General features: G+C 70.6%; 102 protein-coding genes, 2 pseudogenes and 2 riboswitches (2 of these 106 cut by a window edge). Of the genes and pseudogenes, 43 read left to right on the top strand and 61 right to left on the bottom strand.

Going from position 1 to position 112,973, the window contains the following annotated elements; genetic code table 11:
• Positions 1-1,336, top strand: partial view of a D-glycero-beta-D-manno-heptose 1-phosphate adenylyltransferase gene (rfaE2, locus tag WBK31_RS37675; RefSeq protein WP_406673943.1) — the 3' portion only. Its footprint begins 89 nt before the window's first position; the window shows 1,336 of its 1,425 coding nt (coding positions 90-1,425); its start codon lies beyond the left edge, outside the window; the stop codon is at positions 1,334-1,336.
• A 6-nt stretch (positions 1,337-1,342) separates the two neighbouring features.
• Here rfaE2 and WBK31_RS37670 read toward each other — a convergent pair whose 3' ends face one another.
• Positions 1,343-2,188, bottom strand: coding sequence for an alpha/beta hydrolase (locus WBK31_RS37670; RefSeq protein WP_364063786.1), 846 nt, complete (start codon positions 2,186-2,188; stop codon positions 1,343-1,345).
• A 53-nt stretch (positions 2,189-2,241) separates the two neighbouring features.
• A complete protein-coding gene (locus WBK31_RS37665; protein WP_364063788.1) occupies positions 2,242-3,756 on the bottom strand; it encodes an IucA/IucC family C-terminal-domain containing protein in 1,515 nt (504 codons plus the stop codon).
• 392 nt (positions 3,757-4,148) lie between these two features.
• Here WBK31_RS37665 and WBK31_RS37660 point away from each other — a divergent pair, with 392 nt between their 5' ends.
• The 3 genes from WBK31_RS37660 (at position 4,149) to WBK31_RS37650 (ending at position 7,968) form a co-directional block, all read left to right on the top strand.
• Complete coding sequence (locus WBK31_RS37660) at positions 4,149-5,795, top strand: IucA/IucC family C-terminal-domain containing protein (RefSeq protein WP_406675561.1); 1,647 nt, start codon at positions 4,149-4,151, stop codon at positions 5,793-5,795.
• 84 nt (positions 5,796-5,879) lie between these two features.
• Positions 5,880-6,347: an STAS domain-containing protein gene (locus WBK31_RS37655; protein ID WP_406673942.1), complete on the top strand. Its 468-nt coding sequence runs from the start codon at positions 5,880-5,882 to the stop codon at positions 6,345-6,347.
• Between the two features lie 214 nt (positions 6,348-6,561).
• Positions 6,562-7,968, top strand: a complete 1,407-nt coding sequence (locus WBK31_RS37650) for an NAD(P)/FAD-dependent oxidoreductase (RefSeq protein WP_364063797.1) — start codon at positions 6,562-6,564, stop codon at positions 7,966-7,968.
• Between the two features lie 4 nt (positions 7,969-7,972).
• Here WBK31_RS37650 and WBK31_RS37645 read toward each other — a convergent pair whose 3' ends face one another.
• The 3 genes from WBK31_RS37645 to WBK31_RS37635 form a co-directional block, all read right to left on the bottom strand.
• Positions 7,973-8,470 (bottom strand): STAS domain-containing protein, encoded by a 498-nt coding sequence (locus WBK31_RS37645; RefSeq protein ID WP_364063800.1) that lies wholly within the window; start codon positions 8,468-8,470, stop codon positions 7,973-7,975.
• A gap of 150 nt (positions 8,471-8,620) precedes the next feature.
• Positions 8,621-9,622 carry a hypothetical protein gene (locus tag WBK31_RS37640; RefSeq protein ID WP_378785695.1) on the bottom strand — a complete coding sequence of 334 codons (1,002 nt, stop codon included), beginning with the start codon at positions 9,620-9,622 and terminating at the stop codon, positions 8,621-8,623.
• Positions 9,619-10,812 carry a hypothetical protein gene (locus WBK31_RS37635; RefSeq protein WP_406673941.1) on the bottom strand — a complete coding sequence of 398 codons (1,194 nt, stop codon included), beginning with the start codon at positions 10,810-10,812 and terminating at the stop codon, positions 9,619-9,621. The genes WBK31_RS37640 and WBK31_RS37635 overlap by 4 nt, the downstream gene beginning before the upstream one ends.
• Before the next feature lie 303 nt (positions 10,813-11,115).
• Here WBK31_RS37635 and WBK31_RS37630 point away from each other — a divergent pair, with 303 nt between their 5' ends.
• The 3 genes from WBK31_RS37630 to WBK31_RS37620 all read left to right on the top strand — a co-directional run bounded on the left by WBK31_RS37630 (position 11,116) and on the right by WBK31_RS37620 (position 15,722).
• A complete protein-coding gene (locus WBK31_RS37630; protein WP_364063809.1) occupies positions 11,116-13,266 on the top strand; it encodes a transglycosylase domain-containing protein in 2,151 nt (716 codons plus the stop codon).
• Between the two features lie 232 nt (positions 13,267-13,498).
• Positions 13,499-14,470: a LacI family DNA-binding transcriptional regulator gene (locus WBK31_RS37625; RefSeq protein WP_364063812.1), complete on the top strand. Its 972-nt coding sequence runs from the start codon at positions 13,499-13,501 to the stop codon at positions 14,468-14,470.
• Complete coding sequence (locus tag WBK31_RS37620; RefSeq protein WP_378785698.1) at positions 14,457-15,722, top strand: serine/threonine-protein kinase; 1,266 nt, start codon at positions 14,457-14,459, stop codon at positions 15,720-15,722. The genes WBK31_RS37625 and WBK31_RS37620 overlap by 14 nt, the downstream gene beginning before the upstream one ends.
• Before the next feature lie 136 nt (positions 15,723-15,858).
• On the opposite strand, the gene WBK31_RS37615 is transcribed toward WBK31_RS37620, so the two are convergent.
• The gene (locus WBK31_RS37615) at positions 15,859-16,950 is read right to left on the bottom strand and encodes a GH12 family glycosyl hydrolase domain-containing protein (protein WP_406673940.1); all 1,092 of its coding nucleotides are present in this window, start codon (positions 16,948-16,950) and stop codon (positions 15,859-15,861) included.
• A 263-nt stretch (positions 16,951-17,213) separates the two neighbouring features.
• Between WBK31_RS37615 and WBK31_RS37610 the strand changes: the two genes are divergently transcribed.
• Together WBK31_RS37610 and WBK31_RS37605 are read left to right on the top strand one after the other, a co-directional pair.
• Positions 17,214-18,281, top strand: a complete 1,068-nt coding sequence (locus WBK31_RS37610) for a lytic polysaccharide monooxygenase (RefSeq protein ID WP_364063821.1) — start codon at positions 17,214-17,216, stop codon at positions 18,279-18,281.
• On the top strand, positions 18,278-18,802 hold the full coding sequence (locus tag WBK31_RS37605) for a hypothetical protein (protein ID WP_364063824.1): 525 nt from the start codon (positions 18,278-18,280) through the stop codon (positions 18,800-18,802). Before WBK31_RS37610 ends, WBK31_RS37605 begins: the two co-directional genes overlap by 4 nt.
• 415 nt (positions 18,803-19,217) lie before the next feature.
• Here WBK31_RS37605 and WBK31_RS37600 read toward each other — a convergent pair whose 3' ends face one another.
• Both WBK31_RS37600 and WBK31_RS37595 read right to left on the bottom strand, forming a co-directional pair.
• Entirely contained in the window at positions 19,218-22,007 is a 2,790-nt protein-coding gene (locus tag WBK31_RS37600) for a glycoside hydrolase family 9 protein (protein ID WP_406675560.1), read from the bottom strand.
• Between the two features lie 11 nt (positions 22,008-22,018).
• Entirely contained in the window at positions 22,019-24,880 is a 2,862-nt protein-coding gene (locus tag WBK31_RS37595; protein WP_406673939.1) for a glycoside hydrolase family 48 protein, read from the bottom strand.
• A 389-nt stretch (positions 24,881-25,269) separates the two neighbouring features.
• On the opposite strand from WBK31_RS37595, the gene WBK31_RS37590 reads away from it, so the two are divergent.
• Complete coding sequence (locus tag WBK31_RS37590) at positions 25,270-27,585, top strand: glycoside hydrolase family 6 protein (protein ID WP_406673938.1); 2,316 nt, start codon at positions 25,270-25,272, stop codon at positions 27,583-27,585.
• Between the two features lie 417 nt (positions 27,586-28,002).
• On the opposite strand, the gene WBK31_RS37585 is transcribed toward WBK31_RS37590, so the two are convergent.
• The 5 genes from WBK31_RS37585 to WBK31_RS37565 form a co-directional block, all read right to left on the bottom strand.
• Complete coding sequence (locus WBK31_RS37585; RefSeq protein ID WP_364063833.1) at positions 28,003-28,404, bottom strand: DUF1992 domain-containing protein; 402 nt, start codon at positions 28,402-28,404, stop codon at positions 28,003-28,005.
• 13 nt (positions 28,405-28,417) lie between these two features.
• On the bottom strand, positions 28,418-29,317 hold the full coding sequence (gene folP, locus WBK31_RS37580) for a dihydropteroate synthase (RefSeq protein WP_378785703.1): 900 nt from the start codon (positions 29,315-29,317) through the stop codon (positions 28,418-28,420).
• 74 nt (positions 29,318-29,391) lie between these two features.
• Complete coding sequence (locus WBK31_RS37575) at positions 29,392-29,859, bottom strand: ATP-binding protein (protein WP_406673937.1); 468 nt, start codon at positions 29,857-29,859, stop codon at positions 29,392-29,394.
• A 102-nt stretch (positions 29,860-29,961) separates the two neighbouring features.
• Positions 29,962-31,011, bottom strand: a complete 1,050-nt coding sequence (locus WBK31_RS37570) for an NAD-dependent epimerase/dehydratase family protein (protein WP_364063840.1) — start codon at positions 31,009-31,011, stop codon at positions 29,962-29,964.
• Positions 31,012-31,052: 41 nt separating this feature from the next.
• Positions 31,053-32,234 (bottom strand): zinc-dependent alcohol dehydrogenase, encoded by a 1,182-nt coding sequence (locus WBK31_RS37565; protein ID WP_378785706.1) that lies wholly within the window; start codon positions 32,232-32,234, stop codon positions 31,053-31,055.
• Between the two features lie 96 nt (positions 32,235-32,330).
• Here WBK31_RS37565 and WBK31_RS37560 point away from each other — a divergent pair, with 96 nt between their 5' ends.
• The gene (locus tag WBK31_RS37560) at positions 32,331-32,663 is read left to right on the top strand and encodes a hypothetical protein (RefSeq protein ID WP_364063846.1); all 333 of its coding nucleotides are present in this window, start codon (positions 32,331-32,333) and stop codon (positions 32,661-32,663) included.
• A gap of 45 nt (positions 32,664-32,708) precedes the next feature.
• On the opposite strand, the gene WBK31_RS37555 is transcribed toward WBK31_RS37560, so the two are convergent.
• Positions 32,709-34,460: a 1-deoxy-D-xylulose-5-phosphate synthase gene (locus WBK31_RS37555; RefSeq protein ID WP_364063849.1), complete on the bottom strand. Its 1,752-nt coding sequence runs from the start codon at positions 34,458-34,460 to the stop codon at positions 32,709-32,711.
• Positions 34,461-34,554: 94 nt separating this feature from the next.
• Between WBK31_RS37555 and WBK31_RS37550 the strand changes: the two genes are divergently transcribed.
• The 5 genes and pseudogenes from WBK31_RS37550 (at position 34,555) to WBK31_RS37530 (ending at position 40,319) form a co-directional block, all read left to right on the top strand.
• Complete coding sequence (locus tag WBK31_RS37550) at positions 34,555-35,631, top strand: polyprenyl synthetase family protein (protein WP_364063851.1); 1,077 nt, start codon at positions 34,555-34,557, stop codon at positions 35,629-35,631.
• A 21-nt stretch (positions 35,632-35,652) separates the two neighbouring features.
• The gene (locus tag WBK31_RS37545; protein ID WP_364064744.1) at positions 35,653-36,585 is read left to right on the top strand and encodes a 4-hydroxy-3-methylbut-2-enyl diphosphate reductase; all 933 of its coding nucleotides are present in this window, start codon (positions 35,653-35,655) and stop codon (positions 36,583-36,585) included.
• Between the two features lie 27 nt (positions 36,586-36,612).
• Positions 36,613-38,043, top strand: coding sequence for a family 2B encapsulin nanocompartment shell protein (locus WBK31_RS37540; RefSeq protein ID WP_406673936.1), 1,431 nt, complete (start codon positions 36,613-36,615; stop codon positions 38,041-38,043).
• Positions 38,044-38,125: 82 nt separating this feature from the next.
• Positions 38,126-38,689 (top strand): annotated as a pseudogene (gene cyc2 / locus WBK31_RS37535) (germacradienol/geosmin synthase Cyc2); the annotation flags it as partial.
• A gap of 82 nt (positions 38,690-38,771) precedes the next feature.
• Complete coding sequence (locus WBK31_RS37530) at positions 38,772-40,319, top strand: hypothetical protein (protein ID WP_406673935.1); 1,548 nt, start codon at positions 38,772-38,774, stop codon at positions 40,317-40,319.
• 4 nt (positions 40,320-40,323) lie between these two features.
• Here WBK31_RS37530 and WBK31_RS37525 read toward each other — a convergent pair whose 3' ends face one another.
• Entirely contained in the window at positions 40,324-40,689 is a 366-nt protein-coding gene (locus WBK31_RS37525) for an STAS domain-containing protein (protein WP_364063858.1), read from the bottom strand.
• Between the two features lie 626 nt (positions 40,690-41,315).
• On the opposite strand from WBK31_RS37525, the gene WBK31_RS37520 reads away from it, so the two are divergent.
• A complete protein-coding gene (locus tag WBK31_RS37520) occupies positions 41,316-41,795 on the top strand; it encodes a C40 family peptidase (protein WP_364063861.1) in 480 nt (159 codons plus the stop codon).
• Positions 41,796-42,205: 410 nt separating this feature from the next.
• On the opposite strand, the gene WBK31_RS37515 is transcribed toward WBK31_RS37520, so the two are convergent.
• The 3 genes from WBK31_RS37515 to WBK31_RS37505 form a co-directional block, all read right to left on the bottom strand.
• Positions 42,206-42,508, bottom strand: a complete 303-nt coding sequence (locus WBK31_RS37515; protein ID WP_364063864.1) for a hypothetical protein — start codon at positions 42,506-42,508, stop codon at positions 42,206-42,208.
• 439 nt (positions 42,509-42,947) lie between these two features.
• On the bottom strand, positions 42,948-43,250 hold the full coding sequence (locus WBK31_RS37510; protein WP_364063866.1) for a hypothetical protein: 303 nt from the start codon (positions 43,248-43,250) through the stop codon (positions 42,948-42,950).
• Positions 43,251-43,558: 308 nt separating this feature from the next.
• Positions 43,559-43,861, bottom strand: coding sequence for a hypothetical protein (locus tag WBK31_RS37505; protein WP_364063869.1), 303 nt, complete (start codon positions 43,859-43,861; stop codon positions 43,559-43,561).
• Positions 43,862-44,308: 447 nt separating this feature from the next.
• Between WBK31_RS37505 and mads6 the strand changes: the two genes are divergently transcribed.
• On the top strand, positions 44,309-45,670 hold the full coding sequence (gene mads6, locus WBK31_RS37500) for a methylation-associated defense system protein kinase MAD6 (RefSeq protein ID WP_364063871.1): 1,362 nt from the start codon (positions 44,309-44,311) through the stop codon (positions 45,668-45,670).
• A gap of 61 nt (positions 45,671-45,731) precedes the next feature.
• Here the strand turns inward: mads6 and WBK31_RS37495 are convergent, their stop codons facing one another.
• Positions 45,732-48,392 (bottom strand): BTAD domain-containing putative transcriptional regulator, encoded by a 2,661-nt coding sequence (locus WBK31_RS37495; protein WP_406673934.1) that lies wholly within the window; start codon positions 48,390-48,392, stop codon positions 45,732-45,734.
• A 112-nt stretch (positions 48,393-48,504) separates the two neighbouring features.
• Here WBK31_RS37495 and WBK31_RS37490 point away from each other — a divergent pair, with 112 nt between their 5' ends.
• A complete protein-coding gene (locus WBK31_RS37490; protein WP_364063876.1) occupies positions 48,505-49,419 on the top strand; it encodes a M23 family metallopeptidase in 915 nt (304 codons plus the stop codon).
• Between the two features lie 52 nt (positions 49,420-49,471).
• On the opposite strand, the gene WBK31_RS37485 is transcribed toward WBK31_RS37490, so the two are convergent.
• Positions 49,472-50,275 (bottom strand): FKBP-type peptidyl-prolyl cis-trans isomerase, encoded by an 804-nt coding sequence (locus tag WBK31_RS37485; RefSeq protein WP_378785716.1) that lies wholly within the window; start codon positions 50,273-50,275, stop codon positions 49,472-49,474.
• A 109-nt stretch (positions 50,276-50,384) separates the two neighbouring features.
• Between WBK31_RS37485 and WBK31_RS37480 the strand changes: the two genes are divergently transcribed.
• Both WBK31_RS37480 and WBK31_RS37475 read left to right on the top strand, forming a co-directional pair.
• A complete protein-coding gene (locus WBK31_RS37480) occupies positions 50,385-51,428 on the top strand; it encodes a DUF2293 domain-containing protein (protein WP_406673933.1) in 1,044 nt (347 codons plus the stop codon).
• A gap of 8 nt (positions 51,429-51,436) precedes the next feature.
• A complete protein-coding gene (locus tag WBK31_RS37475; RefSeq protein ID WP_364063882.1) occupies positions 51,437-51,808 on the top strand; it encodes an MmcQ/YjbR family DNA-binding protein in 372 nt (123 codons plus the stop codon).
• Between the two features lie 106 nt (positions 51,809-51,914).
• On the opposite strand, the gene kynU is transcribed toward WBK31_RS37475, so the two are convergent.
• From kynU to WBK31_RS37450, 5 genes are read right to left on the bottom strand one after another with little or no spacing between them, the layout of a single operon-like run.
• Positions 51,915-53,108 carry a kynureninase gene (gene kynU / locus WBK31_RS37470; RefSeq protein ID WP_364063885.1) on the bottom strand — a complete coding sequence of 398 codons (1,194 nt, stop codon included), beginning with the start codon at positions 53,106-53,108 and terminating at the stop codon, positions 51,915-51,917.
• Between the two features lie 15 nt (positions 53,109-53,123).
• Positions 53,124-54,293 (bottom strand): ABC transporter substrate-binding protein, encoded by a 1,170-nt coding sequence (locus WBK31_RS37465; protein WP_364063887.1) that lies wholly within the window; start codon positions 54,291-54,293, stop codon positions 53,124-53,126.
• A 13-nt stretch (positions 54,294-54,306) separates the two neighbouring features.
• Entirely contained in the window at positions 54,307-54,450 is a 144-nt protein-coding gene (locus tag WBK31_RS37460) for a hypothetical protein (RefSeq protein WP_364063890.1), read from the bottom strand.
• Positions 54,447-55,244 carry a fumarylacetoacetate hydrolase family protein gene (locus WBK31_RS37455; protein WP_364063893.1) on the bottom strand — a complete coding sequence of 266 codons (798 nt, stop codon included), beginning with the start codon at positions 55,242-55,244 and terminating at the stop codon, positions 54,447-54,449. The genes WBK31_RS37460 and WBK31_RS37455 overlap by 4 nt, the downstream gene beginning before the upstream one ends.
• The gene (locus WBK31_RS37450; RefSeq protein WP_364063895.1) at positions 55,237-56,649 is read right to left on the bottom strand and encodes an aldehyde dehydrogenase family protein; all 1,413 of its coding nucleotides are present in this window, start codon (positions 56,647-56,649) and stop codon (positions 55,237-55,239) included. The genes WBK31_RS37455 and WBK31_RS37450 overlap by 8 nt, the downstream gene beginning before the upstream one ends.
• A 228-nt stretch (positions 56,650-56,877) precedes the next feature.
• On the opposite strand from WBK31_RS37450, the gene WBK31_RS37445 reads away from it, so the two are divergent.
• From WBK31_RS37445 to WBK31_RS37430, 4 genes are all read left to right on the top strand, one after another.
• Positions 56,878-57,582, top strand: coding sequence for a dienelactone hydrolase family protein (locus WBK31_RS37445; protein WP_378785720.1), 705 nt, complete (start codon positions 56,878-56,880; stop codon positions 57,580-57,582).
• Between the two features lie 152 nt (positions 57,583-57,734).
• Entirely contained in the window at positions 57,735-58,277 is a 543-nt protein-coding gene (locus tag WBK31_RS37440) for a VanZ family protein (protein WP_364063900.1), read from the top strand.
• 152 nt (positions 58,278-58,429) lie between these two features.
• The gene (locus tag WBK31_RS37435; RefSeq protein ID WP_364063903.1) at positions 58,430-59,182 is read left to right on the top strand and encodes a GntR family transcriptional regulator; all 753 of its coding nucleotides are present in this window, start codon (positions 58,430-58,432) and stop codon (positions 59,180-59,182) included.
• Positions 59,183-59,304: 122 nt separating this feature from the next.
• Positions 59,305-59,541, top strand: coding sequence for a hypothetical protein (locus WBK31_RS37430; RefSeq protein ID WP_364063906.1), 237 nt, complete (start codon positions 59,305-59,307; stop codon positions 59,539-59,541).
• Between the two features lie 156 nt (positions 59,542-59,697).
• On the opposite strand, the gene WBK31_RS37425 is transcribed toward WBK31_RS37430, so the two are convergent.
• The gene (locus WBK31_RS37425) at positions 59,698-60,729 is read right to left on the bottom strand and encodes a hypothetical protein (RefSeq protein WP_406673932.1); all 1,032 of its coding nucleotides are present in this window, start codon (positions 60,727-60,729) and stop codon (positions 59,698-59,700) included.
• Positions 60,730-60,876: 147 nt separating this feature from the next.
• On the opposite strand from WBK31_RS37425, the gene WBK31_RS37420 reads away from it, so the two are divergent.
• Entirely contained in the window at positions 60,877-61,398 is a 522-nt protein-coding gene (locus WBK31_RS37420) for a gamma carbonic anhydrase family protein (protein WP_378785722.1), read from the top strand.
• Here WBK31_RS37420 and WBK31_RS37415 read toward each other — a convergent pair.
• A complete protein-coding gene (locus WBK31_RS37415; protein WP_364063915.1) occupies positions 61,370-62,272 on the bottom strand; it encodes a hypothetical protein in 903 nt (300 codons plus the stop codon). The two genes, WBK31_RS37420 and WBK31_RS37415, sit on opposite strands and share 29 nt — an antisense overlap.
• A 53-nt stretch (positions 62,273-62,325) precedes the next feature.
• Here WBK31_RS37415 and WBK31_RS37410 point away from each other — a divergent pair, with 53 nt between their 5' ends.
• Positions 62,326-63,654 carry a hypothetical protein gene (locus WBK31_RS37410; protein ID WP_364063918.1) on the top strand — a complete coding sequence of 443 codons (1,329 nt, stop codon included), beginning with the start codon at positions 62,326-62,328 and terminating at the stop codon, positions 63,652-63,654.
• Between the two features lie 736 nt (positions 63,655-64,390).
• Here the strand turns inward: WBK31_RS37410 and WBK31_RS37405 are convergent.
• From WBK31_RS37405 to WBK31_RS37375, 7 genes are all read right to left on the bottom strand, one after another.
• On the bottom strand, positions 64,391-64,672 hold the full coding sequence (locus tag WBK31_RS37405; RefSeq protein WP_049560737.1) for a metal-sensitive transcriptional regulator: 282 nt from the start codon (positions 64,670-64,672) through the stop codon (positions 64,391-64,393).
• A 38-nt stretch (positions 64,673-64,710) separates the two neighbouring features.
• Positions 64,711-65,775: a glycosyltransferase gene (locus WBK31_RS37400; RefSeq protein ID WP_406673931.1), complete on the bottom strand. Its 1,065-nt coding sequence runs from the start codon at positions 65,773-65,775 to the stop codon at positions 64,711-64,713.
• Positions 65,772-66,575, bottom strand: a complete 804-nt coding sequence (locus tag WBK31_RS37395; RefSeq protein ID WP_406673930.1) for a hypothetical protein — start codon at positions 66,573-66,575, stop codon at positions 65,772-65,774. Before WBK31_RS37395 ends, WBK31_RS37400 begins: the two co-directional genes overlap by 4 nt.
• Before the next feature lie 147 nt (positions 66,576-66,722).
• Positions 66,723-68,828, bottom strand: coding sequence for a (Fe-S)-binding protein (locus tag WBK31_RS37390; RefSeq protein ID WP_364063928.1), 2,106 nt, complete (start codon positions 68,826-68,828; stop codon positions 66,723-66,725).
• Between the two features lie 135 nt (positions 68,829-68,963).
• Positions 68,964-69,548, bottom strand: a complete 585-nt coding sequence (locus WBK31_RS37385; RefSeq protein WP_364063931.1) for a TetR family transcriptional regulator — start codon at positions 69,546-69,548, stop codon at positions 68,964-68,966.
• 100 nt (positions 69,549-69,648) lie between these two features.
• The gene (locus WBK31_RS37380) at positions 69,649-70,527 is read right to left on the bottom strand and encodes a class I SAM-dependent methyltransferase (RefSeq protein WP_364063934.1); all 879 of its coding nucleotides are present in this window, start codon (positions 70,525-70,527) and stop codon (positions 69,649-69,651) included.
• Positions 70,524-71,333, bottom strand: coding sequence for a sugar phosphate isomerase/epimerase (locus WBK31_RS37375; RefSeq protein WP_364063937.1), 810 nt, complete (start codon positions 71,331-71,333; stop codon positions 70,524-70,526). Before WBK31_RS37375 ends, WBK31_RS37380 begins: the two co-directional genes overlap by 4 nt.
• Positions 71,334-71,472: 139 nt before the next feature.
• Here WBK31_RS37375 and WBK31_RS37370 point away from each other — a divergent pair, with 139 nt between their 5' ends.
• The 6 genes from WBK31_RS37370 to WBK31_RS37345 all read left to right on the top strand — a co-directional run bounded on the left by WBK31_RS37370 (position 71,473) and on the right by WBK31_RS37345 (position 76,716).
• Positions 71,473-72,171: a class I SAM-dependent methyltransferase gene (locus WBK31_RS37370; protein WP_406673929.1), complete on the top strand. Its 699-nt coding sequence runs from the start codon at positions 71,473-71,475 to the stop codon at positions 72,169-72,171.
• A gap of 42 nt (positions 72,172-72,213) precedes the next feature.
• Complete coding sequence (locus WBK31_RS37365; protein ID WP_364063943.1) at positions 72,214-72,582, top strand: MerR family transcriptional regulator; 369 nt, start codon at positions 72,214-72,216, stop codon at positions 72,580-72,582.
• A 2-nt stretch (positions 72,583-72,584) separates the two neighbouring features.
• Complete coding sequence (gene trxA, locus WBK31_RS37360; protein ID WP_364063945.1) at positions 72,585-72,890, top strand: thioredoxin; 306 nt, start codon at positions 72,585-72,587, stop codon at positions 72,888-72,890.
• 156 nt (positions 72,891-73,046) lie between these two features.
• Entirely contained in the window at positions 73,047-74,453 is a 1,407-nt protein-coding gene (gene radA / locus WBK31_RS37355; protein ID WP_364063947.1) for a DNA repair protein RadA, read from the top strand.
• Positions 74,454-74,493: 40 nt separating this feature from the next.
• Complete coding sequence (disA, locus tag WBK31_RS37350) at positions 74,494-75,570, top strand: DNA integrity scanning diadenylate cyclase DisA (RefSeq protein ID WP_406673928.1); 1,077 nt, start codon at positions 74,494-74,496, stop codon at positions 75,568-75,570.
• A gap of 585 nt (positions 75,571-76,155) precedes the next feature.
• Positions 76,156-76,716 carry a dihydrofolate reductase family protein gene (locus WBK31_RS37345; protein WP_378785727.1) on the top strand — a complete coding sequence of 187 codons (561 nt, stop codon included), beginning with the start codon at positions 76,156-76,158 and terminating at the stop codon, positions 76,714-76,716.
• Positions 76,717-76,734: 18 nt separating this feature from the next.
• On the opposite strand, the gene WBK31_RS37340 is transcribed toward WBK31_RS37345, so the two are convergent.
• A complete protein-coding gene (locus WBK31_RS37340) occupies positions 76,735-77,418 on the bottom strand; it encodes a hypothetical protein (RefSeq protein ID WP_364063956.1) in 684 nt (227 codons plus the stop codon).
• Positions 77,419-77,613: 195 nt separating this feature from the next.
• Between WBK31_RS37340 and WBK31_RS37335 the strand changes: the two are divergent.
• Positions 77,614-78,368: pseudogene (locus WBK31_RS37335) on the top strand (A/G-specific adenine glycosylase).
• A 334-nt stretch (positions 78,369-78,702) separates the two neighbouring features.
• Here WBK31_RS37335 and WBK31_RS37330 read toward each other — a convergent pair.
• A complete protein-coding gene (locus WBK31_RS37330; protein WP_364063960.1) occupies positions 78,703-79,032 on the bottom strand; it encodes a cupin domain-containing protein in 330 nt (109 codons plus the stop codon).
• A gap of 36 nt (positions 79,033-79,068) precedes the next feature.
• On the opposite strand from WBK31_RS37330, the gene WBK31_RS37325 reads away from it, so the two are divergent.
• Complete coding sequence (locus WBK31_RS37325) at positions 79,069-79,338, top strand: hypothetical protein (RefSeq protein ID WP_364063963.1); 270 nt, start codon at positions 79,069-79,071, stop codon at positions 79,336-79,338.
• Between the two features lie 68 nt (positions 79,339-79,406).
• Here WBK31_RS37325 and WBK31_RS37320 read toward each other — a convergent pair whose 3' ends face one another.
• Complete coding sequence (locus WBK31_RS37320; protein WP_364063966.1) at positions 79,407-80,345, bottom strand: TIM barrel protein; 939 nt, start codon at positions 80,343-80,345, stop codon at positions 79,407-79,409.
• Between the two features lie 627 nt (positions 80,346-80,972).
• Here WBK31_RS37320 and WBK31_RS37315 point away from each other — a divergent pair.
• Entirely contained in the window at positions 80,973-82,463 is a 1,491-nt protein-coding gene (locus tag WBK31_RS37315) for a hypothetical protein (RefSeq protein ID WP_364063969.1), read from the top strand.
• Positions 82,464-82,875: 412 nt separating this feature from the next.
• On the opposite strand, the gene WBK31_RS37310 is transcribed toward WBK31_RS37315, so the two are convergent.
• The 6 genes from WBK31_RS37310 to WBK31_RS37285 form a co-directional block, all read right to left on the bottom strand.
• A complete protein-coding gene (locus WBK31_RS37310) occupies positions 82,876-85,377 on the bottom strand; it encodes an ATP-dependent Clp protease ATP-binding subunit (protein WP_364063972.1) in 2,502 nt (833 codons plus the stop codon).
• 1,155 nt (positions 85,378-86,532) lie between these two features.
• On the bottom strand, positions 86,533-86,865 hold the full coding sequence (locus tag WBK31_RS37305) for an Lsr2 family protein (protein ID WP_364063975.1): 333 nt from the start codon (positions 86,863-86,865) through the stop codon (positions 86,533-86,535).
• Between the two features lie 512 nt (positions 86,866-87,377).
• Complete coding sequence (locus WBK31_RS37300; RefSeq protein WP_378785729.1) at positions 87,378-87,515, bottom strand: hypothetical protein; 138 nt, start codon at positions 87,513-87,515, stop codon at positions 87,378-87,380.
• Positions 87,516-87,550: 35 nt separating this feature from the next.
• A complete protein-coding gene (locus tag WBK31_RS37295; RefSeq protein WP_406673927.1) occupies positions 87,551-87,862 on the bottom strand; it encodes an RDD family protein in 312 nt (103 codons plus the stop codon).
• Positions 87,863-87,985: 123 nt separating this feature from the next.
• On the bottom strand, positions 87,986-89,380 hold the full coding sequence (locus WBK31_RS37290; protein ID WP_364063979.1) for an RDD family protein: 1,395 nt from the start codon (positions 89,378-89,380) through the stop codon (positions 87,986-87,988).
• An 85-nt stretch (positions 89,381-89,465) separates the two neighbouring features.
• A complete protein-coding gene (locus WBK31_RS37285; protein ID WP_364063981.1) occupies positions 89,466-90,035 on the bottom strand; it encodes an amino-acid N-acetyltransferase in 570 nt (189 codons plus the stop codon).
• 277 nt (positions 90,036-90,312) lie between these two features.
• Positions 90,313-90,460: riboswitch (cyclic di-AMP (ydaO/yuaA leader) on the top strand.
• 122 nt (positions 90,461-90,582) lie between these two features.
• Here WBK31_RS37285 and WBK31_RS37280 point away from each other — a divergent pair.
• Complete coding sequence (locus WBK31_RS37280) at positions 90,583-91,512, top strand: C40 family peptidase (RefSeq protein WP_406673926.1); 930 nt, start codon at positions 90,583-90,585, stop codon at positions 91,510-91,512.
• A gap of 57 nt (positions 91,513-91,569) precedes the next feature.
• Here the strand turns inward: WBK31_RS37280 and WBK31_RS37275 are convergent, their stop codons facing one another.
• From WBK31_RS37275 to lysX, 3 genes are all read right to left on the bottom strand, one after another.
• Entirely contained in the window at positions 91,570-91,782 is a 213-nt protein-coding gene (locus WBK31_RS37275) for a LuxR C-terminal-related transcriptional regulator (RefSeq protein WP_364063986.1), read from the bottom strand.
• Positions 91,783-92,202: 420 nt separating this feature from the next.
• Positions 92,203-92,415, bottom strand: coding sequence for a hypothetical protein (locus WBK31_RS37270; RefSeq protein ID WP_406673925.1), 213 nt, complete (start codon positions 92,413-92,415; stop codon positions 92,203-92,205).
• A 391-nt stretch (positions 92,416-92,806) separates the two neighbouring features.
• A complete protein-coding gene (gene lysX / locus WBK31_RS37265; protein WP_364063992.1) occupies positions 92,807-94,288 on the bottom strand; it encodes a bifunctional lysylphosphatidylglycerol synthetase/lysine--tRNA ligase LysX in 1,482 nt (493 codons plus the stop codon).
• 176 nt (positions 94,289-94,464) lie between these two features.
• On the opposite strand from lysX, the gene WBK31_RS37260 reads away from it, so the two are divergent.
• Positions 94,465-94,938 carry a hypothetical protein gene (locus WBK31_RS37260; protein ID WP_364063994.1) on the top strand — a complete coding sequence of 158 codons (474 nt, stop codon included), beginning with the start codon at positions 94,465-94,467 and terminating at the stop codon, positions 94,936-94,938.
• Positions 94,939-95,002: 64 nt separating this feature from the next.
• Here the strand turns inward: WBK31_RS37260 and WBK31_RS37255 are convergent, their stop codons facing one another.
• The 5 genes from WBK31_RS37255 to WBK31_RS37235 form a co-directional block, all read right to left on the bottom strand.
• Positions 95,003-95,785 carry a type III pantothenate kinase gene (locus WBK31_RS37255; RefSeq protein ID WP_364063997.1) on the bottom strand — a complete coding sequence of 261 codons (783 nt, stop codon included), beginning with the start codon at positions 95,783-95,785 and terminating at the stop codon, positions 95,003-95,005.
• Between the two features lie 3 nt (positions 95,786-95,788).
• A complete protein-coding gene (locus tag WBK31_RS37250) occupies positions 95,789-98,314 on the bottom strand; it encodes an L-aspartate oxidase (RefSeq protein WP_406673924.1) in 2,526 nt (841 codons plus the stop codon).
• Between the two features lie 284 nt (positions 98,315-98,598).
• Complete coding sequence (panC, locus tag WBK31_RS37245) at positions 98,599-99,450, bottom strand: pantoate--beta-alanine ligase (protein ID WP_364064001.1); 852 nt, start codon at positions 99,448-99,450, stop codon at positions 98,599-98,601.
• Between the two features lie 22 nt (positions 99,451-99,472).
• Positions 99,473-100,363 (bottom strand): DUF2520 domain-containing protein, encoded by an 891-nt coding sequence (locus WBK31_RS37240; protein ID WP_364064004.1) that lies wholly within the window; start codon positions 100,361-100,363, stop codon positions 99,473-99,475.
• Between the two features lie 314 nt (positions 100,364-100,677).
• Positions 100,678-100,905 carry a chaplin family protein gene (locus WBK31_RS37235; RefSeq protein WP_364064006.1) on the bottom strand — a complete coding sequence of 76 codons (228 nt, stop codon included), beginning with the start codon at positions 100,903-100,905 and terminating at the stop codon, positions 100,678-100,680.
• A gap of 187 nt (positions 100,906-101,092) precedes the next feature.
• Here WBK31_RS37235 and WBK31_RS37230 point away from each other — a divergent pair, with 187 nt between their 5' ends.
• Positions 101,093-102,055 (top strand): SAM-dependent methyltransferase, encoded by a 963-nt coding sequence (locus tag WBK31_RS37230; protein ID WP_364064009.1) that lies wholly within the window; start codon positions 101,093-101,095, stop codon positions 102,053-102,055.
• A gap of 312 nt (positions 102,056-102,367) precedes the next feature.
• Here WBK31_RS37230 and WBK31_RS37225 read toward each other — a convergent pair whose 3' ends face one another.
• A complete protein-coding gene (locus tag WBK31_RS37225; RefSeq protein ID WP_378785736.1) occupies positions 102,368-103,564 on the bottom strand; it encodes a cytochrome P450 in 1,197 nt (398 codons plus the stop codon).
• Positions 103,564-104,310, bottom strand: a complete 747-nt coding sequence (locus WBK31_RS37220) for a TerC family protein (RefSeq protein ID WP_406673923.1) — start codon at positions 104,308-104,310, stop codon at positions 103,564-103,566. The genes WBK31_RS37225 and WBK31_RS37220 overlap by 1 nt, the downstream gene beginning before the upstream one ends.
• 112 nt (positions 104,311-104,422) lie before the next feature.
• Positions 104,423-104,538: riboswitch (SAM riboswitch) on the top strand.
• Between the two features lie 45 nt (positions 104,539-104,583).
• Between WBK31_RS37220 and WBK31_RS37215 the strand changes: the two genes are divergently transcribed.
• Positions 104,584-105,879: an aminotransferase class V-fold PLP-dependent enzyme gene (locus WBK31_RS37215; protein ID WP_378785737.1), complete on the top strand. Its 1,296-nt coding sequence runs from the start codon at positions 104,584-104,586 to the stop codon at positions 105,877-105,879.
• Positions 105,880-106,083: 204 nt separating this feature from the next.
• Here WBK31_RS37215 and WBK31_RS37210 read toward each other — a convergent pair whose 3' ends face one another.
• Positions 106,084-106,764 carry a DoxX family protein gene (locus WBK31_RS37210; RefSeq protein WP_364064017.1) on the bottom strand — a complete coding sequence of 227 codons (681 nt, stop codon included), beginning with the start codon at positions 106,762-106,764 and terminating at the stop codon, positions 106,084-106,086.
• A 120-nt stretch (positions 106,765-106,884) separates the two neighbouring features.
• Between WBK31_RS37210 and WBK31_RS37205 the strand changes: the two genes are divergently transcribed.
• The 3 genes from WBK31_RS37205 to WBK31_RS37195 are packed head-to-tail and all read left to right on the top strand — an operon-like array spanning position 106,885 to position 109,346.
• Positions 106,885-108,030 carry an NADH-quinone oxidoreductase subunit D gene (locus tag WBK31_RS37205; protein ID WP_364064020.1) on the top strand — a complete coding sequence of 382 codons (1,146 nt, stop codon included), beginning with the start codon at positions 106,885-106,887 and terminating at the stop codon, positions 108,028-108,030.
• A 10-nt stretch (positions 108,031-108,040) separates the two neighbouring features.
• Positions 108,041-109,168, top strand: a complete 1,128-nt coding sequence (locus WBK31_RS37200; RefSeq protein ID WP_406673922.1) for an acyltransferase — start codon at positions 108,041-108,043, stop codon at positions 109,166-109,168.
• Positions 109,161-109,346 (top strand): hypothetical protein, encoded by a 186-nt coding sequence (locus tag WBK31_RS37195; RefSeq protein ID WP_364064025.1) that lies wholly within the window; start codon positions 109,161-109,163, stop codon positions 109,344-109,346. The genes WBK31_RS37200 and WBK31_RS37195 overlap by 8 nt, the downstream gene beginning before the upstream one ends.
• On the opposite strand, the gene WBK31_RS37190 is transcribed toward WBK31_RS37195, so the two are convergent.
• From WBK31_RS37190 to ftsH, 7 genes are all read right to left on the bottom strand, one after another.
• Positions 109,343-109,768 (bottom strand): DUF3180 domain-containing protein, encoded by a 426-nt coding sequence (locus WBK31_RS37190; RefSeq protein WP_406673921.1) that lies wholly within the window; start codon positions 109,766-109,768, stop codon positions 109,343-109,345. The two genes, WBK31_RS37195 and WBK31_RS37190, sit on opposite strands and share 4 nt — an antisense overlap.
• A gap of 32 nt (positions 109,769-109,800) precedes the next feature.
• The gene (gene folK, locus WBK31_RS37185) at positions 109,801-110,304 is read right to left on the bottom strand and encodes a 2-amino-4-hydroxy-6-hydroxymethyldihydropteridine diphosphokinase (RefSeq protein WP_364064031.1); all 504 of its coding nucleotides are present in this window, start codon (positions 110,302-110,304) and stop codon (positions 109,801-109,803) included.
• Entirely contained in the window at positions 110,301-110,666 is a 366-nt protein-coding gene (folB, locus tag WBK31_RS37180; RefSeq protein ID WP_364064034.1) for a dihydroneopterin aldolase, read from the bottom strand. Before folB ends, folK begins: the two co-directional genes overlap by 4 nt.
• The gene (locus WBK31_RS37175) at positions 110,656-111,105 is read right to left on the bottom strand and encodes a nuclear transport factor 2 family protein (protein WP_364064036.1); all 450 of its coding nucleotides are present in this window, start codon (positions 111,103-111,105) and stop codon (positions 110,656-110,658) included. The genes folB and WBK31_RS37175 overlap by 11 nt, the downstream gene beginning before the upstream one ends.
• On the bottom strand, positions 111,102-111,908 hold the full coding sequence (gene folP / locus WBK31_RS37170) for a dihydropteroate synthase (RefSeq protein WP_378790154.1): 807 nt from the start codon (positions 111,906-111,908) through the stop codon (positions 111,102-111,104). Before folP (WBK31_RS37170) ends, WBK31_RS37175 begins: the two co-directional genes overlap by 4 nt.
• Before the next feature lie 120 nt (positions 111,909-112,028).
• Positions 112,029-112,607 (bottom strand): GTP cyclohydrolase I FolE, encoded by a 579-nt coding sequence (folE, locus tag WBK31_RS37165; protein ID WP_364064041.1) that lies wholly within the window; start codon positions 112,605-112,607, stop codon positions 112,029-112,031.
• Positions 112,604-112,973: the 3' end of an ATP-dependent zinc metalloprotease FtsH gene (gene ftsH, locus WBK31_RS37160; protein WP_364064043.1), read on the bottom strand. It continues 1,631 nt past the right edge of the window; 370 of the gene's 2,001 nt are visible here — the last part of the coding sequence; the start codon falls outside the window, past its right edge; its stop codon occupies positions 112,604-112,606. Before ftsH ends, folE begins: the two co-directional genes overlap by 4 nt.

Genomic DNA, 112,973 nt, shown 5'->3' with positions numbered 1-112,973 from the left:
GGAAGCGCCAGTGCCCGTCATGAGCCTGGAATCCACCGAGGACGCCCCCGGTGGTGCCGCCAACACCGCCGCCAACCTCGTCGCGCTCGGGGCCGGTGTGCGGCTCGTCGGCGTCGTGGGCGACGACGAGTGCGGCGCGAAGCTCGTCGAGGCGCTGCGCCTGCACGGCGTCGGCGTGGACCTGGTGACCGTGCCCGGCCGGCGGACCGCGCACAAGCGGCGGCTGATCACCAGTGGCCAGCTCACCGCGCGCTACGACGAGGAGGACCACGCCGAGCTGCCCGAGTCGGCCGAGCGCGAGCTGCTGCGCCGGCTCGGCGACGTACTGCCGGCCGCCGACGTGGTCGTGGCCTGCGACTACGGGGGCGGCGTCTGCACCCCCGCCGTCCGCAAGGCCCTGGCGGGGCTGCCGCTGCTCATCGTGGACGCGCACGCGGTGGCCCGGTGGCGGGAGTGCGGCCCGTACGCGGTGCTGCCGAACTTCGCCGAGGTCGTCCGGCTGCTCGACGACGAGGACGAGACCGGCGACCGGCCCGCGTACCTGATGGCCAGATCGCAGCAGCTCCTTGAGCTGACCGGCGCACGCATGGTCGTCACCACCCTGGACGGCGAGGGCACGCTGCTGCACCGGGCCGGGCGGCCGCCGTACCGGACCTACGCCCAGCCCGCGCCGCAGCACATGGCGACGGGCGCGGGCGACACGTTCACGGCGGCGTTCGCGCTCTGGCTGGCCGGCGGCGCGCCGCCCGAAGAGGCCGCGCGGGCCGGGCAGGCGGCGGCCGGGGTCGTCGTACGCCGCCAGGGCACCGCCGTCTGCACCCGGTACGAGCTGCTGCGCGCGCTGCGCCGCCAGGAGGGCCAGGAGGGCAGCGTGCAGCCCGCCGAGCGGCTGGCCGAGCTGCTGGACGAGCACCGGCGCAGGGGCGAGCGGGTGGTGTTCACCAACGGCTGCTTCGACGTGCTGCACCGGGGGCACGTGTCGTATCTGGAGCAGGCGAGCCGGCTCGGCGACGTGCTGGTGGTGGCGGTGAACAGCGACGCCGGCGTGGCCAGGCTCAAGGGTCCGGGACGGCCGGTCAACCCGTGCGAGGACCGCATGTCGGTGCTGGCCGCGCTCACGTTCGTGGACTACGTGACCGAGTTCGACGAGGACACCCCGGAGCGGCTGCTGCGGATGATCCGTCCCGAGCTGTACGTGAAGGGCGGCGACTACACCGCCGAGATGCTGCCGGAGGCGCCGCTCGTGCGGGCGCTGGGCGGCGAGGTGCGGGTGCTCGGCTACCTGCCCGACCACTCCACGACCGCCATCATCGGCCGCATGCGCCTGCTGCCTTGAGCGTCGTCAGACCGCGAGCACCTTGGACAGCCAGGGGCGCAGGACCGGGAGCACGGCGGCGGGCTGCATCGCGGTCATGTGATCGTGCCCGTCGAGCACCTCGACGTCCCAGCCCCGCTCGGCCAGCTCGGCGCGGTGCCGGACCAGCGGGCCGCCGATGTCCACGGTCACGCCGCCCCACTTCTGGTCGTACCGGATCTGGTCGGCCGAGCCCGCGAAGCACAGGCGCGGGCACGTGAGCCGGACCTTCGTGTCGTCGAAGTCCCGCAGGTTCTCGTAGAGGGTGACGAACTGCCGGGCCTGCTCCTCGTTCGGCAGCCCGGCGGCCGAGGACCAGGGGTCGTCGTCCTGCTCGGTCTCGGCGGCGGGCTCGGGGGCGGGCTCGGGGGCGGTGGCCAGCTCGTACGTCGCCGTCGTGACCTTGAGCATCTCCGCATACGGCCCCGCGTACGGCGGGAACCCGCCCATGGCCAGCGCGGAGATCCGGTCGGTGCGCACGGCGAGCTGGAGCCCGCTGAGCGCCAGCCACGAGTACCCGTAGTACGCGAACCGCTCGGCCCCCGCCGCGTCGGCCACGGCCAGGAAGTCGCGGGCGATGTTGTCGGGGGTGAGGGTGTCCGGCTTGGGGTGCTCCATCACGTGGCCCTGGTAGTCGAAGGCCACCACCTGGAAGGTGTCGGCGAGGCCGTCGATGAGGTTGCGCCCGAGTGCCGGGTCGTTGCCCCATGTGCGCATCTCCTCTGCCTGCTCGCCCTCCACAGGGTGTGGATCGACGGGCAGCAGCACGGCCGGTCCCGATCCGCGCACCTCCACCTCGATCGTCCTGCCGTCGTGCAGCGTCGCCCTGGACATGGCACCCCTCCGCTAACTCGTTACGCCGTAAAGGATTGTGTGGCGACGATAGCTTATGGCGTAAAGAGTCGCAAAGGATTGGGGACGTTCACCCAGCGCATGGCCGCGCCGTCGTCGTCCAGCCAGCGCAGCAGCAGGTTGGCCTTGGCCGGCACGTACGCGGCGGCGAGCAGCTCGCGCAGCTCCTGCGGATCGCCGTAGTCCTTGGCCGCCGCCGCGAACACCGCCCTGGCCCGCGACCACAGCTCCGCCCGCACCCCCGGATGCCGGTCGGCCAGCGCACCCGCGATCTCGCACAGGTTGTTGGTCACCAGGCAGTAGACCAGCCGCTCCCACGCCCGCCGCTCGCCCAGCAGCGGGCCTCCGCCGCCTGCGTGCCGGTCGGCGACCAGCTTGACGCCCTCGTAGTCGCGGAACAGCGCCTGCCCGGGCAGCCCGGCCGCGTCCACCGCGACCAGCACGTTCTGCAGGTGGCATTCGAGCACCACCCCGTGCCGCAGGTACGCGTGCAGCACCGGCGGCACCACGTGCTCCAGGTAGCGCTGCCACCACAGCAGCGCCCCGTCGGCGTCCAGGCCGTCCAGCGGGCTGCCGGGAAAGCCCTCCGCGATCCCGGCCGCCAGCAGCGCCGTCAGCCCCGGGCGTACGTGCTCGCGCAGCCCGTCGCGGACGATCACCGCCAGCGCCTCGCCGCCGTCTCCGCCCAGCTCCACGCTGCGGTAGCCGCGGTCGCGCAGCAGCGACGGCCTGGGCAGGTGGGCGGGCATGTCGTCGAAGGCCGCCTCAAGCAGGGCCGCGACCACCGGGAGGTGACGCAGGTCGTGCAGCCACAGGCGGCGTACGTCGTTCGTGATCCGCACGTCCAGGCTGAACTTGCAGAACAGGTCCGCCTCCGGCAGGTAGACGGTGCGGATCGAGGCCGTGGCCACCGCCCGCCGGATGGTACGGCCCAGCTCGGGCAGCTCCGGCAGGCCGCCGAGCAGCTCCACCTGCCAGGGATGCGCGGGCAGCGGCACCAGACCGGCCTCCCGTGTCCCGCCGAGCCGGTCGAACGCGCTCGTGTCCCCCACCTCGATCAGCTCGCTCTCGGGGACGCCCAGCAGTGTCAGCGGGAAGCTCGCCCGCGCCTCCGGCGAGTACGGCAGCCACGCCTGCGCCCCTCCGCCGCCCCTCGCCTTGGGTGCCGGGTGGTAGGGGTGGCCCGCCATCAGGGCCTGCTCGGAGCGCAGGTACAGGTCGGCGGGCGGCGTCGTGTCACTCCTGGCGGCGAGCAGCGCGGCGGTGACGTCGCGGCTGTGCAGGATCTCGGCGGGCAGCACGTCGTTGACCGCCCCGGTGCTCGCCCGCAGCTCGCCGGCGGCCACCTCGACCAGCTCGGCCAGCCCGAGCGCCCGCCACCCGCCGGCGTCACGCAGCATCGGCGCGCTCGGCCGCCGCCCGCCCTCGACCCGCAGCACGCGCCCGGTGGCCGGCAACCGGTACGCCCCCGCTCCGGCGGGCTCGGCCACCTCCCGGATGAGGCAACGCAGCAACGCCGTGATCGCCATCGCCTCGGCCTCGTCACCCACCCGCTCCAGCGCCCCTGTCGGCTCACCCGGCGCCTTGGCAGGCCCAACCGGCGGTCTGGGAGGCCCGGTCAGCGGTGTGGGAGGTCCGGTCGGCGACGCGGCCCGCCCCTCCTGCGGCCCGGCAGGCCCAACCGGCCGTCCGGCAAGCGCGTCCGGCGACCCTGCGGGCTCAGTCGCGCGTCCGGCGGGCTCGGGTCGCGGTTCGGTGGGGTCGTCCCGTGTGCGCACGGGGGCATCGCCCGGGCCCGCGAGGTCATGTGGCGGGTCGGCGGATAGGGACGGATCGTCGGTAGTCGCCATGGCGACCGTACTCCTACCCTTTTGTCCCCGTTGGTGCCCACGGGGTAGCCGACGGGTTGGAGACGGGGAAGGCGGAGATCATGGGGGCCGTGATGAGGCCGGTGGAAGCGGAGTTCGCCGAGGAGCTGGCCCGCGTACGGCCTAAGCTGTCCGGCCGCTACACCGCCGCACTGCCCGGCGCGCGGGCCGCCGTCATGGGACGGCTGTGGCGGGGACTGCTGTACGAGCCGCTGCCGGGCCTGTCGGCGGCCGGGCCCGGGTGCGTGGTGCTCACCGACGGACGCAAGCTCACCGGGCCCGAGCGGCGGCCGTACGACGTGCGCGACGAGCCCGTACTGCACCTCGACGGACACCCGCACACCCACCCGGCCGCGCTGCTCGACGCGCTCGCCCTACCCGGCACCGCCGCCCTGATCGCAGATCTGGACAACAGCGTCGCCTCGCTCGCGCTCTCCAGAGCCGGAGCCCCGGCCCGGCCCGCCGCGACGCCCGAGGAGCACGAGCAGGCCGTGATCGACGGCCATCCCTACCATCCGGGCTGCCGCAACCGCCCCGGCGTGTCGGTGGCCGAGCAGCTCGCGTACATGCCCGAGCACCGCCCCATCGTCCGCCTCGACCTGCTGGCGGTGCCCGCCCGCGACTGCCTCGTCACCGGTCCGTGGCCGGACTCCCTCAGGGACGGCGACCGGCTGCTGCTGCCCGTGCATCCGTGGCAGAGCGCGCATGTCCTCGCCGGGCTGGGGCTGCGGCCGCACGCGACCGGGGTGATCCCCGCGCGCCCGCTCATGGCCGTACGCACGCTCGCCCCGCTCGACGGCGGGCCGCATCTCAAGACGGCCTTCTCCACCCGCATGACCTCGGACGTCAGGGACATCTCCCCCGGCTCCGTACGCGACTGCGTGCCCCTGTCCGGCCTGCTCACCACGGTGGCCGCGCGCTGCGGCGGCGGGCTGCGCATCGCCCGCTACCTGGCGGGCGCGGCCGGTCCGATCGACGGACGGCCGAGCGCCGATGTGTCGATCATGCTCCGCGATCCCACGCCCGAGCCCGAACCCGGGACCGGCCCAGGCACCGTCCTCCCGCTCGCCGCCCTCGCCCTCGCCGTCCGCCCGCTCGCCGCCCGGCCCCTCGCCGCCCGGCCCCTCACCGCCCCCGAGGGACCCGCATCGCCCGGCCACGAGTTCCCCGGCCCCGCCGCGCCCGCGCTCTGCGCCGTCGCGCGGGAGCCGGTGGCGTGGCTGACCGCGTTCGCACGACTGGCCTGGGAGTCGGCCCTGGGCATGCTGGCCTGCGGGATCGCCATGGAGGCGCACGGCCAGAACCTGCTGGTGGCGCTGGACGGCGGCGGCAGGCCGTACCGGCTGATCTACCGCGATCTCGCCGACGTCAGGATCAGCCCCGCGAGGCTCGCCCGCCACGGCGTCGAGACCCCGCCGGTGAGCGCGCGGCTGCTCAGCGACGACCCGGCCGTCCTGCACGCGAAGCTGTTCGGCTCGCTGATCGGCACCACGTTCGGCAGCCTGATCTCCGCCTTCGGGCAGGGCGACAGGGCCGCAGAGGCGAAGCTGTGGCAGGTCGTGGCCACGGCCGCCCGTGACGCGGCCGGGTCGCTGCCGGCCGCCGACCGCGCCGCGCTGTTCGGTGAACGGCTCCCGGCCAAGGCCCACCTGCTGGCCCGCATGGAGGGCGCGGGCGACCGCTGGACCACGCTGCCGAACCCGCTCATCGGAACTCTTTGACGCGAAGTGCCTATCGCCGTGCCCGCCGGGGAAGGAAGATGGGCACCGGCTCACGCGCCCCATGTTCTGAGAGGGGGGCTCGCGATGATGCAACTGTCCGTCCGGCTCGTTCCCATCGATCACACGACCCTGGTGATCACCCTGACCGGCGAGCTGGACCGTACCACCCGGCCCGTGCTGGCCTCGTTTCTCGACCCCGTGCCCAAATCGCCGCTCACGCACGTGCTGGTCGCGGCGGGCGACCTGTGGTTCTGCGATCTCAGCGGCATCGAACGGCTCGCGCTCACCCACCGCGCGCTGCGGGCCAAGGGCGGGCACCTGGCCGTCGCCGGGGCCCGCCCGCCGCTGCGCCGCCTCATCGCGCTGATGGGCGAGCAGGCGGACGCGGCGATCCCGGTGTTCGCCACCATGGCGGAGGCCCTCGCGGCGGCCGGCGTGGCCGCGTACCGCCCGGCAGGCCCCGCCCGCCGCCATCTCCCCCGCCTCCGCACCGTGCAGCCGGCTCCCGCCGCCCCCGCTGAACACCGTCCCAAGCGCCCCGGCCCTCGCTGACCGCCGCACACCCCTAAAGCCCCCGCCGACCACCGTCCCAAGCGCCCCGGCCCTCGCTGACCGCCGCGCGCACCTCACAAGCCCCCGCCGACCACCGCAAACGCCTCGCCACCCCACCCCCGCCGAGCCTCGTACCGTGGACCGGTCGCTGCGTCCGGCGGCGGGGCGTGAAAGCATCGGCTAAAAGACCGGGCGAGTGCTTGGGGAGGCAGCGGTGGCGGACGAGTTCGATGTGATCGTGATCGGCGCCGGGCCCGCAGGAGAGAACGTGGTGGACCGCGCCGTGCGCGGCGGGCTGACCGCCGCCATCGTCGAGGAGCGCCTGGCCGGCGGCGAGTGCTCCTACTGGGCGTGTGTCCCCAGTAAGACGCTGCTGCGGCCGGTCGATCTCGCGGCGGATGTGGCCAGGGTGCCGGGGATGACGCTGGGCGAGATCGACGTGCGGAAGGTGCTGGCCAGGCGGGACGAGGCGGTGTCCGGCTACGACGACGGCGGGCAGGTGCGCTGGATCGAGAGCGTTCCTGCCGAGTTCGTACGGGGCCGCGGCAGGCTCGACGGCCCCAAGCGGGTGCGGGTCACCACGGAGGACGGCGACGAGCGCGTGCTGACCGCCCGCCAGGCCGTCGTGCTCGCCACCGGCAGCACCGCCGCCGTGCCGCCCGTGCCGGGCCTGGCCGAGGCGAAGCCGTGGACGAGCCACGAGGTGACGGCGGCATCCTCGATCCCGGAGCGGCTGGTGGTGCTGGGCGGCGGCGTGGTCGCCTGCGAGATGGCGCAGGCCATGCACGGGCTGGGCGCCCGCCAGACGACGATCGTGGTACGCGGGGACCGCCTGCTCGGCCGCATGGAGCCGTTCGCCGGCGAGCTGGTCGCGCAGTCGTTCGCGGAGTCCGGCATCGACGTGCGCTTCAACACGAGCATGGAACGCGTCGAGCGGCCGGAGCCCGGCGGCAAGGTCACCGTGCACCTGAGCGACGGCCCGCCGATCGAGGCCGACGAGCTGCTGGTCGCCACGGGCCGCAACGTCGCCACCCGCGGGCTCGGCCTCGACACGGTCGGCCTGCCGGACGACGCCCCCGTCGAGGTGGACGACAGCATGCGGGCCACCGGCGTGCCCGAGGGCTGGCTGTACGCCGTGGGTGACGTCAACGGCCGGGCGCTGCTCACGCACATGGGCAAGTACCAGGCGCGGATCTGCGGCGACGTGATCGCCGCCAGGGCGCGCGGCGACGAGCTGCCCGCGATGCGCGACCTGGCCTACGGCTACGGCTCGCCCCAGGTCGTCTTCACCGACCCGCAGGTCTGCGCGGTGGGCCGCACGGAGGAGCAGGCCCGCGCCGACGGCTTCCGGGTGCGGGCGGTCGAGTACGACATGGGCGCGGTCACCGGGGCGTACCTGCTGGGCGACGGCTACCGCGGCAAGGCCAAGGCCGTGGTGGACGAGGACAGGAAGGTGCTGCTCGGCGTCACGTTCGCGGGTCCCGGCGCGGCTGAGCTGCTGCACGCGGCCACGATCGCGGTGACGGCCGAGGTGCCGCTCGACCGGCTCTGGCACGCGGTGCCGTCGTTCCCGACGGTGAGCGAGATCTGGCTGCGGCTGCTGGAGACGTACGGGCTGTGAAACCTCACCCGGTGGCGCGCCCGGCGGCACCGGGCCGCTCATCGGGCACCGTCCGCTGCCCGGACGGGTGCTCAGACGAATGCTCCGCCGGGTGCCCGGACGGGTGCTCTGACGGGTGCCCGGGCGGGTGCTCTGATGGGTGCAGGGCCAGCTCGGTCAGCGTTTCGGCCACGCTGTCGCGCAGCTCCACGTGCGGCAGCAGGCCGGTCAGCCGCAGCACGGTGAGCAGGTGGGCGCTGGGCCGGACGAGGATGATCCGGCCGCTGCCCCCTTCCTCCTCCATGCGCTGCATGACCATGCCGAGCACGCCGATGATCGAGGCGTCGTAGAAGTCGAGGTCGGCCAGGTCGAACACGAGAACGGGGCCGACCGACCAGTTCCACACGATGTCGACGCAGGAGCTGAAGCGCTCGCGGCCGGCGTGGTCGAGCACGCCGGCGGCACGGACGACCGTGCAGTGGAGGTGCCGGGTCGTCTCGATCAGCAATCCGCTCCTGCTCACAGATAGACACTGCCCACAGAGCGGCGTTCTCACAGGTGATCGCCGATTCGAGGGGCCGCAGGTGACGGAACGGGCATGATTCGCCCGCCGCGCCAGGCCCGCCAAATGCGGCGGAACGAGCACATCCCGGCCTTGAGAAACGCGCGTGCGTCAGTCGGACTGCGTGCCCGATTCCAGCGTCGGCACGCAGTCGGGGGACGGCCCGAGCAGCACCAGCAGTGGCGACCCGGACGGGCCCGGCAGCACCAGCTCGGTCACGTTCCCCTGCTCGCTCTGGTCCGGCGCCCCCAGGTCGCCGTCCCTGATGCTGAGCACCCGCTCCACCCTGGGCGCGGCCGAGTGCAGCAGCTTCCTGGTGGCGTGTCGCAGCCAGCGCAGCTCGCTGTTGACCCGTCGCCAGGTCGCGGGGATCATGCTGACCGCCTCCGCACGGGTGCCGAGCCGCAGGATGATCTTCTCCTTGGAGCCGAACCGGTCCTTGAGCACGGGGTTCACGACGAACATGCCCGATCGCAGCGCCCGCCTGCCCTGCCGGTGGGCGTTCGCCAGCCCGCCCGCGCTGATCAGCCCGTACAGCTCGCAGCGTGACCCGTCGAGCGTGTCGGGGTCGTAGTCCACCGGGGGCGGCTCCTCGAAGACGACCTTGTCCAGCCGCACGCCGGCCGCGCCGTCCGCGGCGACCCGCCCGGAGACGGCGTCGCGCACGTCCGGGTGCACGCCGTCGCCCTCGATGATGTCCAGCACCTCGATGCAGATGAGGCCGTCGTCGGGGATCTCCTCGGGCGTGAGGTCGAAGGCGACCTTGGCGTGCGCCCTGCGGCCGCGCAGCAGCACGCACTGCCGCATCCGGCCCTGGGACCTGATCTGGACGAAGCGCGGCACGGGCCCGACCGGCTCGGCCCGTCCCTCGTGCCAGCCGCTGACCGACCGCTCGTCGGTGGACAGGGAGACGTGCACCCGCAGCGGCCGTCCCTGCGCCGACACCTTGAACCCGGCCAGCCCCGACGTCTCGAACCTGCCCACGATCTGCGTGCCTCGGCGCAGCCGGTCGGTCACCTGGAGCGCGGCGACCTTGCCGCTGTTCAGGTGGACGGGCGGGATGGCGGGAAGGATCACCGGGTCGACGTCGGTGACCGATCCTGTGCTGCTCATCGGGTGTTCCTCCAGGGGGTGCACGTGATGTCCTGATCGTGGAAGTCGAAGCGGGTGAGCATGGGGTCGCGCCGCTCCCACAGCCGGGCCACGGCGCCGAAGAGGGGGTCTCCGTCGGGCTCGACGTGCCGCAGGTTGACGGCGAGCACGCGTGCGTAGTCGTCGCCCTGCTCCCAGTGGGGCAGGAGCTGGCTCGGCACGTCCGCGCCGCAGCGGCGCAGCCAGAGCCAGAGCCTGGCGCGCTCGCGCTGCTCCGGCCCGAGGATGCTCTCGCCCTTGGCGTGCCTGGCGATGGCCTCGGCGAGCAGTGCGCGCAGCTCCGACGGGGTGGCCGGAGCGTGGACGGCGCCGCACGCGCGGCCCTCCGACCAGCCGGCCTGGATGACGGGGATGCCGAACGCGGGCAGGTCGCTCTCGCCGAATGTGACCGCCGCGTCGGTCATGCTCCACAGCAGGTTCGCAGACAGCCGGCCGTCCACCCGGCGGACGCGGGAGTGGCCGGTGACGGGGTCGTGGAAGAGCCAGTTGGCGGACTCGTCGCAGGAGGCGAACTGAGTGAGCGCGCCGAACATCCGGTCGTCGCGGCCCGGCGCGTGGGCGTGGACGGTGATCGTGGGGCGGTCGGGGTCGAGGCCGAGCCTGGCGCAGCCGTAGTGGCGGAGCTGGCGGCGCTCGGTCTCCGTACGGACCTGGTAGCCGCGCCGCGCCCGCCGGGTGGCCCGCTCGGCGCCCGGCCTGATCTCGTGGCGCCGTGGCCAGACGTGCCGCTCGAAGAACGCGCCGACCCTGGCGGGCAGCTCCTCGTCGATCGAGCAGGCCCCGTGGTCGGGGAAGAGCGCGTACGCCTGGAGCGAGCCCTTGCCGTGCACGTGGACGACGGGGATCTCCCTGGGCACCGAGCGGTCGGCCACCGTGGTGACCACGGCGGCGGGCGGCTGGTCGGGTGTGGTGTCGGTGGCGCCGAAGGCCACGGCCAGCCGGGCCCATTCGGGGCGGGTGCGGGCGACCAGCCGCGTCCCCAGCAGCGCGCAGAGCGCCCGCGCCACCAGCAGCGTCCTCGCCACAGCCCGCAGGTCCTCGTCGTACGCCTCGACCGCGACGTATCCGTCACCGCCCGGGCCGTCTCCCCAGCAGGTCCTGGCGGCGGCGAGCAGCCGGTCGACGTGCTCACCTTCCCCGACGTGACGCATAAGCCCCTCCACCAAGGCGCAGGAAGAAATGGCCTGGTAGACGTTGCCAGTCCGGGCCGGGGGACACGGTGGCCGACACGCATCCTTGCCCGCGGCTTGGGGGAATCTCAGCCGCCACAGGAGATCACTCGGACCGCAGCAGCCTCAAGCTGGGCAAACAGCGGTTATACCCAGGATCCCCGTAAAAAACGCCGATCCCGCACAACTTTCGGGGCCCAAGGGGTGTCCAAGCTTTTACGCGGAGCATGTGATGCCCGGGTTTAGGATGCACCCTATTGCCACAAGTGGGAGGGGTTTACCACCATGGGTTCCCGTCTGTCGAGTGTCGCGCGCCTGACGGCGGCCGCCGCGGCGGCCGGCGTGCTGGCCGCCGCCGTCGCGTTGCCCGCGGTCGGCGGCACTGGAGCGATATTCGTCTCGGCATCCGAGGAACTCGGGATCAAACCCGAAGAGCTCAAAGAGCCCCCGCTCGCGGAGAAGACCACGGTCGTCGACGCCAAGGGCAACGTGATCGCGCAGTTCTGGGAGCAGTACCGCGAGTCGGTCACGCTCGACGAGGTCGCGCCGATCATGAAGACGGCCATCATCTCCATCGAGGACTTCCGCTTCTACGAGCACGGCGCCATCGACATCGAGGGCACCCTGCGCGCCCTGGCCAAGAACCTCTCCTCCGGCGGCATCGCCCAGGGCGGCTCGTCCATCACCCAGCAGTACGTCAAGCAGGTGCTGCTCAACTCGGCCACCACCGACAAGGAGCGCAACGCCGCCCTTGAGGCCAGCTACGCGCGCAAGCTCAAGGAGCTGCGCTACGCGATGGCGGTCGAGCAGAAGTACACCAAGGACGAGATCCTGGAGAAGTACCTCAACATCGCCTACTTCGGCGCCCACGCCAACGGCATCGAAGCCGCCGCCAAGCGCTTCTTCGGCGTCCGCGCCTCCGAGCTGAACCTCGCGCAGGCCGCGACCCTTGCCGGCGCCGTGCAGGACCCGAACGCGACCGACCCCAACCTCGGCAAGGCGCAGCGCAAGCGCCTGCTCGCCCGGCGCAACGTGGTGCTCGACCGGATGGCCGAGCTGAAGAAGATCACCCCCGAGGAGGCCGCGGAGGCCAAGGCCAAGCCGCTCGGCTACAAGGGCACCCCGCTGCCCGGCGGCTGCGCCTCCAGCAAGTACCCGTACTTCTGCATGTACGTGCGCAACGAGGTGCTCAGCAACCCGGCCTTCGGCAAGACGGCCAAGGCGCGGGCGCAGTTCCTCAACCGGGGCGGCCTGACCATCCAGACCACGATCGACCCGAAGATGCAGGCCGCCGCCGAGCGGGCGATCAGGAAGCACGTCTACGCCTCCGACGACCCGGTCGCCGCCGAGGCCCTGGTGCAGCCGGGCACCGGTCAGATCAAGGCGATGGCGGCCAGCCGCAAGTACGGCAACAACAAGCGCAAGAAGGAGATGTCGTACAACGTCGTCGCCGACGCGCAGCACGGCGGCGGCACCGGCTTCCAGGCGGGGTCGACGTTCAAGACGTTCACGCTGGTCACCGCCCTGAAGCAGGGCTGGAAGATCAACGACGGGTTCACCGTGGGCAGCGGTTACCGCGCGCCGTACTACTCGTCGTTCAAGAACTGCAAGAAGGAGAACATCGGCGACCCCACCCACACCGTCACCAACGACGAGGGCGGCGGCGGTTTCAAGACGCTGGCCACCGGCACCTGGCAGTCGGTGAACACCTTCTTCGTCATGCTGGAACAGAAGGTGGGCCTGTGTGAGACGATCCAGACCGCCAAGTCGCTCGGCATCCACCGCTCCGACGGGCTGCCGCTGACCGAGTACGAGACCTTCACGCTCGGCACCAACGAGATGGACCCGGTGACGGTGGCCAACGCGTACGCCTCGCTGGGCGCGCGCGGCAAGTACTGCAAGCCGATGGCGATCACCAAGATCACCGACCGCAACGGCAAGGTGACCACCTACCGGCCGCAGTGCAAGCAGGTGCTGGACCCCGAGGTCGCCGACGCGGCGGCGAACATCCTGTCGGGCGTGTTCACCAAGGGCACCATGCGGGGCGTGGGCGGCATCGGCCGGCCCGCCGCCGGCAAGACGGGTACGACGGACAACCAGGCCACCGCCTGGTTCGCCGGGTTCACCCCCGACCTCGCGGGCGCGGTCAGCATCGGCGACCCGCGCGGCGCGCAGGACCACAAGCTGAACAACATCACCATCGGCGGGAAGTACTACCCCTCCGTCTTCGGCTCCTCGATCCCCGGGCCGATCTGGAAGGACACGATGATGGCCGCGCTGAAGGGCGTGCCGCCCACCGACTTCCACCCGGTGAACACCGCCCGCTTCGGCGGCTGCGGCTCGGGCTGCGCGCCGGTCCGCCAGACCTCGCCGGACGACGCCACCAACGGAGACGACGGCATCGAGCAGCTCGACGAGGCGGACTCGGACTTCTAATGATCACCCGATAGGAGCGGTTTCCTCATTGTCGGATAAGACAAATCGGGCACGGAAATACCGTCGTGATCAGTTGACCTCGCGGAAACCTCTACGAGTTACCACCGCCTCTAGCTGAGCAAATTCGGAGTGCGTCCGCACACGCGGACGCACTCTCAGCAAAGGCCCTATTAACAACGGCGAAACATTGGTAACGTGGGAGCGCTCCCAGGATCTTTCCGCGAGGTGCTCCATGACCGAGCAGCCCACACTGGCACAGGTGGCGGCCGCTGCAGGGGTTTCCCCCGCGACCGCATCAAGAGTCCTCACGGGCTCGGTGCGGGTCAGTACCTCGACCCGCCGCCAAGTCTACGACGCCGTGTCCCGTATGGGATACGTCCGACAACGCGCACCCCGGGGAAGCGCCGCCAAGACCAGCACCGACGGCGTCACGGCGGTGATCTGCGACCACTTGCCCCGGCTTTTCTCCGAGCCCTACTACGCCCGGCTCCTGTCCGCCGCAGGCGCCGTGATCAGCGAACACGGCACCCATCTCATGGTGACCACCGTCACCCCGACCTCGTCCACGCTGCCCGCGTTATCCGGCTCCGTGCTCATCATCGGCGCCAGAGAGCGCCATCCCCTGGCCATCAAGTTATCGACATCGGGCATCCCGGTCCGCAACATCGGCCGGCCGCCCCACGACCTCAAGCTTCCGTTCGCCGACGTCGACAACCTCGACGGCGGCCGCCAGGCGGCCGAGCACTTCCTGCTCACCGGCCGCCGCAACGTCGCCGCCATCGGCGGCCCGCCCTCCTTACCCGGCGCCCGCGACCGGCTGGAGGGCCTCGTCCGCACCCTCCAGGCGGCCGGGGCGCCCGACGTCCCCGTCGCGTACGGTGACTTCACCGCAGCTTCAGGCACCCACGCCATGCAGTGGTTGCTGCGCCACGCACCCGGGCTCGACGCCGTGTTCGTGGCCTCCGACCTCATGGCGGCGGGCGCCATCCAGGCGCTGCGCAGAGCCGGACGCAAGGTGCCGGCCGACGTCGCGGTGATCGGGTTCGACGACGCGCCGGTGGCCCGGCACACCGTCCCGGCCCTGACCACCATCCGCCAGCCCGTCGAGGAGCTCGCCACGGTCGCCACCCGGCTGCTCCTGACCGGGGCGACGGGCGTCGACCCGGTACTCCCCACGGAACTGGTCGTCCGTGAGTCGGCTTGAGCCTGGGGACGTCCTGGCCCGGCGGTATCTGTTGCTGGATCCGCTGGCCCGCGGGGGCATGTCGGTCATCTGGCGCGCCTTCGACCAGTCTCTGCACCGGATGGTCGCGGTCAAGGTGCTCACGGCCTCGCTGCACGATCCGTTCGAACGGGTCAGCGTACGCAGCGAGGCCCGCGCCGCCGCCCGCTTCATCCACCCCGACTCGATCGAGATCTACGACTACGGCGAGACCGTCACCGCGAGCGGCAGCGTGGCCGCGTACGTGGTGATGCCGCTGCTCGACGGCACCCCGCTGGCCGAGCGCATCGAGCAGGGCCCGCTGCCGTGGCAGGAGGCGGCCGCCATCGGGCTGCGGCTGGCCAGGGTGCTGATGGCCGGGCACGCCCGTGGCCTGGTGCACAGGGACGTCACGGCCGAGAACGTGCTGCTCACCCCCACAGGGCCCAAGCTGCTCGACTTCGGCATCGCGGCCTGGGCCGGCGACCCCGACGACGACCGCGGCACCCCGCCCTACGTCGCCCCCGAGCGGCTGCTCGGCGTGCCCACGCATCCCGCCGTGGACGTGTACGCCTTCGGCGTGCTGCTGCACCTCATGCTGACCGGGCGCACCCCGTACCCGGAGACGACATGGGAGGAGATCGAGGCGGCGCGCAGGACCGAGCCGCCGCCCCGCGTGACCGGCGTGCCGAACGCCATCGCCACGCTCTGCCAGCGCTGCCTGGCGCACCGGCCGGAGGATCGCCCGACGGCGGCGCAGATCGTCGCCGCGCTGACCAGCGCGCTCGGCACCGCCTCGCTCGGCCGCAACGTGCGGCGCGGACTGACGGTGGCGGGCTCGGCGGCGCTCGCGCTGTCGGCGCTGCTGTGGTTTCAGCAGTCGGCGCCGCAGCGTGAGGCGCCGCCCGACCCGGTGGCGGTGCCGCCGTCTCCCTCGGCCCGGCTGATCGAGCGTTCGCCCGCATCGGCGCGGACGCTGGAGCAGGCCGCGGCCGAGTTCACGACCACGCTGGAGGCCAGGACGCCCTGCGGCGCGACGGACGACGACGTGGTGCTCGACCTCAAGCAGGTGCTGGCCGCCGTGGTCGCCCCCGCCCAAGGGCCGGCGCACGGGCCGTCCGCACAGGGCCCCAGGACGGGCGAGCTGCGGCAGAAGCTCTCCGACCGGCTGCGCGAAGGCCGCCTGCGGCCGGCCTGCCTGAGCGAGCTACAAGCCAGGCTGGACGACATCGAGGCCGCGCTGGAACGCGACTGATCCCGGCGGTCCGTCTCGGGAAGGCTCCCGGCCCGGAAGGCTTCTCGGCTGGAGCAAGGGTGAGGGGTACGGCAGCACCAGCCGTACCCCTCGTTCGCGCGGGCCGGGCCCCTCGCAAAGCGTGCCCGCGCGAGCCTCAGGCGCAGGTGTAACCGTTCGGCACCTGCGAGTTCCCGTCCGGCCGCGACGCCTGGAAGCCGAACGTGGCGCCGGCGTTCGGCGCGAGGCCGCCGTTGTGCGGGAGGCTCCTGACCGTCACGGTGTCGCCGCTGACCGTGTACTCGGCGTTCCACATGCCGGTGATCTGATGTCCCGGCGGCAGCGGGAAGGTGACCGTCCAGCCGTTCAGCGTCGAGGTGCCGCGGTTGGTCACGGTGACGGGCTGGACGACGTAGCCGGAGTTCCACTCGCCTTGGATGGTCGCGGTGACCGCGCAGTTCCCGCCGCCGTTGCCGCCGTCTCCGCCGTCACCGCCTCCTCCGGTGGTGAACGAGAACGAGTTCACGCTCAGCCCGGCACCGCCGATCCAGGGCTCGAAGCCGGCCTGGACGCTGGTCAGGTACCACGACCGCTGGCCGTAGCCGCGGCTGACCACGTCCGAGTAGAAGGTGTCGATGGTGAAGTCGAGCGAGGTGGCCGGCGAGGTGCGCACGTAGGAGATGACGTTCCAGCCGGTGTTGCCGAACCACACCTCCCAGGTCGCGCCGGCCAGGTTCGCGGTGCCGACCCGCGAGCCGATGGGCTGGATCGAGCCCTGCCGGTTGAGCCAGATCATCAGCTCGGCGCCGGTGTTCTGGCCATCGGTGCGCGGCGTGGGGTCGAACCACAGGTCGTAGGAGGCGTTGTAGGTGCCGGAGCCCGGATACGACATGCTGACGCTGCTCCTGAGCGCGGCGAAGCCGGAAGCGCTCGCCTGCATGGGCAGGTTGCTGCCGGTGGTGCAGTTGCCGTAGTGGCAGCCGGCGTAGATGGACGGGTATCCGGCCGGTGCGCCGCTGGTGGAGTTGTCGTGGTCGGACTGGGTGATGCTGAAGCCGCCGTTCTGGTTGACGTCGATGCACTGCGCGGTGCTCGCGCCCCAGACGTTGTTCTGCACGATGTAGCGGCCGCCCTGGATGCTCGCGGAACCGTACTTCTCGCAGATCACCGGTGCGGCATGGGCAGGCGACGCGACCAGGCCCAGCGTGAACAACGCCCCGATGAGCAAAAGGATGTGCGCGTTCCTCATGGCGTCTTGCTCCCGCCTCTCTGACAGGGGAGTGTAGTGGGAGCGCTCCCAATCGTCAGCCTTCCGGCGACGGAAACGTCCGGCAAGCATTCCTTACGTGCTTCATGGGCCGGGCGGGCGGTCACCAGCGCAAAGTGGGACCAAGATCGGATGAAAGTTTCACGGAAGATTGTCGAATCCCGAAAAGTCGTGATTCAATGCGCTGGCCGGGCGGGCAGGTCGTGGGCAGGTTTCCTCTGTCGTCAGCGCAAGGGAATCTCCACATGAAGTTGTTCAAGTCGGCGGGAATCACCGCCGTCCTCGTCCTCATCACCTCAGTGTTAATGGTGCCCACACAGGCGCAGGCGCACGGCGTGACGATGTTCCCCGGCAGCCGTACGTTCCTGTGCTGGCAGGACGGCCTGCGGGAGAACGGGCAGATCCAGCCGTACAACCCCGCGTGTGCCGATGCCGTCGCCCAGAGCGGCACCACTCCCCTGTACAACTGGTTCGCCGTACTGCGCTCCGACGGCGCCGGCCGGACCTCCGGCTTCATCCCCGACGGCCAGATCTGCAGCGGCGGCACCGGCGGCCCGTACGACTTCACCGCCTACAACGCCGCCCGTACCGACTGGCCGACGACCCACCTGACCTCGGGCGCCACCATCCAGATGCGGCACAGCAACTGGGCCGAGCACCCCGGCAGGTTCGACTACTACATCACCAAGAACGGCTGGGACCCCACCAGCCCGCTGAAGTGGTCCGACCTGGAGCTCTTCGGCAGCGTCACCGACCCGCCCAAGTCCGGCGGAGCGGGCGGCCTGAACTACTACTACTGGAACGCCCAGCTCCCGTCCGGCAAGAGCGGCCGGCACATCATCTTCACGCACTGGATCCGTTCGGACAGCGCCGAGAACTTCTACAGCTGCTCCGACGTCGTCTTCGACGGCGGCAACGGTGAGGTCACGGGCGTCGGCCCCGACGGCAGCAACCCCGGCCCGTCGCCCGACCCCGAACCGACCGAGCCGGATCCGGAGCCCAACGGCGACTGCACCGCCACCTGGAAGGCCACCGACACCGGCTGGGCCGGCCACTTCCAGGGTGAGGTGACGGTCAAGAACACCGGCACCAGCGCCATCAACGGCTGGACCGTCAAGTGGACCTACACCGGTGGCCAGGGCTTCGAAGGCTCGCCATGGAACGGCGTGCTCTCGGCCCAAGCGCCCAACGTGTCGGTCACGAACGCCACGCACAACGGGCAGCTCGCGCCCGGTGCCTCCACCACGTTCGGGTTCAACGCCACCGGCTCCATCCCGAACCCCGCACCGAGCCTGACCTGCACCAGCTCGTGATCACTTCGCGTCGCGGGCTCATCGCGGCGACCATCACCCTGGCCGGGATCACCCTGGCCGGGGTGATGTTCTTCGCGAGCAGGCAGCCGTCTTCCACGCTGAACGAGGAGCTCGCCGCGCAGGTGACACTGATACTCGAACAGGCGTCGCCCGGCGAGCACCACGCCCATGGACACAACTTCGAGTCCGGCGTCGTGTGCGCCGTCGAACCCTTCGGCACCGAGCCGCCGAACGCGACCTCGCTGGTCGAGGTGCGTTGGGTCTACGCCCGCCACATGTGCGCCGTCACCGGCGAGAGCCCCGAGTGGGCCTCGTCCGTCCGCGCCTCGGGGCCGATCGCCGTGAAGATCGGCATCCCGCCGCAGATCAAGGTGCCCGAGCCCGGCCCCGGCTATCCTGAGCGGGTCAAGCGGCTGATCCCCGAGCGCTACCATCAGCAGGCGTTCGAGGACTTCCAGGACGACAGCGCGATCGATGCCGCCCGCGAACGCTTCGCCCTGGCCTCGTCGGCGGCCAAGTAACGCTCTTGCGAGGCAGGGGTGCGCGGGCCGCCCCGGACGGCGCCTCCATCCCGCCGGACCCGCCCCAGCGGCGACCCGCCCCGACGACCGCGCGGCCCCATCCGCCCTCCGCACGCCCGGCTCCCTCCGCACGCCCGGCCCCCTCCGCACGCTCGGCCCGCCCTCCGCACGCCCGGCCCGCCCTCCGCACGGTGGCCCGTCCGACAGCGCTTCTGAGCGGCGACAGGGAAGCCGGTGAAAAGGGGCGGTGAAACACGGACGCGGCCGAGTGGAGGTTCGGCCGCGTCCGTCCCATCCGGGCGGGGATGGTGTTCGGGCAGGGATTTAAGGGTTCGCCTCACCTCCTCATACGCACCTGTGGGCCGACGGGTTCAGTGGAACCGCCCCCGCCGCTACTGCGGCGGGGGCGGGGTCTTCACGCGGTGGCGCAGGTGATCTCGGGGGTCGTGGACGTGCCGTTCGCGATGAACCCGAACGTCGCGGACGCGCCGGGCGCGAGCCCGCCGTTCCACGCCTCGTTGGAGACGGTCACCGTGCCGCCGGAGGCGGTGTGCCGGCCGCCCCAGAGCTGCGTGATCGTGCTCTGCGTGCTCCAGGAGACGGTCCAGCCGCTGATCGTGGAGCTGCCGTCGTTGGTGACGGTCACCTCGGCCTGGTAGCCGCCGCCCCACGAGTTGACCAGCGTGTACGCCGCAGAGCACCCGCCGGACGGCGACGAGCCGGACGTGGTGAACGACGTGCTCTCCGATGCCTGCGAGCTGTTGCCGGCCGCGTCGCGCGCCACCACGCTCACCGTGTACTCGGTGTCAGGGCTGAGCCCGGTGAGGTCGAACGACGTGGTCGTGGCCGTGCCTGCCTTGGTGGACCCCAGGTAGACGTCGTAACCGGCCACGCCCACGTCGTCCGTGGACGCCTCCCAGCTCACGAGGGCGCCGGTGGCGGTGATCCCGGACACCGCCGGCTTGCCCGGCCTGCTGGGCGGCGTCTGGTCGGCGGAGTCCTCGGTGGTGAACTCCGCGGTCTCGGACGGCTCCGAAGTGTTGCCTGCCGCGTCCCGCGCCACCACGTGGACGGTGTAGGACGTGGCAGGGGTGAGCCCGGTCAGGTCGAAGGACGTGGTGGTGGCGGTGCCTGCCTTGGTGGACCCCAGGTAGACGTCGTATCCCGCGACGCCCACGTCGTCGGTCGAGGCCGTCCAGGTGAGCCGGGCCGATGAGCCCGTGATCGAGGAGACCTCGGGCGTGCCCGGCTTGCTGGGCGGCGTCGTGTCCTCTTCCTCCTGACCCGGCGGCTCACCCCAGATCTTGGTGTCGCCGCTGTAGAGGGTGATGCGGTCCGTACGCACCGGCGTGGTGCCCGGCGTGGTCGGGATGTCCTGGTACGACCAGTCGTTGGACGGGTCCCACGTCCCCGCGCTGGCGATCCGGAACTGCACCTCCCTGCGGTGCTGCGACTGACCGGCGGGCGCGATGGCCTGCCCCGAGCAGTCGATCTCCGCGTAGTACGTCCGCCCGCTCGCCTGGTGCAGCGTCGGCGCCTCGCACTGCGTATAGGCGGAGGAGACGCTGATCTGCGAGGCGGTGGTGTCGCCGTCGAGCGTGAAGTAGTAGCGGAACTTGCCGTCGGACAGCACCCGCGCCGGCCAGGCCGACTGGTTGCGCACGATGGCCTTGATCTCGGTGAACGTCGAGCCGGAGGCGTTCACGCCCGCTTCCACGAAGATCTCGGGACCGTCCGGGGTCTCCTCGACGGGGAAGTTCGCCGCGGGTTCGCCGCCGTACTCCTGGTAGAGCCGGGCCACCGCGCTGGTGAAGCCGGCGTTGTAGTCGGTGGCGACCTCGTTCATCACGTAGTCGTCACGCTCGTCGGTGTAGGCGTCGTTGGGGTCGGGCGGGCCGCCGACGAGCGCGCCGTACAGCGTGTGGCGGGTCTCCTCGGGGTTGGTGATCTGGTCCGTCCACGAGCCGTGCGCGGTCCGGTGGTGCGGGTTCTTCGGCGGGTTGTCGCCGAAGCCGATCACGTACGAGGAGTTGCGCGGGTTGTCGCCGAGCGCGTAGTTGATCTGCTGTACCGCGAAGTCGTGGTAGCGGGCCTTACGCGTGGCGTCGGTGATCGAGTCGCTGTGCACCAGCGCGGCGAACGCGGTGTTGGCCGCGTAGCGCAGCGAGCCCCACCGGTCGAGCACGGCCTGCCCGCCCGGCGAGTACGCCACCTTGGAGCCGTTCACGCCGACCGTCCACCAGTCGAGCCAGCGGTTGGCGTCGTCCAGGTACTGCTGCTTGCCGGTGAGCTTGTGCAGCAGCACGTACGCGCCGTACGACTTGTCGTCCCAGGCGATCGTCCACTTGTACGACTTGATGTCGGTCTGCGGCTCGGTGCCGAGGTTCGCGTACCCGGCTTCGGCCTTGGCCAGGTAGGACTCGTCGTTCGTGGCCCGGTAGAGCCAGATCGCGCCCCACACCAGCTCGTCGTTGTAGCCGCTCCAGGAGTTGTAGTAGCCGGAGGCGTCGGTGATGCAGTCGGTGTACTTCTGCCGGACGGTGTCGGCGAAGTTGTACAGCTGTTCGGCGTGCGTGACCAGCGTATCGGCGTAGGACGGGTTCGTCGGGCGGAAGACGATCGACGAGGCCGCCATGGCCGCCGCCGTCTCGCCCGCCAGGTCCGACCCGCCGCACGAGGCGTCGATCTTGTACGCGGGCCGGTTCATCGCCATCGCCTCGGCGGGGCCCCACCAGGCGTGGTCGGTGCCGCCGTTGCCGACCTGCCCGTAGAGCACGTTCGGCGACGGGTGGGCCTTGATGAAGTAGTCGTTGACCCACTTGAGGTTGTTGAGCAGGTGGGTGAGCTGGCCGGAGGAGACGTAGGCGTCGCGGTACTCGACCGCGCCCCAGGCCAGCATGGTGGCGGAGAAGGCCATCGGGAAGCCGAACTTGACGTGGTCGCCCGCGTCGTACCAGCCGCCCGTCAGGTCGAGTCCGACGTCCTTGCCGTCGTCGAGGCCCGAGTCGCCGCGCCAGGAGACGCGGTTCCAGTCGGGCAGCCTGCCCGACTGCTGGGCCTCGTAGAACCACAGCGACTTCTGCAGCGCCTCGCCGTAGGCGAAGGCGGGCGCGGCCTGCGCTGCGGCGGCGTGCGCGTCCTTCGCGGCGTGGGCCGCCGGCCCTGCCCCGAGCAGGGGCAGGACCAGCGACGCCGCGGCGATCATCACCGCTTTTCTCACGGGAACAACCGCCCGTACTCGGCGAGGGCGACGGCGACGTCCACCTGCGCCCAGAACCGGTGGTAGTTGAAGACCGGGGCGGGGCCGGTGCCGTCGAGGTAGTCCTTGACCTTCTCCCAGTCGGGGTCGTCCTCGTAGAACGACCTGATCGACAGGAACGTGGAGTCCGAGTTGATCGGGTCGCCGTTCGGCATCGTGCCGCTCCAGCCCTCCGGGACGTAGATCGGGTCGTCCACGCGCTGGTAGTCGGCCTTGGTCTCCGGCACCGAGACGCCCTTGTCGTCGCGGTTGGCCCAGACGCCGTCGAGCAGCGCCTTGGCGGTGTCCCTGGCCTCGGCGTGGTTCGCCTTGGCCGCGTAGTACATCAGCACCTTGGCGTACGCGCCGGCCACGCCGACGTCCTGCGTGTAGTCCTTGACGGTCACGTGCAGGTTCGGGTTGGCCGGCGGCATGCCGGTGTCGGAGTCGAAGTCACCGGCGGGAGCGCCGGTCCACTCCAGCGTGGAGGGGATCTCGTAGCTGCCGTCGGAGTTGATCGTGGTGTGGTCGAGCGCCCACTCCACCCACTTGTCGAGCAGCGCCTTGGCGTCGGCGTTGCCGGTGGCGTAGTAGAGCTGCGCCACGCGGTCCATCGTCCACGCCTGGAAGCCGAACCACTGGTTCGACGGCGGGTCGTGGTAGACCGGCTGCCAGTCGTAGGTCATGCCGTGGAACTTCGGCAGGTTCGACGGCGGCGTGCCGTAGTGGCCCTCCCAGCTGTTGGTCGCGCCGCCGGCGATCGCGCCCTCGGCCGACTGCAGCCACGTGTAGAACTGGAGCTGCCGGGTGAGGCTGGTGCTCCAGTCGCTGGCGCCGGTGGCGCTCTTCGGCTTGAGCTCGTTCACGTTCGACAGCGCCCAGGCGGCGAACGGGTTCTGGTAACCCGAGTGGCTGTGGCTCGAACCGATGCGCCAGGCCCAGCCGGCGCTCGAGTCGGTCGCGCCGCCCCACGCGTAGTACCAGCTCAGCAGGTAGTGCGAGGCGTTCTTGCCGGTGCCGGCCGGGCACGAGGGGCTCGTGCAGCCGGGCTGCTTGAAGTACTTGTCGTACATCGCGTAGCGGAGGTAGTCGCCCATCTTGGCGGCCTTCGCCACGGTGTCGGAGATCTCCGACTCCTTGTTCTGCTCCTTGGCCCAGGTCAGCGCCCAGTAGGCGGCCTGGACCGCGCGGGCGTCGGCGTCGGGAGCGTTGGTGTACTTCCACTGCTTGGCGTAGGAGGCGTCCTTGGTGAACAGGTCCAGGTAGCCGTTCGGACCGCCGTGCGCGAACGTGTCGCAGGACGGCTGCGGGATCGTCTCGAAGACCGACTCCTCGGCCCCGCGCTGGTAGGTGTTGATGTAGGCGGGCTTGGTGGTGCCGTCGCCGCAGCGGCCGAAGCCGTAGGTGTTGTCGACGTCCAGCAGCCAGTGCATGCCGTAGATGTCGCGGGTGCCGTACGCGCTCTGCAGCTCGTTCGCGATCGGGTCGGAGCCGACCGACACGCTGCTGTCGAGCTGCGTCGGGTACTCGCTGATGTCGGTGTGCTCGGCGGCGTACGTCGCCGGCTTCGACGGGTCGTAGAACGAGTTCGTCGGCTGGTCGGCGGTGGACGGGATGATGTACTGCTCCATCGACGCCCACGCGGCGTTGAACTTCGACCAGTCGCCGGTCACCCGGCCGTAGGTGGCCTCCAGCCACAGGTAGTAGCTGTAGGCCTCGGACGTGGTCTCGTGACCGTGGTCCGGCGCCTCGACCATGAACGTCTCGATCGAGTGGTACGGCACGCCCTCGGGCGAGAAGTAGCCGTTGGCCGGGTCGTGGATCTCGTTGTACAGCTCGACGAAGCGCTGCACGTACTCGTTGTCGCCGCCGACGTCGTCGTCCGCCTCGTTGGCGGTCACGTCCACGGCGGTGTATCCGTCCGCGCTGACGCGGAAGACGGCCGAGCCGGCGGTCGTGTCCTCGTCGTCGGCCGCGCTGATCGTGAAGGTCTGCGCCTCGTCGTAGTCGCTCGGGGTGAACGTCGCGGACTCGGGCGAGACCGTGAGGTCGGTGTCACCGCTGACGCGGGCGACGCTGACAGTCACGTCCGAGGAGGGCTCCTGCGAGAGCCGGACGCTGAAGGTGGCCTCGCCCTCCTCGGGCACGGAGACCGTCGTCGGGCTGACGACGAGCGCCGGGCCGGTGTTCGGCGAGACCGTGATGCCGACGGGCGCGGAGGTGGTGACCAGGCCGCTGTTGTCGGTGGCGCGGGCGGTGATGGAGTAGCTGCCGGCCGCGACGTTCGTCCAGTCGTAGGTGTAGGGGGCGGAGGTGTCGGTGCCGAGCAGGGTGGTGCCCTGGTAGAACTCGACCTTGCTGATGGTGCCGTCGGAGTCGGAGGCGGTCGCCGCGATCGGCACGGTGGCCGGGGCGGTGAACGTCTGGCCCGCGGTGGGCGAGGTCAGCGTGACGGTGGGCGCGGAGCCGGTCTCACCGCAGGTGACGCCGTTCACGCTGAACGTGGTCGGGCTCGGGTTGCTGCCCGTCCAGGTGCCGTTGAAGCCGATCGAGACGGAGGCGCCGGTGGCCAGGTTGCCGTTGTACGGCATGTTGGTGGCGGTGACGCGGGTGCCCGACTGGCTCCAGTTCGCACCCCAGCCGCTCGGGGTGTACTGCTGGCCCGTGGTCGGGAAGTCGAAGGCCAGGGTCCAGGAGCTGATGGGGTCGCCGGTGTTCTTGAGCGTGATGTTGGCGGTGAAGCCGCCCTGGTTCTGGCCGCTGGTCCACTCGTTGGCCGCGTACGTCACGTCGCACGCCACGGCCGCCTGGGCGGGGGTCGCCGTGACGGTTGTGGTCAACCCTGCCGCGAGGATCAGGGTGGTGGCCACGGCGAGCCGTCTCGATAAGCGGGTCAAGAGGTTCGGAGGTCTGTGCTTCACGGGATCTCCAGGGGAGTAGGAATTGTGGGAGCGCTCCCAAACGGGATTGTGGGTGACGCTGCCCGTATGTCAACGGAATGGCATCGCGGTAACCCCCGCGTTTCCTCTCACCTGGCTGCCCGGGATGAAAGTTTCATCCGCGTTCCGGGGCATTAGACGAGCATGTGGGGCGGCTGAGGGCTTCCGGAGGGGCGGCCTCTGTACACCGTGGCGAGTGCGGCAGACCATGGGAGCGCTCCCAGCCACCTAGCCACTGGAGATGATCGCAAGTGAGACTCCACCGCGGCCTCCGCAAATGGGCCGTGACCATGACAGCCGCGAGCGTCGCGGCCTTAGGACTCGTCGCCGGCCAGAGTACCGCGGCGAACGCCGCCGTCGCCTGCGACGTCACCTACACAGCCAACTCGTGGACGAGCGGCCAGAACCAGGGCGGTTTCACCGCGAACATCACGCTCAAGAACACCGGCGATCCGCTCTCTTCGTGGTCGCTGGCCTTCGACTTCCCGACCACGGGCCAGCAGTACACCCCGAGCGGCTGGGGTGCGAACTGGAGCCAGTCGGGCACCCGCGTCACCGCCACGAACATGCCGTACAACGGCGACCTGGCCACCGGCGCCTCCGTCTCGATCGGCTTCAACGGCACGTGGACCGGCAGCAACCCCGAGCCCACGTCCTTCACCGTGAACGGCACCCCCTGCGGTGACACGCAGACCCCCGCCGAGCCGTCGGTGATCCTGTCGGCCAGCTCCGTGGCCGTCGAGGAGGGCGGCACGGCCTCGATCACCGCCCGCCTGTCGGAGGAGCCCTCCTCGGCCATCACCCTCACCACCGCCCGCACCAGCGGCGACACGGACCTGACGGTCGAGACCGGCGCCACGCTCTCCTTCACGCCGAGCAACTGGGACACCCCGCAGACCATCACGCTGGCCGCCGCACAGGACGACGACGACGAGGCGGGCACCGCCACCTTCAGCGTCGCGGGCAACGGCGTCACCGGCGCCACGTTCACCGCGACCGAGGTGGACGACGACGCCACGGTGGAGCAGGCGATCATCGTGACGCCGACCTCGGTGACCGTCCCCGAGGGCTCGACCGGCACGTTCACCGCGCGCCTCGCCGCCGAGCCGTCCTCCGACGTGACCGTCACCACGACGGCCGGCAGCGGCGACTCCGACCTCACCGTCAGCTCCGGCGGCTCGCTCACGTTCACCGCGTCGAACTGGAACACCCCGCAGACGGTCACCCTGGCCGCCGCGCAGGACTCCGACTCGGTGAACGGCTCCCGCACCTTCACCGTGGCCGCCGACGGCCTGACCCCGCGCACGGTCACCGCCACCGAGGCCGACGACGACGGCGTCTCCACGCCCACCCACGTCGAGAACCCGTACGAGGACGCCACCGGCTACGTCAACCCCGACTGGAGCAGTAAGGCCGCGAACGAGCCCGGCGGCAGCGCCGTCGCGAACATCTCCACCGCCGTGTGGCTCGACCGTATCGCCGCCATCGAGGGCGCGGGCGGCGCCATGGGCCTGCGCGCACACCTGGACGAGGCCGTCAGGCAGGACGCCGCCAACGGCTCCGCGCCGCTGACCATCCAGATCGTCATCTACAACCTGCCCAACCGCGACTGCTCGGCGCTGGCCTCCAACGGTGAGCTGCGCATCTCGGAGAACGGCTTCAACCGCTACAAGTCGGAGTACATCGACCCGATCGCCGAGATCCTCAGCGACTCCGCCTACTCCAACCTGCGCATCGTCACCATCATCGAGCCCGACTCGCTGCCGAACCTCGTCACCAACCTCGACAGGTTCGCCGACTGCCGCGAGGCCAACGGCACCGGCGGCTACCGTGACGGCATCCGGTACGCGCTCGACCAGCTCCACGCGATCCCCAACGTCTACACCTACCTCGACGCCGCCCACCACGCCTGGCTCGGCTGGGACTCGAACTTCCAGCCCGCCGTGAACCTGTTCTACGAGACCGTGGCCGGCACCGCCGACGGCGTGGACAGCGTGGACGGCTTCATCGTCAACACCGCCAACTACTCGGCCACGGTCGAGCCGCACTTCACCATCAACACCACGGTGAACGGCCAGTCGGTCCGCCAGTCCAAGTGGGTGGACTGGAACTACTACGTGGACGAGCAGTCCTTCGCCTCCGACCTGCGCAGCGCCCTGATCTCCAAGGGCTTCCGCTCCGGGCTCGGCATGCTGATCGACACCTCGCGCAACGGCTGGGGCGGCTCCGACCGGCCCACCGGCCCGAGCTCGTCGAACCAAGTGGACGAGTTCGTCGACCAGTCGCGAATCGACCGCCGCATCCACGCCGGCAACTGGTGCAACCAGAGCGGCGCCGGCATGGGTGAGCGTCCGACCGCCTCGCCCGCTCCCGGCTTCGACGCCTACGTGTGGATCAAGCCGCCGGGCGAGTCCGACGGCTCCAGCGAGGAGATCGACAACGACGAGGGCAAGCGGTTCGACCGCATGTGCGACCCGACCTACGAGGGCAACGAGCTCAACGGCTACAACCTGACCGGTGCGCTGCCCAACGCGCCGATCTCCGGCCAGTGGTTCTCGGCCCAGTTCCGCGAGCTGCTCGCCAACGCCTACCCGCCCATCAACTGACAGGCCCGGCCGGCCAGAACCCCGCCTGACCCGGGGCGACGGCCGGCCTGAGGGACTCGCCTGACCCGGGTCCCTCGACTCCCGAAGCGGGGTCCGGACGCCGTACCGGACCCCGCTTCCTCACGCCCGCAGGTAGCCGCCCCGCCCTCCACCCACTCGCGCCCTTTCCAGGCGGACGCGCTCGACCCTCTTGCTCGCCCGCACTCACCTGCCCCCGGCGAAAGGCGCGGGCAGGGCAGTGGCCTGCGCCTGGCCGAAAGCGCAAACCGCGGGGCAGGATCGGGCGCCACCGGCGGGGCGGCGCGTACCGGGCAGCGGTGTGAGCGCGCAGCAGCGGCGGGGCGGCGCGTACCGGCAGCGGTGCGAGCGCGCACCAGCGGCGGGCGCAGCACGTATGGACGCCGGTGGGAGCGCGCGTCAGCGGTGGGTGCGGCGCCAGTCGGCGGCGATCGCCTCCACGTCGAACGGCATCATGTTGAGCGGCGGCCCCGAAAGCCCCGTCCTGATCGCCTCGCGGATCCGCTGGTTGATCTCCTCGATGATGCGCCGTGCCTCGGCCTCGCTGCGGGCGCCGCGCGCCTCGGCCAGCGCGGTCTCAGCGTCCTTGCGGAGCTGCAGCGACGGGGGCAGCGGCATCGCCAGCCCCTCGCTCTCGATCTTCTGCTTGACCCACCAGTTCTCGTCGAGCGGCTTGCCCTGGTCGGGCAGCGGCTTGCCCTTGCCGGGCAGGTCGTCGAACTCGCCGCGCTCCTCCGCCTCGCGGATCTGCCGGTCGATCCAGCTCTCGAACGGCATCCCGATGGGCTTGCGCTGCGTCACGTACGGGTCCTCCTCATGCAAGGTTGTGGCGGGGCGCCAGGGGAGCGCGCCAGCCCAGCACGGCCTCGGTCATGCGTACGGAAGCGACGGTCGCGGCGACGTCGTGCACCCGCAGGATGCGCGCGCCCTTGAGAATGGCGATCACGTTGGCGGCGATCGTGCCCTCCTTGCGCTCGCCCTGGGGCCGGTCGAGCGTCTCGCCGATGAAGTCCTTGTTGGACAGCGCCACCAGCGTCGGATAGCCGATGGCGGTGATCTCCTCCAAGCGGCGGGTCAGCTCCAGCGAGTGGAAGGTGTTCTTGTTGAGGTCGTGGCCGGGGTCGATGATGATCTTCTCCGGCGCGATGCCGGCCTTGAGCGCGTACTCGACCCGTTCGCGCAGGTAGTCGGCCACCTCGGTGACGACGTCGCCGTAACTGGGCCGGAGCACCCGCCGGCCGGGCCCGCCCAGGCTGTGGGTGACGACCACGGCGGCGCCGGTGGCCGCCGCGACCTCGGCGATGCCCGGTTCGCGCAGGCCGTTGGTGTCGTTGATGACGTCGGCGCCGGCCGCGATGGCCGCCTCGGCGACCTCTGGGCGGTGGGTGTCGACCGAGATCACGGCGTCGGTGGCGGCCCTGACCTCGGCGATGACGGGCGCCACCCGGTCGATCTCCTCGGCCGCGCTGATCGGGGCCTGGGCGGCGCTGAAGGCGAAGCCGCCGATGTCGACCCAGTCGGCCCCTTCGTCCACGGCCTTGGTGGCCGCCGCGACCGCCTGGTCGAGCGCGAAGGTGCGGCCCTGGTCGTGGAAGGAGTTGGGCGTCCTGTTGACGATGGCCATGATCGCGACCTGGCGCTCGAAATCGAACTCCCGCCGGCCGAGACGCCGGACGGGAGCGATGATGCCGGATGCTGGGATGTCGCCGCTCACGTGGTGATCCTCTCCGTCCCTTCGAGCCTACCCGGCGGCCGTGCCGGTCAGCCGCGCGCGGGACGGGTTCGCGATCAGGCGGTGAAGCAGCCGGAGCGCCCGTCCCCGGGGGCGGCGACCCTGATCCGCCGCATGCCCCTGCGTACGGGGAGTCCGGCGGCGGGCGGTAACCGCATGGTGAGCAGCACGCTGGTGCCCTCAGGCCCGGTGCGCAGGTCGGCCGTGTCGCACAGGCGGCGCATCAGGTACAGGCCGCGTCCGGTGCTCGCGTTGCCGGACGCCTGTTTGTCGCCGTCCACGTACGGCTCGGGGATGCCCGCGCCCCCATCGCTGATCTCGGCCCTGATCGCGCCGTCGGCCGTCCACAGCCGCAGGTGACCGATGCCGCCCGCGTGCTCCACGGCGTTGACCACGCTCTCGTGGACGGCGAGCACGAAGTCGTCGAGCCGGACGCCGTGCAGCCCGCAGCCGATGGCGTGTTCGGCGACTTCGCGGCGCAGCCTGCTGATGTCCTCGGAGGTGAAGGTCTGGCTGAACGACATGCGCATGCGCTCCTCCGTGCCAATTCCGACACAGGCCGCGCTTCAGGACCTCCTGTGTTCGTTCATTTCCCAGACCGCCGGAATTTACACAAAGTCAGAGACTCAGGGGCGTTTGCCCATGCCGGACGCCATCTCGCGCACCCGTCCCGCCGGTCCACTGTCGGGGGCCAGCGGCCCGGTGTCCATGCCCGCGCCCTCGCGCAGCCCTTCGAAGAGCTCCTGCATCGCCTCGTACGACGAGTACCGCGGCGTCCAGCCGAGCACGTCGCGCGCCCGGTCGGTCTTCATCAGCGGGATGCGCAGCGCGAGCTCGAGCAGGCCCGGCGAGGCCGGGAAGAGCCGCAGGGTCCAGCCCGCGGTCACCGCCGCCATGGCCAGCCGCGGCGACACCTTCAGCGTGCGGGTGCCCAGCATGTCGGCCAGGTCGTGCGGGTCGAGCACGGGCTCGGCGGCGATGTTGAACGCCCCGCGCACGGGTTGGGTCACGGCCAGCCGGTACGCCTGCGCCGCGTCTTCGGCGTGCAGCACCTGTAGCCGCAAGCCGGGGATGTCCGGCACGAACGGCACCCGCCCCGCCCTGATCAGCCGCCTGGGCACCAGAGGTCCGGCGAACAGCCGGCGCTGCTCGGTGGCCGCCGCCCGCTGGAAGATGAAGCCGGGCCGCATGCGGACCACGCGGATGCCCGGGTGATCGTGCTCGAAGACGTCGAGCACCCGCTCCACGTACGCCTTCTCCCGCCCGTACGCCGCCCCCGGCCAGCCGTGCGTGGGCCAGCTCTCGTCCACGGGACGGTCCTTGGGCCCCGGCGAGTACGCGCCCACCGACGAGGCGTGCACCAGCGCCCGCACCCCGGCCTCCGCGGCGGCGCGGAAGACGCGCATGCTGCCCAGCACGTTCGCCCGCCAGGTGACGGCGGGGTCCCTGGTCGGCTGGAACAGCCAGGCCAGGTGCACCACCGCGTCGGCGCCGTCGAAGATCCTGGTCAGGTCGGCGGTGGCCACGTCCGCCTGACGCCACTCGGTGCGTTCGGCCTGCCAGCCGGGCATCCGGCGGGCGACCCCGACGATGGAGGTGACGTCGTCGTCCGTGCTCAGGGCACGCACCACGCTGGTGCCCACATTTCCCGTGGCTCCCACCACTACGACTCTCATGGCAGCACCGCTGCCCTGGTCGTGGGCGGCGAAACCCGAGCTCAGGGCTGCAACAGGATCTTCACCGCGCCGTTCGCCTTCTTCTGGAACATCGCGTACGCCTGCGGCGCCTGGTCGAGCGAGAGCCGGTGGGTGGCGAGGTCCATCACGCCCAGCGGGTCGCCGTCGCCGGTGAGCAGCGGCATCAGCGGGCTGATCCAGCGCTTGACGTGCGCCTGCCCCATGCGCAGCGTGATGCCCTTGTCGAACATGCGCAGCATCGGCAGCGGGTCGGTCATCCCACCGTAGACGCCGATGATCGAGATGACGCCGCCGCGCCTGACGGTGTCGATGGCCTGGTGGAGCGCGTGCAGCCGGTCGATGCCCGCGTTGGCCATGAGCGGCGCGGCCACCGCGTCGGGCAGCAGCCCCGTGAGTGTCTGGGCGAGCTTGGCGCCGGGCGAGCCGTGCGCCTCCATGCCGACCGCGTCGATGACGGAGTCGGTGCCGCGCCCCGACGTGCGCTCCCTGACCTCGCCCGGCACGTCGGCGACCTCGCTCGCGTCGATGACCTCGATGCCGTGGCGGCGGGCCATCTCCAGGCGCGCGATGACGCCGTCCACACCGATCACGCGGTGGCCGAGGTGGCGGGCGATGCGGGCGCACATCTGGCCGATCGGGCCGAGGCCGTACACGGTGACGCTGCCGCCCTCGGGGATGTCGGCCCACGCGACGGCCTGCCAGGCGGTGGGCAGCACGTCCGACAGGTAGACGAAGCGCTCGTCCGGCGGCCCCTCCGGGACCTTGATGGGGCCGAACTGGGCCTCGGGCACCCGCAGGTACTCGGCCTGCCCGCCGGGCACCTGGCCGTACAGCCTGGTGTAGCCGTACAGCGCGGCGCCCATGCCCTGGTCGCGCACCTGAGTGGTCTCGCACTGCGCGTACAGCTCGAGGCCGCACATGTGGCAGTGGCCGCAGGAGATGTTGAACGGGATGACGACGCGGTCGCCGGGCTTGAGCGTGGTGATGGCGGAGCCGACCTCCTCGACCACGCCCATGGGCTCGTGCCCGAGGACGTCGCCCTCGGCCATGAAGGGGCCGAGCACCTCGTACAGGTGCAGGTCAGAGCCGCAGATCCCGGTGCTGGTGACCCTGATGATCGCGTCGTTGGGCTCCTTGATGGCCGGGTCGGGCACCTCCTCGACCCGTACGTCGCGCTTGCCGTGCCAGGTGACTGCCTTCATGCTCGTCTCCTCGAAGCCGGAGCAACAAAGGCCGCATACCCCCACATAGAACGCCAAACAGCGTCGCGCGCCGGGCGGCCGCCCTAGACTGCGCGCATGGACAACCCCCTGGAGCCCCGCGCCGACGACACCGTCCTCGAGCCGCGCGTCCTGCACCGCCCGGCGCAGGAGAGCGTGCGGCCCACCCCGCTGGACTCCGACGAGGAGGCGCGCTTCTACGCCACCATGGCGCAGTGGCTCGCTCAGGAGCTCGCACAGAAGGGCTTCGTACGCCTGGCCGCCGCCGACACCCCGGAACGGCAGCGCCAGTTCCAGGAGGTGGCGCACCGCGCGAGCGAACTGATCCGGCGGCCGATCACCACGACGTCGAGCAGCCACGGCATGACCTTCGAGCTGGCCGGCCACGAGCCCCTGCCCGGCGCCCGCTGAACGCGCCGCATCAGACCCTGCCCGGCGCCCCCAGAACCCGCCGTATCAGATCCTGCCGAGGGCGTGCAGGGCGTCGCCGGCGGCGCGTGCGATGCCCTCGCCGGTCAGCCCGGCCTCGGCCAGCAGCTCCGAGCGCCCGCCCTGGCCGATGAACGCGCACGGCAGCCCGAGGTTGAGCACGCCCTGGCCGGGCCCGCACACCTGGCGCACCAGCGCGCCGACCCCCGAGGCGGCGACGCCGTCCTCGACGGTCACCACCAGCCGGCTGCCGCCGACCGCCTTGCGCAGGTCATCGGAGACCGGGATGACCCACCGCGGATCGACCACGCTCGCCCCGATGCCGGACTCCGCGAGCAGGGCCGCCGCGCTCAGGCACGGCCCGGCCATCGGGCCCACCGCCACCAGCATCACGTCCTGCCCTCCGGAGACCAGCACGTCCACCTCGCCGACGCTGCCGACCGGCGGGATCTCCGCGCCGACCGGCGCCTTGGGGAAGCGCAGCGCGGTGGGCCCCTCGCAGGCGACCGCCTCCTCCAGCAGCTCGCCCAGGCGTACGGTGTCGCGCGGCGCGGCCACCCGCAGCCCCGGCACGATCGCCAGCGTCGCGAGGTCCCACATGCCGTGGTGGCCCGGCCCGTCGGGGCCGGTGATCCCGGCCCTGTCGAGCACGATCGTGACCGGCAGCCGGTGCAGCGCGATGTCCATCAGCACCTGATCGACCGCCCGGCCGAGGAACGCCGCGCAGATCGCGACCACCGGGTGCAGCCCGCTCATCGCCATGCCGGCCGCCGAGGCCATGGCGTGCTGCTCGGCCACGCCGACGTCGAACATGCGGCCGGGAAAGCGCCGCCCGAACGCCGCGAGCCCCGTGGGGCCCGGCATGGCCGCGGTGACCGCGACCAGGTCGCGGCGGCGCTCGCCCAGCGCGCACAGGTGGTCGGAGAAGGCGTGCGTCCACGTGCCGCGCACCGGTGACAGCGGCCGTCCCGTGGCCGGGTCGGAGGCGGGGATGGAGTGCAGGTGCTCGTCAAGGTCCTGCACGGCGGGGCCGTAGCCGCGCCCCTTGCGGGTGACGCAGTGGACGACGACGGGCGCGCGCAGCTCGCGGGCCGTGCGCAGCGCCTGCTCCAGGGCGGCGATGTCGTGGCCGTCGACCGGGCCGAGATAGCGCAGGCCGAGGCTCTCGAACACGGAGACGCCGGGCTCGGCCCGCAGCCGGGAGAGATGCTCGGCGCAGCCGCCCACGGTGGGCGCGTAGGAGCGGCCGTTGTCGTTGAGCACGACGACGACCGGCAGGCTCCGGTCGGCGCCGAGGTTGTTGAGCGCCTCCCAGGCCACGCCGCCGGTGAGCGCGCCGTCGCCGACCACCGCGACCACCGGCCTGCCGCCGTCGCCGGCCAGCCTGCGCGCCTTGGCCATGCCGTCGGCGTAGGCGAGCGCGGTGGAGGAATGGGAGCCGTCGACGTGGTCGTGCGGCGACTCGGCCCTGCTCGGGTAGCCGCTCAGCCCGCCGCGCACGCGCAGCTCGTCGAAGGCGTCGCGGCGGCCGGTGAGGATCTTGTGGACGTACGCCTGATGGCCGGTGTCGAAGATGATCGCATCGTCCGGCGAGTCGAACACCCGGTGCAGCGCGATCGTCAGCTCGACGACGCCGAGATTGGAGCCCAGATGGCCGCCCCGCGCGCTCACCTTCTCGATGAGGAAGTCACGGATCTCGCGGGCCAGCGACGGCAACCGCCAGGAGGGCAGGGCCCGCAGGTCGTCGGGGGTGGACACGTGGGGCAGCACCGTCTTCATGACATCCCCTGGCCGCGTGACTGCTGTGGCAAAAGAAAACCCGAGCCACAAAAGATACTTTACACAATCCGTACCGGATGAGTAACTAGGTGTAGTGACGGACGACAGAAGGGCCGCGCGTATGCCGGTGAGCTTCCCGCAGCACTCCCTTGGTTCCCGCATCGACAAGCGACTCGGCGAGTTCCTCGATGCCTGGGGCAACCCGGTCTCCGACCCCGGCGTCGAGGCGGCGTACGGACTGCTGGCGGACTTCATCCTCGGCGGCGGCAAACGCGTGCGGCCGCAGCTGTGCTACTGGGGCTGGCGCGGCGCGGGCGGCGACGACTGCGAAGAGATCATCACCGCGGCCGCCGCGCTTGAGCTGTGCCACGCGGGCCTGCTGATCCACGACGACATCATGGACGGCAGCGACCTGCGCCGCGGGCAGGCCACCGTGCACCGCAGCCTGTCGGCCCTGCACAAGGGACCGGGCGCGGAGGCGTTCGGCAGGGCCGGCGGCATCCTGCTCGGCACGCTGAGCCTGGCCTGGTCCGACGCGCTGCTGTCGTCGTGCGGCGTCGAGGCGGACCGGCTGCGCGCCGCGCACCACCTGTTCGACGCCATGCGCACCGAGGTCATCAGCGGCCAGTACCTCGACGTGCTGGCCCAGCTCCGCGCGGGTGCGACCGAGGCGCAGGCGCTGACCGTGATCCGCTACAAGAGCGCGAAATACACCGTCGAGCGGCCGCTGCAGATCGGCGGCGCGCTGGCCGGCGCCCCGCCCGACCTGCTCGACGCCTACTCCAGGTTCGGGGTGCCGCTCGGCGAGGCGTTCCAGCTCCGCGACGACGTGCTCGGCACGTTCGGCTCGGCCGAGGAGACCGGCAAGTCGGCGCTCGACGACCTGCGCGAGGGCAAGCAGACCGTGATGTACGCCCACGCCGTGCAGCACGCCTCCCCCGCCCAGCTCGCCCACCTGCGGACCTGGCACGGCAACCCCGAGCTGACCGAGGAGCGCGCCGAGGAGGTGCGCCGCATCCTCATCGACACCGGCGCGCTGGCCAGGGTCGAGAACATGATCGAAGACCGCGTCCGCCAGGCCGTGGCGGCGCTGGACGAGGCGCAGATCAAGCCCGAGGCGGCCGGCGTGCTCGCCGAGATGGCCGACCAGCTCGCACATCGCAGCAAGTGAGGGGATCCCCACATGGGACGGGTGCTGCTCGCGGCCCCGCGCGGCTACTGCGCGGGCGTCGAACGCGCGATCGTCACCGTCGAGGAGGCGCTGCGGCGCTTCGGACCGCCGGTCTACGTGCGCAAGCAGATCGTGCACAACACGTTCGTGGTGGACGACCTGACCAGGCGGGGCGCGGTGTTCGTCGAGGAGCTGGACGAGGTGCCCGAGGGCGCGCTCGTCGTGTTCTCCGCGCACGGCGTCGCCCCGGCGGTGAAGGAGGCGGCGGGCCTGCGCGGCCTGCGCACCATCGACGCCACCTGCCCGCTCGTCACCAAGGTGCACAAGGAGGCGGCCAGGATGGCCGAGGCCGGGCACCAGATCGTGCTCATCGGGCACGCCGAGCACGAAGAGGTCGAGGGCACGGTGGGCGAGGCCCCGGGGCGCATCCACGTCATGGACCCGGCCAGGCCGGACGAGCTGGCGCTCGACGGCTCGGAGCCGGTGAGCTGGGTCTCGCAGACCACGCTGGCCGTGGACGAGACGATGCGGGCGGTCGCCGGGCTGCGCGACCGCTTCCCCGGCCTGGTCGATCCGCCCAGCGACGACATCTGCTACGCCAGCCAGAACCGCCAGGAGGCGGTCGCCAGGATCGCGCCCGAGTGCGAGCTGGTCGTCGTGGTCGGCTCGGCCAACTCCTCCAACTCGCGGCGGCTCGTCGAGGTGGCGCTGAACGCCGGCGCGGACGCGGCCCACCTGATCGACCGGGCCGCCGACGCCGACGAGCGCTGGCTCGACGGCGTGCGCACGGTCGGCGTCAGCTCCGGCGCGTCCGTGCCCGAGCCGCTGGTCGGCGAATTACTCGACTGGCTCTCGGCCCGCGGGTTCGCCGACGTCCAGCCGGTGACCCTGGCCGAGGAGACGCTCACGTTCTCCCTTCCGCTCGAACTCCGTTCATCCCGCAACCCCGGCTAGTCCGCACATAGAGATTGGTGGTGCACGATGACAGAAACGACCCACTCGACCGCGCCCAACGCCAACGGCAACGGGGGCATCAACGGCAACGGGCAGCTCAGCCTCAGTACCGACGCCGCCAGACAGCTCGCGACGACGACCAAGACGCCGCCGCAGATGCAGGAGATCACCACGCGCTGGCTGCTGCGGCTGCTGCCGTGGGTCCAGTGCTCCGGCGGCGTGTTCCGGGTGAACCGGCGACTGACGTACACACTGGGTGATGGCCGGATCACCTTCAGCACCACCGGCGCCGACGTGCGGGTGATCCCGGCCGAGCTGACGGAGCTGCCGATGTTGCGCGGCTTCGACGACATGGAGGTGCTTGAGGCGCTTGCCGACCGCTTCACCCAGCACGAGATCGCACCCGACGAGGAGATCGTCGCCGAGGGCGGCGAGGTGGACCGGCTGGTGCTCATCGCGCACGGGCGGGTGGCGAAGATCGGGCGGGGCGCGTACGGCGACGAGCAGAGCCTCGGCGTGCTGGCCGACGGCGACTACCTCGGCGAGCAGACGCTCGTCCAGGGCGGCAGGTACGAGTTCAGCGCCCGCGCCAAGACCACGACCACCGTCCTGACGCTCTCCAGGCAGGACTACGAGCAGATCGCCGAGCGCTCACCCGCCCTGCGCGAGCACGTCGAGACCTGGCGCACCAGCGGCTTGCGCGCCCAGAACGACTACGGCGAGGCCGCGATCAACCTGTCGGCGGGCCACGTCGGCGAGGCCGAGCTGCCCGGCACGTTCGTGGACTACGAGACGAGCCCCCGCGAGTACGAGCTGAGCGTCGCCCAGACCGTCCTGCGCGTGCACAGCCGCGTCTCCGACCTCTACAACCAGCCGATGAGCCAGCTCGATCAGCAGCTCCGCCTCACCATCGAGGCCCTGCGCGAGCGTCAGGAGGACGAGCTGATCAACAACCGCGACTTCGGCCTGCTCCACAACGCCGACTTCAGCCAGCGCATCCGCACGCGCTCCGGCCCTCCCACCCCTGACGACCTCGACGACCTGCTGTCCACGGTGTGGAAGGAGCCCTCGTTCTTCCTCGCGCACCCGCAGGCCATCGCCGCGTTCGGCCGCGAGTGCAGCAAGCGCGGCGTCTACCCGCAGTCGACCGAGGTGAACGGCCACCGCGTGCCGGCCTGGCGGGGTGTCCCGATCTTCCCGTGCAACAAGATCCCGATCAGCAACGCGCGGACCACGTCGTTCCTGCTGATGCGCACCGGCCAGGAGAACCAGGGCGTCGTCGGCCTGCACCAGACCGGCATCCCCGACGAGTACCAGCCCAGCCTGTCGGTGCGGTTCATGGGGATCAACGAGAAGGCCGTCATCTCCTACCTGGTCAGCGTCTACTACTCGGCCGCCGTCCTGGTGCCCGACGCGCTGGGCGTGCTGGAGGACGTCGAGCTCGGCCGCATCGGTTAGAACGTTCCACGGCCCCGTCCGCCACCCCTGGCGGGCGGGGCCGCTTGCCGCCCTGCCCCGTGATGACGCGAAGGAGTCGACCATGACGCAGCCGTTCGAACTGCCGGACTTCTACCTGCCATATCCCGCCCGGCTCAACCGGCATCTGGACGAGGCGCGCGTGCACTCCAAACAGTGGGCGCGCGACATGGGCATGCTCGAAGGCTCGGGCGTCTGGGAGGAGGCGGACCTCGACGCCCACGACTATCCGTTGATGTGCGCCTACACCCACCCCGACTGCGACGCGGCCGAGCTCGGCCTGATCACCGACTGGTACGTGTGGGTGTTCTTCTTCGACGACCACTTCCTGGAGTTCTTCAAGCGCACCGGCGACCTGGCGGGCGGCAAGGAGTACCTGGCGCGGCTGGCCGCCTTCATGCCGATGGGGGCGGACCTGAGCGTGCCCGAGCCGCAGAACCCGGTGGAGGCGGGCCTGGCCGACCTGTGGCCGCGTACGGTGCCGAGCATGTCGCTCGACTGGCGGGCCCGCTTCGCCGGGAGCACCCGCAACCTGCTCAACGAGTCGCTGTGGGAGCTGGCCAACATCAACCGCGGCCGGGTCGCCAACCCCGTCGAGTACATCGAGATGCGGCGCAAGGTCGGCGGCGCCCCCTGGTCGGCCGGGCTCGTGGAGCACGCGGTCGGCGCGGAGGTGCCGGCTGCAGATCGCGGAGAGCCGGCCGCTGCGGGTGCTCAAGGACGCCTTCTCCGACGCCGTGCACCTGCGCAACGACCTGTTCTCCTACCAGCGCGAGGTCGCCGAGGAGGGCGAGCTGAGCAACGGGGTGCTGGTGCTGGAGAGGTTCCTCGGCTGCTCCACGCAGGAGGCCGCGAACGCGGTCAACGACCTGCTGACCTCGCGGCTGCAGCAGTTCGAGCACACCGCGGTCTTCGAGCTGGGCCCGCTGTTCGTGGAGCACGGCATCGACCCGCTCAGCGCCGCCGGGGTGGCGGCGTACGTGAAGGGGCTGCAGGACTGGCAGGCCGGCGGGCACGAGTGGCACATGCGCTCAAGCCGCTACATGAACGAGCGGGCCGGGGCGAGCAGGCCGCTCGGCATGTCGTCGGTGATCGATTTGCTGGGTGCCAAGCGGGTGCGCTCGTTCACGCACGTGCCGTACCAGCGGGTCGGGCCGTCGCGCATCCCCGACCTGTACGTGCCGTTCCCGCTGCGCCTGTCGCCCCACCTCGACCGGGCGCGGCGCAACCTCGTGACCTGGTGCCACGAGATGGGCATCCTGGAGCCGTCGCACGGGGTCGCCGGGCCCGCCGTCTGGGACGAGGCCAAGCTCGTCGATTACGACCTGCCGCTGTGCGCCGCCGGCATCCACCCCGACGCCACACCCGAGGAGCTGGACCTGGCCTCGGCGTGGCTGGCGTGGGGCACGTACGGCGACGACTACTTCCCCGTCGTCTTCGGCCGCACCCGCAACCTGGCCGCCGCCAAGGTCGCGGTCGCGCGGTTCGGTGCGTTCATGCCGCTCGACGGCACGCCCGCGCCGCCGCCCGCCAACGCTCTGGAGCGGTCGCTCGCCGACATCTGGGCGCGTACGGCGGGGCCGATGCCGCGGGAGGACAGGCGCAAGCTGCGGGAGGCGGTGGAGGCGATGTGCGAGAGCTGGCTGTGGGAGCTGGCCGGCGAGATCGCCCACCACATTCCCGACCCGGTCGACTACGTCGAGATGCGGCGCTCGACGTTCGGCTCGCAGCTCACGATGAGCCTGAGCCGGCTGCGGCACTCCAAGGACATCCCCGAGGAGTTCTATGCCAGCGGGCCGATGGTGGCGCTGGTCAACGCCATGATGGACGCGGGCACGCTGGTCAACGACGTGTTCTCGTACCAGAAGGAGATCGAGTTCGAAGGCGAGGTGCACAACGCGATCCTCGTCGTCCAGAACTTCTTCGACTGCGACTACCCGACCGCGCTGGGCGTCGTGGACGACCTGATGGCCTCGCGGGTGCGGCAGTTCGAGCACATAGTGGCCAACGAGCTGCCCATCGTCTGCGACGACTTCGGCCTCGGCGAGGAGGCGCGGCGCGACCTCGACGGCTTCCTCGAGGAGCTGCGCAACTGGCTGGCCGCGATACTCAACTGGCACCACAACTGCCGCCGCTACGACGAGCCCTCGCTGCTGCGGCACCATCAAGCGCCGCGGCCGCGCTTCCACGGGCCGAGCGGGCTCGGCACCTCGGCCGCGGTGATCAGGCCGCCGGGGGCCGTCAGCCCTGTCGCGTAGGTGATCAGGGTGCCTGGGGCTGTTGCGTAGGCACGTGGATCCTGGGCTGGTAGAACCAGCCCATCATCCGCAGCAGCCGGCGCTGGTAGGGCGTCACGTTGTAGAGGCGGATCCAGCGCTCCGACGGCGGCACCGTCGGCATCGCCAGCACGCGCAGCCCCGACACGTCGACGAAGGTCAGCTTTCCGGTGTCCACCACGATGTAGGTGCCCTGGCGGATGCTCTCCAGGGCGCCGGCCACCGCGCGGCTGTTGGTCGCGTCGATCTCGCCGACCAGCGCGACCGCCGGCACGGGCGGCAGGCCCGGCGGCGCGGCCGTGGTGATGGTCAGCTGCCGGTCCTGGTACAGCAGCCGTTCCTGAACGCTCACGCTCCCCCGCACCCCCCAACACGCTCTTTCTGGGGGTTGTCGCCGTACGCACCTGCGGATCCCCCCGCACGCGCTTTCCGGCGATTAATCCGAAACCTAGGCTACACGAAACATGCCGGGCATCGGATTTTTCGTCGGATAATGACCGTTTTATCGGATAAAGCTGAAGTTGACGGTCTCGCGGGGCCTGTCCGGAGTTGCGAGGTGCTGCGGAGGCGGGGACGACGGGCTTTACCGAGGATCTATGAAGTCGCTCGGAGGGTCGGCGATCTGCCCTTTATCAGTGGAAATTTCACCCTATTGCGTACGTACCCCGATGGCGTTTTGTCGGCATAGAGAGCGAGAAAAGCCACAGAGGAGACAACTGCGGGCAGGGCGGCCACATCGGCCCCTGGCGCGGCTCGGATCGGGAGCGCGGATGTGCCATGGACCAGGAACGGAGACGGCAAGAACGGCGCGGACGGCCGGTACGGCGTAGGCAGCAGGACCTGTGGACACGGCCGGACCGATGGACACGGCCGGACCGGCGAAGACGGCCTGCCTTGCGGATACGGCGGGCCTTGCGGCGACGGCCTGAACGGCGGGGACGGCCTGCGGGAACGGCGGCGCGGGCGGCGGCGGTGGGGATGGCGGTGCTGGTGTCCTGTCTCCTCGCCCCTAGCAGCGCCGCCGCTCGGGCGACGGCGGGTGGGATCGCGTTGCGGGCGGCGCTGGAGATGATCGGGACGCCGTACTCGTGGGGCGGCGGCGGGGTGAACGGCCCCGGCTACGGCATCGGGCACGGCGCCGCCACCAAGGGCTTCGACTGCTCAGGCCTGACCGAGTACGCCTACGCGCGGGCGGGCGCCCTCATCGGCACCACCACGTACGAGCAGTGGCGCGCAGGCGTCAGGATCACGCGTGACCTGCTGGAACCAGGTGACCTGGTCTTCTACGACAGCGACAAGAAGACGCCGGGACCCGAGCACGTGGCGCTGGCGGTGGACGATCAGCGCATCGTGCACGCGCCGCACACCGGCGCGTACGTGCGCATCGACCCGCTGGACCGCGCCGACCTGCTCGGCTTCGTCCGCGTGGAGGTCGGCCGCGGCGACCCAGACCGCTGACCGGCCGCGTGCCCGTGAAACGGCCCGCCTCCTAAGGAGCCGGCCGCATGCCCGTGAAACGGCCCGCCTCCTAAGGAGCCGGCCGCATGCCCGTGAAACGGCCCGCCTCCCGGGGAGCCGGCCGCGCACTCCCGGCAAGGCCGTGCACTCCCGCTAAGGCGGTGCACCCTATTAGTACGTGAAAAGGATTAGTACGTGAAAAGGCCGTACGCCCCCGGGCGGTCCTTGGTGGGATCGCGCCGGAGGCGTACGGATCACCGAACGTTCGGTCCACCGGCAGGGCCGGGCCGTGGCCTCGCGAGTCTCCACGGCCGGCCTCGCCGGATCGCCCAGGTCACGGGAGAGCGGTTGGCCACGCGGCCCGTCCGGTGTGGGGCCGCCGCGCCCTCCCCGCCTGCGCGCCCAGGGTCTTACCGGGCCTGCGTGTTGCCGTTGTCGATGCCGGTGTTGACGTTGCCGTCACCGACCCTCGGCTGGTTGTTGTTCAGCAGCGCGACATTGATCTCGTCGAGGAAGCTGAGGAAGCCGACCTCGAGGTCGTTGACCGAGTGGTTGAGCACGTGATTCAGGACGTCGTCGCCCAGCTGCCACTGCGTCAGCAGGGCCTGGCCCGAGTTGTTCGGGTTGGGCCCGACGCCGGCGGACGCGGCGGACGCGGAGAAGCCGAAGACCGCGGCCGCCACAGCGGCGCCGGCCAGAATACGACGGATCATGTTTGCTTTCCTCCATGAAACGGCGCGGCATTACCACGCCAGGTTTTTTTCGTTCAGGGCTGTGCGGCGCCGCTGACGGTGATCGTGGTGATATGGGAGATGCGACTCGTAATGGAGGTCAAGGAACGCGTGAAACCTGTGGTGCTGATTCCCGGCCGACCAGGTGAATTCCGGTCCTCCCGCGGAAAGCGCCTATAACCAGATCGGCACCTTTTCCGGCCGATTTCCGGATGGCGTTCGCGACGGCGCCGGCCGTACCTGGGCGATTCATCGATCGCCTGCCGAGCGTTTCGGCGCTCCGGGAAGCGCTCCGCGACCTTGCGAGTCCCCACGATCGTTCAGTTCTGTGACGCGCCAGGAGAAGGCGGGAAGAGCGGCCGGCCGTGCGGCCGGGTGCGGTCGCACGGCCGGCGCACCTGCCCTGCCTCCGCGACCGGTCTTACCTGGCCTGAGCCTGGCCGTTCTTGATCTTCGTGTCCTTGTTGTGGTCGCCGACCGCCGGCTGGTTGTTGTTCAGCGCGCTCACGTTCACCTCGTCGAGGACCTTGACGATGCTGAGCTCGAGGTCGTTGAGCGAGTGGTTGCCGACGTTGTTGAGGACGTCGTCCAGGATCTGGAACTGGCTGAGGATGGCCTGGCCCCCGTTGTACGGGTTGGGGCCGACGCCGGCGGACGCGGCGGTGGCGGAGAAGCCAAGAGCAGCGGCCGCGATTGCGGCACCAGCCAGAATACGACGGATCATGTTTGCTTTCCTCCATGGAACGGCCCGGAATTTCCGGCGCCATAGTCGTTCGTGCAGGGCTGTGAGGTGCCGCGAATAACAATCGCGGCAGGTGGCGGGGCCCGCAACCCGGAAAGACCTTACGGAGGTCAAGAAGACGCCTCGATTCTTTGGCATCAGGTTTCGCCGGTCACGATTCTGGAAACCGGCGCCCGCTTATCCGCGGGCGCACCCGATGGCTGGGCGGCGTCAATGCCATCGCGGGCCTGCACTTTTTACCTGTGCACCGGCGGCGGGGGCGATGGTTCGCCGCCCGCGCGCCCACCGGGCTACTGGGCGCGAGCGTCGCCGTTGTCGATCCGGGTGTTGATGTTCTTGTCGCCCACCTTCGGCTGGTTGCCGTTCAGCGCGCTCACGTTCACCTCGTCGAGGAGCTGGCCGATGGCGATCTCGAGGTTGTTCAGCGAGTGGTTGCCGACGTCGTTGAGCACGTCGTCCAGGATCTGGAACTGGCTCACGAAGCTCGCGCCCTCGTTGTGCGGGTTGGGGCCGACGCCGGCGGACGCGGCGGAGGCGGAGAAGCCGAAGGCTGCGGCCGCGACAGCGGCACCGGCCAGAATGCGACGGATCATGTTTTCTTTCCTCCATGGAACGGCGTGAATTTACCGACGCCGTGGTCGTTCGTTGCAGGGCTGCTAGGTGCCGCGAATAACCATCACGGGAACCCTCGAAAAGCGCAACTGGAAAATCTCTCGGCAAGGTCAAAGAGCCGCCTGGATTTTTTGAGCCGCTTTTCCGGCACTGCGGCGGCGGTGCACGATCGGCACTCCGCGGGATCCGCTATTGAACCGGTGCCGCCGCCGGGCCACGCCGCGTATGGGGTGGAGGATCACCGGTCTTTGGACAACGATCGACCGCCGCTTGGCGCTGGTATCCGGCAGCAGGAAAACGCTTTTGAAAGGGCCGCCGCGGACCACGTACGAGGACCGGGGGCACCTGTGATGACGTGCGGGAATCCCGCCGGGGCGGTTCGCCGCCCGGCGAAGATCCGGGCCCGATCCCGTGCGAGGATAGTGTTCATGGCAGAGATCGTCGGCGGAGGACGTCCGGTCAACGACGCCGAGCGGCGCGTGATCGCATATCTGCGAGACCACGCGCCCGCCGACTGGTTGCTGCTGCACAACATCGAGGTCCCGCGCGGCCACGACGTGTTCGAGGTCGACCTGCTCGTCCTGACCGGCCACTCGCTGGTGGTGGTCGACGTCAAGGGCACCAGGGGCCGCATCGAGGTGTCGGGCACGCGCTGGTTCCCGCCGCGCAGGGAGGCGTTCGGCTCGCCGGTGACCAAGCTGCGGGGCACCGCCAAGGCGCTCAAGGGCCTGCTGGTCTCCCGTGCCACCCAGCTTGAGCGGGTTTACGTCGACAGCCTGGTCGTGCTCACCTCACCGGACGCCGAGCTGATCGATCCCGCCGGGCGCGACGCGGTCAACGTCACCGACCTGCCCAACCTGGTGGCGACGCTGAGCGACGTCTCGCGGGTGCGGCGCGGCTGCAGCCCCGACATCCGGCCGTACATGACGGCGATCCTCGACGCGCTCAACCAGACCGTGCGCCGCAGCACCGCGCCGCCCAGGTTCGGCAACTGGGAGGTGGAGGAGCAGCTCGGCGGCGATGCCAAGGTCACCGAATACCGCGCGTTCAACGCCACGCTGCCGGGCAGCGAGACCGTGCTGCTGCGCGTCTACCAGGCCGACCCGCTGGCCGATCAGGAGTCGCGGGCGGCGGAGCGGCAGCGCATCGCGAACGCGTATCAGACGCTGGCGCGCATCCCGCCGCACCCGTGCGTGGTGCGCTCGCGCGACTTCTTCGCGATCGACGACGAGAGCCGGTTCGTGCTGGTGCTCGACGACGTGCACGGCGAGGCGCTGCACCTGGCGATGGGCAAGGCCGCCCCGATGGGCGTCATCACCGACCTGCTGCGCGGCCTGGCGCACGCCCATCTCCACGGCGTGGTGCACCGGGCGCTCACGCCCGCGGCGGTGCTGGTCACCGACGACGGCCACGCGGTGCTGACCGGCTTCGACTACGCCAAGCCGGGCCCGCGCAACTACACGGTGGCCCACGAGCTGGGCAACGTGCTCGACGCCCACTATGTGGCGCCCGAGTGCCAGGAGCGGCCCGACCTCATGACCACCTCGTCCGACGTCTACGCGGCCGGCGCCATCGCCTACCAGCTGCTCACCGGCCAGCTCCCGACCAGCGCCGACGCCCAGGGGCCGGACGTGCCCGAGGTGGTGCGCATGATGCTCGACCACTCCCCGGCCAAGCGCCCCACGGCGGCGCAGGCGCTCCAGGCGCTGCGCGACGCACCGCCGCCGCCCGGCCGGCGCCACAAGTCACGGCTCACCAGGTTCGTCCGCCGCATCGTGTCCCGGCCGTAGAACACACCAGGCTCGTGGAGCACACCGGGGTCGCCGCCGCACAGCGTCCCGGCCGTAGGGCTCACAGGCTGGCGCGCAGGGCGTCGGCCTGCCTGAGGTAGTCGCGCGCCAGCCCGGTACGCCCCGCCGAGCGGTGCAGCTCGCCGAGGAGCTGCGTGCTCGACGCCTCCCCGCTGCGATCGCCCAGCTCCTGGAAGATCTGCAGCGCGCGTTCGAGCCCGGAGGAGGCGCGGGCCAGGTCGCCGTTGGCCGCTTGCAGGCCGGCCAGGCTCTGCAGCGCGTACGCCCCGCAGTGCCGGTCGCCCAGCGACTCGAAGATCTCCAGCGCGTGCCGGTGGAACGAGATGGCCTGGTGCAGGTGACCCATCTGGACGCACACGCAGCCCTCCCTGTGGGAGTCGCCCAGCTCCTGGGCCAGCCGCATGGCCAGGCCCAGCGACTCCGACGCCTGCGCGAGGTCACCCGACTTCAGGCACACCCGGCCGATGGCCTGGCAGGCGTACGCCTCGCCGGGCTTGTCGCCGGTCGCCTCGAAGATCGCGAGGGCCTGGCGGAAGTGGCCGAGCGCCTGCGCGTGCCGGCCGCGGAACTGGCTGACCGCGCCGAGGCCGCAGATCGAGGTGGCCTCGGCCCTGCGGTCCCCCATGTCGCGGAAGATCTGGCGCGAGCGGGTGAAGGCGTCGGTGGCCTCGTCGTAGCGATCCTGGTAGAGCGCCACCTGGGCAAGGCCCCTGAGCATGGCGGCCTCGCCGTACCGGTCGCCGGCGGCGCGGGCGGCGGCCAGTGCGACGGTGTGCGTGCGCCGCCAGGTGCCGAGGTGGCAGCGCAGATCCAGGTACGGCACCATCGCGGCGGCCAGCCCCCACGCCGACTCGGCCGCCCCGTTGCCCGCCGCCGTCTCCACGGCGGCGGCCAGCGTCTCGTGCTCGGCCTCGAACCACGTCACCGGGTCGGCGGTGAGCCGGTCGAGCACGGGTCCCGGCAGCCGCCAGCGCGGCGCCCCCGCGGCGGTGAGGCTGAACACCGTGGTCGGCAGGCGGGCCATGGCGTGCTCGGCGGTCGCGGTCCACGCGGCGAGCACCCGTCCCACGGCGGCGGGGTCGCCGGGCTGCCGCCGGGCGTGCTCGGCGATCAGGTCGGGCACCCGGTAGCGCGGCTGGCCGGTGTCGTCGGTGCCGACCGGGTCCAGCAGGTTGACCTCCACCAGCAGGTCGGTGACCTCGCCCGCGCCGTGGCGGCCGAGCGCGGCGTCGATCACCCAGCCGGGCTGTGCGGCGGGGCCGAGCAGGCCCAGCGTGGCGAGCGTGCGGGCGGCCTCGTCGGGCAGGCGCGCGTACCCGCGGTCGAGGCCCTCACGCACGTCGCGCAGCTCGGCCAGCCAGTCGTCCTCCAGGCGCTGCCGCAGCACCGACAGCGACCAGCCGGGGCGGGCGGCCAGGCGGGCGCCCGCGTTCCTGACGGCGAGCGGCAGGTGGCCGCAGGCGGCCACGATGGCGAGCGCCGGCTCACGTTCCCTGGCGACCCGGTCCGTGCCCGCGACCTTCGCGAGCAACGACAGCGCCTCGCCGGGCGCGAGCGGCCCGAGCTGGACGAACGCGGCCCCGGGCAGCTCGGTGATCCGGCGCCGGCTGGTGACGATGACGGCGCTGCCGTTGCCGGGCAGCAGCGGGCGCACCTGGGCGGCGTCGCGGGCGTCGTCGAGCAGCACCAGCATGGGACGCTCGGCCAGCAGCGAGCGCAGCAGCGCCGACCGCTCGGCCACCGTCGGCGGCGGCGTGGCGACGCCGAGCGCCCTGAGCGCCTCGGCCAGCAGGTCGCCCGGCTCGCGGTCGCCGAGCTCCAGGTAGAGCTGCCCGGATGGGTAGGCCGCGCGTAACGCGTGCCCGACGTGCACGGCGAGCGCCGACTTGCCGCAGCCGGGCGGCCCCGAGACGACCGCGACGGGATGCGGCCGGCTCAGCCTCGCCACCTCATCTGCTCTGCCGGTGAAGTCGGGCAGGTCGGGCGGGAGCTGGCGGGGCACGACGGTCGCGCTCTCGTCGGCGAGTATCAGCTCGTACGCGCTGCGCAGCTCCGTCCCCGGCTCGACGCCCAGCTCGTCGACCAGCCGGCCGCGCACGGTGGCGTAGGCCCGCAGCGCCTCGGCCTTCCTGCCGCCGCGGTGCAGGGTCAGCAGCAGCCGCCCCCACAGGTCCTCCCGGTAGGGCTGCTCGGCCAGCAGGCCGCGCAGCTCCGAGACCGCGCCGTCGTGGTCGCCCGCCGCGATGCGCCGCTCGATCAGCGCCTCCGCGGCACGCGCGCGCAGGTCGCGCAGCGCTTCGATGCGGCGGTCCCAGACGGGGCTGCCGGGCAGGTCGCACAGGGGCGCGCCGCGCCATAAGGCGAGCGCGGCGTCGTACTCACCCTGATCGACCAGCTCCTCGAAGGCCAGCAGGTCCAGCTCGGACGCGGTCACGTCGATGGCGTAGCCGCCGCCGTCGGAACGCAGCAGATCGCCCAGGTCGGCGCGGAGCGAGCTCGCGTACGTGCGCAGGTTGGCCTGCGCCGAGCGCGGCGGCCGCTGTGCCCAGAGCACCTCGGCGAGCAGGTCGGCGGCCACCACCTGGCCTGCGTCGAGCAGCAGCGTGGCGAGCAGCAGCCGAGGCTTCCTGCCGGAGATCCGGACGGGTTGTCCGTCGCGGCGGACCTCCAGCGGGCCGAGCACGTGGAAGGTGACCGTCATCCGCATCAGCTCCTCTACAGGGGCCTGACAGCCGTTTGTATCGGTTGTGGACGTTTTCTGTGCGGCTCGTACGGACCCTGGGTCTCAGAGATCCCACGGAAAGGATCACCCCATGAAGCTCTACGGAGCAATGGCCGCGGCCCTGGTGCTGATCGCCGGCCTCGGCGCAGCGTCCCCGGCGGCGGCCGATCCCGTACCGGAATCGGAAGAGGCCCAGATCCTCGCGACGAACTTCCAGCTCCCCTTCCCCTGTGGCCAGACGTGGACGGGCAACTCCAGCGCGAGCAGCGCGCACCGCTCGTACGAGATCGACTTCAACCGGGGCAGCACCGCGGACGCCGACAAGGGCGACACCGTGGTCGCCGCTGCCGCCGGGACGGTGGTGATCTCGTCGCACCAAGGCTCGACCAACGGCTTCGGCAACCTGGTCAAGATCGACCACGGTGGCGGCTGGGCGACGTACTACGCGCACCTGGACACCCGTACGGTCAGCGTCGGACAGTCCGTCTCCCAGGGCCAGAAGATCGGCACAGTCGGCAACACCAGCAAGCCGGGCAACAACATCTCGCCGCACCTCCACTACGAGGTACGGCTGGGCGACAACTATCCGTCCAACATCCAGCGGGCCGTTTTCAACGGGGTCACGTTCGGGTACCCCCAGCAGACCCTGACCTCGCAGAACGGCTGTAGCGGCGGATCGACGAACCCGTACAAGCCCGAGCAGGTGTGCGGCTCCGGCTTCAAGGTCATCGACTCGGCCAAGCTGGGCACCGACGGCACGGTCTACCTGCTCTACAACTCCAGCAACGCCAACAACTGCGTGGTGACGCTGAAGGCGAAGAACATCGGTAAGGCCACCGCCGTCAGCGCCTATCTCGAGGTGCAGGGCAAGTCCCGCAAGACCGACTCGGGCAACTTCAGCTACTACGCGGGCCCGGTCAAGGCGGCCGCTCCCAGCACATGCGTCAAGTGGGGCGGCAAGGCGGGCTCGTCCACGTACGACAGCCCGTGGGAGCACTGCAGCTGACCTGACCCGACCCCTCATCTGACCAGGCCGGGCGGCGCGAGGGCCGCCCGGCCTACGCGTGCGTGACGGTGTCGAGTATGTCGATCACGTAGAGCCTGGGCCGCTCGCCCGGCGACGGCACCGCGATCCTGCTGCCGACCCGCCGCCCGGCCAGCGCGCCGACCCAGGAGGCCGGCACCGCGCCCGGCTCCAGCGTGAACGCGCTCGGCCCGCCCCGCCGATAGGAGGAGTCCACGACCCGGCGGGACGGCCAGGACGCGGCCACGTACTGGACGACCACCTTCGAGCCCGCGGCGACCTCGCCGCCCGAGCCGTCGATGAGCACGCGGGGCGGGTCGGCGGGGGCGAGGTCGGCGGGCACGACCGGCAGCGTCCGCCCGACCAGGCGCGCGTCCGGCGGGTAGCCGCCGATGATGTCGAACACGAGCACCAGCGTGTCGTCGGGGTCGAGGCCGGCCGACGGCACGTTCGGGCCGAGCGCCTGACCGGCCGGGCTGATCAGCATGACCCGGCTGCCCGCCGGATGCCCGATGAGCGAGCGCCGCCAGGTCTCCGGCACCTTGCGGCCGTCGAAGACGACCGTCGTGGGCTGGTCGCCGTCGTAGGTGCTCATGTACGGCCGGTTGCCCGACCAGCGCCGGATGTCCACGTCGGCGAGCACCACGTCGCCCGGCATCGTCCGGCGCCCGCTGCCCGTGGACAGCACCGTGATACGCGGCGTCCGCCCCGGCTTGCCCTTCGGGAGGGCGACGACCGGCTTGCTGCCGAAACGTCCCGTGACGACGGGCTGCGTGCCCTCCTCCGCCAGGCCGCACGAGGTGGCGAGCAGGAGCAGGGCAGGCCAGAACAGACGCAACGTTCTCTCCTCCAGGGCTCTCCTCCGGGGCCCGAGTCCGAAGGAGTTACTTGCCGCAAGCGGTGCAAGGAAAGCTTCGCGCCGCGCCATCTCACGACAAACTTGGAGGGTGTCCAAGCCCAACCTGGCCCGCAGGGTCGCCCAAGCCGCCGAGATCGCGTTGACCACCCGCAAGTACGTGACGTTCATCGACGTGGTGACGGGCCTGCGCTGGCTGCACACCAGGCACGTGGACGTCTGGCGGCAGGGCCGCGCCGGCACGCTGGCGGAGCTGGCCGCGGTGGACGAGGACCGGCTGCTCGTCACGGCGGGGCTGCTGCGCGAGTGGGCGCTGGCCAAGGGGCTGCGGCCGGTGGAGACCCCGTACGTGGCGGGCACCCGCGACCGCCGCGAGCTGCGCTTCGTCAAGGGTCCCGACCAGGCGCCGTTCCGGGTGCACTGGCTGTCGCCCGACCTGAGCGAGGCCCGGGTGCGGCGGCTCACCGAGGCGCAGAGCAAGGCGCCCGACCTCATGGTGGTGGCCCCGCTTGAGCCGTTCACCTGCGCGTCCTGCGGCGACACCGGCCCCTATCTGATCATGGAGGACGACGAGCCCCACTGCCTGACCTGCGCGGACCTCGACCACCTGGTGTTCCTGCCGTCCGGTAACGCGGCGCTCAGCCGCCGGGCCAAGCAGGAGAGCGGCCTGTCAGCGGTCGTCGTGCAGTACAACCGGCGGCGCAAGGTCTACCAGCGCAAGGGCCTGCTGGTCGAGGAGGCCGCGCTGGCCGCCGCCGAGGAGCGCTGCCTGGCCGACGAGGAGGTACGCCTGCGCCGCCGCGAGCGCGACCGCGTCCGCAGGGCCGAGCAGGACGTCGAGTTCCAGGCGAAGATGGCGGCCGAGATCGCCAGGCTCTTCCCCGGCTGCCCCGAGCCGCGCGCCCGCGAGATCGCCGAGCACGCGGGCCAGCGTGGCAGCGGCCGGGTGGGCAGGTCGGCCGCCGCGAAGGCGCTCGACGAGAACGCGATCACGCTCGCGGTGATCGCCTCCATCCGGCATCTCGACACCGACTACGACCGGCTGCTGATGGCGGGCGCGCCGAGGATGGAGGCCCGCGACCGGGTCAGAGACGTTATCGAACGCAAGCTCGAAGAATTCCGCCGGCCGGGTTAGGGTGAGGCATGAGCGACTGGCATGACGTGCGGGAAGAGCTGCTGGCGTTCGCGCTCGGCCTGCCCGAGGCCCACGAAGACCACCCCTGGGGCGAGACCGTCGTCAAGGTCGGCAAGAAGGTCTTCGTCTTCCTCGGCCTCGACGAGCCCACCGGCAAGTGGCAGCCGGCGTTCACCGTCAAGCTGCTCTCCGAGGCCCACGGCCACGCGCTGACCGTCCCCGGCGCGAAGCCCAGCGGCTACGGGCTGGGCAAGGCAGGCTGGGTGACGGTGCCGTTCATGGCGGAGCTGCCCGAGACCGAGGTGCTGCTCGACTGGGTGGAGGAGAGCTACCGCGCGGTCGCGCCCAAGCGCGCGATCAAGGCTCTCGACGCGCTCTGACCCGTCGCCCCGCCCGCCCTTCACATCCCTTGGGCGCGCCGCGCAGGCGTGCCGTCGCGTGGCCCGGCGACGATGTCCGGGCGACGGCCGCGCGGGCGGCGAGGCGTCAGGTGACGGCGAGGCGGACGGCGTACTTCTCGTCCCGCCACAGCTCCTTGTCCAGCACCTCCAGCAGGGTCGCGGCGGCGTCGTAGACGTCGGTGTAGCCGAGGTAGAGCGGCGCGAAGCCGAACCTGAGCGTGTCGGGCGCGCGGAAGTCGCCGTGCACGCCGCGGTCGATCAGCGCCCGCATGATCGGGTAGCCGTCGGGGTGGCGCAGGCTGATCTGGCTGCCCCGCGCCTCCGGGTCGGCGGGCGAGGCCAGCTCCAGCCGGTCGCCGACCAGGTCGACGAAGAGCGAGGTGAGGGCCTTGCTCTTGGCCCTGACCTGCGCCATCGGCACGCGTTCCCACACGTCGAGCGCCGCGTCCAGGGCCGCGAGCGACAGCACGTGCGGGGTGCTGATCACGAACCTGCGCATGCCGTCGGCGGGCCGGAAGTCGGTCTCGAACGCGAACGGCGCGGCGTGCCCGTGCCAGCCGGACAGCACGTTCTCGGCCGTGCCGTGGTGGCGCGGGTTGACGTAGAGGAAGGCGGGCGCGCCCGGCCCCGCGCTCAGATACTTGTACGTGCATCCGACCGCGAAGTCCACGTCCGAGACGTCCACCTCCATGGCGCCCACGCTGTGGCACAGGTCCCACACGATGAGGGCACCGGCGGCGTGCGCGGCGGCGGTCACCTCGGCCATGTCCCTGCGGGCTCCGGTCCGGTAGTCCACCTCCGAGAGCAGCACCACGGCGGCGTCGGCGAAGCTTCCCTCGGCGAGGTCGCGAATCTCATAGCCGCCGACCAGCCCGGCCAGGCCCTGCACCATGTAGTGGTCGGTGGGGAAGTTCTGGGCGTCGGAGACGATCACCCGGCGGTCGGGCCGCAGCCGCAGCGCCGCCGCCACCGCCTGGAAGATCGCGATCGAGGTGGTGTTGCCCACCACGACCTGGCCCGGTCCCGCGCCGATGAGCGGGGCCAGGCGGTCGCCGAGGGTGAGCGGCAGGTCGTACCATCCGGCGTGGTTCCAGCCGCCGACGAGCTGGCCGCCCCATTCGTCCTCGACCGCGCGCCGCATGCGCTCCGCCGTACGCTTCGGCAGCGCGCCGAGCGAGTTGCCGACGAGGTAGATCACGCCTTCTGGAAGGACGAACTCGTCCTTGAACGCCCGCAGCGGGTCCTGGGCGTCGAGGGCGAGGCACTGGTCGCGATCCACGGGATTCGCTCCTGTTCATGGCGGAATGGTGGCTGTAACGCTGTTCACCCCATTGTGGTACTCCCTGGCGTACCAGTTCTGCACCGGCTCGTGCCGCTCGTCCAGACGGAACGGGCCGCGCGGACCCGCCAGTTCGCCCAGCTCCCCCAGCCGCCGCGTCAGATCGCCGCCCCTGGACAGGGCGGCGTCGATGACCCGCATCGCGTCCCAGCCCTGCAGCGCGACCGCCGACGGGTCGCGGCCGGTCCTGGCCCGCCAGCGGGCGACGAAGGCGGCGTTGTCCGGGTTGTCCAGCGCGGGCGCGTACATGCCGACGCTCGTGATGCCCTCGGCATCGGGACCGATCGCGCGCAGCACGTCCTCGTCGGTCAGGTTCATGGAGGCCAGCAGCGGCACCTTGGCGTCGTAGCCGAGCCGCTTGTACGCCCGGGCGAACGCCACCGCCTCCCCACCCGCGTAGCAGGCGAACAGCAGCTCGGCCTCGTCAGGGACGCGGGCGAGGTACCGCTCGAATTCGGTGACGGTGCCCGGCGGCGTCATGACGCGGGCGATCGGCTCGGCCCCGTAGCCCTCGACGAAGCCACGCAGCGTCTCCTCGCCCGCCGAGTAGCCGGAGGCCATGAGCGCAACGGGCCGCCGGCCGTATCGCTCGGCGGCGTACCGGCCGGCCGCGCGGCCGTGCTCGCGGTTGGTGTACGAGACGCGGAAGACGTGCGGCCCGCCCAGCTCGTCCGCACCGGCGTTGGCGACCACGACGGGCACCGCACCCGCTCCGTCGGCCCCCTCTCCCCCGCCCGGCCCCAGGACGGCCCTTCCGCGTGCTCCCCTGCCCGCCTCATCGGCCACCGCCACCGCGACAGGCGAAGAGATGAGCCCGGTGAGCACGTCGGCGCCCTCGCCGATCAGCCGCCTGGCCTCCTTCCTCGCCCTCTCGGGGCTGCCCGCGTCGTCGGCCACGATCAGCCGGGCGGGCCTGCCGCCCAGCCGTCCGCCGTGATCGTCGAGGTAGAGCCGCATGGCGGTCTCCATCTCGTCGCCGAGCGCGGCGTACACGCCGGTCTGCGTGATGATCGCCCCGACCTCGACCGGCGCAGCGTCGCCGGCCTGCGGCACCGCGCCGCCGCAGCCGGCCGCCATGAGCACCGCCAGCCCGGCCGCCGGCAGCCCCAGCATGGGCAGGCGCATGGGGAGACTCCCTTCAGCCCGGCGACGGTAAGGCCCGCTCCTGCGGGTGGTAGGCGACCGCCTGCATCTCAAAGTCGCCGGCCCGCTTGACGTGCGGGTGCCGGCCTGCGGGCGTGGCCTTGCCGGGCACCCGGAAGGCCCTGGGCGGGGGTCTCACGCGCCGAACACCGCCCGTACCGAGCCGAGGCCCTCGATGCGGGCGTCGAACACGTCGCCGGGCTCGACAGGGACGATCGGGCCGAGCGCGCCGGTCAGCACCACGTCTCCGGCCCGCAGCGCGTAGTCCGTGCGGCCGAGCCGGGTGGCGAGCCAGACGGCGGCGTTGAACGGGTGACCGAGGCAGGCTTCGCCCGAGCCGGTCGAGACCTCCGCGCCGTTACGGGTCATCGTCATCCCCGCCGCCCGCAGGTCGAGCCCGGTCAGCGGCACCGGCGTACTGCCGAGCACGAACGCCCCCGCCGACGCGTTGTCGGCGACGGTGTCGGCCAGCGTGATGTCCCAGTCGGCGATCCGCGAGTCGGCGATCTCGATCGCGGGCAGCGCGAAGTCCACCGCCCTGATCACGTCGGCCACCGTGAAAGGACCGCCGGTGAGGTCGTCGCCGAGTACCAGCGCCACCTCGGCCTCGGCGCGCGGCTGCAGGAACCGCTCGTACGGGACCGGCAGGCCGTCGCAGTAGGACATGTCGGCGAACAGCATGCCGTAGTCGGGCTGGTCGATGCCGAAGCGCTGCTGGAGCTGCGCGTTCGTGACGCCGACCTTCCTGCCGACCAGCCGCCGCCCTTCGCCGAGCGCCCGCCTGGTGTGGATCTCCTGTACGGCGTACCCGTCGGCCGCCGTGCTGACCAGGTCCCTGATCGGTTCGCAGGGCTTGCCCGTACGCGCCGCCTCGGCCAGCCGGTCGGCGGCCTGGGCGTGCACGTCCACTGCCTGGGACCATTCGTCATGCATCGGGCTGCTCCAGTTTGATGGTGATCGTGGTGGGTTCTGAGTAGAAGTCGAGCGACCGGGTGCCGCCTTCCCTGCCGATGCCCGAGAGCTTCACGCCGCCGAACGGCGCCCGCAGGTCGCGCACGTCCCAGGTGTTGACCCAGACCTGCCCCGCCTCCAGGCGCTGGGCGACCCGGTGGGCGCGGTCCAGGCTGGTGGTCCAGACGGTGGCGGCCAGGCCGTACTCGCTGGAGTTGGCGAGGTCGAGGGCCTCGGCCTCGCTGTCGAAGGGCGCGACGTGGCACACGGGACCGAAGATCTCCTCCCGGTTGAACCTCGACCATTCCGACAAGCCTGCCACTACCGTCGGTTCGACGTAGTATCCGCCGTCACGGTGGTCGCCGAACACCGGCACGCCGCCGCCCGCCAGCACCTTGGCTCCCTCCGAGCGGGCCAGGGCGTAGTAGGACAGCACCTTGTCGCGGTGCGCGGCGGAGATCATGGGCTGCGGCTCCACCTCCTGGGCGCGGGCGGCCAGGCGGGCGCAGAACTCCTCGAAGATCGGGCGCTGCACGTACATGCGCTCGGTGCACAGGCAGACCTGGCCGCCGTTGGTGAAGGCCGAGCGGACCGTGCCCTCCACGGCCCTGTCGAGGTCGCAGTCCTCGAAGACCAGCCCGGCGTTCTTGCCGCCCAGCTCGAACGAGATCGGCTTGACCCGCTGGGCCGCCGTCCGCATGATCGCCGCGGCGGTCCTGGTGGAGCCGGTGAATGTCACCGCGTCCACGTCGGGATGCTCGACGAGGAGCTGGCCTGCGGACCCGTGCCCGAAGACGATGTTCACCACGCCGGGCGGCAGCCCCGCGCCGGCGCAGATCTCCGCGAAGACCGCCGCCGAGCCCGGCGTGTGCTCCGACGGCTTGACGACCACGGTGTTGCCGCAGACGAGGGCGGGCGCGAGCTTCCACGTCATCAGCAGGAACGGCAGGTTCCACGGGACGATCACCGCGACCACGCCGAGCGGCCTGCGCACGGTGTAGCTGAGCGTGCCCGACAGGTGGAAGGCCTCCTCCGGCCGCTGGGCGGCCATCTCGGCGAAGGCGCGGAAATTGGCGATGCCGCGCGGCACGTCGAGCGTGCGGGTCTGGTCGAGCGGGTTGCCCGTGTCGGCGATCTCGGCGGCCACCAGGTCGTCGAAGCGCTCCTCGATGCCCTCGGCCAGGCGGCGCATCCAGCCCGCGCGTTCGCCGACGGGCATCGCCGCCCAGTCGCGCGCCGCCTCCCTGGCCGCGCGCACCGCCCGGTCGGCCACCTCGGGATCGGCCTCGTGGACGTGCCTGACCACGAGGCCCGTGACGGGATCGTGGACGGGAAAGCCCGGCCCCGCGGCGACCGGCCGGCCGCCGATGAAATGGGTCAGCACCACGTTCTCCTCATCTCTCCTCCACTTCCCGGTGTCGATCGGTTCGCGGACGGCGGCGGGCCTCGCGGGGCACGGACGGCACGGCACCGGCGACACGACGCGGACTTCACGACGCACACGACGCTGACGACACTGACGACGCTGACGACGCTGACGACGCTGACGACACGGACCCGCCGTTCGCATCGTCTCGCCGGAACGCGGCGGGCGCCATGCGCGATGCTGGTGGACATGCAGACCCGCACCGATCGGATAAGCGCCCACGACGGCACCTTCGACGTACGGACCTGGCTGCCCGAGTCGGGCGGCGGGCCCGGGATTCTCCTGATCCAGGAGATCTACGGCGTCGGCCCGTACATCGAGAAGGTCGCCGCCGAGCTGGCCGCAAAGGGCTACGTGGTGGCCGCGCCCGACCTGTTCTGGCGCATCAGGCCGCACTGGCGAGGCGAGCACACGCCGGAGGGCACCGCGACCTCCATCGAGCTGGCCCGCGACTTCGACCTGGCCCAGGGGGTGGCCGACTGCGCGCTGACGGTGACCCACCTGCGCGCGATGCCGGAGGTGCGCGGCGGGGTGGGCGCGCTGGGCTTCTGCCTGGGCGGCACGGTCGCGTTCATGCTGGCCACCCAGATCGAGCTGGCGGCCGTGCTGTCCTTCTACGGCTCGGCGGTGCCCGAGTCGACCGGGCTGCTCGAACGCATCGACGCGCCGCTGCTGCTGGTGTTCGGCGGCGACGACCCGTTCATCTCGCGTGATCGGGTGGCGGTGGTGGAGGAGGCCGCGCGGAGCCGTCCGAACGTGGTGATGTACATCGAGGAGGAGGCGGGGCACGCCTTCCACAACAGCGAGGCGCCGATGTTCCACCACCCGGAGGCGGCGGAGCGCGCCTGGCGGGTGGCGCTGGAATTCCTCGACCGGCACCTGCCCGTCTCTTAGGCCCGTCTCTTAGGCCCGTCTCTTAGGCCCGTCTCTTAGGCCCGTCTCTTAGGCCCGTCTCTTAGGCGCCATGCCTTAAGGCGCGACCGTCCCTTAAGACCTGTCCGAAGGGACATCTTCCGGTATCCCTAGATCATCGCCATCATGGTCGGATGGCACGGACATGGGAATTGTGGGGAAACGTCATAATTGCTGGGACGATTGCACTTCCGCTGGCCTTGCTGGCAATCGTGCTCCTCGCCCGCCATCGCACCCGTTCCGGCCATCCCATGCCCCTGCGCACCTCCGTCGCCGACGTGGGCATCGCGGTCGGGACCGCTCCATGGATCTGGATGATCCTCACTCCCGCGGGCGGCGCCGACGGGGTCTCGCTGGTGCCGTTCAGCGACCTCGCAGACCTCGCCGGAGCGCCGTGGGAGGAGGTGTTGGTGCAGGTCGGAGGCAATCTGCTGGTCTTCGCCGCGCTGGGCGCGCTGCTACCGGTGCGCAGCCGCGCGATGTGCTCGACGGCCAGGGTCGCGGCCCTCGCCGCGGGGTTTTCGGTCATCGTCGAGACGCTTCAGTACGTCCTGCGCCTGGGCCGTTTCTCGTCCGTCGACGATGTGCTCCTCAATGCGGCGGGCGCCGCGATCTTCTCTTTGGTTACTCGCCGCTGGTGGGCGGATCGAATACCGGCCCGGACCGTTCCACAGTAACGGTCCGCTAAAACCTCGCGGAATTCACCACTCAGGCACGATCCGTCCAAAATCTGCCCGCGACCATCGCCTGCATCTGTGCGATCGTGGACAAGACGGGGCAAGTTCTCTGGAGACGCCACAACCTGGTTGGTGACAGAGGGTGATCAAAGTTGTCTGAATCCCCGGTACCCCACGAGCCCCCTATCTATCGACGCATCGCCGACGGTCTCCGCGCCCGGATTCATGCCGGCGAGTTGCGCGACGGGGACCGACTGCCGGGCGAGAACGCACTGATGGCCGAATACGCAATCGCTCGAGCCACCGCCAGGCAGGCGCTTGCCGTACTGATCAACGAAGGGCTGGCGGTGCCCAAACGAGGTTCGGGGGTTTACGTGCGGCAGTTCAAACCGATCCGCAGGCACGGCGCACGACGCCTGTCGCGGGAGCAGTGGGGGCAGGGCAGGGCCATCTGGGACGCCGACGCGCGCGGGCGTCCGTTCACCGTTGACCGGGTGGAGGTGGCGTTGGAGCGAGCCGCCGAGGACGTGGCGCGGGTGCTGGACAGCGACCAGGTGTGGGTGCGCAGGCGGCGCTATCTGGTGGACGCGCGGCCCGTGCAGCTCGCCACCTCCTACTTCCCCGCCCACCTGGTCGAGGGCAGCGCGATCACCCTCACCGACACCGGGCCCGGCGGCGTGTACGCCAGGCTCGCCGAGCTCGGCGTGCCCCCTGCCCACTTCACCGAGGAGGTGCGCGCCCGCATGCCGAACCCCCGCGAGAGCAACCTGCTCGACCTGCCGGGCGGCACGCCGGTGATCGTCATCGCGCGGACCGCGTACGCGTCGGACGGGCGGCCGGTCGAGCTGAACGAGATGATCCTGGACTCGGCCGCGTATGTACTCCAATACGACTTCGACGCATGATTCAAGGTGATTTGTCAAGGCAACGTTGACCTGACCCCCGCGATCATTGAATTCTCTAGAGAGGTGGCGCATCTTCTTAAGGGAGATGGAACCTCGCTCGGGGCCCGGGAAGGTGGACAGCGATGTCCTTTGATCGGCACCTCGCCGAGATCGCCCGGGAGCATCCCCAGTGGACCATCTGGCGGAGCGACGCGGGCCGCTGGTGGGCCACGAGACACCATCCGCTGAGCGCGGCGCAGCGCGAGGCAGGATGCGCGATGACCATCGACGCGGACGACCCGGAGGGGCTGCGCGACCAGCTCCGGGACCAGGAGAGGCGGGCCGGCGAGCAGGAACGGGCCGGCCCCGCGCCTCCATGACGCGGGCGGCGGAGCGTCACGCCACCCGCACGCGAGCAGCCCGGTGCCGGGTCCAGCGTCTCGGCGGCCCCGGTACCGGGCCCCCAAATCAGGAGGGGCCACGAACGCGGAAGCCTCCGACCCTATCGGGGGCGGAGGCTTCCGCTCGCACCGCGGTCACTTGTGAGCGGGAGTCTCCGGCAGGCGCACGATGTGCACGTCCGTGTCGTCAGAGACCTCCGTGCCGGCCGGATCGAGGGCCGGCACGGAGGCCGGCTCCGATGCGGTCTCGCCATCCTCGATGATGACCCGCACGTCGTCCTGCGGCTCCTGCGGCGGCTCGATGCCCTGCTGCGGCTGCGGGAGCGCGGGGGAGGTGGAGACCGCCGACTCGGGCACCAGCGGCCCGGCGTTCGACTCGGCCACCATGAGGTCGCCCAGCACCGTGCTGATCTCCGTCAGCCTCCGCACCACCTCCGTGTGCGTGTTGGTGAGGTAGTCGACCCAGCGGCCGGCCTGCTCGTCGATCGCCGCCGCCCGCTGCTGGGCGCCGGTCAGCAGCGCGTCGGCCTCGGCCCGCGCGCCCGAGACGATCTGCTCGGCCTGCGCCTGGGCCGACGCCAGGAGCTGCTCGGACTCCTCGCGGGCGGTGGTGACCAGCCGCTCGGCCTCGGCCCGCGCGTTGGCCAGCGTCTCCTCCGACTCCGTACGGGCGGCGGAAAGCTGCTCCTCGGCGTCGCTGCCCGCCTGGGCCAGCATGCGCTCGGCGGCCTGCGTCGCCTCGCTCACCCGGCGCTCGGCCTCGGCCTGGGCGGAGGTGAGGATCTTGTCGGAGGTCTCGCGCGCCGACGTGACGAGCCGGTCGGCCTCGGTCTTGGCCTCCTCGCGCACCCTGGCGGCCTCGGCCTCGGCGTCCTCCCGCTTGGCCTGGGCCTCCTCCTCCCCGAGCCGGAGGATCTGCGCGAGCCGCGGGCTCAGGTCCTCGTAGCTCTGGGGCGTCTCGACCATCCGCCGCCGGGCCTCGGCCAGCTCGATCCGGCCTTGCTCCGCCTGCTCTATGGCCCGCGCCAGCCGTTCCTCGAGATCCCGTATCTGGTTACGGGTGCGCATCATGTAGTCGTGGACCTGGCGGCGGTTGTAGCCGCGCATGACGACCTCGAAGGTCTCCTCTTGCATCAGATCGGGAAAGTTCTCGTGCTGGTTCATCATGGGGGTTACCTAAGGGTTCGCGTGAGGCGGGGGAAAACTGCGGGTTGTGAGGGTCTGGCGACGAGACGTCAGGAAACGACTTTCCTGCCATCGGCCCACAGCCGCAACCCGAACGCCATACCCCGACCTGGAAATAAGATGCCTCGAATGTACATAGCAGCGTTGGATGGCGGAGCAACCCCAGACATACACCCCGATGCGTACATCGCGCCCGGCGCCGTGGTGGTCGGCCGCGTACGCATCGGACGGGCGTCCAGCATCTGGTACGGCTCCGTTCTCCGCGGGGACGACGAGCGGATCGAGATCGGCGAGGAGTGCAACGTCCAGGACCTGTCGTGCCTGCACGCCGATCCCGGAGAGCCCGCGATACTCGAAGACCGCGTGAGCCTGGGCCACAAGGCCATGGTGCACGGCGCGTACGTGGAGCGCGGCGCGCTGATCGGCATCGGCGCCATCGTGCTGGGCGGCGCCAGGATCGGCGCGGGCACGCTGGTGGCGGCCGGCGCGCTGGTCGGGCCGGGCAAGAAGATCCCGTCCGGAGTGCTGGTCGCGGGCGTGCCGGGGAAGATCGTGCGCGAGCTGACCGACGACGACCGCGCCTCCTTCGCCCGTACGCCGGACAACTACCAGGCCAAGGCGATCAGGCACCGGCAGGCGTCATCACTTTGATCAGCACTTCGTCCGAGACCGACGCCTCGTTGAGCGGATCGGCGTAGTCGGGCAGCTCCGGCCGCAGGAACCGGACGAAGTCGACCGTGAGCTTGAGGTCGGGCGTGCCCTTGACCTGCTTGGCGTTGCCCTTGGCGGCGTCCTTCTTCAGCGTGCTGTAGCTGTCCCAGTCGGTGTAGGCCGTCACCCCCCACTGGAGCACGTCGGGCAGCGTCGAGGGCCAGCGCTTGCCGACCTTCCACGTGCCGCCCTCCTCCTTGTACAGGGCGACGAACACCCGGCCGACCCGGCCGAGCACCAGCTCCACCCAGCCGTCCTTGACCGCCAGCTCCTCCGGCTTGGAGCTGCCGTCCTGGGTGTACTTCACCTCGACCTGGCCGCTCTTCTCCGCGGTGCCGGTGGTGATCGAGACCCAGTTGGGCTTGGCGTACGAGCCGGGCTGGCGGGCCATCAGGCCGCCGAGCGAGAACAGCCGCTTGGGCTTGCCGCCCTTCTTGCCGGTGACCTTGACCTTGGCGTACATGACGATGTCGCCGGCCAGCTCCTGGTAGACGAAGGGCCCGCGGAAGGCGTCGAACCAGGCCGAGGTCTTCGGCTCCAGGTACATCGCGCCCTTCACGGTCTCGTTCACATCGAGCTTGGCGATCCTGTCGATGTCCTTCTCGGTGTCACTGAGCTTGGTCCACATGGACAGATCGGCCGCGTCGTCGAACTCCGTGGACGCCTCGCCCACCTCCCCGCCGGGCGCCGGCGCGGTGGCGTTCTGTAGCGTGAGAATCCCCGGCCCTGAGAGCGTCGGTTGTGCCGGCGCATCCGCACCGCAGCTGGAGAGCACGCTGACGACCGCCACGATCCCTGCAACCTTCGCCCTCATAGCGGCCATTCTGCCGCGAAATGCCGATGGATGATCCACCTTCGCCCAGTACGATGACCGCCGTGCGACCCTGGGATGCCTTCACCGCCACCGAGGCGGAGGTCCGCACCATGGTCGCCGATCCGCGCTGGCAGGGGCTGTCCGTGCCCGACCGCGCCCACGTCCTGGCGGCCCGCATCCTGGTGACCCCCGACGGCGACCGGTGGCTGTTCGGCGCGCACGCGCGCTGGCACCTGTACGACCCCGCCGACGGCCGCTGGCACCTCGCGCCACCGCCCCGCAGGCTGCGGGCCCGGCGCGACGCGCACCAGGCCGCGGCGCTGCCCGACGAGGTGGTGCCGCACGGCTACGACTTCCACGCCGAGCCCGGCTCCACGCAGTCGTTCATCGGTCCCGACGTGCCCGAGGGCCTCACCGAGCAGGTCAGGCAGCTCGTACGCGCCTGCGGCCGCAAGTCGGAGCTGGACTACCCGCTGACGGCCTTCGGCGAGATCTTCGCCTCCGACGTGCCCAGCACGGTCGCCGCCGTGTGGGGCACGATCATGTGGTGCGCGTACGCGCCCGCCTTCGACGGCAACGAGCGGCTGATCACCGTCTTCGGCGAGTATCTGCGCCGGTCGTTGCCCGGCGACGAGTGGGTGCGCTGGCTGCCCGCGCCGCCGCTGCTCGACCTCGCCACGCTCGTCGCCGAGCGGCTGCGGGCCGGGCAGCCGCGCGCGGCGCTCAGGCTGGCCGCCGTCATGGCCGACACCGCGCAGATCCTGCTGCTCGACACCCGCTTCAGGCCGCGCGCGCTGGCGCTGCTCACGATGGTCGAGCCGATGCTGCGCAAGGCCGAGATCGACGAGCCGCACGAGGACGACGCGGCGCTGCGGCAGGCGTGGCTGAAACGCTGCCCGCCCCGGCTGTGCCGGGCGCTGCTCGTCGAGAACGACCCCGAGGGTCACTTCTCCCACTCCGTGTACGACCTCGTGGACGCGCTGTCCTTCATGCCCGACCCGCGCGAGGCGGCGGCCACGTTCCTCGCCGACCTTTCGGACTCGCGCGGCGTGCTGCCGGGGCGGCTGGACCACCGGCTGCGGATGGCGTACGAGGAGCTGCGCCGCGCGGGCCTGACGAGCACCTCGGCGGCCGAACGGACCGAGCCCGAGGGTTTCCCCGTACGCGGGGGCGGCGTGTCCGTGGCGCCCGCTCCCGTCATCGAGGTGGCGCCGCCCGACCGGGCGAGCGCGGCGGCCGTGCTGGGGGCCGCGTACGCGACGGGGCTTGCGTGGGAGCGGCTGACGGGGGCCAAGATGCCCGAGCGCGGGCTGGCGAGCCAGACGGCGCTGGTGCGTAAGATCGTCCATGAACGTGACGACCACCACACAGGTCACATGTAAACCAGTAATACCGCTATTTCCACCTTACCTCCCCACTATCGTTTCAACCCTTCCGATAACACCCGATTAGCTGAATTGTGATCTCGGAAACGGGAAATGATCCCCCTGGGGCCCCCTAGGCGACGAAAGGAATGACTCCGATGGGCCATGTCGCCGGAAGGGCCTGCGCCGTAACCTCGTAGAGGGTGTGGGCTGCGGAAGGAAGGACGACGCGGTGGGGCACGATGACCTGGACTCTCGGGTCCACGACCGTGTCGCGTTGGACGAGATTGCGCTCTACGCCGAGGTGCTCACGGCCGTGGCCGGTAGCGAGCGGCGGCTGACCTTGGACGAACTCGACGACGCGCTCGGATTGCGGACTTCGGCGAGCCGCTGAAGAACCATCACGATTACTAGCCCCGGGGACCTAGTTCCCGGCCCAAGGGGGTCGGGAACACCGGTTTCCGGGGTTTCACATAACTAGTCATTCCGCCACTCGGACTATCCCCCTCACGGATGAGCCCTCCCCTCTCCCAAAACGATCTTCCCGGCACGCCAGACCGAACGCGGGCGCGCACACTCGGACCATCCCCTCAGACACGAGCCCGCCCCACCCCCTGAGCGACCTTCACACGCCAGGCCGGACACGGGGCGTGTGCGTCACGGCCGCGCTGAGGGCGTCACGGGCAGCACGGGCATCAGGCGCGGAGGCGGAGGCCCCACAGCACGACCGCACAGACCGGGCCGGGCGAAGGCGTCAGGAGCGGACGAGGCGGGCGATGGCCGCGGAGGCCTCCTTGACCTTGGCATCGGCCTCAGGGCCGCCGGTGGCGATGGCGTCGGCCACGCAGTGGGAGATGTGCTCCTCGAGCAGCCCCAGCGCCACCGCCTGCAGGGCCCTCGTCGCCGCGGAGACCTGGGTCAGCACGTCGATGCAGTAGGCATCGTCGTCGACCATGCGCTGCAGGCCCCGAATCTGCCCCTCGATTCGCCGCAGGCGGGTGAGATATGCCTGCTTGTCTCCGCTGTACCCATGCATGCTTCTACGGTACCCGTAAGAGGTATGGCCCAGGTGATCTAGCGAAGCCCGGAGATGAGCTTCTCCCACTGTTCGGCGATCTCGTCGGCCGAGTGCCGCAGCGCCGTGTCGCGCGCCCCGGCCGCCAGCGACCGCCGCCGGCGCTCGTCGTCGATCAGCGCGAGCAGCGCCGCCGCGAACATCGAAGGGTCGTCCTCGGGCACCAGCACGCCGTTGTAGCCCGTCGCGACGAACTCCCTGGGCCCCCTGGCCCCCTCGTACGCCACCACCGGCACCCCGCAGCCCATCGCCTCCAGCACCGCCATGCCGAGGTCCTCGCTGCGCGAGGTGCTGGCCACGATCGACGCCTTGGCGAACTCGCCCGCGAGGTCGGGTGTGGTGCCCATGAAGTAGACGTGGTTGTGCAGGTTCAGCTCCCGCACCAGCGAGCGCAGCAGCCGCTCCTCCGGGCCGCCGCCGTACAGCCGCAGCCGCCAGTCGGGCCGCTTGTCGGCCACGATCGCGAACGCCCTGATCAGCCGGTCGTACGCCTTGACCGGCACCCACCGGCCGCCGGCGGCCACGATCCTGTTGTCCATGCGCGAGCGCGGCCGCGGCCCGCAGGGCAGCGCGTCGAGCACGCAGTGGACGGGCGGCCCGCCGTCGTCGAGCAGCCTGGTCCACTCCTCCTGCGCCGACTCGGTGGCCGTCACGACGGCGTGCAGGCGCGGATAGTAGCGCTTGACGGGGCCCGGCACGGCCGGCCTGCCCCACTCGCGGGCGATCTTGCGGGTCTCGCGCGGCGCGTGCCTGGCCACCTGCACGCCGATGCCCGGCCTGGTCGTGATCACCACGTCGGATCTGAGGTTGCGCAGCACCCGCCAGAGCGCGACCTCCGTACGCACCTGGCCGCGCGGCAGCAGGTGGCGCACGCCGGGCCTGGCGTCCACCACGCTGCGCAGTGAGACCTTGGAGCTGATGGGGAAGAACGGCTTCTCCTTCTGCCGCCTGACGCTGATCACCTCGACGTCGTGGCGTTCGGCCAGGGCCGTGGCCAGGTTCAGCATGGCGCGCACGTCACCGCGCATACCGTACGCGGAGGCGAGCACCAGGCTGATCCTCATCCGCCGACCTCGATCCGCAGCTCGTCGTCGGCGGTGTAGCAGGGCTTGATCAGCACGCCGTCCACCCGGGCCGACGGGTAGTGCAGCCGGCGCCGCTTGCCGTCCACGTCGTCGAGGCGTGAGCCGAGCCGCAGCCCCGTGGGCACGTCCTCCACTTCGAGCACCGGCTCCCACGTGCCGGAGCCCGCGGCGCCCTCCGGGTCGGCGGCCAGCACGTCCACCAACGACACGGCCGCGTGGAAGCGCACTCCCTGCACGGTCGCGTTGCCTTTCAGCCGGGCGCCGGTCTGCCTGCGGCTGAGCGTCAGCACGGCCTCGTGGCGCGAGTCGTCGTCCTCCAGGCCGGTGTAGGCGAGCAGGCCCATCACCTCGAAGCGGCCCTCCCTGAACCAGACCGAGCGCACCTCCGCCACCGGCTCCGCCTCGGAGATCTTCAGCGCGAGGTAGCCGTTGCGGGTGCGGTAGGAGCGGTAGGCGAGGGTGCGGCGGCACAGCGCGTACGCGTCGAGGTGGTCGAGCGAGAAGCCCGGGTCGATGCTGCGCAGCCTGGTGCGCTTGCCGCCGCGGCGCAGGTAGGCGTCCCACCGGCCGGCGGTGAGGCCGAGCGGCTCCAGCGACACCGCGAGCGAGGCCTCGCGCGCCCGGGCGCCCGGCGTGCCGAGCCGCACGGCGCGTTCCACGCCCGTGGTGCGGTGCCGCAGAACGAGTTCGGTGCCTTCCTCCAGAGGTCCGTCCATGGCGAGGCGCAGGGAGAGCACGTCGGCAAGGGTGACTTCGGCGTCTGTGACGACGACGCCCATCACTAGCCCCCTCCCCGTCCGAATAGAGCCATGCGACGTTGAGGTTACCGTGATTTTCCCGTTATGTGGATGCCGGATTTCTTCCTGTCACGTGCGTTGACATGCGACTCCTCCACATCAGGTGTGGAGGAGTCCGACATGTCGCGGTCAGGACGGGCTCTTGACGGACTTGATCAGGAGCTGCGCGACGTCCACGACCTCCAGCGATTCCTTGGCCTCGCCGTTGTTCTTCTTCTCGTTGATCGCGTCGCCGAGCATGACCATGCAGAAGGGGCAGGCGGTCGAGACCGTGTCAGGGTTCGTGGTCAGCGCCTCGTCCACGCGCTCGGTGTTGATGCGCTTGCCGATGCGCTCCTCCATCCACATGCGCGCGCCGCCCGCGCCGCAGCAGAAGCCGCGGTCCTTATGGCGGTGCATCTCCTGGGTCTGCACTCCGGGCACCTTCGCCATGATGTCGCGCGGCTGGGAGTAGACCTTGTTGTGGCGGCCGAGGAAGCACGGGTCGTGATAGGTGATCTTCTCCTCGATCGGGGTGATCGGGGTGAGCTTGCCCTCATCGACCAGCTTGGCCAGCAGCTGCGTGTGGTGCACGACCTCGTACGTGCCGCCGAGCTGCGGATACTCGTTGGCGAGCGTGTTGAAGCAGTGGGGGCAGGTGGCCACGATCTTCTTGACGCCGGCCTCGTTGAGCGTCTCGATGTTCTGCTGGGCGAGCATGTTGAACAGGTACTCCATGCCCAGCCGCCGCGCCGGGTCGCCGGTGCACGCCTCCATCGGGCCGAGCACCGCGAACTTGACGCCCGCGATGTGCAGCAGCTCCGCCACGGCCTTGGTGGTCTTCTTGGCCCGGTCTTCGAGCGCGCCCGCGCAGCCCACCCAGAACAGGTATTCGGCGTCCTCGGGCATCTTGTCCTCGACGACCTCGACCTCGAAGTCGAGCTCCTCGATCCAGTCGGCCCGCTTCATCTCGGACATGCCCCACGGGTTGCCCTTGTTCTCCAGGTTCTTGACCATCACTCCCGCCTCGGACGGGAACGACGACTCCACCATGACCTGGTAGCGGCGCATGTCGAGGATGTGGTCGATGTGCTCGATGTCCACCGGGCACTGCTCGACGCAGGCGCCGCAGTTGGTGCACGACCACAGCACGTCTGGGTGTATCACGCCTTCCTCGCCGACCAGCGGCTTCTCCAGCAGCGCGAGCACGTCGGCGTCCTTGTGCTCGACGCCGTTCTGCGCGGCCATCAGGTACGGCGCCACGGCGAAGGCGTGGTCGCGCTGGTCGAGGATGAGCATCTTCGGCGACAGCGGCTTGTCGGTGTTCCACGCCGGGCACTGCGACTGGCAGCGGCCGCACTCGGTGCAGGAGTAGAAGTCGAGGAAGCCCTTCCACGTGGTGTCGGCGATCTTGCCCCGGCCGAGCCGCTCGGGGTCGAGGTCCTCGTCTTCGAAGTCGACGGGCTTGCCGTCCACCCGCAGCTCCGGCGCGCCGCCGAGCCCGTCGGGGCGGCGGGAGAACAGCACGTTGAGCGGCGCGGTGAAGATGTGCAGGTGCTTGGAGTTCACCACGATGATGAGGAACACCAGCATGAAGCCGATGTGCAGCAGCAGCCCGATCTCTTCCAGCAGCGCGCTCTGCGGAAGCACGTCGCCGAGCGCCAGCGAGACGAACGCGCCCGAGGAGTAGGGGAAGTTGCCGTTGGCCGCCGCGGCGCCCCTGGCCAGGAAGAGGGTCCAGATGATGTTGAAGATCATGAACAGGACCAGCCAGGCGCCGCCCAGGTGCGAGCCGGAGAAGCGGGAGCGCCGGCCGAGCTGCTTGGGCGAGTTCTTGACCCGGATGACCGCGAACGCGACCAGGCCGAGCAGGCAGGCCACCGCGATGAAGTCCTGCAGGAAGCCGAGCACGCCCCAGGTGCCGATGAGCGGGATGTGGAAATTCGGCCGCCCGGTGATCGCGCCCTGGATGATCGCGCCGTACGCCTCGATGTAGACGGTCAGCAGGATGAAGAACGCCCACATGACGAAGAAGTGCGCGACGCCCGACGGCGTCCACTTGAGCAGCTTCTTCTGGCCGAAGACCTCGACGAGCTGCGCCTTGATCTCGTCGCCCACGTGAGTCTTGGCGTACTCGATCCGCTCGGGCGCGGGCGGGCCCACGGTGGCGAGCTTGTACAGGAACAGCACCCTTCGACCGGCCACGGCCACCGCCAGGACGGTCATGACGAGCCCGATGATGGCAACCCAGAGCACGGGTCCTCCCACAGACGACGTTGGCTGTCAGCGTACGGTCACCCGCTGCGCAGGCATAGGCCGATCCTACCCACGAGTAACTTTACTGGCTCACGCGACATACCCTAAGGTCGCCGCCCATTCTAGAACAATGCTCTACCCGTAGAAGTAGCGCTGAATCGTCGGCGCCAGCAGCTCGACCAGCTCCTCGATGCTCGCGCTCGCCAGGGGCTCCAGCTTGAGGACGTACCTACCCATGATCACGCCGAACATCTGCGCGAAGGCCGCCTCCACCCGCAGATGCGGCACCCCCAGACGGTCGGCCACCTGGTAGAGCAGCGCGTGCAGGATGAACTCGCGGAACATCGTCGCGGCCTGCTCGTTGGTCATCGCCGAGCGCAGCAGCGCCACCATCGGCTCGCGCATCTCCGGCTCGGCCGTCACCCGCAGCAACATGCCGACCAGCCGCTCGCCGATCTCCTCGCGCGGCCCCTCGAGCAGCAGCGGAATGACCTGCTCGGGCGTGATCGGCAGCTGCATGGCCGCGGCGAACATGCCCTCCTTCGTGTCGAAGTAGTGGTGCACGAGCGCGGGATCGACGCCGGCCTCGCGCGCGATGCCGCGTACGGTCGCCTTGTCGAAGCCCTTCTCCGCGAACACCTTCCGCGCCGCCGCCAGGATCTCGCCGCGCGTGTCCACCGCGCCGGGCCTGCGCCCCGGCCGCCGCCGCTGCGCGGTCATCGCCTCGCCCCGCTTCTCGCACCCGTCGCCGGGCGGCGCTGTGCCCCGCCGGTCCGTACGCCCGGCAGCGAGGGGCGCCCGCCCGTTTCCAGGCAGCGCGTCACCGGCCCACCGCCAGGTAGACCCGCATCGGCACCGACAGCACGCCCTCGGGAAAGGCCGCGCGCAGCTCCGCCCGCCGCCGCGCCACCACCTCGTCGGCCCGCTCCGGCGACAGCGCCGCCATGTACGAGTGAGAGCGCAGGTCGAGCAGGAAGTGCTCGATGCCGACCAGCCGCGTCCACGGGATCCAGCGCTCCCCCACCACCTCGAAGGCCGACGCGATCGGCGGCACCGACCACTCCTCCACGGCGGGGCCGTAGTAGGTGGGCACCTCCTCGGCCAGCCTCGTCTCGTACGCGGCCAGCCAGTCGGCCTGGGACGCGTGGTTGAAGTTCCAGCAGCCCACGATCGCGCCGCCGGGCCGCAGCACCCGCCGCGCCTCGGCGATGGAGGCGGCCGGGTCGAGCCAGTGCCACGACTGGGCGTACATCACCAGGTCGGCCACGCCGTCGGTCAGCGGCAGCGCGTTACCGTCGCCCAGCACGGCCGCGAGCGGCGCCTCCTCCCCGCCGGCATAGCCGTCCTCGCCGCCGCCCTGCCCGGCCTGCCCGGTGCCCTGTCCGGCTCGCCGGGCACGCCCTCGCTCGTCCTGCGCGCGCCCTCGACCGGCTCCCCGTCCGCCCGATTTGGCGACGAGGTGCGCAAGCATCGGCTCGCCGGGATCCACCGCGATCACCCGCGAGCCGCGCGCCCGCAGCGCCCGCGTCATGATGCCGGTGCCCGCACCCACGTCGACCGTCGTCGCGCCGTCGAGCTCGACGCCCGACACCTCGGTCATCGCGCGGTAGACCTCGTCGGGATAGCCGGGCCGCCCCTCGTCGTAGGCGTCGGCCACCCGGTCGAACGTCCGCGCCAGGTCCTTGAGCGGCCCGCTCACGTGGACGCCGCCAGGTGCAGCCGGGCGAAGGCCAGCCCTTCCGCGAGGTCGTCGATGCGCTCGGTGCGGCTGGCCGCCTTCCTCGTGTTGATCTCAAGGACCACGAGCCCGGAGTAGCCGTTGCCGGCCAGCCGCTCCAGGATCTGCGCGCACGGCTGGTTGCCCCTGCCGGGCACGAGGTGCTCGTCCTTGTTGGTCACGCCGATGCCGTCGGCCAGGTGGAGGTGCGCGAGCCGGTCGCCGAGCTTGGTCGCCATCTCCATGGCGTCGGAGCCCGACACGGCGGTGTGCGACAGGTCGAGCGTGACCTGGGGGAAGTCGTAGTCGATCGGGTTCCAGTCGGGTGCGTACGGCACCACGTCGTTGCCCCTGGCGCGCAGCGGGAACATGTTCTCCACCGCGAACGTGATGTCCGTCTCGTCGCGCATCCTGGCCAGCCCGGTCTCGAACTCGCGCGCGTACTCGCGCTGCCAGCGGAAGGGCGGGTGGACCACGACCGTGGACGCGCCGAGCCGCTCTGCCGCCTTCTGGGCCCGCAGCAGCTTGGCCCACGGGTCGCGCCCCCACACCCGCTGCGTCACCAGCAGGCAGGGCGCGTGGATGGCCAGGACGGGGACCTCGTAGTGATCGGAGAGCCGCTCGATCACGTCGATGTCCTGGCTCACGGGGTCGGCGCCGACCATGATCTCGACGCCGTCGTAGCCCAGGCGGGCGGCCAGCTCGAACGCGTCGGGAGTGCGTTCCGGATATACCGAGGCGGTGGACAATGCGATCTTCGCATTGGGCACGCGGATGACATCAGCCACGTAGCCAGCCTAAGCCGGAGAAGCCGATCTGGCGCGTCAGGCCCTTCTGCCCTGTCCGTATGTGCCTTCTGCCCCGTACAGACGAGCCGTACCGACGGCCTGTCCGGACGAGTGCGCGAAAGGCCCTAGCGTGGAACGCATGCCACGGATCGTGAAAGGCGCCATCCCCAGCCCGAACATCTGGAACACCCCGCAGATCTACGAGCTGGAGAACCGCGCCGTCGATCCCGACGGCGCCGCCGACGTGGCCATGCGCGCGCTGCGCCCCTGGGCCGGCGCCACGGTGCTCGACATCGGCTGCGGCACCGGCTACCACCTGCCGATCCTCGCCGCCGAGGCGGCGCGGGTGATCGGCGTCGAGCCGCACGGCGACCTGGCCGCGCTGGCCCGCCGCCGCTGCGCCGCGCTGCCCAACGTGACCGTCCACACCGCCGCCGCCCAGGACCTGCCGCTGCCGGACGCCGGGGTGGACGTCGCCATCGCGCGCTGGGCGTACTTCTTCGGCCCCGGGTGCGAGCCAGGGCTGCGCGAGCTGTCGCGGGTCATGCGCAGGGGCGGCGCCGCGTTCGTGGTGGACCTCGACGCGACGCGGGGCGCGTTCGGCCGGTGGTTCTCGCGTACGGTGCCGACCTACTCCGCGCGCGAGGTCGAGACGTTCTGGGACCGGCACGGCTGGCAGCGCAGGCCGCTCGACCTCAGAATGGTCTTCCAGCGCAGGGCCGACCTGGAGGCGGTGCTGCGCATCGAGTTCGCGCCCGAGGTGGCCGAGCAGGCCATCGCCGAGACGCCGGGGCTGGAGCTCGACTACCCCAACGTGCTGCGCTGGCGCTACTTCTGAACGCTTGACCTTGACACGAGTGTCAACGTTTAGCCTGGCCGCATGCGCATCGGTGAGCTGGCGGAACGCACCGGGGTGAGCACCCGCTCCCTCCGTTACTACGAGAAACACGGGCTGCTCCACGCCCGCAGGGCGTCCAACGGCTACCGGACCTACACCGAGGACGACGTCAGGCTCGTCTCGGAGATCCGCGCCCTGCTCCAGATCGGCTTCACCCTGGAGGAGACGCGGCCGTTCGTCGACTGCCTGCGCCGTGGTCACAGCACCGGCGGCTCCTGCGCCGAGTCGGTCGCGGTCTACGAGCGCAAGCTCAACGAGATCGACCGGGAGATCCGCGTGCTGCTCGCGCGGCGCGCCGAGGTGGCCGCCCAGCTCGCCCAGTCCTGTCCTGGTTGCTTCGTAAGGGGATGAAGATGATCACGCTGACCACCGACAACTACGAGGAGCGGGTGCTCAAGAGCGACGAGCCGGTGCTGGTCGAGTTCTGGGCCGAGTGGTGCGGGCCGTGCCGGATGGTGGGTCCCGTACTGGAGCAGATCGAGGCCGAGCACGGGCTGACCGTCGGCAAGCTCAACACCGACGAGAACCCCGAGATCATGACCCGCTACGGCGTCATGGCCGTGCCGACGATGCTGCTGTTCGAGGGCGGAGAGCCCGTCAAGCAGATCGTGGGCGCCAAGCCGAAGCGCCTGCTGGAGGCGGAGCTGGGCCTGTCCTGAGGCGATCGGCCGAGCCGGTCCTGCCCCGGGCCGGAACGACTGCCGGAGGCCGAGCTGGGCCTGTCCTGATCGGCCTCATCAGCCGGCGCGCCGCGCCGGTCGCGGTTACGGGCGGGACGGGTGGGATTGTCGGTGCCTGGCGCTAGCCTGCTGCTCATGGCCAAGACTGCCCAGAAGCCCGGATACCGCTGCACCGAGTGCGGCTGGCGCACCCCCAAGTGGGTGGGCAGGTGCGGTGAGTGCCAGGCGTGGGGCACGGTCGACGAAGAGGGCGCCCGCGCCGGCGCCACCGTCGTGCAGGCCGGTGCCACCACCGCTCCCGCCCTGCCCATCGGCCAGGTCAAGGCCGAGGTGGCGACGGCCCGCACCACCGGCGTGGGCGAGCTCGACCGGGTGCTCGGCGGCGGCCTGGTGCCAGGCGCCGTGGTGCTGCTGGCCGGCGAGCCCGGCATCGGCAAGTCCACGCTGCTGCTCGAGGCCGCCGCCCGTATCGCCGAGCGCACCACCGTCCTCTACGTCACGGGCGAGGAGTCCGCGGCCCAGGTGCGGCTGCGGGCCGACCGCATCGGCGCGATCCAAGAAAACCTTTACCTCGCCGCAGAGACCGAGCTGTCGGCCCTGATCACCCACGTGGAGAAGGTGCAGCCGCGGCTGCTGGTCGTCGACTCCGTCCAGACCATCGGCACCAGCCAGGCCACGGGCGTGCCCGGCGGGGTCACGCAGGTGCGCGAGGTGGCCGCCAACCTCGTGCGGCTGGCCAAGGAGCGCAACATGGCGACGCTCATCGTCGGCCACGTCACCAAAGAGGGCTCCATCGCCGGTCCGCGCACCCTTGAGCACCTCGTCGACGTCGTGCTCAACTTCGAGGGCGACCGCCACTCCCGGCTGCGCATGGTCCGCGCGATCAAAAACCGCTTCGGCCCCACCGACGAGGTCGGCTGCTTCGACCTCCACGAGCGCGGCATCGAGGGCATCACCGACCCGAGCGGGCTGTTCGTCTCCCGGCGCAGCGAGCCGGTGCCCGGCACGTGCGTCACCGTCACCGTCGAGGGCACCCGTCCGCTGCCCGCCGAGGTGCAGGCGCTGGTCGCGCGCACCGAGGCCCAGCAGCCCCGCCGCACCTCGTCCGGCCTCGACCCCTATCGCGTCCAGATGATCCTGGCGGTGCTGGAGCGCCGGCTCAACGCCCGGCTCGGCGGCTGCGACGTCTTCACCGCCACCGTGGGCGGCATCAGGCTGGCCGATCCCGCCGTCGACCTGTCGGTCATGCTGGCCGTCGCCAGCGCGGCCGGCGACAAGCCGCTGCCCTCCGGTCTGGTGGCGCTCGGCGAGGTCGGGCTCGCGGGCGAGCTGCGTCCGGTGAAAGACGTTCGCAGGCGGCTGGGTGAAGCGGCCAGACTGGGATTCAAGAGGGCACTCGTTCCCGCCGGATCGCTCGACGAGGGCGGGCGAAAGCGCGGCGGCCAGCGCGCATTGGTGCCGGTCGGGCCGGTCGCGTTCGCTCCCGGGTTCGAGGTGGTGCAGGCGGAGAACGTTTGGGACGCACTCACACACGTCACGTGAGCGCGGCTAAGCTGAGGTGACCGATCGACACGGGGGTCAGGTGGATAGGAGTCTTGACGACCGCCGTCGCGAAGCGCTGGCCGCTGTAGCGCCGGGCACTCCTCTGCGCGACGGCCTCGAACGCATCCTGCGCGGGCAGACCGGCGGGCTGATAGTCCTCGGCTACAACCGCACCGTCGAATCGCTCTGCAGCGGCGGTTTCGAGCTCGACGTCGAATTCTCGGCCACCCGGCTGCGCGAGCTCGCCAAGATGGACGGCGCCATCGTGGTGAGCGACGACCAGAAGATCGTCCGCGCCGCCGTCCACCTCGTTCCCGACCCGTCCATCCCCACCGACGAGTCCGGCACCCGCCACCGCACCGCCCAGCGCGTCGCCAGGCAGACCGGCCTGCCGATCATCGCGATCAGCAAGTCGATGCGGATCATCGCCCTCTACCTCGACGGCATCCGCTACGTGCTCGAAGAGTCGGCCGCGATCCTGTCCAAGGCCAACCAGGCGCTGGCCACGCTCGAGCGCTACAAGCACCGGCTCGACGAGGTCTCCGGCACGTTGTCGGCCCTGGAGATCGAAGACCTGGTGACGGTGCGCGACGTCGCGGCCGTGGCACAGCGGCTCGAAATGGTCCGCCGCATCTCCGACGAGATCAAGGGCTACGTCGTCGAGCTCGGCACCGACGGCCGGCTCCTCTCGCTCCAGCTCGACGAGCTGGTGGCCGGCGTCGACTCCGAGCGCGAGCTGGTCATCCGCGACTACCTCCCCGCCCCGGCCTGCTGCCGCCAGCGCCGCCTGCAGGAGGCCATGCACGACCTCGACCACTTGTCGGGCTCCGAGCTGCTCGATCTGTCGGCGGTGGCGCGCGTGCTCGGCCACAGCGGCAGCGACCAGCTCGAAAGCCCGGTCAGCCCGCGCGGTTTCCGCCTGCTGGCCAAGGTCCCCCGGCTGCCCGCCGTCGTCGTCGACCGCCTGGTCAACCACTTCGGCAGCCTGCAGAAGCTGCTGGCGGCCAGCATCGACGACCTCCAGGCCGTCGGCGGCGTCGGCGAGTCCCGCGCCCGCAGCGTCCGCGAGGGCCTCTCCCGCCTCGCCGAATCCTCCATCCTCGAACGCTACGTCTGACGCGACTCCTCCGTCCTCGAACACCACGTCTGACGCCGAACCCGCCATCCGCGAACGCTATGTCTGACGCCGGACCCGCCATCCGCGAACGCTATGTCTGACGCCGGACCCGCCATCCTCGAACACCACGTCTGACGCCAGACCCTCCATCCTCGAACGCCACGTCTTACCCTCCGGCTCCGCGCCTCCTCGGGTGACGTGGTTTCCCACCCGGCCGCCGAGCAGCGCCCCCTTTCTCCGTCTCACGTGAGCCTTGTCGCCCGGCAGCGCCCACCAGCGCACCGGAACTCCGACCGGGCTCCCCGCCAAAGCGCACAGCCCCTCGCGCCGGACCCAGGCCACCCACCACGACGCAAAAGCGCCCCACTGCGCCCAGGCACCCACTCTCGCGAGCTCCAACAGCCTCCTGCTCCCGGCGGCCGGACCGCACGGCTACTCCCGGCGACCGGAGCGCACGGCTATTCCGGCCGGGCCGCACGGTGAATGACTTATTTCACATCGGGGGATTTCTCGCGTCCCATGTCGAGACCGGCCGACCCGCTCCGACCCCTTGGTGACAACGACCACTGAAGGGAAACGGAAACCATGCGGAAGATCCTGTTCTGGGTGCACACCTCCATCGACGGCCACATCGAGGGCCCCGGTGGCGAGTTCGACTGGGCGATGATGGGCGAGGAGCTGTCGGCGTACTCCAACGAGCTCTGCGCGCGGGCCGGAGCCTTCCTGTACGGCCGAGGCGTCTGGGAGATCATGGTCGGCTACTGGCCGAACGCCGAAGCCCTGTCCGACGACCCGCACGACCTGACGTTCGCCCCCGTCTGGCGCAAGACGCCCAAGATCGTCGTCTCGACCACCCTGGAGCACGACGAGTGGGCCGCCGAAGTGATCCGCACCGACCCTGCCGAGCGCATCGCCGAGCTCAAGCGGCAGCCCGGCGCCGACATCCTGCTGATGGGCGGCGCGGGCCTGGCAGGCACGCTGACCCGGCACGGACTCATCGACGAGTACCACATCGCCGTGCACCCCGTGGTGCTGGGCGGCGGCCGCCCGCTGTTCCCGAACGGCACCGACCGGCTGGGGCTGCGGCTGGTGGAGTCGCGGGTCTGCGACAAGGGCGTGGTGGTGACCCGCTACGACCGCCCGTGACCCCAGCGGTGCTCGTGGTCAGCGCAGGTGGAAGACGCCCTTGTGGCTGCGCAGCCTGCCCATCCGCGCGATGGCCACGTACGTGCCGGGCAGCGCGGCGGGCGGCTCGGCCCGGCAGTCGGAGCTGGACCGCCGCCGGTTCCACTCCAGCATGCGCACGTACGGCACCCCGCGCCGCAACTGCTTGATCTCCGTGCCCTCGCCGCTCACGCAGTCGGCCGTCGACCAGATGCGGTCCGTCCCGGAGGTGATCCGGATCTCCATGGACCGGGGGCCGACGTCGGCCGTGCACATGACCGGCCCCGTGTTCACCAGCGTGACCAGGAAGGACGGCCGGGCGTCGCCGCTGTAGATCGGCTCCTTACCGCTGCCCTGGAGGCTGAGCACCAGATCCTTGTCCGAGCACGGCTCACCTGGTCGCCTCCGTTCGGAGGGCGACGCCTTGGGGCTGGCCGTCGGCGTGGGCGACGGGCTGGCGGTGCCCATGGCGAGCGTACGCAGGCCCGCGAGCAGCGGGTCGACGGTCGGCGTGGGGCTGACGCTCGGTGACGACTGAGCGCTGGACTCACGTTCCGGCCCGCTGCCGCCGCTTGAGCATGCCCACGCCACCACGGCCACCACGACGAGCACCGCGATCAGCACGCTCATCCGGCGCCGCCAGTAGATGTCACCGCCGTCGCCACGCATAGTATCCGGGTCCATACGCCAAGGATGGTGAGAGAGCGACCACGTTCGGTGACGACACGCCGACGGCCTTAATCTCCGAATACGCTTGACCGCGTGGTTGAGCCGAACCTCCTGCACGCCCCCGTTCTGGACTGGTACGAGGACAACGCCCGAGACCTCCCGTGGCGCGCCCCCGACGCGACCCCGTGGGGAGTGCTGGTCAGCGAGATCATGCTCCAGCAGACGCCGGTCGTCCGTGTCCTGCCGGTCTGGCACGAGTGGATGGAACGCTGGCCCACCCCCAAGGCGCTGGCCGCCGAGCAGCCGGGCGAGGCCGTACGCCACTGGGCCGGCTCGGCTACCCGCGCCGGGCGCTGCGCCTGCACGCCTGCGCCCGCGCCATCACCGAGGAGCACGGCGGCGAGGTGCCCTCAGACCACGACACGCTGCTGTCGCTGCCCGGCATCGGCGAGTACACCGCGGCGGCCGTGGCCAGCTTCGCCTTCGGCGGTCGTCACGCGGTGCTCGACACGAACGTGCGGCGGGTGTTCGCGCGGGCGATCCGCGGCGAGGAATACCCGCCGGCCGCAACCTCCGCCGCCGAACGCCGCCTCGCCGAGAGCCTGCTGCCCGAACTGGGCGCGCCCCGCTGGGGTGTGGCCGTGATGGAGCTGGGCGCGCTGGTGTGCACGGCCCGCTCCCCTCGCTGCGCCGACTGCCCGATCACCTCGCTGTGCGCCTGGCGTCTCGCGGGCAAGCCGCCGCACGAGGGCCCGGCCCGCAAGGGCCAGACGTACGCCGGCACCGACCGCCAGTGCCGCGGCCGCCTCCTCGCCGTGCTGCGCGAGGCCCACGGCCCGGTGCCCAAGTCGGCGCTCGACGTGGTGTGGGACGACGCCGTCCAGCGCGAACGCGCACTCGACGGCCTCATCGCCGACGGCCTGGCCGAGGTGCTGGACGACGGTACCTACCGCCTGCCCACCTGACGATTCCACCAAGGGAAGCTCACCGGGCGAACCGGACCCACAGTTCGGCCTCCCCCGCACCTCCTGGCAGGCCGATCAGGAGAGTTCACCGGGCGAACCGGCTCACCTGCCCCACAGGGGGACGATGCGCTCGTCGTCCTTAGGCGCGAGGTGGCAGGCGTCGGGCTCCGACGTACCACCAGGGTTGCAGACCTTCGCCCCACCCGCGCCTCCACCCGCCAGAACGCCGCCTCCGCCTGCCCCTGCGCGGGCGAGGCGAGCGTGGTCATCACGCCGTTCGGCGTCTCGGCCCGGCGCGCCTCTTTCGCCGTCACAACGCTCACCGCGCTCCCCCTCACGCGATCCACGGCGGAACGCCGTACTCGTCACCGCTGCCGTCGGCCGCGAGCGCCCGCGCCCCGGCGGGCGCCGTCACGACGGCGCTGTAGCCCGTTTCGGGGTCGGCCAGCACCCGCCGCACGGTATGCGCCGGCATGACGACCGTGTCCCCTGCGCCGACCGTGTACGTCTCTCCGCCCAGCTCCACGGTCGCCGCCCCGGCGATCCAGCTCCACACCTGCTCGCGGTCGAAGTCGTGCACCGGCCCCACGGCTCCCGGGTGCGCGTCGACCCGCCACATCGCCCGTGACGCCCCGCCCTGCGTCGGCGAGGCGAACGTCGTCATCACCCCGCCCGGAGTCTCCGACCGGCGCTGTCTATCGTGTCAAGCTCCGGCTTCGAACTGCCCCTGCGCCTGCTGCTCGCGTTCCGAATGATCATCGACGAGCTGCACGCCGAGAAGATCGTCCGCCTCACGCCGCGCGGGGCCGACGCGCTCACCCGTTCCGCCCGCATCTTCGGCACCCTGCGCGCCCGCTGGGCCGCCGAGCTGGGCGAGGACCGCCTGCAGGCCCTGGAGGCGGACCTTCGCACCATGACCCCCGCGAACCCGTGGCGCCTCGACACCCCGGGCTGGTTCGGCAACCTCTGACCGCCCCGGCACGCAAAAAGCCCGGCCAGCGAAAGAAGCACCGGCCGGGCCTTTGCAGATCGAGCCGCTCAGGCGGCCAGCTGCAGCCCCAGGGCGGTCAGGTTCGTACGCGCCCAGTCCAGCTCCTCGGCCAGCAGCGACACCAGCGCACCAGGCCCCTTGGCGCGGCCCGGCACGGTGAGGTTGTGGGTCTCCACTTCGATGTGAGCGCTGCCGCTCACCGCCCCCGACAGCATGGCGGTCAGCGTGTCGTGCAGCACGGCCCCAGTGCTGGGCGTCTCGCCCGTGTGGTTGTGGACGTGACCGAGCTTCACCACAGGCGCGCCCGCCTCGGCCAGCCCCTTGAGCGCCTGGCCCGGCTCCTCGGCCCCGCAGGCGAGGTGGCAGGCGTCGAGGCACACGCCCAAGTGTTCGGAGTCGATGCCGCCGACCCGTTCGAGCGCCTGCTCGGTGGTCTCCAGCACGCACCCAGGCCAGGGCTCGAAGCCGACCCTGATCGTCTTGCCGGTCGTGCTGTAGATGCCGCGCAGCTCGCGGGCCAGCCGCTCCAGGCGGCGGGTGGCGATGGCGTGCAGGTCGGCGGGCCAGTCGCGGCGCCATCCGATGGGGATGGTGGAGATGCTGCCGAACTGCACGTCCTCCGGCAGCAGGAACGCCAGAATCCTGGCCAGCGCCATCGTGTAGCGGTAGCGCTCGGGCTTGGCCCAGTCGGGGCCGGGCACCTCCTGGTTGCGGCCGCCGGTGCCGTTGAGGCTCACGACCTCAAGGCCGCGCTCCTCCAGGGAGCGGCGCAGCCGTACGAGCTCGATCCGGTCGGCGATGAGGTGGTCGGCGACGCTCGGGGACAGCCACAACCCGATGCCCATGCGCTCAACGCCCAGCCGCTTGCGCACCGGGACCGCGTAACGGGTGAGGTGCGCGATGAGGTTCTCCAGGTCCTCAGCGGGGTGGACGCCTGCGTTGTAGGCGAGGTGAACGAGCGTTCCGTCATCGTGACGCAGGCGCATCGGTTTCCTCCACGGCTTGCTTGTTGTGTCCCGTCGCCCGCCTCGTTGCGTGCGAGCCAGGTGAGCATGTTGCCTGTCTGCGGGTCGTATGCGCGTCCGCCCTGAGTCGATCGTCCGCTACTCCGCTGGGAGCAGCCTCAGCTCGGGATAACGCTCTTGTGGCTCACTTGGTGAGACTTGGCGATGCTCTACGCAGTGTAGTACTACTTCCGGTGGTGGCATACCCGGCCACCCAACAATTACGCAACGGTCATCACAAACCGGGATCATTCACCGTGAAGACCGCCTGTGGCCGCCTCGGAGCGCCCGGGGAACCTCCCACCCGCCCTGACCTTAGGACAAACGCCGAAAGCCTCCCAAACATCCCCTCAGCGCCTCACAAGCCCCCACTGGGCCACCACCCGGACAGAAAGCCGGAAGAGGTATTGCGCTGGGCCACATGAACATCGCATCGTGTGATCAGGGCCGCCTGGTCCGGGACCCCTCCCAAACCTCCGCACCGACAATGGCGGTGATCCGAGCAGGGCCGTGAGCCGTTCGTACGAGAAAGGCGCCACGATGGATCCGAGACCGGCGAGTGCCCATGACCTTCCACCTGAATCTGGGCCGACCTCCGACCCCTTGGCCGTGGCGCTCGGGAACGCCTCGCTGCTGGGCGTCGGATACCTGATGATGCGGCGGCGCGGGCTGGCATTCGGCTCCGTGGCGGTCACGATCGCGCTCGTCGTCGTGCTGGCCCTGGTCGCGCGGGTCACCTGGTTCGAGTACGTGGTGCTGCTGTGGTGGGTCCTCGTCACCGCCCACGGCTGGTGGCTGGCGAGCAGGGGCTTACAACGCGAGAACCCCGAGGAGAAGCGACGGCAACGGCTCGTCGGGCTGGCCGCGGCCCTCGTCGTCCTGCTGGCCGCCGGCTACCTGCGGTTGGACGCCTACCGTATCCACCAGGAGGCCGCGGCGGCCCACCGTGACGGCGACTGCACACGAGCCCTGTCGGCTCTGGCAGGGCTTTGGGCCGGGCACCGGGTGGCCGACTCCCCGCTGACCGCCCGGGCCGAGAACGAGGGCGCGGCCTGCGAGCTGCTGGTGACCGCCGAGCGGCAGGCTTCGACCGATCGGCTGCTGGCCGCCCGTACGCTCGAGACTTACCACGCGCACCCGGGCGCGCTGTGGCAGGGCGTGGACGGACGCAGGGCCGACCTCTTCCTCGCGCAGGCCGCCGGCGACCTGAACACCGCCCTGACCGGCGACACCAAGGCCCTGGAGTCGGGCTTCGGCCACCTGTCGCAGGCGCTCAAAGAGGCCGCCGGCCAGGAGGCGAAGGCAGGCAAGGTCCTGGACGACTTCCTGAAGGCCCTGCCGACCAAGGACGCCTGCGAGACCAAGACGATCACCGACTGGCTCGGTGAACGGCCTTCCGATGGCGGGGTGCTGGCCCGCGCCGCCGAGATCGTCCCGAAGGTCGCGCCCGCTGCGATCGTCGAATGCGGTGACGCCCTGGCGAAGGACAAGAAGTGGAAGAAGGCCAAGGCGCAGTACGAGCAGCTCCTCAAGCAGTACCCCAAGGACGACCTCGCATCCAGGGCCAAGGACGGCAGGAAGCGGGCCGGCCTGGAGATCGAGCTGGCGAACGTCCGCAAGCTGCTCAAGGGCGGCAAGCCCAAGTACTGCAGCAGGCCCGCGCCCTACTCCGGCGCGAAGCCGTACCGGGGCAGGGGGCCGCACCGCGCGATCCTGATCGGCAACAGCGGCCACAGGAAGAAGCTGCCCTCCTCGTGGGTGACCAAGGACCCCGCGAAGGCCGTCCTGGTGATCTGCGCCGGCGAGACCACGTACGGCTCTTCGGTCAGAACCTGCCCGTACAGGTCCACCACCAGCTTGACCGCTTTCAGCCCCAGCTACGTGACGTTCAAGAAGCGGAAGGTCCCCGTACGCGTCTACGAGCTGCGCACCGGCAAGCGCGTCGGCCCGCGCAGCGTGCAGATCGGCGGCTCCGCCTGCCCGCGCCGCATCCACTACACCTACTGGGGCGGCATCGACACCGGCCCGCCCAGCGAGATGTACGTCAAGTCCTCGAAGTCGGACATCCGCGCCGCCTACGGAAAGCTGATCCGCCCGTGACGTGACGCGGGCACCCGGCATGGACGCCACAAGGGCGCGGGCAGGCGGACCCGCACCCCACACCACCCGCGACACCCGGCCGCCCAGCAGGCGGGCCGGCGCTCCCCTGGAAAGCGGGTCTGGCGAGCTCGTCCCGGACGGCCTGGCCCCGCGGAGCGTCCCGCAGTCCCGGTCCCGTGCACGCCATAAGGCTGCTCAAGCACGCTCGTGCCCAGCGGCGAGGCCCAAGCCCCGGGAGGCGGCGGCCCGCAGCGCGCCTTCAAGAAGCGCCCCAGCGGCGCGCCGACGCCGTCCCTGTCGAAGAACCGAGCGCCCCCGCACAGCCACCCGCGAAAAGGCCCCAGGCACGCGGAAGCCCCCGTGCGAGCGACTCACACGGGGGCTTCCGGTTCAGCCCCCTAAGGAAGGGACGTCAGTTCTGGATCGGAGCTGCGATCGCGGCGGCCGAGTCCGGGATCTTCGAGGCGGTCTCGCCCTTGAAGACGAACTTGGCGTCGTCGCCCTCGCCCTCGACCGTCACCTTCACGACCTGACCGGGCCGGAGCTCGCCGTACAGGATCTTCTCCGACAGCGAGTCCTCCAGCTCGCGCTGGATCGTACGGCGCAGCGGCCGGGCGCCCATGACCGGGTCGTAGCCGCGGTCGGCGAGCAGCTGCTTGGCCTCGGGCGAGACCTCGAGCCCCATGTCGCGGTCCTTCAGCCTGGCGTCGACCTGGGCGAGCATCAGATCCACGATCTGGATGATCTCGACCGGCGTGAGCTGGTGGAAGACCACGATGTCGTCGACACGGTTGAGGAACTCGGGCCGGAAGTGCTGCTTGAGCTCCTCCTGGACCTTCGCCTTCATCCGCTCGTAGTTGGACTCGGTGTCGTTGGACTTCGCGAACCCGACCCCGATGCCCTTGGAGATGTCGCGGGTGCCGAGGTTGGTGGTCATGATGATGACCGTGTTCTTGAAGTCGACCACCCGGCCCTGGGCGTCGGTCAGGCGACCGTCTTCCAGGATCTGCAGCAGCGAGTTGAAGATGTCGGGGTGGGCCTTCTCGATCTCGTCGAACAGGACCACGGAGAACGGCTTGCGCCGCACCTTCTCGGTGAGCTGACCGCCCTCCTCGTAGCCGACGTAGCCGGGAGGCGAGCCGAACAGCCGGGAGACGGTGTGCTTCTCCATGAACTCCGACATGTCCAGGCTGATCAGCGCGTCTTCGTCGCCGAAGAGGAACTCCGCGAGCGCCTTGGACAGCTCGGTCTTACCGACGCCGGACGGGCCGGCGAAGATGAACGAACCGCCGGGACGGCGCGGGTCCTTCAGCCCGGCGCGGGTGCGCCGGATGGAGCGCGACAGGCCCTTGATGGCGTCGTCCTGGCCGATGATCCGCTTGTGGAGCTCGTCCTCCATGCGGAGCAGGCGCTGCGACTCCTCCTCGGTCAGCTTGAAGACCGGGATGCCGGTGGCGGTCGCCAGGACCTCGGCGATGAGCTCCTGGGTGACCTCGGCGACGACGTCCATGTCGCCGGCCTTCCACTCCTTCTCCCGCCGCTCGCGCTTGAGCTGGAGCTGCTTCTCCTGGTCGCGGAGTGCAGCGGCCTTCTCGAAGTCCTGCGCGTCGATCGCGGACTCCTTGTCGCGGCGGACGTTGGCGATCTTCTCGTCGTACTCGCGCAGGTCCGGCGGCGCGGTCATCCTGCGGATGCGCATGCGGGAGCCGGCCTCGTCGATGAGGTCGATCGCCTTGTCGGGCAGGTAGCGGTCGCTGATGTAGCGGTCGGCCAGCTGCGCGGCGGCCACCAGCGCGTCGTCGGTGATGGACACGCGGTGGTGTGCCTCGTAGCGGTCGCGCAGACCCTTGAGGATCTCGATCGTGTGGCTGAGCGACGGCTCGGCCACCTGGATCGGCTGGAAGCGCCGCTCGAGTGCCGCGTCCTTCTCCAAGTACTTGCGGTACTCATCGAGCGTGGTCGCGCCGATCGTCTGCAGCTCGCCGCGGGCCAGCATCGGCTTGAGGATGCTGGCGGCGTCGATCGCGCCCTCGGCGGCGCCCGCACCCACGAGCGTGTGCAGCTCGTCGATGAACAGGATGATGTCGCCGCGCGTGCGAATCTCCTTCAGCACCTTCTTCAGGCGCTCTTCGAAGTCACCGCGGTAGCGGGAGCCGGCGACCAGGGCGCCGAGGTCAAGCGTGTAGAGCTGCTTGTCCTTCAGCGTCTCGGGCACCTCGCCCCTGACGATCTTCTGCGACAGGCCCTCGACGACGGCGGTCTTGCCGACGCCGGGCTCGCCAATGAGAACGGGGTTGTTCTTGGTCCTCCTGGAGAGGACCTGCATGACCCGCTCGATCTCCTTCTCGCGGCCGATGACCGGATCCAGCTTGCCCTCGCGGGCGGCCTGGGTCAGGTTACGGCCGAACTGGTCGAGCACCAGGGACGTGGACGGGGCCGACTCCTGGGGGCCGCCCGCCGCGGCCGGCTCCTTGCCCTGGTAACCGTGGAGCAACTGGATGACCTGCTGCCGGACACGGTTGAGATCAGCTCCAAGCTTGACCAGCACCTGGGCGGCCACACCCTCACCCTCGCGGATGAGCCCGAGCAGGATGTGCTCGGTGCCGATGTAGTTGTGACCCAGCTGCAAAGCCTCACGGAGCGACAGCTCGAGGACCTTCTTGGCCCGCGGGGTGAACGGAATGTGCCCCGACGGAGCCGACTGGCCCTGGCCGATGATCTCCTCGACCTGCTGGCGCACACCCTCAAGGCTGATGCCCAGGCTCTCGAGAGCCTTGGCGGCCACGCCCTCACCTTCATGGATCAAACCAAGAAGAATGTGCTCAGTGCCGATGTAGTTGTGGTTGAGCATCCTGGCCTCTTCCTGGGCCAAGACGACAACACGCCTCGCTCGGTCGGTGAACCTCTCGAACATCTCGTCGCTCCTCACAGAGCGGTCAGTCAGGCCGGTAAATCCGGTCCCGTCCTCCCGCATGCTAGCCCTGGCTCGGCGAACCGTGCCCTCTGCCGCTGACACGCTCTATAGCAGACACGTTCCCCGAGAGCAGGGCGTTCACCCTCCATCCAACTACTGATCGGGGGTGACGTGTTCCCGCTACGCCGCAAGCGAACGATGTTTAAGCCGTCTCTCAGGAACGACTGGAATTGCCACTCGCGGCGCATGCGGATCACACACGCATCTGGCCGCCGGACGCCTCGTACGACGCGGCGTTGGGGACGCCACTTCGCCCGCGCATCAGCACTGATGCAACGTCCGTATCTGTTACGTAATCATCGTATGTCGTGATGCGAGGCTTGGCCAAGCGAGCCCGTTACGCATCGAACACGATCAACCACAGTGCGCGCACCGCGCTCCCGGAAGGCCCGTACCGTCGGTAATCGGTATTCCGCCATCCGATCAGGACGGTTACCGAACCCATCCCGCATGATGAGACGCGCTCGGCGGTTGATGCGATGCATTCTCTCGTGATCCTTGCACACACACGTGCACGGCAATCGGAAACGAACTGCTCGCGAGATGGCCGCATTGCGGGGGGATGCAGGGGAACCGGCATTGCGCGAGCCTTGCTCATAGTCGCGTCATATGCCCGGGAGGGGCGCGGGAGCGGGATATCGGGATGCCCGCGCATCCGTACGCTTCGTGTTTACGGCCGCGTACGGTAACCGTGGATCACGCTTTTACACTACAGCGCGTGAAGAGTTCAGCGGCAGGCTTAACCGGCGGCCCGGGATTTGCGCCGCACCGGCGGGGGCACGGCCGGCGAACGGCAATGTGGGCGGCCGCCCCGCGGCGTACACGGAGCGTACGCTGAAAGCGGCACGGCCGCCCCACACGGCTTTCGGCGCGCGCTCGCCCGCATATCGCGGCCCCGGCGCGGAAACGCGCCGGGGATGGCCAAGGAACGCGCGTGCCCATTACGCCCGGATATGGGCGCCTTACGCGATCATCATCCACCGAAGTCCGGATTCGTGGACGCCGGGGATACGATCATGCGCTTATGGCGGTCGCCGGGGTCCAAGGCGAACATCATAAGCGCATGGTCGGCTGTCGCTCTGTTAGAGAGCGGCGTCAGTGCGCGGCCTCGTACTTCTCCACGACGGTGGAGGCGATGCGGCCGCGCTCGCTGACGGGCAGGCCGTGGGCCTTGGCCCACTGACGGATCTCCGAGCTCTTCTCCCGGCTCATGGCCCGGCTGCCGCTGCGCCCGCGACGACGCGTGGTGGCCGAGCCCGCCCTGCGCGCGTGCTGCACGAAAGGCGATAGAGCGTCCCTCAGCTTCTTCGCGTTAAGGTCGCTGAGGTCAATCTCATAGGACGAGCCGTCAATAGCGAAGCTGACCGTCTCATTGGCCTCGCCCCCATCGAGGTCATCGATGAGAATCTCCTGGATCTGCTTGGCCATGTACGCAATCCTTTCGCGGAGCATTGTTTCATTCGCCTGCCCAAACATATACCCGGAAAGGCGTGGAGACAATTCAGCGCTACGGGGATTCGGCTGACTGGCCGATCAGTTCTGGCCCTCGGGCTGATCCTCGCGGTTTCGGCGGCCCCCCAGAGCCTCGGAGCGGACCAACTTCACTACGCCAAAGATGAAGGCGCCCGCCACCACCGCCGGGGGGATGAGCGCTGACAATACCTCTGTTAGGGCTTCCATTCGTCCTTCGCCTCCACGGCTAGCGGGGTTTCGGGGGCGCTTAAAGCGTCCGGTGCGTCACCTCGAGAGCCCGGCTCCTCATGACGCACGGTGCGATGCCACCCGCAACCGACCATAGCGGCACACAGATGCCCTGCGTGTCGCAGGGGCGCCAACATCCGGCAACCCGGACGCCCCATAGCCTAATGCCAGTCTCTCCAGGCTCCTTACCGGATCAAGCGAAAATTTTACGAAAAGACATCGCCCCTGGTACACAAGGCTCAGCGAAGATCTTTTACTACCCGCGTTCCAGCAGCTCTGTCGTGCGGGCCCCGCTCCAGCGGCTTGTCCATGAGGATGAGCAGCCCCACGCCGAAGAGCAGCATTCCGGTCAGCAGATTGACCACGGGAATGCCCATGAGCATCAGCGGGGCGGGATAGACCAGCGACCGTTTCAGCAGCTTACGGGCCGGCCGGCCGGCTCCAGGCGAATGCGCATGATCGCCTTGCCGAACGTACGCCCGCGCCGTGAATGGGCCCACCAGTCGTAAGCGGCATAACCCAGCCCGGCCACCGCCCAGCCTGCCACTCCGGGCAGCCTGCTGCTGAACATCTCCGACATCCCGACAGTCCGCAAGATGGCCCACAGCGCAATGAACAGAATGTAATAGAAGACCCCGAAGACGAGCGCTTCAATGAGCCGGGCGGCCAGGCGTTCCCACCATTCAGCGGGAGGTGCGTCCGGTACCTGCGGTGTCCCGGCCATATCTCCCACCTCACGTCTTCGCGGAGCACGGGGGCCCTCACCATTTTCTCCGGGGTCTGCGGACATAACACAAGGGCCGGCGCGAGCCGGCCCTTGTGACGCCTGTGAGGACTTCTGAGGGGTCTACCTGACCTTGACGACCACGGTCTTGGCGAACTTGTCGGCGAACGTCTGCTGCAGCGGCTTGTCCCAGAGCTGGGACGCGCCGTTGAGCCCGTAGGCGACCAGCGTGATCAGCCATCCGACGAAGGGCACCCAGTAGAAGATGTAGCCGCCCACCGTCATCGCCGAGCGCTTGAGCGCGGGGCCGGTCGGCACGCCGTCGGGCTGGAGCTGCCCGCCGACCTGGACGACCTTGATGCCGAGCGCCATCTTGCCGAGCGTCTGACCCTTCATCCTGGTCAGCTGGAAGTCGTACAGGGTGTAGATCAAGGTGATGAGGACCGCGGAGACCACCGTGTACAGCAGCGCCGAGGCCAGCCCGCTCGCGACGCCCGTGATCGAGCTGTACGAGGGATACAGCGGCGTCAGCAGCAGCGACACCACGACGATCACGACACCGAAGACCACACCGTCGATGAGCCTGGCGAGCAGTCGCTGCCACCACTCCGCCAGCGGCGCCGGCGCGCCCGGAGGCTGCACCCCGATCGGCTGGCGGTAGGGCTGACCGTAACCGGGCTGCCCGTAGCCCTGCTGCCCGTACGGCTGCGGCTGGCCGTAGCCCTGCTGCCCGTACTGCTGCTGAGCGTCGTAGCCCTGCTGACCGTACCCGGGCTGCGCGTAGCCCGGCTGGGACGGCTGCTGCTGCCCGTAGCCCTGCTGCCCGTACTGCTGCTGAGCGTCGTAGCCCTGCTGACCGTAGCCGGGCTGCGACTGGGGCTGCTGCCCGTACTGCTGCTGGGCGTCGTAGCCCTGACCGTAACCAGGCTGGGACTGCGGCTGCTGACCGTACCCGGGCTGAGACGGGGGCTGCTGTCCATAGCCGGGCTGGGACTGCGGCTGCTGGCCGTAGCCCTGCTGGCCGTACTGCTGCTGGGCGTCGTAGCCCTGCTGGCCGTAGCCCGGCTGCGACTGGGGCTGCTGCCCGTACGGCGCCTGCTGGTCGTAGCCCTGCTGGCCGGAGGGGGCCTGCTGGCCGTAGCCGGGCTGGGACTGCGGCTGCTGCCCGTAAGCCTGCTGCTGGGGGTCGTAGCCCTGCTGGGGGTAGCCCTGCTGGCCGTAGCCCGGCTGCGGCTGCTGGCCGTAGCCCGGCTGGCCGTAAGGGGGTTGCTGCTGGCCATAGGGGGGCTGCTGCTGGCCGTATCCCGGCTGGGACGGCTGCTGCTGGCCATAGCCGTACTGCTGTTGTCCGTACTGGGGCTGCTGCCCGTAGGCGTCGTCCGCCCGGTAGCCGACCACAGTCGCGTCCGGGTCGGGCGCGCCGGGGTGGCGGCCCGCGTTCTGCGGCCCGTAAGGGGTGCCGGGTGCAGAATTCTCGCCGGATTCGTCCTGTGGATACGGCGGCTGTCCGGTGCTCACCGTGTCACCTCGCTTCAAGTGCGCATGTGGCACGTGTCAGGACACATGCCTGTGCTGCCCAACGTATCGACATAGGTATCAACAATCACCTTTCCGTATGGTCAGGGTCCGCGTCACCCGATGTCAGATGGAGCAGCATGCGGGTGTTGCCCAGGGTGTTCGGTTTGACGTGTTCGAGATCGAGAAACTCCGCCACACCCTCGTCGTACGAGGCCAGCAGTTCGGCGTACACCTCGGGTGAGACCGGCGTGCCCTGAATCTGGCGAAAGCCGAGCCGGGCGAAGAAGTCGACCTCAAAAGTCAGACAGAATACACGCCTCAGACCCAGATCCTTCGCCTGCTGTATGAGCGCCGAGACGATCCGACGGCCGACGCCCATGCCCCGGCACTCCGGATCCACGGCCACCGTCCGGACCTCGGCGAGGTCCTCCCAGAGCACGTGGAGCGCGCCGCAGCCGACGACCTGCCCGCCCCGTTCGGCCACCCAGAACTCCTGTACGTCCTCGTACAGGGTGACGGTGGCCTTCTTCAGGAGCCGCGGGCCCGCTCCCGCGTAGGTGTCCACAAGCCTCCTGATGGCCCGCACATCGGGTGTGCGGGCACGCCGGACCACCACCGCGGTCTCGGCTGCTGTCAGTTCGGCCACCTGCTCCATGGCCCTCCAGGGTACAGATGTCATTACGGCTCGGCCGTAACTCCCACGTCTCGCCCCATGCTGTAACAACTCGTGCTCATCCGAGCACGCGCTCCGAGCAGGCGTGCAGCCCATCCGAAGTTGCGCCAAATCCGGCATAAAACCGGTTCTGTACGGCCAGGCACGAGATCACCTTGTGACCCTTCGGTTGTGAAACCTCAACAGAGTCGGCAGTTCTGGTTGAGCACGAACCCGGAGTGCATTAGTGTCCAGCGACGATGTTCCCCGCGTGTCGCGCGCGGGCGACACGCCTAATCCTCCGCAGGGAGGAGCCGGGGAACCGCCGGTGGCGCCCCCAACGCCACCCGGGGTGAATCCGCACCACCGGTAGGGCTGCTCCGGCCCGAACCCGTCAGCTAACCCGGCAGGCGCCGATGGAAGGAGCTGGTTGGTGAAGCGTACGCGCGAGCGTGAGAGGACGACGGCGGGCAAGCACGCCCGCCCTCCGAAACGCGCCGCACGGCGGTCCCGCCTGCTCGGTGTAATAAGTGTCACACTCGCGGCGTTCATGGCCGCGACCCCCGTCGGCTCGGCATCCGCCGACCCCAAGCCCTCGCTTCAAGACCTGGCCAAGCAGGTCGAGAAGATGCACACCGAGATCGAGCAGCTGACCGAGCAGTACAACGGCCAGCGGGAGAAGCTCAAGAGCGCCAAGAGGGCCGCTGAGGCCGCGAAGAAGACCCTGGCCGCCAGTGAGGCCGATCTCGCCGCCAAGCGCGCCAAAGCGGCCGCCTTGGCCGAGAACGCCTACATCACCGGCGGGCTCAGCCGCATCCTGGCCTTCGCCACCTCCGACGACCCCGACACGTTCCTCGACCGCGCCGCCACCACGTACGTGCTGGAGCAGCAGCAGGGCGAGGCCGTCAACCAGGTCACCAGGGCCCGGCAGGCCGCGGAGCGCGCCAGGGCGAGCGCCAAGACCCGCATCGACGAGGTCCAGAAGCTGATCTCCGACCTCGGCGCCAAGCGCGACAAGATCACCAAGCTGGTCGCCAAGGTCGAGAGCAACCTCTTCCGCCGGGCGCTCGGCGAGGCGGGCCTGCCCGGCACCCGTGCCCAGCGCGTCGACCTGCCCATCCCGGGCAGCGGCAAGGCCGCCCAGGCCGCGAGGTGGGCGCTGACGCAGCAGCTCAAGCCGTACGTCTGGGGCGCCGACGGCCCCAACTCCTATGACTGCAGCGGCCTGGTCATGGCGGCCTACCAGCAGGTCGGCATCTCGCTGCCGCACTACACCGGCAGCCAGTGGACGGCCGGACGGCACATCGACCGCTCTGAGCTGCGGGCCGGCGACCTCGTGTTCTTCTACAGCGACCTGCACCACGTGGGCATCTACCTCGGCGGCGGCATGATGATCCACGCCCCGCGCACCGGCGACGTCGTCCGTATCGCCTCCATCGCGAACAGGCCCTACGCCGGCGCGGTCCGCATCGCCGACTGATCCGCCGCCAATGAGCGCCCGTCGCCCGGCCCTGACCGCCGGGCTTGATCGGCGCGGCTAGATCAGCTGGCGGCGGGCCGCCCAGGCCACGGCCTCGATCGCCGTGGCGACGCCGATGCGGTCGCAGATGACCCGCAGCCGCCGTCGTACGGTGCGGCCGCTGATGTCCAGCCGCCTGCCGACCCTGTCGACCGTGACCCCTTTGGCCAGCTCCGCCAGCAACGCGAGATCGGCGTGGCTGAGTTGAACATCCTCAGTGAGCACTTCCATCGGGAGCCCTCCCCCAACAGCGCAGAACGTGGGCCTCTCGACCGGACCCAGGTTGCTCCTCGCAGACCGTAAACGCATCTCGGAAAGGTCGTCAAGCAATGACGTCTTCCATACTTGACCAGCACTATTGACATGATCCGAAATATGTGACGCCCTGACGATAAAGCGCTACAGATCGGTGTCTCCTGAGCGGTCTCGCGAGCCTCACCCCCTTCGGGAAACAACGGCTCAGGCGGCCGTCGATCTTCGGGAATCGATCCGTTCGATGGTGAATATCAGCGTGATCCGTACGCGCGTTACCGCGAGCCGAGCGCACGCGGACCGCTCTTCCGCATGTGCGGGGACGGCTCGCCGAGCGCCGCCGCTCAGTGACGCCGCGCCCCCTGACCTCAGGGTGATGCTGAGTGAAAGATCCCCAGGTCAGCGACTCGAATCGGTCCTCCGGCCCGGCCCACCCGGCCGCAGCGGGCTGCGCGTGCCGGTGCGCCGGCCCTCCACCCCGCGCATGCAGGAGCGGCTCAGGCAGCACAGCGAGACGCCGATCGAGGCGCCGCCCGAGTAGCGCGACCGCGGGGCGGAGCCGGCCTGCCCGCCGCCCGTCATGGTGATCAGCCGGTCGTCCGGCGCGCTCATGCGGCGGACCACCTGAAGTGAGGTGGCGGACCGCGGACTTGACCCGGTGCTTACAGACGATCAGTTGTCGGAAACCGGACGGGCCAGAATGGCGTTCGACGGCTACTACCGGGGACCGGCGGTGCAGGCCCCGGAGGCGCGCTCCTGAGCGCTCCAACGCGCATTCCAGAGCGGCCCGGGCAGATTTCGGTCGAGAAGGCGCCGAGTGGGGGACGGCGGCCGCACCGTGCAAGGCGCGGAGCGGCCCCCGCCGTGAAAAGCGCGCAACGGCCGCGCCGTAAAAGCGGCCGCGCCGTAAAAGCGGCCGCGCCGTACAGCGCGGAACGGCCGCACCATAAAAGCGCGGGGCGGCGGCGCCGACGTGTGGCCGCGCCGCCGCCCCGCAGAATGCTCAGTGAGTGGGCTTGACCAGCGGGAACAGGATGGTCTCGCGGATGTTCTTGCCGGTGAACGCCATGATCATCCGGTCGATGCCCGCGCCCATGCCACCGGTCGGCGGCATCGCGTACTCGAGCGCCTGCAGGAAGTCCTCGTCGAGCTGCATGGCCTCGGGGTCGCCGCCGGCGGCCAGCAGCGACTGCTCGACCAGGCGGCGCCGCTGCTCGATCGGGTCGATCAGCTCGGAGTAGGCGGTGCCCAGCTCGGTGCCGAACCCGATGAGGTCCCACTTCTCCGTCAGCAGCGGGTTGTCGCGGTGCTGGCGGGTCAGCGGCGAGGTCTCCAGCGGGTAGTCCATGACGAACGTCGGCTGCACCAGCGTGTGCTCGACCAGCGCCTCGAACAGCTCCTGCACGAGCTTGCCCGGACCCCACTTCGGATCCCAGTGGACCTCGCGGCGGTCGGCGATCTTGCGCAGCTCCTCAAGGGAGGTGGAGGTGGTGATCTCCTCGCCCACGGCCTCCGACACCGCACCGTACAGGGTGATGCGCGGCCACTCCTTGAGGCCGAGGTCGATCTCGACGCCGTCGTGCACGACCACCGTGGTGCCCAGCGCGGCCACGACGGCCTTCTGGTACATGCGCTGGGTCAGGTCGGCCATGTCGTTGTAGTCGAGGTAGGTGCCGTACGCCTCGAGCATCGTGAACTCGGGGTTGTGCGTCGAGTCGGCGCCCTCGTTGCGGAAGTTGCGGTTGATCTCGAAGACCTTCTCGATGCCGCCCACCACAAGACGCTTGAGATAGAGCTCGATCGCGATGCGAAGGTAGAGCTCCATGTTGTAGGCGTTGATGTGGGTCTTGAACGGCCGGGCCGCCGCGCCGCCGTGGATCGGCTGCAGCATCGGCGTCTCGACCTCGAGGTAGCCCTCCTCGTGCCAGAAGTCGCGCACCGCGCGCACAGTGGCGCTGCGGATGCGCGCCATCTTCCTGGCCTCGTCGTTGACGATGAGATCGACGTAACGCTGGCGGACCCGCGCCTCGGGGTCGGTGAGGCCGATGTGCTTCTCCGGCAGCGGGCGCAGGCACTTGGCGGTGATCTGCCAGGAGTCGGCGAGGATGGACAGCTCGCCTCTGCGCGAGGTGATGACCTCACCGATCACGCCGACGTGGTCGCCCAGGTCGACGTCGCGCTTCCACTTGGCCAGCGACTCCTCGCCCACCTTGTCGAGCGAGATCATGACCTGCAGATCGCCGCTGCCGTCGCGCAGGGTGGCGAAGCAGAGCTTGCCTCCCACGCGGCTGAGCATGACGCGCCCCGCGACCGCGACCTTGTCACCGGTCGAGGTGTCGGGCTCCAGGCCCTGGTATTTCTCCCTGACCTCGGCGTTGGTCGCCGTACGTGGGAAGTTCACCGGGTAAGGGTCGACGCCCTCGCTGCGAAGGCGGTCGAGCTTCTCCCTCCGGATGCGCATCTGCTCGGGAAGTTCGTCGCTCACACCATCAAAGGGTAGGGGATATGGCGAACTGAAAGGCTCGTCGGCCTGATGTAGATCCTCTGCAAGTGCTGGTCGGCGCACTGTAGATCCTCTGCAAGAGCCCTGCTTTACATCTTTCTTACGAGCTCAGGGGGAGCCGGTAGGGAACCGGCCCAAGGGGAGCTCAAGGAGAGAAGATGTTCAAGAAGATCGCCACAGGGCTCCTGGCCGCGGCTGCGACGACCACGCTGGCCCTGTCACTTCCCACCGCCGCCCAGGCGTCCTCGTTCGGCCCTCGCGACAGCGTCGCGTCGTTCAGCACCTACTCGAGCAACAGGCTGGCCAAGGCCGAGGGCACCATCCGGGTCAACTGGGACGGCCGGCGCGACAACACGGCCGTCGTCCGGGGCCGCCTGTACGACCGCGACGCCCGCAGCTACCGCCGGGGCGGCAAGTGCGCGTGGGTGACCTTCCAGGCCCGCGAGTTCCGCGGCGGCTGGGACACGGTCTACACCGACAAGTACTGCGGCTACCCGAACTCCAAGCTCATCCGCTTCCGCGTCTTCGACGTCTCGGGCGTGCGGGTGAAGGTCTGCCAGGCGGGCCCCGAGCGCCGCGCGTGGCCGACGCGGTGCGGCAACTGGGACTACATCTTCAGCGCCAGGGGCTGACATCAACCGGCAAGCGAGCGGCCCTCCGCACTCGGCGGAGGGCCGCTTTTCCTTGCGTACGCGCTCAGCCGGCGTTCCTGTGGTAGATCAGCCGCAGCCCGATGAGGGTCAGCCACGGCTCGTGCACGTCGATCGAGCGCGACTCGCCCACCACGAGCGCCGCGTGGCCGCCGGTGGCCACCACGGTGACGTCGTCGGGGTCGTCGGCGAGCTCGGCGGCCATGCGCTCGACGATGCCGTCCACCTGGCCGGCGAAGCCGTAGATGATGCCGGCCTGCAGCGCCTCCACCGTGTTCTTGGCGATGACCGAGCGCGGCCTGACCAGCTCGACCTTGTGGAGCTGCGCCCCGGCCGCCGCCAGGGCGTCGACGGAGATCTCGATGCCGGGCGCGGTGACCGCGCCGACGTACTCGCCCTTGGCGGAGACCGCGTCGAACGAGGTGGCGGTGCCGAAGTCGACGATGATGCAGGGGCCGCCGTACTGGTCGATGGCGGCCAGCGCGTTCACGATGCGGTCGCTGCCGACCTCTTTGGGGTTGTCCATGCGTACGGGCACCCCGGTGCGGATGCCCGGCTCCACGATCACCGCGGTCACGTCGCCGTAGTAGCGGCGGCACATCTCGCGCATCTCGTTCAGCACGCTCGGCACGGTGGAACAGATGGCGATGCCGTCGACGTCGGCCCCTTTCAGCAGCGGCGACTGGGCCAGCAAACCTTGGAGTACGACCGCGATCTCGTCGGCGGTGCGCCGGGCGTCGGTGGCGAGCCGCCAATGCTCGATGACGTCCTCGCCCTCGAACAACCCCAACACCGTGTGCGTGTTGCCGACGTCGATCGTGAGCAGCATCAATTACCCCCGCAGATCAAGTGCGATGTCCAGGGCCGGCGCTGAGTGCGTTAGCGCGCCCACCGCAAGGTAGTCGACGCCAGTGTCCGCCACATCACGGGCCGATTCCAAGGTCAATCCCCCGCTCGCTTCAAGAGCAACCCTATTTTTCGCCCGATTTTTCACGACTTGTACGGCACGCGCCGTGTCCTCGACCGTGAAGTTGTCGAGCAGGATCAGCTCGGCCCCCTCGTCGAGCACCGGTTCGAGCTGGTCGAGCCGGTCAATCTCCACCTCGATCGGCAGGTCCGGATACCGCTCCCTGACCGCCCTGAACGCCTCGGCCACGCCTCCTGCCGCCACCACGTGGTTGTCCTTGATCAGCGCCGCGTCCGACAGCGACATCCGGTGGTTGACGCCGCCGCCGCAGCGCACCGCGTACTTCTCCAGCGCCCGCACCCCCGGCAGCGTCTTGCGGCTGTCGCGCACCCGGGCGCCCGTGCCGCGGATCGCCTCGACCCAGCGGGCGGTCAGCGTGGCCACGCCGGACAGGTGGGTGAGCAGGTTGAGCGCGGTGCGCTCGGCCGTCAGCAGCCCGCGTACGGGACCCTCCAGCGTCATCAGCACGTCGCCCGCCTTGACCCGCTCGCCGTCCTTGGCCGCCCGCTCGGCCCGTACCGCGCCCAGCCGGACGAACACCGCCTCGGCCACCGCGAGCCCCGCGACCACGCCGTCCTTGCGCGCCACCACGTCGGCCACCGCCCGCCGGCAGGCCGGGATCGTGGCCAGGCTCGTCACGTCGCCGGCCTCCTGCAGGTCCTCGTCGAGCGCGCGGCCGATCAGCGCGTCCACCTCGGCCGGGTCCAGCCCGGCCGCCGTCAGCTCCTGCGCCAGGCGCGCCGGCATCGCGTCCCCATGCGGCGTGTACGTCATGCGAAGCCCCTCCTCGGTCAGGGTCACGTCCAGGTGGCCCAGCCACTCGTTGTCGTCGCGCACCTCGTGGTCCTCGCGCCAGTGCGAGCCGCGCGTCTCCAGCCTGGCCGCCGCCGCGCCGGTGAGCACGGTGGCCACCGTGAGCAGATTCGTGGCCTCCCACGACTCGGTGCACGGCGGCACCGCGACCGGCGTCCAGCGGGCGTCGCGCAGCGCCCGCGCGGTCTGCAGCAGCGAGTCGCGGCTGCGCAGCACGCCCGCGCCGTTGCTCATGTGGGCCTGGATCCGCGGCCTGACCCGCGGGTCCACCAGGCCCTCGTGGCCGGTGCCCGGCACCGGGTCGCCGGGCGACGGGCGCGAGGCGTGGATGTCCTCGGCGATGCGCTCGGCGAAGACCAGCCCTTCGAGCAGCGAGTTGGAGGCCAGCCGGTTCGCGCCGTGCACGCCCGTGCAGGCGACCTCGCCGCAGGCGTACAGGCCCTCGATGGAGGTACGGCCGCGCAGGTCCGTACGGACGCCGCCGCTCGCGTAGTGCGCGGCGGGCGCGACCGGGATGGGCTCGCTCGCCGGGTCGATGCCGTGCTCGCGGCAGACCGCGTAGATGGTGGGGAAGCGCGACTCCCAGGTCTCGCGGCCGAGGTGGCGGCCGTCGAGGTAGACGTGCTCGCGCCCGCTCTCGCGCATCTTGCGCATAATGGCCTTGGCCACGACGTCGCGCGGCGCGAGGTCGGCCAGCTCGTGCACGCCCGTCATGAACCGTTCGCCCTCGTGGTCGATGAGGAACGCGCCCTCGCCCCTGACCGCCTCGGAGATCAGCGGCTGCTGCCCGGTCGAGCCCTCGCCCAGCCACAGCACCGTGGGGTGGAACTGCACGAACTCGATGTCGCGCACCACGGCGCCGGCCCGCAGCGCGAGCGCCACGCCGTCGCCGGTGGAGACGACCGGGTTGGTGGTGACCGCGTAGACCTGGCCCATGCCGCCGGTGGCCAGCACCACCGCCCTGGCGTGCACCGCGCCCACGCCGTCGCGCGCGCCCTCGCCCATGACGTGCAGGGTCACTCCCCTGGCCCGGCCCTGGGCGTCCTTGAGCAGGTCGAGCACCAGGGCGTGCTCGATCACCTCGATCGAGGCCGCGCGCACCGCCTCGACGAGGGCCCGCTGCACCTCGGCGCCCGTGGCGTCGCCGCCCGCGTGCACGATCCTGCGCCGCCGGTGCCCGCCCTCCCTGGTGAGCTGGAGCTCGCCTTCGGGGGTGCGGTCGAAGCGGGCGCCGCGCTCCATCAGCCGCCGCAGCGCTCCCGGGCCCTCGGTGACGAGCGTGCGCACCGCCCGTACGTCGCACAGCCCCACACCGGCGACCAGCGTGTCGTTCAGGTGCTCATCGGGGGTGTCACGCGGATCGAGCACGGCCGCGATGCCGCCCTGCGCCCAGCGGGTCGAGCCGGACGACAGCTGGTCCTTGGTGACGACCAGAACCTTGGCCTCCGGCTCCAGCTCGGCGTAGTGCAGGGCCACGGTCAGGCCCGCGATGCCGGAGCCCACGACGACCACGTCCGCGTCCACGGTCCAGCCGGGGCTGGGCGCGGTCAGACGCAGGGGAATCGCCGGTGCACTCATGGGGGTCTCCTCACTGAGGCGATTTCGTCACTATGACGATAACGCCTGGCTCGGCGTGGCCATGCCCCGGGGTGCGCAGGCGGGCGCGGCACTTCTCAGGTGGGCAGGCGGGCGGCGCGGAAGGCAGGCGCGGCGCTCCCCAGACGGACAGACGGGCAGGCGGAAGGCAGGCGTGGCGCTCCCCAGACGGGCAGGCGGGCGGCGCGGAAGGCGGGCGCGGCGCGCTCCGGTGGCGGGCTGCGTGGCCCTCGCGCCGCGCCCGTGTTCAGCGGCCGTCGTTTCGGTCAGGCGGGAGTGGTGGTTCGCGGGTTGAGGGTGAGCGTGACGTTGTCGATGAGCCGGGTGGTGCCGACCCTGGCGGCCACCGCGAGCACGGCCAGGCCCTCGTAGTCGTCGCCGACCTCGACGAACGTGGCCGGATCGACCAGCGCGAGGTAATCGACGTCGAGCGCGGGCCCGGCCTCGTCGAGCACCTTGCGCGCCTCGGCGCGGATCTCGGCGGGGGTGAGCCGGGCGGCACCGGCCCGCAGCGCCCGCGACAGCGTCAGCGCCACCTGCCGGTCCTCGTCGGACAGGTAGCGGTTGCGGCTGGACATGGCCAGGCCGTCGGGCTCGCGTACGGTGGGGGCGCCGAGGATCTCGATCGGCAGGTCGAGGTCGGCGACCATGCGCCGGATGAGCGCGAGCTGCTGGGCGTCCTTCTGCCCGAAGACCGCGAGGTCGGGCTGCACGAGGTTGAACAGCTTGAGCACGACCGTGAGCACGCCGTCGAAGTGGCCGGGACGCGCGGCGCCCTCGACGATGCGGCCCATCTCGCCGGCGGAGACGCTGACCTGGCGGTCGGGGGCGTACATCTCCTCGGCGGAGGGGTGGAAGACGACGTCGACGCCCTCGGCCCGGCACACGTCCAGATCGGCATCAAATGTACGGGGATAACGCGAAAAATCCTCGTTAGGGCCGAACTGTAGAGGATTGACGAAAATGCTGACCACGACCTGATCGGCGCGCACCCGGGCCAGCCTGATCAGCGACCTGTGCCCCTCGTGGAGCGCGCCCATGGTGGGCACCAGCGCCACCGTGCCACTACGCCGTGCCTTGACCAGCTCTTCCCGGTTTCTGGCGACGATCAGCTCCATAAGTGCCCTCCGAACGCTACGGTCAGGTCCATATATTGCCCCCGAGCGCGTCGAGCAGCCGCTCCGCCTCCTCCGGCTTGAGCAGCCCCGCGGCCAGCGCCCTGTCCGCGGTGAGCCTGGCCAGCGCGATGTAGGCGTCCGCCGCCTCGGGCGCGGCCAGGATGAGCGCGTCGACATGTTTGCGTACGGTGCCGGCGTCGCCGCGGACGACCGGACCCGTCAGCCCCGCGATGCCGAGCCGCAGCACGTTGTCGAGCGCGGCACCGAGCAGCGGCCCCAGCATCCTGCCGGGGTGCTCGACCCCGATGCGGCGCAGCAGGTCGGACGACTCGGCGATGAGCGTGACCATGTGGTTGGCGGCCCCGGCCAGGGCCGCGTGGTAGAGCGGGCGGTCGCTGTCGGCGATCCAGACCGGCTCGCCGCCCATCTCGATCACCAGCGCCTCGGCGACGGGACGCAGTACGTCGGGCGCGGTGACACCGTAGGAGATGCCGGTGAGCTTGTTGAGGTCGTCGTCGCGGCCGGTGAACGTCATCACCGGGTGCAGCGCCAGCGGCAGCGCGCCCGCTTCGGCCGCCGGGTCGAGCACCGACAGCCCGTACGCGCCGCTGGTGTGGACGAGCATCTTGCCCCGCAGGTCGGCGCCCGTGCTGGCCAGCCCGCCGACCAGGTCGGGCAGCGCGTCGTCGGGCACCGTCAGCAGGACGAGCTGGGCGGCCGCCACCACCTCGTCGGGCCTGGACGGCGAGACGCCGAGCCGCTCGGCGGCCCACCGCTGGGAACGGTCGGAAACGCCGCTGGCGGCCACCACCCGATGGCCTGCCTGCGCGAGCGCCGCGCCGAGGGCGGAACCCACCTTGCCGGCGCCCAGCACGCCGACGGCCAGCCGTGCCGGGCGGTCCCCTGCGTCCATGACGTCTCACCCCTGACCAACGTGATGGCACTGCCGACCAGCGTAACCGTCTCGCGGAGCGGCGAGTGTGACCGGTGTTTTGCCGCGCGTTGAGTTAACGACAAAAGGGGCAAGGGCAGACAAAACGGTGCACCCCCTGTCGGAAGAGATGAGGAGAGGGGCCATCGCAATGGCAGCGGGCGCCGAGTCCTTCAGGACCCGACGCCCGCGACTGTGTATGACCCCTTGGGAGTGCGCCGGCGGGTCGACCGCCGACTGATCCGCCGGGATAAGGACCGGGCCGGCCTACACCGGCCCGGGCTCATCCATGTCGCTCAGTGGTGGCTGGGCGCGTAGGCGTTGGCGCCGCCCTTGCAGCCCGCACTCGCGAAGCCGATGACGGCGATCGCGTTGCCGCAGACGTTGATGGGGGCGACGATCGGGACGTGGAGCTGGTTGCCGGAGATAACGCCGCCGGTGCCGTTGGTGATGTCGGCGTGCGCCGGGGCGGCCAGCGAGAGCATGGCGACGGCTCCGGTTGCGACCAAGATCTTCTTCAGCACGAGGGCTCCTCTCTTTCGCGGCGTCATACCGCGGGTGCTGGTTCGGCGAGTGAAAGGCCACACCACTTGGGGGTTGGCGCAGCGCAATCACTCAGTGACAACAGGTAAACGCTACCGCAACTTCGCAACGTCTCGTAGTCATTCGATGACAGTGCGTCTCCAATGTAAGTCATGAGATAGTCCAGACATGTGGCTCACCTGGCGCGCCGCGACCGAGCGCGCGCTGTACGGCGAGGAGGGCTTCTACCTCCGCGAACGCCCCTCAGGCCATTTCCGCACCTCGGTCAGCGCGTCCGCGGCCTTCGCCGAGGCGGTGCTCACGCTGCTCGCGGAAGTGGACGCCGAGCTGGGCAAGCCCGACGTGCTCGACCTGGTCGACATCGGGGCGGGTGAGGGCGTGCTGGTGACCCGCGTGCTCGAACGCGCCGAGCCTGGGCTGCGCGACCGGCTGCGGGTCACGGCCGTGGACCTGTCGCCGCGGCCCGACGACCTGCCCGAGGAGATCGTCTGGTCCAGGAGCCTGCCGGACGCCGTCACCGGGCTGGCCATCGCCAACGAGTGGCTCGACAACGTACCGCTCGACGTGGTCGAGCAGACCTCGCGAGGGCCGCGGGTGGTGATGGTGAACGTCTCCACGGGCGAGGAGCGCCTGGGCGACCCGCCGCATCCCGCCGACCGCGAGTGGCTCGACCGGTGGTGGCCGCTGACCCGGGTGGGCACGCGGGCCGAGATCGGCAGGCCGCGCGACGAGGCGTGGGCCTCCGTCCTCGTACGCCTCACCAGGGGCAGGGCGATCGCCATCGATTATGCACATCCTGTGGATAACCGTCCGCCCTGTGGAACGCTGACCGGATACCGGGACGGGTCGGTCGTGACCCCCGTACCCGACGGGAGCTGCGACATCACCGCACACGTAGCACTCGACGCGTGCGCCGAGGCCGGGCGGCGGGCCGGCGCGATATCCACAACCTTGTCCACACAGCGCGAGGCGCTGCGCGAGCTGGGGCTGACCGGCGCGCGCCCGCCCCTTGAGCTGGCCCGCACCGACCCGCGCGGCTACCTCCGCGCCCTGGCACGCGCCTCCGAAGAGGGCGAGCTGCTGGAGGCGACCGGCCTCGGCGGCTTCGGCTGGCTCAGCCAGACCAAGTGAACCCGCCCTTTTCGAGGCGCAAATGACCGCTTCGCCCGCCACGCGTCGCTCGCTCGCTGCCCGCTGCCCACCGGTGCCGCACGCGCCGCCCGCCGCGCACGCCTGGCGAGGCGCCCCCCGTGTGAGCCGCGCCTGAGCCCGGTGGCCATCCAGGCGACGGTCGGGTGACCGACCGACACTGGGGTGGCCGACGGCTGGGCCGGCAGGCGCACGGGACAGGAGGCGGCCCGGCCGGCAGGCGCATGGGCAGGCAGGGGTGCGGGCCGGCAGGGGTGCGGGGTGGCGGAGGGGCGGGCGGCTGAAGCGGGGTGCTCAGGCGGGGATGGCGGTGAGTTGGAGTGCGCGCAGGCCGCGGATGACGTACCCGGGCTTCCACTCGGGCTCTTCACGCAGCTCCAGCTCGGCCGTGCGGTCGAGCAGCGCGCCGAACGACTCGGCCAGCTCGATCCTGGCCAGCGGCGCGCCCAGGCAGAAGTGGATGCCGGCCCCGAACGAGATGTGCGGGTTGTCGGCGCGCCCCACATCGAGCCGGTCAGGGTCGTCGAACACCTCGGGGTCGCGGTTGGCCGAGCCGAACAGCAGGGCCACCTCGGAGCCGCGCGGGATGCGTACGCCGTGCACCTCGATGTCCTCGAGCACCCACCGCTCGAACATCTGCAGCGGCGTGTCCCACCGCAGCAGCTCCTCGACGGCGGTGGGCAGCAGCGAGCGATCGGCCCGCAGCCTGGCCAGCTCGCCGGGGTTGCGGAACAGCGACCACCAGCCGTTGCCCGTGACGTTCACGGTGGCCTCGTGACCGGCGTTGAGCAGCAGCACGCAGGTGCCGACCAGCTCGTCCTCGGTCAGCTCGTCGATCTGGGTGAGCGCGCTGATGAGGTCGTCGCCGGGAGCGGCGCGGCGCTCGGCGGCCAGGGCCTTGAGGTAGTCGGCGAACTCCGACGCCGCGCGTACGGCGGTGTGCTGGGCCTCCAGGGTGGGGTTGAGCTCGTACATGCCGCAGATGTCGGCCGACCAGGGGCGCAGCAGGTGGCGGTCGCTCTCGGGGATGCCGAGCATCTCCGCGATGACGGTGACCGGCAGCGGCTCGGCGACCTCGGCGATGAGGTCGCCGCCGCCCTTCTCCACGTACGCGTCCACCAGCTCACGCGCGATGGATCTGACGCGGGGCCGCAGCGACTCGACCATGCGCGGCGTGAACGCCTTGGAGACCAACCGGCGCAGCCTCGTGTGCACCGGCGGTTCCACGTCGAGCATGCCCGCCCTGATCACGCGCCAGAACGGCTCCTGGAACTCCGGCTCCGGCGGCCTGCCGAACTCCTCGTGGGTCGCCACGTGCAGGTACGAGCGGCCCAGCCGGCGGTCTCTGAGCAGCGCGTTCACGTCGGCGTGCCGCGCGATGAGCCACTGATTGGTCGGCTCGAAGTACGTCACGGGCGACTCGCGCCGCAACTCGTCGTAGACCCCGTAGGGATGCGCTACGAAATCCGGATTCCAAGGATCAAAGCCCACTATTTCATCTTAGGAGTGACCTGCTCCTTCTTCGCGTGCCTGCTCCGTACCCGGATGTTGAGCAGCTCCACCACGACAGAGAACGCCATCGCGAAGTAGATGTAACCCTTCGGGATGTGCTGGTCGAGACCCTCGGCGACGAGCATCACGCCGATGAGCACCAGGAACGCCAGCGCCAGCATCTTGATCGTGGGGTGGCTGTCGACGAACCGGCTGATCGGCCCGGACGCGAAGAGCATCACGGCCACCGCCACGATGACGGCCGCGATCATCACGCCCAGCTCGTCGACCATGCCGACCGCAGTGATCACCGAGTCGAGCGAGAAGACGATGTCCAGCACCATGATCTGCAGGATCACGGAGGCGAACGAGGTGGCCGCGACCTTCTTGCCGCCCTCCTCCTCGTGCGGTGCCTCCATGTTGTGGTGGATCTCGGTGACGCTCTTGCCGAGCAGGAACAGGCCACCGAGCAGCAGGATCAGGTCGCGTCCGGAGATCTCATGGCCGAAGACGGCGAACAGCGGATCGGTGAGCCGCACCACCCACGACAGGCCGAGCAGCAGGAGCAACCGGCTCACCAGGGCCGCGCTGAGGCCGAGCACCCGGGCGCGGTCGCGCCGCTCGGGCGGCAGCTTCCCGGCGAGGATGGAGATGAAGATGATGTTGTCGATCCCCAGCACGATCTCCAGGGCGACCAAGGTTAAGAAGCCGATCCAGATCTGCGGGTCGGCCACCCAGTCGAGCATCGGGTACCTCCATGACTCGGGTGCTGTCGGATATCCGGTAGCAACGAGTCGGAGGTCACATAAGTTCGCCCTTGCGATTCCTGCCGGGCTGTCGGTTATAGTTCAGCCCGTAGGTCATGAGCGCCAGCGTCAAGCCCCGGCTAGCTGGCCGGCAACCCTCGCGTCCGCGGCGGGGTGCCCCGGGTGAAGACCTGGTCCGTCACGAGGTGTGGCGGGCAAGCGCGGGCTCCGTGGCTGCTTCCAGGGGCCCGATGGTCCCGAAGGAGGTTTGCCGTGTCCACTCTGACGATCTTCAACTCCGGCCGCGCCGCCACCGCTGAGGAGAGCTCCGCCACCGCCACGCAGCAGCGCCGGCCGATCCCCGCCGTCCTGGGCGCCGACCTCGAGGTGCCGGTCAAGGGCGGCCGCCTGGTCGGATACGCCAACCTCGACTACGCCGCCAGCGCCCCCTGTCTCGAGCCGGTCAGCGCCGCCGTCACCGCCGCGCTTCCGGCTTACTCCAGCGTCCACCGCGGCGCGGGCTACGCATCGCAGCTCACCACCGCCCGCTACGAGCAGGCCCGCCACACCGTACGCGCCTTCGTCGGCGCCCGCCCCGACGACGCGGTGATCTTCACCCGCAACACCACCGACGCCACGAACCTGCTGGCCGGCTGCCTGCCCGAGGGCTGCACCACGGTCGTCTTCGACACCGAGCACCACGCCTCGCTCCTGCCCTGGCCGAACGCCGTCCGGCTGGCGCCGCCCGCCTTCCCCGGCGAGGCGGTCCGCGCCGCCGACGAGACGCTGGCCGCCATCGACGGGCCCAAGCTGCTCGTCGTCACCGCCGCATCCAACGTCACCGGCGAGCTGTGGCCCATCGCGGCCCTGGCCCACATCGCGCACCGGCACGGCGCGCGGATCTTCGTGGACGCGGCGCAGTACGTACCGCACAGGAAGCTCAACCTCACCGCGCTCGACCTCGACTACATCGCCTTCTCAGGCCACAAGCTGTACGCGCCGTTCGGCGCGGGCGCGCTGGTCGGGCGGCGGGACTGGCTGGCCGCTGGCGAGCCGTACCTGAAGGGCGGCGGCGCGGTGCGCTCGGTCGGCGAGAGCGTCGAGTGGCACGACGACCCCGAGCCGCGCCACGAGGCCGGCACCCCCAACGTGCTGGGCGCCATCGCGCTGGCCGCGGCCTGCGACGCGCTGACCGCGACCGGCTGGACGGAGCTGGTCCGCGAGGAGGAGCGGCTGCTCGCCCGGCTGCGCGCCGGGCTGGCCTCGATCGACGGGGTGCGCGAGCTGTCGCTGTGGGGCCCCGACCACCCCCGGGTCGGCATCGTGTCGTTCACCGTGGACGGCTACTCGGCGCGGGAGGTGGCCGAGGTGCTGTCCGGCGAGTACGGCATCGGGGTGCGCGACGGGAAGTTCTGCGCGCACCCGTTCGTCCGCCACCTGCTGGGCGCCTCCGACGGGGGCTGCGAGGACGGCACCGCCTCCGCCGTACGGGCCTCGATCGGCATCGGCACCACGCAGGAGCACGTGGACCGGCTCGTGTCGGCCCTGCGCGACCTGGTCTCCCGCTGACCGTGCGCGGGGTTCTCGGGCGCTCATTCCGGACGTGAGCCCGCAGACGCGCAGACCGGAAGCGCGGCTCGGCGGCCACCGGGTCAGCGGGTCGCCGGGTCGGTAGTTCGCCGGGTCAGGCGGTTCGGCAGGTCAGCGGGTCGCCGGGTCGCCGGGTCGGCGAGTCAGCGGGTCGCCGGGTCGGCAGGTCGGCGGTTCGGCGAGTCAGCGGTTCGGCGGCTTGCGGTGCTGGGGCGGCTCGTCGGCGACCAGGGAGTCGATCTCCCGCATGTCGTCGTCGCTGAGCCGGCTCGCCCGGTCCTGCCGGGACCCACCAGGCTCGTGGTGGGGCGCCGTCTGCTGCCGAGGCACCTCCGGCTGCTCGGTGGTGGCGGACCTGGCGGGCGTGGTCGGCCCGCCCGCGCCATAGCCCGCAGAGGTGGCACCGCTCCGGCCCGTCTGCTGGGACGCCAAGTCCTCGTCCGCGCGTTCGTGCCGCTTGCGCCACATGCGGCCGAAGATGCCGTCGATGCCGATGCGCCCGCCGCCCAGCGCGACGAACAACAGGCAGAGCGCGGCGAGCGCCCCCGCGAGCTCCCAGCCGCCTTCGTCCACGAAGAGGCCCTTGCCCGAGTGCGCGAAGACGACCGCGCCGATCATGTTGATCAGCAGCAGCAGCGCCACCGGCCGGACCAACGCCCCGAGGATGAGCAGCACCCCACCGATGAGCTCGACGACCATGGCGTAGCCCGCGGCAAGCTCGGGCATCGGGATGCCCATCTCGCCGAATCCCGCCGCGATCGCGGCGTGCCCGCCCTGCCACTTCTGCCATCCGTGCGCGACGAAGATCACGCCGGTCACGATGCGCGCGATCAGGGCCGCGATATCGAAGAGAACTCTCTTCATGGTCCTTCTCCCCCGTTCCAGCTATTCCTCCCCGTGTCCGCCTACGGGATGCCATCGCATACCATCTCTTGACCAACCCCCCTGCTGGATCACCGGTGACGACGGTGGGAGCATGGCCGTATGACGGAACGTGTGGTCGGAATCGGCGCGGGAGCTAAAGAGCTGGCCACCGAGGACATGATCCTCAACATCGGTCCGCAGCACCCGTCCACCCACGGCGTGCTGCGGCTGCGGCTGACGCTCGACGGCGAGCGCATCACCGCCGCCGAGCCGATCGTCGGCTACATGCACCGCGGCGCGGAGAAGCTGTTCGAGGTGCGCGACTACCGTCAGATCATCATGCTCGCCAACCGGCACGACTGGCTGTCGGGCTTCGCGAACGAGCTGGGCGTGGTCATCGCCGCCGAACGCATGCTCGGCATGGAGCCGCCCGTGCGCGCCGTCTGGGCCCGTACGCTGCTGGCCGAGCTCAACCGCGTGCTCAACCACCTGATGTTCCTCGGCTCCTACCCGCTGGAGCTGGGCGCGATGACGCCGCTGTTCTACGCGTTCAACGAGCGTGAGCGCATCCAGGCGGTCATGGAGGAGATCTCCGGCGGGCGCATGCACTACATGTTCAACCGGGTCGGCGGCCTGAAGGAGGACCTGCCGCTGGGCTGGCTGGATCGGGTGTCGGCGGCCGTCGCCGAGACCCGCCGCCGGGTGCCGGACATCGAGAACCTCATCCTGCACAACGAGATCTTCATCGCCCGTACCAAGGGGGTGGGGGTGCTGACGCGCGAGCAGATCATGCAGTACGGCGTCAGCGGCCCCATCGCCCGCGCCTCCGGAGTGGACTTCGACCTGCGGCGCGACGATCCGTACCTGGCCTATGGCGAGCTGCCGGTGAAGGTCGTCACGCGTGGCGCGGGCGACTGCCACGCGCGCTTCGAGGTGCTGTTCGACCAGCTCAAGGTCTCGCTCGACCTGGCGGACGCGTGCGTCGAGCGGCTGCGCGAGCTGCCGCCGGGGCCGATCAACCAGCGGCTGCCGAAGGTGCTGAAGGTGCCGGAGGGCCACACGTACGCGTGGACGGAGAACCCGCTCGGCATCAACGGCTACTACCTGGTCTCGAGGGGCGACAAGACGCCGTGGCGGCTCAAGCTGCGCTCGGCGTCGTACAACAACATCCAGGTGCTGAGGGAGATGCTGCCGGGACACGTGGTCGCCGACATGGTCGCCATCCTCGGCTCGATGTTCTTCGTCGTGGGTGACATCGACAAGTGACAGGGCGGCAGTGACAGGGCGGCAACGCGACAAGTACATCGACTGGCTCCGCGCGATCAGCCTGGTCGTGGTGGTGGTGTGGCACTGGGCGTTCACCATCCTCGAATGGAAGCCGTCCGGCCCCGAACCCACCAGCCCGCTCGGCTTCACCTCGGGCCTGTGGATCCTCACCTGGCTGCTGCAGGTGCTGCCGCTGTTCTTCTACGTCGGCGGCCACGTGCACCTGCTGTCCTGGCACCGGGCCAAGGAGCGCGGCGTCGGCATCGGCGCGTTCGTGCTGCGCCGCATCCGCGCGCTCGCCTTACCCGCGCTGTTTCTGTCCGGGGTGTGGGTCGTCATCGGGGCGATGGTGACGTACACCTTCGAAGTGGACTGGATGTGGCGGGTGGTGCTGCTGGTGCTCAGCCCGCTGTGGTTCCTCGCCGTCTATCTCGTGCTCATCGCGCTGCTGCCGGTCGCGCTGTGGCTGCACCGCCGCTACGACGTGCTCGCGCTGATCTGGCTCGGCGGCGCCGCCCTCGTGGTGGACGTGCTGCGCTTCCGCTACGACCTCGACTGGGTCGGCTGGCTCAACATGATCGTCGTGTGGGGGCTGGCGCACCAGGCGGGCTTCTTCTACGACCGGGTCGTGGAGCTGCCCAGGCGTTACGACGCCGCGCTGCTGTGGACCGGCTTCTTCGCGCTGTTCGGGCTGGTGTACTCCGGCATCTACCCGGGCTCGATGGTGGGCGTGCCGGGCGACAAGTGGTCGAACATGGCGCCGCCCACGTTCGTCATCGTCGCGCTGCTGCTGTTCCAGATCGGGCTGGTCGAGGTGCTGCGCCCCGCCATGGAGCGGGTGCTGGAGCGTCCGCGCTGGCGGCGGCTCAACGAGTTCATCAACCGCTACTCGCTGCCGCTGTTCCTCTTCCACACCACCGGCATGGCCATCTCGCTCGGCCTGTCGTGGTGGCTGTTCGGTACCCTCGGCGACCGGATCCCGCCCGACCTCGTGTGGTGGCTCGAACGCCCGCTCGCCGTCATCGGCCCGCTGATCTGCACCGCCCCCGTCATCTACCTCTTCGGCCGCCGCCGCGCGCCCGTCCGTCAAACGCAGGACAAGGCCGTCGGCGGGTCCATAAGCTCAAGGCATGGCTGAGATCGCCTTCCGGGCCAACGCCGAAGACGAGCGGATCATCCGTACCGCGTTGCGGGAAGGTGAGCGGCCCAGCGACGTGCTGCGCCGCGCGCTGCGCCTGCTGCAGCGCGAGATGTGGCACGACCGCCTCGCCGCCGCGCAGCGGGCCATCGAGGAGGGCCAGCCCGGCGAGCGCTAGTCGCGCGGCTCCTCGTCCTCGGGCTTCTTCGGCACCTTGCAGCAGTGCTCCAGGTAAAGCGCGGCGCAGACGAGCAGTACGCACGACACGAGCGAGCCCGTCGCGATGAAGAACTCACCGCGCGGCGTCTCGCGGTCGAGGAGCTGCACGGTGTGCAGCGCGAAGCCGGCGAAGATGCCGCCGAAGACCGCGCCCGCGTACGCCGACGCCTTGGCCAGCGCCGCGAGGCGGGCCACCGCGAGCGGCTCGACCGGCTTGGTGCCGGGCTTGCGCGCGATCCTGGCCTTGGTGGCCCAGCCGCTGTAGCCCTCGCCGAGCGCCAGCAGCAGCAGCGTGGGGATCGCGGTCCACGGCAGCACCGGCCACCCGCCGTAGTCGCCCATCATGATCGCCGCCCAGGTCGCCAGGGCGACGATGATCAAAATGCCGACGAGGGGACCAGGAGACGTTGGCTTCAATCGGGCCTCTGCAGCTTGAGATCCTCACGCAGGCGCACGCCCCGCCGATCGAGCCCTTCGAGCAGCCCGGCCACCGTGCCCTTGCCGGGCAGCTCCCCCTCGGGGTCGGCGGCCGCCCACGGCACCAGCACGAACGCCCGCTCGTGCGCCCGGGGATGCGGCAGCGTCAGCTCGGGGTCGTCGGAGACGACGTCGCCCACCACGATCAGGTCGATGTCGAGGGTACGCGGGCCCCAGCGCTCAAGGCGCTCGCGGCCGAACGCGTTCTCCACGCTCAGCGCCCGCTCAAGGAGCGTGCGCGGCTCCAGCGTGGTCTCCGCGATGACGATCGCGTTGAGGTACGGCCGCTGCCCGCCTGGGCCGCCCACGGGGTCGGTCTCGTAGACCGGGGACGCCTTGACGAACTCCAGCCCAGGGGCGTCGAACAGGGTGTCCAGCGCCCCCTGGAGGGTCGTGAACCTGCGCCCCAGGTTGCTGCCGAGTGAGAGCACCACCTTCATGCGCGGCTCCGCTCGATGGTCACGATCACGTCGTCGAACGGCAGCGGGATCGGCGCCGCCGGTTTGTGCACGCTCACCTCGACCTTGTGCACCAGCTCGTTGGCCAGGCACACGTCCGCCAGGCGCTGCGCGAGCGTCTCGATCAGCGCGACCGGCTCGCCCTCCACCACCGCGGCCAGCTCCTGCGCGAGCTCCCCGTAGTGAACGGTCTTGGTGAGGTCGTCGCCCGCCGCCGCCGGCGCGGTGTCGAGGTACAGGGTGGCGTCCACGACGAACTCCTGCCCCAAATCACGCTCCGCAGCGAGCACGCCGTGCCTCCCCCTGGCGCGCAGGCCCTTGAGGGTGATGCGGTCAGCGCTCAAGCTCGCCTTCCTCCTCATCGTCGTCGTCGGCCTGCAGCACCGGCGACCCGTGGTGCATCCACAACCGCCAGCCCTGCGGGGTGCGGATGTAGACGTTGCTCGCCACCACCTTGCCCGCGGCGAAGCTCGCCTCGCCCTCCTCTCCCGCGGTCAGGATGTTCTCCACGCAGGTCAGGACGGCCACATCGCCCAGCACGGTGGTGTTGACGTCGGTCAGCACGAACTGGATGTAGGTGGTGTTGGCCATGATCAGGGCCCACGACCGCAGCACCTCGGACCGGCCCGTCAGCAGGGTCCAGCCCGGGTGGACGCAGCTCACCTGGTCGTCGGCGGTGTCCTCGGCCCAGATCTCGGTCATCTTGTCCAGGTCGCCGCTTTCGATGGCGGCGTAGAACTCCTGGTTGACCGTCTCGACGGCGGCGGTGTCGACGCTGCTCATGTGCCTGCTCCGGCTCTCTTCCATGCGGCGGCCACGCGCACGGCATCGGCGTTGGGACCTACCTCGTGCACGCGTACGCACCAGGCTCCGGCCTGGGCGGCCAGCGCGGTCACTGCCAGCGTGGCGTCGTCGCAGCGGCTGAACGGCCTGGGCGTGCCGTCGGGATCGGCCAGCAGGCGCCCCAGGAACCGCTTGCGTGAAGCCCCGATGAGCAGCGGGAAACCCAGCTCGGCCAGGTGCGGGATGCCGGCCAGCAGCGCCCAGTTGTGCTCGGCGTTCTTGGCGAACCCGAGACCCGGGTCGAGCACGATCTGCTCCTCCGTCACGCCCTCGGCCAGCACCAGATCGACCCGCTTGCTCAGCTCTTCGCGCACCTCCGTCACCACGTCGGTGTAGATGGCGCGGCTGTCCATGTCATGGCTGTGGCCACGCCAGTGCATGACCACGTAGGCGACGCCGGTCGCGGCCACCACGCGCGGCATCTCCGGGTCGGCGAGGCCGCCGCTCACGTCGTTGACCAGCCGCGCCCCCGCCTCCACGGCCGCCTTCGCGACCTCGGCGCGCATGGTGTCGACGCTGACCACCACCCCGCCGGCGGCCAGCTCCCGGATCACCGGGACCACCCGGGCCAGCTCCTCCTCCTGCGACACCCTGGCCGCGCCCGGACGGGTGGACTCGCCGCCCACGTCGACGATGTCGGCGCCCTCGCGCACCAGGTCGAAGCCGTGCTGGATGGCGGCGTCAGGGTCGAACCACTTGCCGCCGTCGGAGAAGGAGTCGGGCGTCACGTTGACCACACCCATGACGAGGCACCGCTCCGCACCTCCCGGCACGCTGATGGGCACGCTAGTCATGGGCCAAGCCTAGGCGCTTCTTCGCACCTGCTGACATCGTGGGTACCTCGTTCGCCGCGCGCGAGCAGATCAGCGCCCAAGGATGAGCGCCATGGCCTCGGACCGGGTCTTGTCACTGGTACGGAAGTCGCCGCGCACGGCCGATGTGACGGTCTTGGCGCCCGGCTTGCGCACGCCGCGCATCGTCATGCACAGGTGCTCGCACTCCACGACCACGATGACCCCGCGCGGCTCCAGCACCCGCATGAGCGCGTCGGCGATCTGCGAGGTCATCCGCTCCTGCACCTGCGGCCTGCGGGCGAACACGTCGACCAGCCTGGCCAGCTTCGACAGCCCCGTGACCTGGCCCTTCTCGTTGGGGATGTAGCCGACGTGGGCCAGGCCGTGGAACGGGACGAGGTGGTGCTCGCAGGTCGAGTAGACCTCGATGTCGCGTACGAGCACCATCTCGTCGTGATCGACGTCGAACACCTTGTTGAGCACGTCCTCCGGCGTCTGGCCGAGCCCGGAATACTGCTCGGCCATCGCGCGGGCGACCCTGGCGGGCGTCTCGATCAGGCCGTCGCGGTCGGGGTCCTCGCCGATGGCGTAGAGGATCTCCCGAACGGCCTTCTCGATCCGCCCGAGGTCAACGGCGTGCTGCGTCACGACGTACTGTCCCCCGAGGGCAGCGCGTCCTTCTGACCGCCCGTGGTGAGCGAGCCGTTGGCCGACTGCTCCTTCGGGGTCAGGATGGGCGGCCGGTCGGAGGGCAGCCGCTTGCCGTAGCCGGCGTAGGACGGGCGGTGCTCCTTGACCACCACGGGGGCGAAGATCTCCAGCACCTGCTCACGGGAGAGGGTCTCCTTCTCCATGAGCTCCAGCACCAGGTTGTCGAGCACGTCGCGGTATTCGACCAGGATGTCCCACGCCTGGTCGTGCGCCGTCTCGATCATCCGGCGGACCTCCTCGTCGATCGTGGAGGCGATCTTCTCGGAGTAGTCGCGCTCGTGGCCCATCTCGCGGCCCAGGAAC

Origin of the sequence: Nonomuraea sp. N2-4H, from assembly GCF_045291505.1 — a bacterium.
Classification (GTDB): domain Bacteria; phylum Actinomycetota; class Actinomycetes; order Streptosporangiales; family Streptosporangiaceae; genus Nonomuraea; species Nonomuraea fastidiosa.
Note: the sequence above shows the minus strand (reverse complement) of the source record. Positions and strands in the feature narration are given on the sequence as shown.

Coding starts and splice junctions, on each gene's coding strand:
- WBK31_RS37415 (WP_364063915.1), bottom strand. CDS start 62,272: ATGAGGGCGAAGGTTGCAGGGATCGTGGCGGTCGTCAGCGTGCTCTCC.
- mads6 (WP_364063871.1), top strand. CDS start 44,309: ATGGCAGAGATCGTCGGCGGAGGACGTCCGGTCAACGACGCCGAGCGG.
- WBK31_RS37430 (WP_364063906.1), top strand. CDS start 59,305: ATGTCCTTTGATCGGCACCTCGCCGAGATCGCCCGGGAGCATCCCCAG.
- WBK31_RS37455 (WP_364063893.1), bottom strand. CDS start 55,244: ATGCATGACGAATGGTCCCAGGCAGTGGACGTGCACGCCCAGGCCGCC.
- WBK31_RS37280 (WP_406673926.1), top strand. CDS start 90,583: ATGGCCGCGACCCCCGTCGGCTCGGCATCCGCCGACCCCAAGCCCTCG.
- folK (WP_364064031.1), bottom strand. CDS start 110,304: ATGAAGGTGGTGCTCTCACTCGGCAGCAACCTGGGGCGCAGGTTCACG.
- WBK31_RS37295 (WP_406673927.1), bottom strand. CDS start 87,862: ATGGCCGGGACACCGCAGGTACCGGACGCACCTCCCGCTGAATGGTGG.
- WBK31_RS37365 (WP_364063943.1), top strand. CDS start 72,214: ATGCGCATCGGTGAGCTGGCGGAACGCACCGGGGTGAGCACCCGCTCC.
- WBK31_RS37510 (WP_364063866.1), bottom strand. CDS start 43,250: ATGATCCGTCGTATTCTGGCTGGTGCCGCAATCGCGGCCGCTGCTCTT.
- WBK31_RS37395 (WP_406673930.1), bottom strand. CDS start 66,575: ATGGGCGTCGTCGTCACAGACGCCGAAGTCACCCTTGCCGACGTGCTC.
- WBK31_RS37520 (WP_364063861.1), top strand. CDS start 41,316: ATGGCGGTGCTGGTGTCCTGTCTCCTCGCCCCTAGCAGCGCCGCCGCT.
- panC (WP_364064001.1), bottom strand. CDS start 99,450: ATGGAGCTGATCGTCGCCAGAAACCGGGAAGAGCTGGTCAAGGCACGG.
- WBK31_RS37490 (WP_364063876.1), top strand. CDS start 48,505: ATGAAGCTCTACGGAGCAATGGCCGCGGCCCTGGTGCTGATCGCCGGC.
- WBK31_RS37345 (WP_378785727.1), top strand. CDS start 76,156: ATGCGGAAGATCCTGTTCTGGGTGCACACCTCCATCGACGGCCACATC.
- WBK31_RS37310 (WP_364063972.1), bottom strand. CDS start 85,377: ATGTTCGAGAGGTTCACCGACCGAGCGAGGCGTGTTGTCGTCTTGGCC.
- WBK31_RS37515 (WP_364063864.1), bottom strand. CDS start 42,508: ATGATCCGTCGTATTCTGGCCGGCGCCGCTGTGGCGGCCGCGGTCTTC.
- WBK31_RS37275 (WP_364063986.1), bottom strand. CDS start 91,782: ATGGAAGTGCTCACTGAGGATGTTCAACTCAGCCACGCCGATCTCGCG.
- WBK31_RS37405 (WP_049560737.1), bottom strand. CDS start 64,672: ATGCATGGGTACAGCGGAGACAAGCAGGCATATCTCACCCGCCTGCGG.
- WBK31_RS37625 (WP_364063812.1), top strand. CDS start 13,499: ATGACCGAGCAGCCCACACTGGCACAGGTGGCGGCCGCTGCAGGGGTT.
- WBK31_RS37440 (WP_364063900.1), top strand. CDS start 57,735: ATGGCACGGACATGGGAATTGTGGGGAAACGTCATAATTGCTGGGACG.
- WBK31_RS37210 (WP_364064017.1), bottom strand. CDS start 106,764: ATGAAGAGAGTTCTCTTCGATATCGCGGCCCTGATCGCGCGCATCGTG.
- WBK31_RS37340 (WP_364063956.1), bottom strand. CDS start 77,418: ATGGACCCGGATACTATGCGTGGCGACGGCGGTGACATCTACTGGCGG.
- WBK31_RS37475 (WP_364063882.1), top strand. CDS start 51,437: ATGAGCGACTGGCATGACGTGCGGGAAGAGCTGCTGGCGTTCGCGCTC.
- WBK31_RS37590 (WP_406673938.1), top strand. CDS start 25,270: ATGACAGCCGCGAGCGTCGCGGCCTTAGGACTCGTCGCCGGCCAGAGT.
- WBK31_RS37600 (WP_406675560.1), bottom strand. CDS start 22,007: ATGATCGCCGCGGCGTCGCTGGTCCTGCCCCTGCTCGGGGCAGGGCCG.
- WBK31_RS37195 (WP_364064025.1), top strand. CDS start 109,161: ATGGCTGAGATCGCCTTCCGGGCCAACGCCGAAGACGAGCGGATCATC.
- WBK31_RS37540 (WP_406673936.1), top strand. CDS start 36,613: ATGACAGAAACGACCCACTCGACCGCGCCCAACGCCAACGGCAACGGG.
- WBK31_RS37255 (WP_364063997.1), bottom strand. CDS start 95,785: ATGCTGCTCACGATCGACGTCGGCAACACGCACACGGTGTTGGGGTTG.
- WBK31_RS37205 (WP_364064020.1), top strand. CDS start 106,885: ATGACGGAACGTGTGGTCGGAATCGGCGCGGGAGCTAAAGAGCTGGCC.
- WBK31_RS37670 (WP_364063786.1), bottom strand. CDS start 2,188: ATGTCCAGGGCGACGCTGCACGACGGCAGGACGATCGAGGTGGAGGTG.
- WBK31_RS37270 (WP_406673925.1), bottom strand. CDS start 92,415: ATGAGCGCGCCGGACGACCGGCTGATCACCATGACGGGCGGCGGGCAG.
- WBK31_RS37555 (WP_364063849.1), bottom strand. CDS start 34,460: ATGAAGACGGTGCTGCCCCACGTGTCCACCCCCGACGACCTGCGGGCC.
- WBK31_RS37655 (WP_406673942.1), top strand. CDS start 5,880: ATGATGCAACTGTCCGTCCGGCTCGTTCCCATCGATCACACGACCCTG.
- WBK31_RS37575 (WP_406673937.1), bottom strand. CDS start 29,859: ATGTCGTTCAGCCAGACCTTCACCTCCGAGGACATCAGCAGGCTGCGC.
- WBK31_RS37230 (WP_364064009.1), top strand. CDS start 101,093: ATGTGGCTCACCTGGCGCGCCGCGACCGAGCGCGCGCTGTACGGCGAG.
- trxA (WP_364063945.1), top strand. CDS start 72,585: ATGATCACGCTGACCACCGACAACTACGAGGAGCGGGTGCTCAAGAGC.
- WBK31_RS37615 (WP_406673940.1), bottom strand. CDS start 16,950: ATGAGGAACGCGCACATCCTTTTGCTCATCGGGGCGTTGTTCACGCTG.
- WBK31_RS37630 (WP_364063809.1), top strand. CDS start 11,116: ATGGGTTCCCGTCTGTCGAGTGTCGCGCGCCTGACGGCGGCCGCCGCG.
- WBK31_RS37640 (WP_378785695.1), bottom strand. CDS start 9,622: ATGAGCAGCACAGGATCGGTCACCGACGTCGACCCGGTGATCCTTCCC.
- WBK31_RS37465 (WP_364063887.1), bottom strand. CDS start 54,293: ATGCGCCTGCCCATGCTGGGGCTGCCGGCGGCCGGGCTGGCGGTGCTC.
- WBK31_RS37610 (WP_364063821.1), top strand. CDS start 17,214: ATGAAGTTGTTCAAGTCGGCGGGAATCACCGCCGTCCTCGTCCTCATC.
- WBK31_RS37495 (WP_406673934.1), bottom strand. CDS start 48,392: ATGACGGTCACCTTCCACGTGCTCGGCCCGCTGGAGGTCCGCCGCGAC.
- WBK31_RS37635 (WP_406673941.1), bottom strand. CDS start 10,812: ATGCGTCACGTCGGGGAAGGTGAGCACGTCGACCGGCTGCTCGCCGCC.
- WBK31_RS37420 (WP_378785722.1), top strand. CDS start 60,877: ATGTACATAGCAGCGTTGGATGGCGGAGCAACCCCAGACATACACCCC.
- WBK31_RS37425 (WP_406673932.1), bottom strand. CDS start 60,729: ATGATGAACCAGCACGAGAACTTTCCCGATCTGATGCAAGAGGAGACC.
- WBK31_RS37175 (WP_364064036.1), bottom strand. CDS start 111,105: ATGAGCAGCGTCGACACCGCCGCCGTCGAGACGGTCAACCAGGAGTTC.
- WBK31_RS37400 (WP_406673931.1), bottom strand. CDS start 65,775: ATGAGGATCAGCCTGGTGCTCGCCTCCGCGTACGGTATGCGCGGTGAC.
- folP (WP_378790154.1), bottom strand. CDS start 111,908: ATGGGTGTGGTCAACGTGACGCCCGACTCCTTCTCCGACGGCGGCAAG.
- WBK31_RS37445 (WP_378785720.1), top strand. CDS start 56,878: ATGCAGACCCGCACCGATCGGATAAGCGCCCACGACGGCACCTTCGAC.
- WBK31_RS37565 (WP_378785706.1), bottom strand. CDS start 32,234: ATGAAGGCAGTCACCTGGCACGGCAAGCGCGACGTACGGGTCGAGGAG.
- WBK31_RS37240 (WP_364064004.1), bottom strand. CDS start 100,363: ATGGACGCAGGGGACCGCCCGGCACGGCTGGCCGTCGGCGTGCTGGGC.
- WBK31_RS37370 (WP_406673929.1), top strand. CDS start 71,473: ATGCCACGGATCGTGAAAGGCGCCATCCCCAGCCCGAACATCTGGAAC.
- WBK31_RS37320 (WP_364063966.1), bottom strand. CDS start 80,345: ATGCGCCTGCGTCACGATGACGGAACGCTCGTTCACCTCGCCTACAAC.
- WBK31_RS37220 (WP_406673923.1), bottom strand. CDS start 104,310: ATGCTCGACTGGGTGGCCGACCCGCAGATCTGGATCGGCTTCTTAACC.
- WBK31_RS37505 (WP_364063869.1), bottom strand. CDS start 43,861: ATGATCCGTCGCATTCTGGCCGGTGCCGCTGTCGCGGCCGCAGCCTTC.
- radA (WP_364063947.1), top strand. CDS start 73,047: ATGGCCAAGACTGCCCAGAAGCCCGGATACCGCTGCACCGAGTGCGGC.
- WBK31_RS37385 (WP_364063931.1), bottom strand. CDS start 69,548: ATGACCGCGCAGCGGCGGCGGCCGGGGCGCAGGCCCGGCGCGGTGGAC.
- WBK31_RS37560 (WP_364063846.1), top strand. CDS start 32,331: ATGGACAACCCCCTGGAGCCCCGCGCCGACGACACCGTCCTCGAGCCG.
- WBK31_RS37305 (WP_364063975.1), bottom strand. CDS start 86,865: ATGGCCAAGCAGATCCAGGAGATTCTCATCGATGACCTCGATGGGGGC.
- WBK31_RS37285 (WP_364063981.1), bottom strand. CDS start 90,035: ATGGAGCAGGTGGCCGAACTGACAGCAGCCGAGACCGCGGTGGTGGTC.
- WBK31_RS37250 (WP_406673924.1), bottom strand. CDS start 98,314: ATGAGTGCACCGGCGATTCCCCTGCGTCTGACCGCGCCCAGCCCCGGC.
- WBK31_RS37410 (WP_364063918.1), top strand. CDS start 62,326: ATGACCGCCGTGCGACCCTGGGATGCCTTCACCGCCACCGAGGCGGAG.
- WBK31_RS37330 (WP_364063960.1), bottom strand. CDS start 79,032: ATGACGACGTTCGCCTCGCCGACGCAGGGCGGGGCGTCACGGGCGATG.
- WBK31_RS37260 (WP_364063994.1), top strand. CDS start 94,465: ATGTTCAAGAAGATCGCCACAGGGCTCCTGGCCGCGGCTGCGACGACC.
- WBK31_RS37570 (WP_364063840.1), bottom strand. CDS start 31,011: ATGAGAGTCGTAGTGGTGGGAGCCACGGGAAATGTGGGCACCAGCGTG.
- WBK31_RS37660 (WP_406675561.1), top strand. CDS start 4,149: ATGAGGCCGGTGGAAGCGGAGTTCGCCGAGGAGCTGGCCCGCGTACGG.
- WBK31_RS37300 (WP_378785729.1), bottom strand. CDS start 87,515: ATGGGCATTCCCGTGGTCAATCTGCTGACCGGAATGCTGCTCTTCGGC.